The organism is Paracoccus sp. NSM (assembly GCF_052379855.1).
Lineage (GTDB): Bacteria > Pseudomonadota > Alphaproteobacteria > Rhodobacterales > Rhodobacteraceae > Paracoccus.
The window spans coordinates 442818-553492 of sequence record NZ_JBQTCG010000002.1 but is presented as its reverse complement, the minus strand read 5'-3'; the positions used below and the strand labels follow the sequence as shown (position 1 = coordinate 553492).

Sequence of the window (110675 nt, the reverse complement as noted above, 5' to 3'; positions counted from 1 at the left end):
GTGCGGAAATCATGGCTGCGCTGCGCGATCTCGCGGCTGGGGAATTGCGCCATCAGCACGCTGATCTCCAGCGTCACGGTCCACAGCCGCACGGCATGGACATAGGCGCCCGCATCGAAACCCTCGCCCGACCAGAAGGTCAGCAGGTTCATCGACGCCAGGTTGCAGGCCGTGTCGTCCAGGAACATGTATTCGCTGCACGGGTTCGACCCGCGGATCGGCCCGTCCTCGGGGCAGGTATGCCAGGCGTTCACCGTGTCGTGGAACTGGATGCCCGGATCGGCGCAGGCCCATGCCGCATGGCCGATCTGGTCCCACAGCTCGCGCGCGCTGACGGTTTTCGCCACCTTGCCGTCGGTGCGGCGGATCAGCTCCCACGGGGCATCCTCGCGCACGGCGCGCAGGAAGGCGTCGGTCACGCGGACCGAGTTGTTGGAGTTCTGGCCCGAGACGCTGACATAGGCCTCGCTGTCCCAATCCGTGTCGTAGGTCGGGAACTCGATGCTGGCGAAACCCTGCCGCGCATATTGCAGCACGCGGTTCACATAGGTTTCCGGGATCATCGCGCGCTTGGCGCTGCGGATCGCGTCCTTCAGGGCGGGATTCAGGGCGGGGTCGGTCTCGCCCTCGCCCTCGCGGATGGCGGCGAAGATCGCGTTCAACTCGCGCTGATGCAGTTTCGAGCCCGCGACAAGGCTTGCGACTTTCTGTTCCTCGATGACCTTCCAGTTGACGAAGGCCTCGATATCGGGGTGATCCATGTCGCAGATCACCATCTTGGCCGCGCGCCGCGTCGTGCCGCCCGACTTGATCGCGCCCGCCGCCCGGTCGCCGATCTTCAGGAAGCCCATCAGGCCGCTGGACTTGCCGCCGCCCGACAGGCGTTCCCCTTCGCCGCGCAGGGACGAGAAGTTCGTGCCGGTGCCGCTGCCATATTTGAACAGCCGCGCTTCACGGACCCAGAGATCCATGATCCCGCCCTCGTTCACCAGATCGTCGCTGACCGACTGGATGAAGCAGGCATGCGGCTGGGGGTGCTCATAGGCGCTGTCCGAGCGGACCATCTTGCCGGTCTTGTGATCGACATAGAAATGCCCCTGCCCCGGCCCGTCGATGCCATAGGCCCAGTGCAGGCCGGTGTTGAACCATTGCGGGCTGTTGGGCGCGCCCATCTGGCGGGCCAGCATGTGGCGCATCTCGTCCAGATAGGCGCGGGCGTCGGCCTCGGTCGAGAAATAGCCGCCCTTCCAGCCCCAATAGGCCCAGGCCCCGGCCATGCGGTCGAAGACCTGCGCGGCGCTGGTCTCGCCTCCGTAACGCTGATCCTCGGGCAGGTCGGCCAGGGCGGCCTCGTCGGCGACGTGGCGCCACAGGAAATCCGGAACGCCCTTTTCGCGCACCGGTTTCAGCCGCGCGGGAACACCCGCCTTGCGGAAATACTTCTGGGCGATGACATCGCTTGCGACCTGGCTCCAGCCCTCGGGGACCTGGACGCGGTCGTTGCGGAAGACGACCGAGCCATCGGGGTTGCGGATCTCGCTGGTGGTCGTGGCAAAGGCGATCCCGCCATAGGCCCCGCCTTCTGCGGTGGTGAAGCGCCGTTCGATCTTCATGTCCGGTCCCTGCCTGTTCAGCCGCCCGATGCGCCCAAGGCACGAAACCATCGACCCGCCAAGGCGGCCCGGCCGGGCGTCGCCCGGTCTGATACGGCTTTCATGAGGTTCCGGCAGCCCTGTCGGGGCTCACCAGATCTTGTGGTGCATCATCTACGGCCCACAAACTGCCGGGCGTTCCGGTGCATTTCAACTGATATTTTTCGCGCCGCGGGGCGATCAGGCGATTGACAGGCACCCTCTCGCCAAGGGGCGAGATTCGCGCACAATCCGGGGGACGCCGGGTTGTCCTTGCCGGGGGGTGGCGCTGAAAATGTGTTCAGAACAGGGCCTTGAGCGGTGTCTTTCCAAAGTTTTCCACAGGCTTTCCAGCAGTTCATCCCCAGGTTGTGCACAGCTGATGCAAAGCTGCAACGCCCGGCGGAAATCAGCGCGTCGGGCGCAGAGGCCCAAGGTCGGTGACGATCAGGTCCAGCGGCTGATCAAAGGCTTCGGCAGGGATGTTCGGGATCTGCTGGCAGGCAAAGGCAAGGCCGATCGCACGGACGGGCCCCGTTTCACGCAGCATTTCCAGCGTCCGGTCGTAAAATCCGCCGCCATAGCCCAGCCGATTGCCCGCAGGGTCAAAGCCCGCCAGCGGCACGATCAGAATATCGGGCCGGATCTCGGGCGCCGAATCAGCAGGGTGGCTGGTGCCCCACGGGCCGGGCTGCAAGGCCTCGCCCTGCCACAGCCGGAACGACAGAGGCCGGGCCGGGCCCGCCACCACGGGCAGGCAGACCGGCCCCCGATGCGCGCTCATCGCCGGGCGGGGGTCGGCCTCGTCGCGCATCGGCCAATAGCCTGCCAGAACCTGCCCGGCAAAGGGCGACAGCGCGTCCCGAAGATGCCGCGTCAGCGCCTCGGCGTCGCCGCCCGAGGCCCGCGCCTCCAGCGCCCTGCGGCGCAGTTCGGCCTTGGCCGCGCGCTGGTCCATGCTCATAGCAGGATCACGGTCGCCAGCCCGAGAAAGGCGAAAAAGCCCATTACGTCGGTCATGGTCGTGACGAACGTCCCCGAGGCCAGCGCAGGGTCCAGCCCCAGCTTGTCCAGCGTCAGCGGCACCAGAACCCCGCCAAGGGCCGCGACGATCTGGTTCACGACCATCGCAAGGCCCAGAACGACGCCCAGCCTGACGTCTCCGAAGATCAGCGTGCCCGCCAGCCCCAGGATCAGCGCAAGGCCGATCCCGTTCAACATCCCCGCGAACAATTCGCGCCGCACCACGCGCGGCGCGTTCGTGCGGTTCAGGTCACGCGTGGCCAGCGCGCGCACCGCGACGGCCAGCGATTGCGTGCCCGCGATCCCCCCCGTCGAGGCGACAATCGGCATCAGCGCCGCCAGCGCGACCAGCGCGGTGATCGTGTCCTCGAAACGGCTGATCACCACCGCCGACAGCGAGGCCGTGAACAGGTTCACCACCAGCCAGGGCAGCCGCTGGCGCGCCGTCGTGACCGGCCCGTCCGAGACGTGGCTTTCATCGTTCACACCGGCAAGGCGCAGCATGTCCTCTTCGTGTTCCTCGTCCAGAACGGCCATCGCGTCGTCGATGGTGATGACGCCGACCAGCCGGTCGGCCCCGTCCACGACGGGGGCCGAAATCAGGTGATACTGGTTGAACAGATAGGCCACGTCCGATTCCTCGGCCAGGGCGCTGATCGTGCGGAAACTGTCCTCGGTCAGGTCCTTCAGGGGGATGTCGCGCTTGGCTGCCAAGAGGCGGCCAAGCGTGACATAGCCGATGGGCTGGCGACGCGGATCGACCAGGATGATGTGATAGAACTGCTCGGGCAGCCAATCCTCGGCGCGCAGGAAGTCGATCGTCTCGCCCACATTCCAGTGCTCGGGCGCGGTCACGACCTCGGATTGCATCAGGCGGCCGGCCGAATATTCGGGATAGGCCAGCGATTGCTGAACGGCGGCGCGGTCGCTTTCGTCCAGCGCGGCCAGGATCTGGGCGCGTTCGGGCTCGTCCAGATCCTCGATCAGGTCCACGACATCGTCGCTGTCCATCTCGCGCACGGCTTCGGCCAGAACGCTGCGGGGCAGAAGGTCGATGACCTCCTCGCGGATGGATTCGTCGATCTCGGACAGGATCTCGCCGTCGATCTCGCCGGAATAGAGCTCCAGGAAGGCGCGCCTGCGGGCGGGCGGCAGGCGTTCGATGATGTCGGCGATGTCGGCGCCGTGCATCGGCTCAAGCAGGCGGTTCAGCAGGTCGGGGTCCGGCTGCTGGATGGCCGCGTCGATCTGCGCCAGCCAGGCACGGCTGGGGCCGAAATCCTCGTCCTCGCGCTCGGCTTCTGGGTCGGCCGCAAGGGTTTGGCCCTGGTCTTCTGCCATGATGCGCTCCTGTCTGGGGTTTCGGATCAGCCTGCCGCGGCGTTGAGCAGCTCCAGCGCCGCGCGGTGCAGCGCGGGGGTGGCCGCGGCGACGACCTGTCCGCCGCCGGCAGGATCGCCGCCCTGCCAGTCGGTCACGATGCCCCCGGCGGCCCGGATCACCGCGATCGGGGCCACGATGTCGTAGGATTGCAGCCCCGCCTCGATCACCAGATCGACCTGCCCCATCGCCAGCAGCGCATAGGCGTAGCAATCCAGACCATAGCGGGTCAGTTGCACCCGGGATGCGACACGCGCGAAGGCTGCGGCCTCGGCCGGGGTGCCGATCTCGGGGAAGGTCGTCATCAGCCGCGCCTCGCGCAGGCTGGCCGTCTGGCGCACCGACAGCGCGGTGCGGCCATGCGGGCCCTGCATCAGCGCATGGTCCAGACCGCCCTCGAACCGTTCGCCGGTATAGGGCTGGTCGATCAGGCCATAGATCACGCCCTCGGGGCCGGTCAGCCCGATCAGCACCCCCCATGAGGGCGCACCGCAGAGAAAGGCGCGCGTGCCGTCGATCGGGTCCAGCACCCAGGTCAGGCCGCTTTCGCCATCCTGCGCGCCGTATTCCTCGCCCAGGATCGCATCCTGCGGGCGGCGGCGGGCCAGAACCTCGCGCATGGCGCGTTCGGCGGCGCGATCGGCCAGGGTCACGGGATCATACCCCTCGGGGCGCTTGTTGTCCGAGGCGAGGTCGGGCTGGCGGAACAAGGGCAGGATTGCTTGCCGGGCGGCATCGGCCATGGCATGGGCCACGGCCCTGATCTCGGTGCTGTCCATGATGCGCGCCCCCTGCTTTGTCGTTCCGGCCTGTCCTAGCCGGGGCGCGATCCCCAAGGGCGCAGTCCCGGCGCGACAGACTTAACCCGGCGCGGTGCAGGGGGCCAGCCATGTTCGTCGGCGGTCACCTCGCCGTAACACAAAGGCGCCATGATGCGGGCGCTTTCGTGCAGGTCTCGTGTTCAGGCTGCGTTCAGGCAGCGTCCGACAGGACACGCGCCAGTTCAAAGATCTGACGGCGCTGCGCCTCGGGCATGGCATAATAGGCACGCACCAGTTGCAGCGCCTCCTTGTCGGCGAAGATGTCGCCCTCGACGAAATCCGAGGCGGCGCCGTCCTGAAGCCCCTCGAAGAAAAAGCTGACCGGCACATCCACGGCGCGCGCGATGTCCCAAAGACGCGAGGCCGAGACGCGGTTCATCCCGGTCTCGTATTTCTGGATCTGCTGAAACTTGATCCCGACCCGGTCCGCAAGCTGCTGCTGGGTCATTCCGATCATCCACCGGCGATGGCGGATGCGCTTGCCGACATGAACATCTACACCGTGCTTCATTTCAACCACCTTACTCAATCTAAGGAAGCACTAACTCACCCCGGCGCAATTTTCGAGTGTCATCATGGTTAACGCGGCGCTTTCTGACCAAAAAGACAGGTATGGATGGCGGTACCTTGGGCCTCTGCGCGTCAGGGCCGTTTTGCCTGATCAAAACCGCAGCAAGGCGGCTGCCACGGAGGTCCGGATCACGATGCCGGTTTTGCGCGTCGAGGCAACAGGTTTCCGTCCGCCCAAACGGCCGGCGTCGTGTTGAATTTTTCGGGATCAGCCGGGCCGAAGCGCCTGTGCGGCATTGAAAATCCGACCGTTTCGGACAATATATCCCGCAGGGATAAACCCCATGTCTTGAGAGGGAGTCGTTGATGGCAGACTACAACACTTACCGTACCGCGCAGGGCGTCGGGCAGCGTCAGGCTGTGATCGACGAAGGGCTGCGGGCCTACATGAACAAGGTTTATGGGCTGATGGCGGTCGGCATGGGTGTGACTGCCGTCGCAGCCTTCGGCATCGCCAATGCCGCGGTCTCGCCCGAGGGGCAGCTGACCGCGCTTGGCGCCGCGATCTACACCTCGCCGCTGCGTTGGGTGATCATGTTCGCGCCGCTGCTTATGGTCTTTGCCTTCGGTGCGGCGATCAACCGGCTGTCGATCACTGGCGCGACCGGCGTCTTTTACGGCTTCGCCGCGCTGATGGGCCTTTCGATCAGCTCTATCTTCCTTGTCTACACGTCCTATTCCATCGTGCAGACCTTCCTTGTGACGGCCATCGCCTTTGCCGGCCTGTCGCTCTGGGGCTACACCACGAAAAAGGACATTTCGGGCTGGGGCAGCTTCCTGATCATGGGCGTGATCGGCCTGATCGTCGCCTCGATCGTGAACATCTTCCTGGGCTCGCCGGCGATCCAGTTCGCGATCTCGGTTCTGGGCGTGCTGATCTTCGCGGGCCTCACCGCCTATGACACGCAGAACATCAAGAACACCTATCTTGAGATGGCCGCCCAGGGGGCCGATCAGGATTTCATCGGCAAGTCCGCGATCATGGGCGCGCTGCGTCTGTATCTGGATTTCCTGAACCTGTTCATGTTCCTGCTGCAATTCATGGGCCAGCGCGAGTGACCTTCGCGACAGCCTGACGGATCAGACCCCGCCGGTTCGCCCGGCGGGGTTTTTTCCTGTCCGGCGGGGCCGGATCGCGTCAGACGAATTGCTCGCGCAGCAGGCGTTCGTCCAGGCCGTGGCCGGGATCGAACAGCAGCCGGTGCCGGATCTCGGTCGCAGAGCCGATGCGAACCCGGATCACGTCGCGGAAGGACCGGCTGTCGGCGTCGGCCATGACCGGGCGGCGTTCGGGGTGGATCACCTCGACCTCGACCTGCGCCGCCTTGGGCAGCAGCGCGCCGCGCCAGCGTCGGGGACGAAAGGGCGCGATGGCGGTCAGGGCCAGGACCTCGGAACCGATGGGCAGGATCGGACCATGGGCCGAGTAGTTATAGGCCGTGGACCCGGCAGGCGTGGCCACCAGCGCGCCATCGCAGACCAGTTCCTCCATCCGCAGGCGGCCATCCACATGGATGCGCAGCTTGGCGGCCTGAGGGCCTTGGCGCAGCAGACTGACCTCGTTGATGGCAAGGGCCTCATGGCGGCCGCCATCGGTGCAATCGGCCTGCATCCGAAGGGGGTTGATCACCGTTTCTTCAGCCTGGGCCAGACGATCCGGCAGGCCGGTCTCGGCATAGGCGTTCATCAGAAAGCCCACCGTGCCGCGATTCATCCCATAGACCGGCAGGCCCAGCCCCTGCGTCGCGTGCAGCGTCTGCAGCATGAAGCCGTCGCCGCCAAGCGCCACCACCAGATCGGCCCGCTCCAGCGCGGCCTGACCGTGGCGCGCGGTCAGCGTGGCCCAGGCCTCTTGCGCGGGCGCGGCATGGCTGGCGGTGAAATGGATCGCAGGCGTCATGCCGTCCCCCCTGATGACGTCGGGCAGCATCCCTGCCCCGCCCCCGGAAGGCAAGCCCCCGAAAGACAGCGGACGGCCACATCGCCCAAGGGGCGCACCGGGTCGTTTTGTCACTTTCCGCAAGGGCCTGCTTGGGGTAAAAGCCCCCAATCCGCAGCCGCCCGAGCCATAAAGGACGCGAGAGACATGAACGCCCCCACCCGCGACAACGGTTTCTTCACCGAAACCCTGGCCAGCCGTGACCCCGAGATCGCCAAGGCCGTCACCCAGGAACTGGGTCGCCAGCGCGACGAGATCGAGCTGATCGCCTCGGAAAACATCGTCAGCCGCGCCGTGATGGAGGCGCAGGGCTCTGTCCTGACCAACAAATACGCCGAAGGCTATCCGGGCAAGCGCTATTACGGCGGCTGCCAGTTCGTGGATATCGCCGAGAATCTGGCGATCGAACGCGCCAAGGAACTGTTCGGCTGCGAATATGCCAACGTCCAGCCCAACAGCGGCAGCCAGATGAACCAGGCCGTGTTCCTGGCGCTGTTGCAGCCGGGCGACACCTTCATGGGCCTCGACCTGAATTCTGGCGGCCACCTGACCCACGGATCGCCCGTGAACATGTCGGGCAAGTGGTTCAACGTGGTCAGCTATGGCGTGCGCCAGCAGGATCACCAGCTGGACATGGACGCGATCGCGGAGAGCGCGCGCCAGCACAAGCCCAAGCTGATCATCGCGGGCGGCACCGCCTATAGCCGGACCTGGGATTGGGCCGCCTTCCGCAAGATCGCGGATGAGGTCGGGGCTTATCTGATGGTGGACATGGCCCATATCGCGGGTCTGGTCGCGGGCGGTGCGCATCCCTCGCCGGTGCCTCATGCCCATGTCGTGACCTCGACCACGCACAAATCGCTGCGCGGCCCGCGCGGCGGCCTGATTCTGACGAACGACGCTGAAATCGCGAAGAAGGTGAACAGCGCCGTTTTCCCGGGCCTTCAGGGCGGTCCGCTGATGCATGTGATCGCCGCAAAGGCCGTGGCCTTCGGCGAGGCGCTGCGCCCCGAGTTCAAGCTTTACGCCCAGCAGGTGGTGAAGAACGCCGCCGCGATGGCCGACGAGCTGATGAAGGGCGGCATCGACATCGTCTCGGGCGGCACGGACAACCATCTGTGCCTGGCCGACCTGCGCCCCAAGGGCGTGACCGGCAAGGCGACCGAGGCGGCCCTTGGCCGCGCGCACATCACCTGCAACAAGAACGGCGTGCCGTTCGATCCCGAGAAGCCCTTCGTTACCTCGGGCATCCGTCTGGGCGCGCCCGCCGGCACCACGCGCGGCTTTGCCGAGGCCGAGTTCCGCCAGATCGCCCGCTGGATCGTCGAGGTCGTGGACGGCCTGGCCGCCAATGGCGAAGAGGGCAATGGCGAGGTCGAGGCCAAGGTCCGCGCCGAAGTGTCCGAACTCTGCGCGCGCTTCCCGCTCTATCAGGGCATGTGATCCGTCAGGGTTTGTCCGGTTTTTTCAGAAGGGCCCGCCGCTGGATCAGCGGCGGGCCTTTTTCATTGCCGATCGGCTGAGTCTGTCGGGGTGAGGGTGAAGGGGGGCCAGCCCCCCGCCGCGCGTGCCGCGCGGCTCCCCCCGGGATATTTGCGTGAAGAAGAAGGGTCAGGCGTCGGATTGCCAGGAGGGTTTGCGTCGGTCGAAGAAGGCGGCGATGCCTTCGGGAGCCTCGCTGCCCTGCCAGACGGCGACGAGGCGTTCGATGCTGTCCTCGATCACCGCCGCGTCGATGCGGGGGCCGAGCGCGCGGCATTGCGCCTTGGCCGCCGCGATGGCGCCGGGGGCGGCCTGGAGGAAGGGCTGGGTCTCGGCCTCGATGGCGGCGTCGAGCATGTCGGGGGAGACGACGCGCGAGGCGAGGTTGAGGGATTGCGCCTCGGTCGCGTCGAAGAGCCGGGCCGAGAAGAAAACCCGCCGCGCCGCCGGTTCGCCCATCCGGGCCAGCACATAGGGGCCGATCGTCGCCGGGATGAGGCCAAGCCGCACCTCGGTCAGGCCAAAGCGGGCGGTGTCAGAGCAGATCACGATGTCGCTGACCGCCATCATGCCGACGCCGCCACCGAAGGCATTGCCGTGGACGCGCGCGATCAGCGGTTTCGGCAGCAGGTTCAGCGCCGACAGCATCCCGGCCAGCGCCCGTGCACCCTCGCGCCGGGTCTCGGCATCGGCCTGCATCTGCTCGCGCATCCAGCCCAGATCGCCGCCTGCGCAGAAGCTGGCGCCATCGGCCGCCAGAACGACGACGCGGATGGCGGGGTCGGCCCCGAGCGTGGCTGCGGCCTCGGTCAGTTCGTCCATCATCAGGCGCGACAGGGCATTGTGCTTGTCGGGCCGCGCCAGCGTCAGGGTCGCCACGCCGCGCGCGTCGGTGGTGATGCGGATCGTCTGCATCGTCATTCCTTTCTCATGCCTCGGGCCATCGCGGCCGCCTGGCGCAGCAGCGTCATGTCCAGCCCGGTGCGGAAACCGCGCGCCTCGAGATGGGCCGCAACGGCCTCGGTCGCGACATTGCCCGCGGCACCGGGCGCATAGGGGCAGCCGCCGAGGCCACCGACGGCAGCGTCAAAGACCCGCAGGCCCCGCGCGAGGCTTGAGTCGATATTCTCCAGCGCCCGGCCCGCCGTGTCGTGATAATGGCCGGCCAGCCGTTCGGGGGGCAGTTCGTTCAGAACGGCGGCCAGCATGGCATCGATCGTCTCGGGGCGGCCCTGCCCGATCGTGTCGCCAAGGCTGACCTCGTAGCAGCCCATGTCGCGCAGGGCCGCCGCGACGCGGGCAACGGCCCCGGGCGGCGTCGGGCCGTCAAAGGGGCAATCAGTCACCACGCTGACATAGCCCCGGAGGGGCATCCCGTCGGCGCGCGCCGCCTCGGCCACGGGGGCGAAGCGTTCCAGACTTTCGGCGATGGTCGCGTTCAGATTGGCGCGGCTGAACCCCTCCGAGGCGCTGGCGAAAATCGCCACCTCGCCGGCGCCTGCCGCCCGCGCCGCCTGATAGCCGCGCAGGTTCGGGGTCAGCGCAGCATAGCTTATCCCGGGCCTTCGGGTGATGCCCGCCAGAACCTCGGCCGCGTCGGCCATCTGCGGCACCCATTTGGCGGGAACGAAGCTCGTCACCTCGATCCGGCGAAAGCCCGCCTGCGACAGCAGATCGACCAGAGCGATCTTTTCGGCAGCGGGGATCAGGCGCTTTTCGTTCTGCAGCCCGTCTCGGGGGCCCATCTCGAAGATTTCGACCTCAGGCATCGGGCACCGTGTAGAAATCTCGCGAGAACAGGCTGCCGCCGCCCGCAGCTTCGGCCCGCTGATAGGCCGGCCGCGCCATCATCCGGCGGCCATAGGCGTCCAGCGCGGGGTAATCGGCGCGCGGCAGGAAGCGGAACACCGCGTCGATGTTGAAGCCCAGCATGCAATCGGCGGCGCTGAACGTGGCCAGCAGTGTGTCGCGCCCGGTCAGGTGGCGGTCCAGCGCGCGCGCCGTCACGGCCAGCCGCTTCGTGTCCAGCTTCATCAGCGGGATCGAGCGCGCGCTTTCGGGGCGCAGAAAGATGTGGTGGATGTTCAGCGCCTGGATGATATTCGCCTGGGTTTCCGCGAAATGGACCCATTCCAGGAAATCCGCCCGGTCGGGCGCGCCGGGGCGCGGGGCCAGCCGCCCTTCGCGTTCGGTCAGGTATTCGACGATGGCGCCCGATTCAAAGATCGCGCGGCCGTCGATCTCCAACGCGGGGGCGCGGCCTGCGGGCGACAACGACAGAAATTCCGGACTGCGCATGCCGCCATCGGTCAGCGACCACTGGCGCAGTTCATAGGGCAGGCCCAGTTCTTCCAGAAGCCACAGGACCCGCATCGAGCGCGAGCCGGGGATATGGTGCAGACGGATCATTCCGGGGTCTCCTCCAGCCGGATCAGGGGGGCGCCCGCCTCGACCTGATCGCCGGGCCGGGCCAGAACCTCGGCCACGACGCCGTCGCGGCTGGCGGTCAGGCTGTGTTCCATCTTCATGGCCTCCAGCACGGCCAGACGGTCGCCCGCCTGCACGGACTGGCCCGCCACCACATCGACGGCGCGCAGAAGGCCGGGCATCGGGGCGCGCGTCAGCGCCTCGCCACCGGCGTCCGCGCCCGCCCGCTCCAGCGGATCAAGCGCCACCAGATTCAGCCTGCCCGAGCCAAAGACGCTGACACCCGCATCATGGCGGACGACACGGCCCGGATGGGGCTGGTCATCGATCCACCAGCGCCCGCCCTGCCAGCGAACCTCGTGCGCGCCAGAGGCCATCGTGACGCGCGCCGACCCCGGACCCAGCACCTCGAGGACGGCGCTGCCACCCTGCCACTCGATGCTGCGGCGCAGGGGCTGCCAGAGGACCATGCCGCCCCGCACCTGCGGATCATCCAGCACGGCAAGCCCGATCACCCCAAGGGCCAGCGCCGCGTCATCGGGCCGGGCCTCGGCCAGCAACGCGTCCATATCCCGCGCGATAAGCCCGGTATCGACCTCGCCCCGGCCAAAGCCCTCATGCCGCGCCAGAGCGACCAGGAAATCAAGGTTCGTCACCGAACCCGCAACCTCGGTCCGGCCAAGCGCGCGCTCCAGCGAACGCAGCGCGATGGCACGGGTCGCGCCATGGGTGATCACCTTGGCGATCATCGGATCATACCAGGGGCTGATCCGGTCGCCCGCGCGCACGCCGGTCTCGATCCGTGCGCCGTCGGGAAAGGCCAGATGCGCCAGCCTGCCGGTCGCGGGCAGGAAGCCTGCAGGCACATCCTCGGCATAAAGCCGCGCCTCGAAGGCATGGCCGGTAATGGTGATGTCCTCCTGCCGCGCGGGCAAACCCTCGCCCGAGGCGACGCGCAGCTGCCATTCGACCAGATCGATCCCGGTGATCGCCTCGGTCACGGGATGCTCGACCTGAAGGCGGGTATTCATCTCCATGAACCAGAACCCGTCAGGGCGCAGGCCCCGGCTGCCATCCACGATGAACTCGATCGTGCCCGCGCCGGAATAGCCGATCGCCTCGGCGGCGCGCACGGCGGCCTCGCCCATCGCCGCGCGCATCTCGGCGGTCATGCCGGGGGCCGGGGCCTCCTCGATCACCTTCTGGTGGCGGCGCTGCAGGGAACAGTCACGCTCGAACAGGTGAACGGCGCGGCGGCCGTCGCCAAAGACCTGCACCTCGATATGGCGGGGTTGCAGGACATATTTCTCGACCAGCACGTCGGGGTTGCCAAAGGCGCCCAGAGCCTCGGAGCGCGCGCTCTCCAGCGCCTGCGGGAACCGCGCCGGGTCCTCGACCAGGCGCATCCCCTTGCCCCCGCCCCCGGCGACTGCCTTGATCAGCACCGGATAGCCGATCCGGTCAGCCTCGGCGGCGAGCCTCTCCACCGACTGATCGGCACCGTGATAGCCCGGCACGACCGGCACGCCCGCCTTCTCCATCAGTGCCTTGGCTGCATCCTTCAACCCCATCGCGCGGATCGCGGCCGCCGAGGGACCGACAAAGACCAGCCCTGCCGCCTCGACCGCATCCACGAAATCGGGGTTCTCGGACAGGAACCCATAGCCCGGATGGATCGCCTGCGCGCCCGTCGCCCGCGCGGCGGCGATGATCGCATCGCCGCGCAGATAGCTGTCGGCGGGCGCCGCGCCCCCCAGCCCGACGGCCTCGTCGGCCATGAACACATGCCGCGCCTCGCGGTCGGCATCCGAAAACACCGCCACCGTCGCCACGCCCAAGCGACGGCAGGTATCGATCACGCGGCAGGCGATCTCGCCCCGGTTCGCGATCAGGATCTTGTCGAACATCCGCGCGCCCTTTCCTTCTTCTTCATCCAAATATCCCCGCCGGAGGCATCCCGCCCCCGCCCCCCTCACATCCGGAAGAGGCCAAAGCGCGTCGGTTCCACCGGCGCATTCAGGCTGGCCCGCAGCGACAGGGCCAGAACCTCGCGGGTCTTGCGCGGGTCCACGATCCCGTCATCCCAAAGCCGCGCCGAGGCATAGAGCGGGTGGCTCTGGCGCTCGAACATCTCGATGGTCGGGCGCTTGAACTCGGCCTCCTCCTCGGGCGACCACTGGCCGCCTGCACGCTCGATCCCGTCGCGGCGCACGGTCGCCAGAACCCCCGCCGCCTGCTCGCCGCCCATCACGCTGATGCGGCTGTTGGGCCAGGTCCACAGGAAACGCGGCCCATAGGCGCGCCCCGCCATGCCGTAATTGCCCGCGCCGAAGCTGCCGCCCACCAGCATGGTGATCTTCGGCACCGAGGTCGTGGCCACCGCCGTCACCATCTTGGCGCCGTGGCGGGCAATGCCCTCGTTCTCGTATTTTCGACCCACCATGAAGCCGGTGATGTTTTGCAGGAACACCAGGGGGATACCGCGCTGGCTGCAAAGCTCGATGAAATGCGCGCCTTTCTGCGCGGCCTCGGAAAACAGCACGCCATTATTGGCGACGATGCCGACAGGGCAGCCCTCGATATGGGCAAAGCCCGTCACCAACGTCTCGCCGAAGCGCGCCTTGAACTCGTCCAGCCGAGAGCCGTCCACGACCCGCGCGATGACCTCGCGGATGTCATAGGGCGTCCGAAGATCGGCAGGGACGACGCCCAGGATCTCGTCGGGGTCATAGGCAGGCGCCTCGGGCGATTGCCACAGTACGGTCTCGGGGCGGCGGCGGTTCAGATGGCTGACGGCGCGACGCGCCATCGCCAGCGCATGGGCGTCATCCTCGGCCAGGTAATCGGCCACGCCCGACAGGCGGGTATGGACATCGCCGCCGCCCAGATCCTCGGCGGTGACGACCTCGCCCGTCGCGGCCTTGACCAGGGGGGGACCGGCCAGAAAGATCGTCCCCTGCCCCTTCACGATGATCGTCACATCGGACATGGCGGGGACATAGGCGCCGCCTGCCGTGCAGGACCCCATCACGACGGCGATCTGGGGGATGCCCTTGGCGCTCATCCGGGCCTGATTGTAGAAGATGCGCCCGAAATGGTCGCGGTCGGGAAAGACCTCGTCCTGATTGGGCAGGTTCGCGCCGCCGCTATCGACCAGATAAAGGCAAGGCAGGTGGCATTCCTCGGCGATTTCCTGCGCGCGCAGGTGCTTTTTCACCGTCATCGGGTAATAGGTGCCGCCCTTGACGGTCGCATCATTGGCCACGACCATCACGTCCTGCCCGTGGATGCGGCCCACGCCCGCGATGACGCCCGCGCAGGGGGCGGCGCCGTCATACATGCCATGCGCCGCCGTCGCGCCGATTTCCAGAAAGGGGCTGCCCGGGTCCAGAAGGTTCGCGACCCGCTCGCGCGGGGGCATCTTGCCTCGGCTCACATGACGTTCCAGCGCCCGCGCACCGCCCCCGGCGGCGGCGGCTTCTGCGGCCTCGCTTATGGTGGCCAGCATCTCAAGATGCGCCGCGCGGTTGGCGCGATAGGCGTCCGAACTGGTCAGGGCAGCGGATCTCAGCTTCATGGGCGGGCCTTTTGCAACAGATGGGACGGGATCGCGCGCGGCGGGCTTGCGGCGCGCGTTCCGGACTTGATTTCGGCGCGGTCCTGCGGAGGATGCCGACAGATCGGGGACGATAGGTTGCCGCGCCGGAGATGGTCATGATGAAGATGGTGATGATGGCGGCGATGGCCGCGCTGATGCTGGCCGGTCAGGCCGATGCGCGGCAGGCGGGCGACTGGACGCTCGGGCTGGGTCTGGGCCGGATCGAGCCGCCCGCAGGGAACGGCACCGTGATCGGTGCGACGCTGGACATCGACGCCGATACGCGGCCCGTCGTCACGATCGGCCATGCGCTGACCGACCGGCTGGGCGCGGAACTCATGCTGTCGGCGCCCTTCCGCCACCAGATCCAGCTGGAGGGTCGCGGCACGATCGGCAGCTTCCGTCAAAGCCCCACGATCCTGTCGCTGCAATATCACCACCCGCTGAGCGAACGCCTGACGCCCTTTGCCGGGATCGGTCTGGCGCATGTGCGGTTTTCCCGCGCGCAGGGGGCGGGCCTGCTGGAGGGGGCGGCGCTGGAACTGTCCGACGAATGGGGTCTGGCGCTTCAGGCCGGACTGGATGTCGCGGTCGGCCCACGCGGCGCGATCCGGACCGAGATTCGCTGGCTGGACCTGCAACCCGAACTGCGCCTGAACGGCAACGATCTGGGCGAAGTGCGGATCGACCCGGTGGCGATGGGCCTGTCCTACGTCCTGCGCTTCTGATGCCATGAGCCGCGCGCGCATCATTCGGCCTCGGCCATGGCGCGCAATTCGCGGCGCATGACCTTGCCGGTCACGGTCAGCGGCAGCGCGTCCAGAAAGGCGATCTCGCGCGGATAGGAATGCGCGGCCGACAGGCGCCGCGCGTGATCCTGCAACGCGGCGGCCAGTTCGTCCGACGGCGCATGGCCGGGCCGCAGCACGATATAGGCCTTGACGATCTGCGTGCGCAGCGGACAGGGCTTGCCGATCACCCCCGCCTGCGCGACGGCGGGATGGGTCAGAAGCACGTCCTCGATCTCGGACGGGCCGATCCGGTAGCCGGCCGAGGTGATCACGTCGTCGTCGCGGCCCACGAAACGGATATAGCCGTCCTCGATCACGCCGCGGTCGCCCGTCACCATCCATTCGCCGCGGAACTTGGCCCCGGTCGCCTGCTCGTTCCGCCAATACCCCAGCATCATGCTGCCCGCGCCGCGCCGGATGGCGATGTCGCCCTCACCCTCGGTCGGGTTGCCGGCCTCGTCGAGGATGCGGATGTCGAAGCCGGGCGCGGGCCTGCCGATGGCGCCGGGCCGGGCCGGAAACATCGCCCCCGATGACGAGGCGACCATGTTGCATTCGGTCTGGCCGTAGAATTCGTTGATCGTCACCCCAAGCGCGCGGCGGCCCCATTCCAGCATCTCGGCGCCCAGAGGCTCGCCGCCCGACGCGACGCTGCGAAGGCCCGACAGGCTGATATCGGCGGCTTTCAGCATCTTCAGCGCGGTGGGCGGGAAGAACACGTTGCGAATGGCGCAATCGGCGATCAGGGCGTCCACGGCCTCGGGCTGGAAACGCGCCATGCGCGAGGCGACGACCGGCACGCCAAGCGCAAGACCAGGCATTGCCACGTCGAAAAGCCCTCCGATCCAGGCCCAGTCGGCGGGTGTCCAGATCACGTCGCCGGGCTGGCCCAGCAGGTCGTGGCTCATCTCGACGCCGGGCAGATGGCCGGTCAGCATCCGGTGGCCGTGCAGCGCCCCCTTGGGCGCGCCGGTCGTGCCCGAGGTATAGATCAGCACGGCGGGGTCTTCCGGGCCGGTCGGGCGGGTGGCGAAGGCTCCGGCCTCGGGCAGGCCCTCTTCGGGGACGATCACGCGCAGGTCGGGGAAGGGCGCCAGCATGGCGCGGCCCTCGGGGTCGGTGATGACGATGCGCGCGCCCGCATCGTTCAGGCGAAGGGCCAGTGCCTCGGGGCCGAACAGCTTGAAGAGCGGGATCGAGATGGCGGCCGACTTCCACACCGCCAGATGCGCCGCCGCCGTCCAGGCCGATTGCGTCCTGAGGATCGCCACGCGATCGCCCGGCGCCGCGTCCAGCGCATGGGCCAGCCGGTCGGTCATGGCCGCCAGTTCGCCGAATGTCACGGGCCGGGGCTGGCCGTCATGTTCGATGATCGCCACATCGCCCGCCGGATGGGCCAGGCATTGATCGGCCATGTTCAGCCGCGCCGGATACTGCCAGCGGAAATCGCGGCAGATGCGCTGGTAATCGGTTCCGTTCAGCATCTGCGCCATGGCTCAGGTCTCGCCGCGATACTGGTCCAGCCACAGCGCCTGCCGGGCGGTCAGGGTCAGCATGCATTGCACGCCCGCAGGCCCCGCCCCGGTGCCGCCGCCCCACCGGCTGCGTTCGAAGGCACAGGCCGCGTCGCGCCAGGCGATCCAGCGGCGCTGCGCGTCCCGCAGGGCGGGGGCTTGCGCCTCTGCGGCGCTGCCCAGTTCGGCCATCTCGTCGTCCATCGCGCCGGATTGCGCCATCACCTCGCGGTAATGATCGTTCAGAAGCCCGTCCCACAGGTCGTATTCCAGCCCCAGGCATGCGCTCATCCCATAGGTCGAGAAGCCGCCGGGCTGTTCCATGCAGGCATTGGCCGCCAGCCCGATGCACGCCTCTCCCCGGCCATCCGCCAGGCAATCGGTCACCAGCGCCGGGTCGATCACCGGGTCGGGCAGATCGGCCAGCGCGGGCAGCGGCAGCAGGCACAGCGCAACGGCGGCCGCCCGCATCAGACCAGACCCATCAATTCCCGGCCGATCAGCATGCGGCGGATCTCGCTTGTGCCGGCGCCGATCTCCATGAGCTTGGCATCGCGGAACAGGCGGCTGACCACGCTGTCATTGAGGAACCCCGCCCCGCCAAGCGCCTGCACCGCCTGATGGGCCTGCACCATCGCCTGTTCGCTGGCGTAAAGCACCGCGCCCGCCGCATCCTGCCGCGTGACCTTGCCCGCATCACAGGCGCGCGCGACCTCGTAGACATAGGCGCGGGCGGTGTTCAGCGCGACATACATGTCCGCGATCTTGCCCTGCATCAGCTGGAACGACCCGATGGGCTGGCCGAACTGCTTGCGGTCGCGCAGATAGGGCAGAACCTCGTCCAGGCAGGCGGCCATGATGCCGGTGCCGATCCCGGCCAGCACGACGCGTTCGTAATCCAGACCCGACATCAGCACGCGCACGCCCTTGCCCTCGGCGCCCAGCACGTTCTCGGCGGGGATGGCGCAATTCTCGAAGATCAGCTCGCCCGTGTTCGAGCCGCGCATCCCCAGCTTGTCGAAATGCGGCCCCGTCGAGAAACCGGGCATGCCGCGTTCCACGATGAATGCGGTGATGCCCTTGCTGCCCGCCTCGGGGTCGGTCTTGGCATAGACGACCAGCACATCGGCGTCAGGCGCGTTCGTGATCCAGTATTTGTTGCCGTTCAGCACATAGGTGTCGCCGCGTTTCTCGGCGCGCAGCTTCATGCCGACGACATCGCTGCCCGCGCTTTCCTCGGACATGGCCAGCGCGCCGACATGCTGCCCGCTGCACAATTTCGGCAGGTATTTCGCGCGCTGCGCGTCGGTGCCGTTCAGCTTGATCTGGTTCACGCACAGGTTGGAATGCGCGCCATAGGACAGGCTGATCGAGGCGCTGGCCCGCGCGATTTCCTCGGTCGCGATGACATGGGCCAGATAGCCCATCCCGGCCCCGCCCCATTCCTCGGAGACGGTGATGCCCAGAAGGCCCAGCTCGCCCATCTCCGACCAGAGTTCGTTGGGAAAGGCATTGTCGCGGTCGGTCGCCGCGGCCAGCGGCTTGACGCGATCCTGCGACCAGCGATGCACCATCTCGCGCAGCGCGTTCACATCCTCGCCCAGATCGAATTCCATGCCCCGCGTGAACATCCGCAAGCCCCCTCCTGCTGCCGATATTAAATGAACGTATGTTCATTTAATGGATAGCGCGTCCATCCCCTCCGCGTCAAGACCAGCCTGCATCCCGGTTCGGCCCGCGTCAATCGGCCCCGTCTTGCCCTTGCGCTGCGGTCGCCGCATGGTGCGCGCTGAAACCACGGGGGACCTGATGAGCCTGATGATCCTGCGCCATGCCCCGGCCCTGACCGGCGGGCTTGTCACCGGGCGGCGTGAGGTCGATGCCGATTGCGGCGACCGCGCGGCGCTGGCGCGCATGGCCGCGCGGATCGGGCGCCCGGCGCGGGTCTGGTGCAGCCCGGCGCGGCGCTGCCTGCAGACGGCCCAGGCGCTTGGCCTGTCGCCGGATCGCGTGCTTCCCGCGCTTCTGGAACAGGATCAGGGCCTGTGGGAGGGGCGGCCCCTGGCCGATCTGCCCGACCTTGGCCCCCTGCCCCCCGAGGCTCTGGCCCGCCACCGCCCCGAGGGCGGCGAGAGCTTTCTGGACATGGCCGCCCGCGTCCGCCCCGCGCTGGTCGAGGCCCCGCCCGGCACGCTGATCGTGGCCCATGCCGGAACCGTCCGCGCGGCGCTTGCGCTGGTCGTGGGGGCGCGGGCGCTGTCCTTTGCCGTCGCGCCCCTGTCGCTGACCATCCTGCACCGGATCGACCCCGAGGGCGCGGAATGGGCCGTCGAGGCCGTGAACCTGACCCTGCCCGAGGCCACCTGATGGCGATGATCGCGGCCATCGCGCTGCTGATCGACGCGCTGATCGGCTGGCCGCAGGCGCTTTATCGGCGTCTAGGCCATCCTGTGACGTGGCTCGGGCGGCTGATCGCGGCGCTGGACGGGGCGTTGAACAGGGGCCGCGCGCGGGGCGCCAAGGGCGCGCTAGCCGCGCTTATAGTGATCGCGGCTGCGGTCGTTCCGGCGGCTTTGCTGCAAATCTGGCTGGGGCCTTGGGCGGCGGCGATCCTGGCCTGGCCGCTGGTGGCGGCGCGCTCGCTGGATGACCACCTGCGCGCAGTGCTGCGCCCTCTGCGCCGAGGCGATCTGCCTGCAGCGCGGGCGGCGACCGCGATGATCGTGGGCCGCGACGTCACCCGCGCCGACAGCCCGACCCTGAGCCGCGCCAGCATTGAAAGCCTCGCTGAAAACGCCAGCGACGGCGTGATCGCGCCCTTGTTCTGGGCCGCCATCGGGGGCTTGCCGGGGATCGCGGCCTACAAGGCGATCAACACGCTGGACAGCATGATCGGCCACCGCACGCCCCGGCACGAAGCGTTCGGCGCCTTTGCCGCAAGGCTGGACGATGTGGCGAACCTGATCCCCGCGCGACTGACGGCGTGCCTGCTTGCGCTGGCGGCAGGGCGGCGGGCGCGCACGGCGGCGGGGGTGGCGCTGCGCGATGCCTCGGCGCATCGCTCGCCCAATGCGGGCTGGCCCGAGGCCGCGATGGCGGGCGCGCTTGGCATCCGCCTGTCGGGACCGCGCGTCTATGCCGGCCGGGTCGCAGAAGAGCCCTGGCTGAACGCGGGCGCCCGCGATCCGGGGGCCGATGATCTGGCCGCCGCGATCAGGCTTTATCGTCGCGCCGTGGCGCTTTTCGGGCTGGTGCTGATCGCGGCTTGGGCGGTCTAGAGGATCTGGCGGACCTGCACGCTCTGCGCGGTCATGCTGGCGGGCGTGATCGTGGTCAGGAAGGCCACGTCCACGGCGTCGCGCCCGACGGCCACCAGCGCCATCTGGTCGGGCCGGGCCATGCCGGTCGGATCGACCAGATGCCACGCACCGTCCAGATAGACCTGCACCACGGCGTGGAAATCCTGCGGCTTGACGCTGTGGGCATAGACGCTGGCGATGCGCGCGGGCACCTGCCCCGCGCGGCAGAGCGCGATCAGCAGATGCGCATAGTCGCGGCAGACGCCCTGCCGCTGAACGAAGGTATCCGTCGCCGTCGTGTCCGCGCTGCTGGCGCCCGGAACATAGGCCAGCGCGCCCTGCACCCATTCCGCCAGAGCCGCGACCAGAGGGCCGCCCGACAACCCGCCGAACCGCGCGCCGACATAGGCCAGAAACCGGATCGGATCGCAGTAGCGCGAGGGCATCAGCGCGCGCAAGGCCTCGGCGGGCAGGTCCTCGACCGGCAGCGCGGCAAGGCGCGACAGATCCGGCGCGGGCCGGTCGATACTGAGATCGGCCCGATAGCGGCAGATCAGCCGTTCGGGCACATGCAGCGCCATCTTGCGACCCACGCCCTCGTCACCCGGCACCAGACGCGGCGACAGCGCCGGGTCCAACCGCAGATCCGAGCGCAGGACCTGCTGGCAAGGGGTCTCGGCGGCCTCGATCGACAGGATCGCGGCTCCGGGCGCGGCAAGGCGATAGTCCAGATCGACCTCGATCGTCATGCGCATGATACTTGTCCCGTGATCGGCCCGAAGGCCATGAAATCCGCAAGGGGGCCGTTCGTTCCCGGCGGGCCCTGTTCAGCCCGCAGCGCCATCCATCCGGGCCGAGGGCGGGTTCAACAGCAGCGCGAAGCGCGCCCCGCCCTGATCCGAGGCCCCGGCGCTGATGCTGCCGCCCAGCTGGCTGGCATAGATCGAACAGATCTGCATGCCAAGGCCCGTCCCTGCCGCTGGATCGAAGCCCTCGGGCAGGCCCGGCCCGTCATCCTCGACCACCAGCGACAGCCCCTCGGGCGTCTGCGCCATGCTCAGCCGGATCACCGGCGCATGGCCCGGCTTGCCCCCATGGCGCACTGCATTGGCGATCAGTTCGGCCAGGATCTGCCCGATCGCCGCCGCATCCGAGGGTGCGATCCGCACAGGCGGCATCGGCGACAGATCCACCTGCGCCCCAAGGGCGCCGCCGATGTCGCGGGCCAGCTGGCCGATGTAGTCGGGCAGCGCGATCAGGCTGGAGCCGGGGTCCAGGTGCAATTGCTCATGCACCCGCGCAAGCGTCGAGATGCGGTTCGCCGCATCCTCCAGCGCGATCCCCGCAGCATCGCCCCGATGTCCGCGCGCCTGCATCCTGAGCAGCGCGATCACGGCGGCAAAGCTGTTCTTGACGCGGTGGTCGATCTCGCCCAGCAGCACTTTCTGCCGGGCAAGCGCCTCGTCCTTCTGGGCAACCTCGTCGGCCAGAAGGCGGGCTTGTTCCTCAAGCTGGCGGCGGGCTTCGACCATGTCGGTCACATCGCGCGAGACCGACAGGATGCGTTCCACGACGCCGCGACCGTTGCGCACAGGCGAGACCGTCACCTGCCACCAGCGCGGCGTGCCGCGCGCCGTCGGGCAGAACGCCTCGAACCGGGTCACGCGCCCCTCGCGGGCATCGCGGATCGCCGCGTTCAGCACCTGCCGGTTCTCGTCCGGCCAAAGCTCGGGCCAGGGGCGGTCGGCCACCTGCGCGAAATCCTCGATCTCCATCACGCAGAGCCCGTTGGGGTTCATGTAGCTGAGGCTGCCGTCCAGCTCGATCAGCTTGATGCAGTCGGGGCTGCCATCGAGGATCGACAGCGCGAGACCGTTCTCGACCCCCGCCAACAGCCGGGCCGCGCGTTGGGCGGGGTCCGTCGCGGCAGAGGCAAGGGGCGGCACGGGCGCGTCAGGGCACATGGTTCGGACCGATCTGTTCACGGAGGGCGTCAGGGGCGGCGCTTGGCCAGGTCAGGCGGGATGCGAAGGCTTGGCAGGATCGGCGCCGCCGGTCAAGCCGTGTGACATCACGTCATGTCACGCCAGCGCGCGTGCCTGCCCCAGCCCGGCCGCGATCCGCGACAGGTCCGGCACCAGCGGGAACAGATCGGCCTGAAGCGCGTGATAAAGGTCGGGCTTGCCGGGAAACTGCGTCTCGGTCGGGCGATTGTCGGGGCCAAGCTCGTGCCACCAGCCGCCCTGTTCGTGATCGACCAGATGGCGGGCGGCATGATCCCAGAGGCGGCGATACCAGACCTCGTCCCCCGGCATCGGGTCCAGCTTGATCAGAGAGGCGACCGCGCCGATCGCCTCGGTCACGGGCCACCAGTAGCGGGCCGGGTTGTCCACCGCGCCAGTCCCAAGCGCCAGCGTATAGGCCAGCCCGCCAGCGGCTTCGTTCCAGCCGCCCGCCAGAGCGGCTTCGGTCAGGGCGCGGGCCATGGCGGGGCTGCCGTCATCGGGGCGGCCCGCCAGATCCCACCATTGCAAGAGAAGCCGCGCCATCTCGACGCTGTGGCCGGGCGTCGTGCCTGCGGGACGAAAGACCGGGTTGCCCGCATAGGTCGCATCGACGCGCCAGTCCTGATCGTAATGTTCGGGGATGCGCCAGCCATGCGCGCGCGCCTGCCCGTCGATGAAAAAGCGCAGGATGCGGCCCGCGCGGTCCAGATAGAGGGCTTCTCCGGTGGCTTCATACGCGGCCAGCAGCGCCTCGGCGCCGTGCATGTTGGCATTCATGCCGCGATAGGTCGAAAAGGGCTGCCAGTCGCGGGTGAATTCGTCGCGGAAAAGGCCCGCGGTTTCGTCCCAGTAATGGCGGTCCAGCACATCCGCCACATCGGCCAGCAGGCGGTCGGCACCGGGATGCCCGGCCAGTTTCGCGCTGGAAGCCGCCAGCAGGACAAAGACCTGCCCATAGGCCAGCTTGGTGCCATCGGCGATGCTGTCGCCCTCCAGCCCCCACAGATAGCCGCCGTGATCCGCGTCGCGGTGACGCCGCCACAGGTAATCCATCCCCTGATCCACGATCCCCGCCCGGTCGGGCCGCCCGGCAACATGCGCCAGTGCATAGGAATGCACCAGTCGCGTCGTCGTGTGCAGTTCCTGCAGATCGGTCGCGCGCGGCCTGCCCTGCCCGTCCAGCAGGTGAAAGCCGCCGCCCGCCCGGGGGCTGGCATCGAAGAAATCCAGCGCCCGGCGCGCATCCGCCACCAGAAAGGCCCGGTGCGCGGGATCGTCCAGCCAGAGGCCCTGAAAGCCCGGATCGCCTGCCTGCATCGCGCCCTCCATCAGCGTTTGCGGAACGCGTCGGCCAGGGCCGCGCCGAACGCGCCCTGAGACGCGCCCTTTGGTCCGGCCTGCATCTGGCGCGGCTTGGCGGGGCCACGATCCTGCCGGTCGCCGCGTGGGCCTTTCGGGGCGGGTTCGGCGCCCTCTTTCCGCATGGTCAGCCCGATGCGCTTGCGGGCCACGTCAACCTCGGTCACGCGGACGCGGACGACGTCGCCCGCCTTGACGACCTCGTGGGGGTCTTTCACGAAACGGTCGGCTAGCTGGCTGACATGGACCAGCCCGTCCTGATGGACACCGATATCCACGAAGGCCCCGAAGGCCGCGACATTGGTCACGGTGCCTTCCAGCGACATGCCGGGGCGCAGGTCCTTGATATCCTCGACACCCTCGGCGAAGCTGGCCGTGACAAAACCGGGGCGCGGGTCGCGGCCGGGCTTTTCCAGTTCCGCCATGATGTCGCGCACGGTGGGCAGGCCGAAATCATCGGTCACGAAATCGGCCGCGTTCAGCCGCTTCAGCGCCGCCGCATCGCCCATCAGCGCGCGCAGGTCGCGCCCGCAAGAGGCCACGATCTTGCGCGCCACGCCGTAAGCCTCGGGGTGGACAGCCGAGGCGTCCAGCGGCTCGTCCCCCTCGCGGATGCGCAGGAAGCCCGCGCATTGCTGGAAGGCCTTCGGCCCCAGCCCCGCGACCTTTTTCAGCCCCGCGCGCGATCGGAACGCGCCCGAGGCATCGCGATGCGCGACGATGGCCTGCGCCAGGGACGGCCCCAGCCCCGCCACATGCGCCAGAAGCGGCGCCGAGGCGGTGTTCAGGTCCACGCCCACCGCGTTCACCGCATCCTCGACCACGGCCTCCAGCGATTTTGCAAGCTGGCGCTGGTCCACGTCGTGCTGATACTGGCCCACGCCGATGGATTGCGGCGGCACCTTGACCAGTTCCGCCAGCGGGTCCTGCAAGCGCCGGGCGATGCTGACCGCACCGCGCAGGCTGACATCCAGATCCGGAAATTCCCGCGCCGCCAGTTCGGATGCCGAATAGACCGAGGCCCCGGCCTCGGAGACCACCACCCGCGTCGGCGCCTTGACGCCCTTGGGCAGGCGCTTCAGCACCTCGGCCACCAGACGTTCGCTTTCGCGGCTGGCGGTGCCGTTGCCGATGGCGACCAGTTCGACCCCGTGTTTCGCGATCAGCGCCAGCAGCGTGGCCTCGGCCCCGCGCAGGTCGTTCTTGGGCTGAAACGGATAGATCGTCGCCGTATCGACCAGCTTGCCGGTCGCGTCCACCACGGCGATCTTGCAGCCCGTGCGGATGCCGGGATCAAGACCAAGCGTCGGGCGCGGCCCGGCGGGGGCGGCCAGCAGCAGGTCGCGCAGGTTGCGGGCAAAGACCTGGATCGCCTCGGCATGGGCGCGCTGGCGCAGTTCGGTCAGAAGGTCGATATACATGCCGTTCGACAGCTTGACGCGCCAGGCCCAGCCCGCCGCCGCGCGCAGCCAATCCGCGCCCGGTCCCTGCCCCACGGGGCCAAGGGCCTGCGCCACGATCCCCTCGGCGCGCGCGGCGCCGGTCTCGGGGTCGGGCGCGATCTCGATGGTCACGACCTCTTCCTTGGCGGCACGCAGGATCGCCAGCGCGCGATGGCCGGGAATGGTCGCCCAGGCCTCGCGGTGATCGAAGTAATCGCTGAACTTGGCGCCGCTTTCCTCCTTGCCCGCCATGACACGGGCCGAGATCACGCCCTCGCGCCGCATGAAATCACGCAGGCGGCCCAGCAGATCGGCATTCTCGGACAATTCCTCGACCAGAATGTCGCGTGCGCCCTCCAGCGCGGCCTTGGGCGTCTCGACCGGGCCTTGCACATAGGCGGGGGCCAGCGCCTCGGGATTGGCGGCAGGATCGGCCTGGATCGCGCGCAGAAGCGGCTCCAGCCCGTTTTCGCGGGCGATCATCGCCTTGGTGCGGCGCTTGGGCTTGAAGGGCAGATAGATGTCCTCAAGCGCGGCCTTGGTCTCGGCCACGGCGATCTTGCGGGCCAGATCGTCGGTCAGCTTGCCCTGCTCGCGGATCGAGCCGAGGATCGCCGCGCGCCGCGCCTCCATCTCGCGCAGATAGGTCAGGCGGTCGGACAGCGTGCGCAGCTGCGTGTCGTCCAGCCCGCCCGTCGCCTCCTTGCGGTAGCGGGCGACAAAGGGAACGGTCGCGCCGCCGTCCAGCAGATCGGAGGCCGCCGTGACCTGCGCGGGGCTTGCGCCGATCTCGGTCGCGATCTGGCGGGCGATGCGGGCGGCAATCTGGGCGGCGGTCTGGGCGGCTGCGTCCATGGGAACCCCTTGTCTCTGGTCTGGATCGCCTGTCTAGCGGGTGACGCCCGCCTCGCCAAGCGGCTCGGAGGGCGCGGGCGGATCGTCCAGCCGGAATTCGGGAAGGCGCAGCACTTCGCCCGCCGAGGCCTTGCCCACCACGCTGTCGCGCACCGCGCGCCTGAGTGCAGGGGACCGTTTCAGCAACCGCCGGAACCCGGTCTCGTCCAGCATCAGCAGGGTCGAGGGCGTGATCGCGCGCACCTCGGCCCGGCGGATGCGGCCGGTCAGCACGCCCATCTGGCCGAACATCTCGCCCCGGCCCAGACGGGTGATCTGGCCCGCGACCTCTTGTTCGACCGCGCCCGAAGCCACGAAGAACACGCTGCGCGCGGGCGTGTCCTTGCGGGTGATGATCTGCCCCGCGTTCACATAGCGCGTCCGCAACTGGCGGCTGAGGCGCCTGAGTTCGCCATCATCCAGATCCGAGAACAGCGGAAAGACCCGCGCCAGCTCGTCCTTGCGCAGGGCAAGGTCGAGGGGCGGACGCGTCTCGGTCTGGGCGCGGCGGCGCAGGATGTCGGCGATCAGCTCGGTATGGACCTCGGCGCCGATCAGCCCGTCCTCGCGCATGGCGTTGTATTCGCGTTCCTCCAGCCGCAGGGCCGTGCGGCGGATGAAGCGGCGCTCAAGCTCCTCGGCATAGCCGGGATATTGCAGGCGCAGACCGTCCAACGCGGTATCCACGGCCTCGATCCGGCGGTTGAGCAATTCGTGCAGCAACTCGGCCACGCGGCGGCCATGGATGCGGCGGATGCGGCGGTCGATGAAGCCGTGCAGGTCGCGCAGGATCAGCCGCTTGGCCAGAAGCATCTCGAACCGGTCGGCGGTCATGCGGGCCAGCGGGCCGGATATGCCCAGCCGGTTGCGCAGAAAGGCCGCCAGCCGGAAGGCGGGACCATAGCTCAGCGACCCCCGCGCCGCGCGCTGATAGCCGGTGCGGCCGCCCTGGCGCGCGCCCTCGATCACGCGGTCGGCGTCGAACAGCGCCTGTTCTGACAGCCGGGCCGAAATCGCGCGTTCGCGCACGCGCTGCAGGATCGCCTCGCGTTCATGGCCCGCCAGCGCGATCAGGCCAAGCGTGATGCGGTCGCGGTCGAGGATCTCGGCATTGTGCTCGGCCTCGGCGCGTTCGACGGCCTGATCCAGCCGGCCGGCGAAGCGCTTGGCCTCGGAGCGGACGGTCTCGCGCGGCAGGTCGTATTTCTCGGTCGTGGTGGCGACCTCTTCGCGCACCGTCTGAAGCGCCACGGCGACGACCTGATTGGACAGCGCCCGATCCAGAGGCGACAGCCGGTCCAGCCCCAGCAGGCTGATGACCCAACGCAGCGTCGTCCCCTGCACCAGCAGCGTGAACAGCGCATAGCCCGTGGCCAGGATGCCGACCAGACGCTTGGTCTCGACCGGGACGCGCAGGCTTTCCGTCACCGCCAGCGCCAGCGCCAGTGTGACCGCGCCGCGCAGGCCGCCCCACATGATCGCCACGCGGTAAGGCCGCTCGATCCGGGGCGACAGGCGCAGCGCCCCCAGCAGCGGCAGAAGCCCCCACAGGATCATCGCCCGCGCCGCGAAGGCGGCCACGACCACCACCCCCACCAGCGCCAGATCGCCCGCCCGCAGATCGCCCAGAAGGCGCGGGATCAGCAGCGCGGCCAGAATGAAGATCAGCGCCCCCGCCCAATGCGCCAGAAGGCGCCAGACCTCGCGCAGGTTCACCCAGAAGGCAGGCGCCAGCCGCCCCGGCCCCATCAGGTTCAAGGTCAGCGCTGCCGCCACCACCGCGATCACGCCGGACGCGCCCAGAAGCCGTTCGGCCCCGATGTAAGCCAGATAGGGCACCGCGACCGAAACCGAGATCTGCGCCATCTCGAAACGCTGGAACAGCGTCATCAGGATCAGCGCGATGCGCGCGATCAGCCAGCCCACAAGGGCGCCGCCCAGGATCAGTTGCGGGACCTGCGCCAGCGCATCCGACAGGCGGGGATTGGGCACGCCCAGCATGACGAAGCCCATGAACAGCCCGAACAGCGCAATGGCGGCGGCGTCGTTCAGAAGGCTCTCGCCCTCGACGATGCGCGCCAGCCTGCGCGGCGCCGAGATCGAGCGGAAGATGCTGACCACCGCCGAAGGGTCCGTGGTCGAGACGATCGCGCCGACCAGCAGGCAGACCATCAGCGGCAGCCCGCTGACCCAGGCCAGCGAATAGCCGATGGTCAGCGTCGCCACCACGACCGCCACCACGGCCAGCGTCAGGATCGGCACCCAGTCGTCCAGCATCCGCCGGACGTTCATCTCCAGCGTGGCCTGGAAGATCAGCGTGGGCAGAAAGACATAGAGAAAGACGTTCGACCGGATCGGCAGCGCCAGGATCGTCTCGGCCACGGGGTTGAGGACATTGGTGTAATCAGTGCTGAGCAGAAAGATCGCCCCGCCCCCGATCAGCATTCCCAAAAGCGCCAGTATCACGCTGAAGGGCAGCGCAAGACGGTCCGCGACCGGCTCAGCCGCTGCGATCAGCAGGAACAGAAGCGCCGTGAAGGTGGTCAGGAGAACAAGATCCATGGTCGTTCGATAACGCCAGAAGTGGCGCGCAGGAACAAGGGTCACGGTAAAGTTCGTGCGACTTTTCACGCCCTTGAAACCCGGCCTGCCGACGAACAGTTGTTGGCGCGGGCGCAGCTCTGCCCGACAAGTCGAAAGGATGCCGATGCCGACCCTCTTTGATCCCGTGACCATGGGCGCCGTCACGCTGCGAAACCGCATCGTCATGGCGCCCCTGACACGCGCCCGCGCCGGAGACAGCCGCCTGCCCAATGCGCTGATGGCCGAATATTACGCGCAGCGCGCAAGCGCCGGGCTGATCCTGTCCGAGGCCACCAGCGTCACGCCCATGGGCGTCGGCTACGAGGCCACGCCCGGCATCTGGTCGGACGCGCAGGTCGAGGGCTGGGCCCAGGTCACGCGCGCCGTGCATGAACGCGGCGGGCTGATCTTTCTGCAGCTCTGGCATGTGGGGCGCATCTCGGACCCCGAGCTTCTGGACGGCGCCCTGCCCGTCGCGCCCTCGGCCATCGCGCCCGCCGGTCATGTCAGCCTTTTGCGGCCCAAGCGGCCCTATGTGACGCCCCGTGCGCTGGAAACCAACGAGATCGCCGGCATCGTCGAGGCCTATGCCGAGGCCACCCGCCGCGCCCGCCATGCCGGGTTCGACGGGGTCGAGATCCACGGCGCGAACGGCTACCTGATCGACCAGTTCCTGCAGGACCGCAGCAACCGCCGCACCGACCGCTATGGCGGCAGCATCGAGAACCGCACGCGTTTGCTGTGCGAGATCACGGATGCGGTGATCGGGGCATGGTCGGCGGACCGGGTGGGTCTGCACCTGTCGCCGCGCGGCGACAGCCACGACATGGGCGACAGCGATCCGCATGCGCTGTTCACCCATGTCGCCCGGCAGATGGGCGCACGGGGTCTGGCCTTCCTGTTCCTGCGCGAACATCCCGGCCCCGACAGCCTGCTGCCCGCGATCCGCGCGGCCTTTGGCGGGCCGGTCATCGCGAATGAGGGGCTGACCCGCGAGATGGCGCAGAGCCTGCTGGCCGAGGATCGCGCCGATGCGGTCAGCTTCGGGCGCGACTTCATCGCCACGCCCGATCTGGTCGAACGGCTGCGCCGCGACCTGCCGCTGAACGAACAGGACCCCTCGACCTTCTACCGGGGCGGCGCGGCGGGCTATACCGATTATCCGGTCTCAACCGGCATCGCCGCCGAGTAAGCCCTTGGCCGGACAAAAGAAAAGGGCGCCTTGCGGCGCCCTTTCCACGATCACTGTCCCGGCATCTCAGCAGCTGTAATACATCGCGTATTCAACGGGGTGCGGGGTATGCTCGTAGGCATAGACCTCTTCCCATTTCAGGGCGATGTAGCCCTCCAGCTGGTCACGGGTGAAGACATCGCCCGCCAGCAGGAAGTCCATGTCCTTCTCCAGCTCCTCCAGCGCCTCGCGCAGCGAGCCGCAGACGGTCGGGATCTCGGCCAGTTCTTCCGGCGGAAGGTCGTAGAGATCCTTGTCGGATGCCGCGCCCGGGTCGATCTTGTTCTTGATCCCGTCCAGACCCGCCATCAGCAGCGCCGCAAAGCACAGATAGGGGTTGGCCGAGGGATCGGGGAAACGGGCCTCGACGCGCTTGGCCTTGGGCGATTCCGTCCACGGAATACGGACGCAGCCCGAGCGGTTGCGGGCCGAATAGGCGCGCAGCACGGGGGCCTCGAAGCCCGGGATCAGACGCTTATAGCTGTTGGTCGAGGGGTTGGTCAGCGCGTTCAGCGCCTTGGCGTGCTTCAGGATGCCGCCGATGAAATACAGCGCCTCTTGCGACAGGTCGGCATATTTGTCGCCCGCGAAAAGCGGCTTGCCGTCCTTCCAGATCGACATGTTGACGTGCATCCCCGAGCCGTTGTCGCCCTTCATGGGCTTGGGCATGAAGGTCACCGACTTGCCATAGGCATGGGCGACGTTGTGGATGACGTACTTGTATTTCTGGATGTTGTCGGCCTGTTCGACCAGACCGCCGAAGATCAGGCCCAGCTCGTGCTGCGCGCTGGCGACCTCGTGGTGGTGCTTGTCGACCTTCATCCCCATGCGCTTCATGGTGGACAGCATCTCGCCGCGGATGTCCTGGCCGGCGTCGATCGGGTTCACCGGGAAGTAGCCGCCCTTGTGGGCCGCACGGTGAGCCTGGTTGCCCATCTCGTATTCGGTGTCGGTGTTCCAGGCGGCGTCAACGGCGTCGATCTGATAGGACACCTTCTGCGGCGTGACCGAATAGCGCACGTCGTCGAAGATGAAGAACTCGGCCTCGGGGCCGAAATAGGCCACGTCACCGATGCCGGTCGATTTCAGATAGGCCTCGGCCTTGGCGGCGGTCCCGCGCGGGTCGCGGCTATAGGCTTCGCCGGTATCGGGCTCGACCACGTTGCAATGCACACAGAGCGTCTTTTCGGCGTAGAACGGATCGATATAGACCGAAGCCGGATCGGGGATCAGTTTCATGTCCGACTGGTCGATCGACTTCCAGCCCGCGATCGAGCTGCCGTCGAACATGAAGCCTTCCTCGAAGAAGTCCTCGTCCACCAGATCGCGGTCCAGCGTCACGTGCTGAAGCTTGCCCTTGGGATCGGTGAAGCGAACGTCGACATAGGCGACATCCTCGTCCTGGATCAGCTTCAAGACATCCTTGGTTTCCATCTCTTCCCTTTCTTCGTGGTAACGGCCCGGCGGCCATGGCCGGCCGGGCGCGGAAGTCCTGTTGGAACTGGTTCTTTGTTTTTTGTATGAGGTCGCGCGGATCAGACGGCGTCGTCGCCGGTCTCGCCTGTGCGGATGCGGATCGCCTGTTCGACGGGCAGGACGAAGATCTTGCCGTCGCCGATCTTTTCGGTCCGGGCGGCGCTGACGATGGCGTCGATGGCGGCGTCAACCTGATCGTCGGGCAGGACCATCTCGATCTTCACCTTGGGCAGGAAATCGACAACATACTCGGCGCCGCGATACAGTTCGGTGTGACCCTTCTGGCGGCCGAAGCCCTTGACCTCGGTCACGGACAGGCCCTGAACGCCAACCTCTTGCAGCGCCTCTTTGACATCGTCGAGCTTGAACGGCTTGATGATCGCCTCGATCTTCTTCATCGCAATTGATCCTTCCTCGCGGCTTGCCTTGAGGACTGCTTGGCGGGTTTCCGGCGCCGGGTAAATGTGGCAGCCTGTTTTGACCGTCGCTGAAATGCGTTGCCCGGGGTAGATGCACAATAATTGACCATGCAGCACAAATATCGGGCAAAACTGGTGCCAGACTGCACGGAAGTCATGAACGCCGCCCAAACGCGCGCCATGGAATCCGACGCGATCGCGTGCGGGCAGGCCTCTGCGCGGGGCCTCATGGCCTCTGCCGGGGCGGCGGTCATGGCCGCGATTCTGGAAGCATGGCCGGAATTCCGGGACGCCCGCCCCCATGATCCAAGACGCGCCATCGTGCTGTGCGGGCCGGGCAACAACGGGGGCGACGGCTTCGTCATCGCGCGGCATCTGGCCGAACACGGCTGGCGGGTGCGGGTCCTTTTCTGCGGCGAGGCGGCGCGTCTTTCGCCCGAGGCCCGCGCGGCCCATGACGCATGGTGTCGGCTGGCCGAAGCGCACCCCGTGGATCTTGCCGATCCCGGCCCTGTCGAGGGCGCGGAGCTTCTGGTCGATGCGCTGTTCGGCTTCGGCCTCTCGCGGCCCGTCACGGAACATCAGCCGCTGCTCACCGCCCTTGGCCGCGCGAGGGACGAGGGCAGGATCACCGCCTCGGTCGCGGTCGATCTGCCAAGCGGGCTTTGCACCGATAGCGGGCGGGCGCTGGTTGCTCCGGGCGGCAGGCTGATCCCCGCTGACCTGACCGTCAGCTTTCACAGCCTGAAGCCGGGTCATCTGCTGGCCGACGGCCCGGCTTTGTGCGGGTGGGTCGTGGTGGCCGATCTGGGTCTTGCGCTACCCGCCACGGCGATCCGGCGCAGCCTGTGGCGGGGGCGGCCCGCGGCCCTGCATCTGGCCAAGGCACCGGGCGCGCACAAATACGATCACGGACATGCGGTTGTTGTGGCGGGCGCGCCGGGCGCAGGGGGTGCTGCGCGTCTGGCGGCGCGGGCAGCCCTGCGCGTGGGCGCGGGCCTTGTGACGCTTGCGCCGCCCGACGCCGCGATGCCCGAACATGCCCGCCCGCCCGACGCGCTGATGCGCCGCCCCGTGGACGACGCCACGGCTCTGGCCGAGTGGCTGTCGGACGGGCGCATCCGCGCGCTGTGTCTGGGGCCGGGCTGCGGCATCGCGCGGGCCGAGGCGCTGCTGCCCGCAGCTTTGGATTGGGGCGGGACACTGGTCCTGGACGCCGATGCGATCACGGCTCTGGCCTCGCGCGCAGAGCTTCGGGCGAAGCTGCACCCGGGCTGCGTCCTGACCCCGCATGGCGGCGAATTCGCGCGGCTCTGCCCTGATCTCGCCACGCGGCTGACTGATCCGACGGCACCCTTGTCGCGGCTGGAGGCCGCGCGGCAAGCCGCCCGGGTTCTGGGCGCGACGATCCTGCTGAAAGGGCCTGACACGATCATCGCAACGCACGATCAGGCGATCATCCATTCGCGGCTCGATCTGGGCTGGCTGGCCACGGCGGGCGCGGGCGATGTTCTGGCCGGGCTGATCACCGGTCTTCTGGCGCGCGGTCGCCCCGCGGCTGATGCCTGCGAGGCCGCCGTGCTGCTGCATGCCGAGGCCGCCCATCGCATCGGCCCCGGCCTCATTGCCGACGACCTGCCCGAGGCCCTGCCCGCGATCCTGCGCGATCTGGAAGGGTGATTTTCCCCCTCGCCCCCGCTTACGGGCTTTGCTAAGAGAGCGCCGATGCGGGTGTGGCGAAATTGGCAGACGCACCAGATTTAGGTTCTGGCGCCGCAAGGCGTGGGGGTTCAAGTCCCTCCACCCGCACCACCATCCCTAAGCCGCGATGCCGCAAGCGTGATGGAACCCCGTCCGGGAAGGGATGAACTCGGGCCGCGATCCTGCTTATCTGCGCGCGATGATCCTCTTGCAGCGAGGCCCCATGGACCAGCCCGAACGCGCCCTTCCCGACGATCCCGGCAACCGCTACGCGCGCGAACTGGAACGCCATCTGGACTGGCTGGACAGCTTCACCCCGACAGCGCTTGGCGTGCTGGCGGCGGCCTCGGGGATCTACACCTATCTGGGCGTGCGGACCCTGCTGGAAGAGCCGGGCCTCTGGACGACCTTTGCCGCCTTGGCCTATTCGATCGCGGTGTCGGTCGGGATCTTCGTCTTCTGGTCCTACCTGCTGCGGCTGCTTCCGGCGGTGCGTGGCGCGACGGCGCGGATCGGGCTGTTCCTGTCGATGGGTCTGGGGGCGGTCGCGATCATCGCCATGTCCTCGTGGTTGAACGCCGCCGCGCTGGCAGGCGGGGCGGCGATGGAAACGCACATGGCCACCACCGTCAAAAGCTATCAGACGGCGCTGGAACGCGCCCATGCCAACGCCGTGTCAGGCCAGTCGCTCGCGCGCGACGTGGCCCGCGTCAGGCAGAGCTTTCAGGACCTGTCCGCGCAAGAGGAAGGCGGCATCCTTTCGGGCTTTTCCGGGCGCGGTGCGGTCTTTCGCGTGCTGACCCAAAAGGGCGCCGAATTGCAGGCGCTCGAGGATCAGCTGCTGGCCATCGAGGCGCCCATCGAAAGCACCTTCGCCCAAGGCAACGTGATCCTGTCGCGGATGCGGTCGATCTCGGTCGAGGCCGGGGGCCTGCCCGACCGCACCGTGCGCTTTTCCGAGGATGCCGTGGCGCTGGCCGGGCTGATCACCGAATTGCGCCAGCTGAACCCCGCGCCTCTGGTCCTGCGGGCAGCGCAGGATCTGGCCGATGCGGTGGTGCTGCCCGAACTGGACGGACGCACGGCCGAGATTCAGGCGGGCCAGAGCAGCACGATCAACTCGGTCCTGACGCTGGTCGCGCAGCGCGCCACGACCCTGTCGCAGGCCGCAGCCGAGGTCATCGCCCTGCCCGAACCCGACGACGCGATCTATACGCCCATGTCGGCGGCGGATGCGGTGATCGTCTATGCGGGGAACTTCGTGCCGGCCTGGGCGGGGGCAATATCCATCGACCTGCTGCCGGCGGTCCTTGTGTTCATCATCATGGTGGTGCAGGCCGCGATCCGCTCTGGCCGGGGCGAGGGGCGCAGCGATGACCGCATGACGGTGGGCGAACTGCGCGCGGCCCTTGCGGCGGCCGATCTGCTGCGTCCTGCCGAACCGCCTCGGCCCGAAGCCGCGCCCGCAACCCCGCGCGCCGAGGACTGACATGCGGTTCCTCTCGACCCCGCAGCGGGCGATCCGGGCCGTTCTGCTGTCGCAGGTGCTGCTGGGCGCGGCGATTGTCGGCGCCGATATGTGGCGCGCGCCGGGCGCGGCCTCGCCCGATCTATTCGCGCCACCCGCCCAGGGGCCCAGCACGCGGCCCTATCGCCCCGATCTGCGTCCGGGCGCGCCCGGCGGTCCCGCCATGCGGCCCATGCCCGAGCAGCTGGAATTCACCCAGGCCGAGGGTGCGATCACCCTGACCGGGCAGATCGCGCCCGGCGATGCGGACCGCTTTCTGGCCTGGCTCGACCAGACCCGCGCCGACGAGACGCTGGTGCGGCTGGACAGTTCCGGCGGGTCGGTCGGTGAGGCTGTGGCCATCGGTCGCGTCATCCGCAGCACCGGGCGCAACACGCTGATCGACGAAGGCGCGGTCTGCCTGTCGGCCTGCCCCTACATGCTGGCCGGTGGCGTCGAACGGCGTGCCGCGCCGGGTGGCGTCGTCGGCGTGCATCAGCACTATTTCGGGCAGAACACGATCCTGCCTGCCTTCATGGCGGTGCGCGACCTGCAACGCTCTCAGGCAGGCGTGATGGATTATCTGACCGAGATGGGAGTCGATCTGCGGCTGATGCCCTATGCGCTGCGCACCCCGCCCGAGGACATCACCATCCTCGACCCCGCGCAATTGCTGGATTTCCGCCTGATCACCGAAGGGCCGTCCAGCTGAACGGACGAAAAGGCCCCCGGCTCGCGCAGAGCCGGGGGCCGATCACTGTCCCATTGGCCGGGCCCTTGCGGGCGCCTGACCTCAGTTCAGACGACGCGCCACATCTTCGATGGCGTCGTCGATCCCGGCCGAGCGGTTGCCCGCGCGGACCTGAGCCTGCAGCAGTTCGGCAGCAGCAGCGACCGAAGCCGCAACGGCGCGGTTGCGCACGGCGCGGACGGCATCGCCCTCGGCGCTGGCGATCTGGTCCTGCGCGGCCTGAAGACGGCGCTCGATCGAACGGGCCAGATCGTCCTTGGCCTTGGCGGCCTGCGCCTCGGCCTCGCGCTTGGCATTGGCGACGATCTGGTCGGCCTGGGTCTTCACCTCACGGGCGCGACGCTCGTAGCTGGCATAGATCTCCTGCGCTTCCTCGCGCAGGCGACGAGCCTCTTCCAGTTCCTTGCGGATCGTCTCGGCGCGCTTGTCCAGCATGCCCCCCAGCAGGGCCGGGACCTTGTAGTAGACAAGGATGCCGATGAAGACGAGGAACGCGATCAGGACGATGAAATCGGTGTTGCGCAGCGAAAAGAACGGACCGCTGGCGGCAGCAGCCGGTCCGGCCGCAAGCAGGGCGGCGGACAGGGTTGCGATCAGGCGCTTCATTGCACGGACCCTTTCATGCGGCTGTCCAACGCGGCCTCGACGGCGGCGGCGTCGGCTTTGCCGCCGAAGCTTTCGACCAGTGTCGCGGTCACGTCGCGTGCGACCTCGCGGGCGCTGTCATCGGCCGAGAGGCGGATTTCACGGATGCGGGCCTCGGATTCGGCGGTGCGCGCCGAAATCTCGGCATCCGCCTTGGCGATGGCACGGTCAAGCTCGGCCTGGATCTCGGCGCGGTTCTGCGCGACGATCCGCTGCGCCTCGCTGCGGGCCTCAGCCAGGGCCTTGTCATAGGCGGCTTCCGCCTCGCGGGCCTTCTGCTTGAATTCCTCGGCCGCCATCAGGTCGCCGGTCAGCGCCCCCTGACGATCCGACAGAACGGCAGCGATCCGCGGCACGGCGACACGCGACAGGACCAGATAGAGGACCACAAGCGTGACGACCAGCCAGAAGATCTGGTTGCCGAAGGTGGTGACGTCCAGCTGCGGAAGGCCCGCGCTTTCCGCCGCGTATTGCGCCGCATCCCCATAAGCATGGGCGTCGGCGGCATGGGGTGCGGTCTCGTCGATGACGACGGCCTCTTCCCCGGTGATCTCGACCGCGGTGGTGGCGGCCTCTTGCAACAGGCTGAACATATCCTACCCCATGGCCTTGTAAGTCACGAAGGGGTGGGGGCATTGCCCCACCCCGCCGCAAGGATGGCGCAGGATCAGACCGCGAACATCAGCAGAAGCGCGACGAGGAACGAGAAGATCCCCAGAGCTTCCGCAAAGGCCATGCCGATGAACAGCGTGGCGGTCTGGCCGGCAGCGGCCGAAGGGTTGCGCAGGGCGCCGGCCAGGAAGTTGCCGGCAACGTTGCCCACGCCGAGGGCGGCGAAGCCCATGCCGAACGCGGTCAGACCGACGCCGATGTATTTGCCCAGATTTGCGAGTTCGCCTTCCATGGTATGTCTCCTTGCGGTTGGAAGATGGTTGTTCGGTTCTCTGCGGCGCCGGGATGGCGCCGCCACAGAGCTGCTGTCGTCGGCTCAGTGCGACGGGTGCAGCGCATCCTTCAGATAAACGCAGGTCAGGATCGTGAACACATAGGCCTGCACCAGTGCCACCAGCACCTCGAAGGCATACATGCCGACCACGGCCACGACCGCGACAGGGGCGACGGCGGCGATGGCCGCGAAGCCCGCGAAAACCTTGATCACGGCGTGGCCTGCGATCATGTTGCCCGCCAGACGAATGGACAGGCTGAGCGGACGGACGAAGTAGCTGATCACCTCGATCACGGCCAGGATCGGACGCACCGCCAGCGGAGCAGAGCGGACCCAGAACAGGTCAAGGAAATGCGCGCCGTTCTTGATGAAGCCGATCGCGGTCACGCCAAAGAACACGCCGAGCGCCAGAACACCGGTCACGGCGATATGCGAGGTGACGGTGAAGGCCATCGGCACAAGGCCCAGCAGGTTGGCGAAGGCCACGAACAGGAACAGCGTCAGGATATAGGGGAAGTAGCGCAGCCCGTCCTTGCCGGCGATGTCCTCGATCATCTTGTGAACGAGGCCGTAGGTCAGTTCCGCGACCGATTGCGCCCGGCTGGGCACGATGGCGCGGCCACGGCTGCCCAGGACCAGCAGAGCGATCGCGGCCAGCGCCGTCAGGAACAGCCACAGCGTCACGTTGGTCGGCGTGTACCATGCCACAGCCTCGCCGCCGAAGAGCGGCTTGACGATGAACTGATCCATCGGATGGAATTCAAGGCCGCCAGTCGCTTCCGTCGCCACGATCAGTCCCTCTCGTCTCGGTCCGGGCTTTCGCCGGATTTCCTGTCTAACTCGGACGCGGTACGCATCATCGTCTTGATGCCGGCCGCGAGGCCGAGAAAAATGAACACGATCATCATCAGGGGCATCGTCCCCAGCAGATAATCAAGACCGTAACCGAGCACGCCCCCCAGCCCCAGGCCGGTCACAAGCTCGATCACCATGCGCCAGGCAAGATTTGCCTGTTCGTATTTTCCCATCGGGCCGGGGACCCGAGGCTTGGGCGTCAAGGCGGCGATCCGTTCCTCCAGCGAGCGGAGCCGTTCGGCATCCGCCGACCGATCCTCTGCACCCTGGCGATCGCCTGATTGGGGCTTTTCGGCCACCTGTCACGCCCTTTTGTTCGTTGGGCGCTGTCTAGGGGCTGGGCGCCGTCAAGTCAAGCACCGGGATCATTGCGCTAAGGCATTGCATTTCAACATGTTTGCGCGCGTCAGCCACGCGGCGCTTGCGCTTGCAATCCCCGCTGTGGCACAGCATCATTCAACCGCAAAGTTGAGCTTTGGCGCCCGCGCGCGCCCCGAGAACCCGCCAAAGGCCCCTGCCGAACCGCCCATGACAAGCCACAATGACCCCTCGGGCGCCGGTCCCGGTGCGCTTGACCAGATCTTCGCGGCGCTGGCCGATCCGACGCGACGGCGCGTCCTGTCGATGCTGCTGGAAGACGACATGGCCGTCAGCGACGTGGCGCAGCCTTTCCAGATGAGCCTTGCGGCGATCTCGAAACACCTTGCGGTGCTTGCGGCGGCCGGGCTGATCCGGCAAGAGCGGCGGGGCCGGATCACCTGGTGCAAGCTGGACCCCGAGGGGATGCGTGCGGCCTCGGTCTGGATGCAGGGCTTCGGGCAGTTCGACCCGGTGGACCTAGACGATTTCGAACGCTTCCTTGAGGCCGAGTTGAGAGGCGAGGATGACCAAGACCCCTGACGTGCTGTGCATCGGCGCGATGCTCTGGGACGTGATCGGCCGCGCGCCGCGCCGCATGGCGCCGGGCGCCGACGTGCCGGGGCGGATCCGCCATCTGCCGGGCGGTGTGGCGCTGAACGTGGCGGTCGCGCTGGCACGGTGGGGGATGACGCCTGCGGTCCTGTCCGCCGTGGGCCGCGATTCCGAAGGCGAGGCGCTGATCCTCGAGGCCGAAAGGCTGGGCGTCGTCACCGACCACCTGGCGCGCGATACCGGCCTGCCGACCGATTGCTACATGGCGATCGAGGACAGCGAGGGGCTGATCGCCGCCGTGGCCGACGCGCTGAGCCTGGAACTGGCCGGCGACCGGATCCTTGCCCCGCTGGACGCCCTGCCCGCCTGGACCGGGCCGGTCGTGCTGGACGGAAACCTGACCGAGGAGCTTCTGGACGCCATCGCCCGCGACCCGCGCCTGTTGCGCGCCGATCTGCGGGTCGTCCCGGCCAGCCCCGGCAAGGCCGAGCGGCTGGAACCCCTGATCGCCGCGCGGCGCGGGTGCTTCTATCTCAACCGGCTCGAGGCCGAGATCCTCGCGAACCGCGCCTGCCCCGACGCCGCATCGGCGGCCGAGGCGGTGGTCGCGCGCGGCGCGGCGCGGGTGCTTGTGACCGACGGGCCGAACCCCGCCGCCGAGGCGATGGCGGGTGGCCCGACGCTGACCCATGCGCCCCCTTCCGTCACCGTCGAACGCGTGACCGGGGCGGGCGATTGCTTCCTTGCGGCCCATCTGGCCGCCGAACTGAAACAGATACCGCGCGAAGCGGCCTTGCGGCAGGCCGTCAGGGCCTCGGCCGCGCATGTCTCTGGAAAGGATGTCCCGTGACCGCCCTGCCCCTTACCTATTCGCCCGACGTGGCCGAGGCCCTTGCCGCAGGCCGTCCCGTCGTCGCGCTGGAATCGACGATCATCACCCACGGCATGCCCTGGCCGCAGAACCTGGAGATGGCGCGCAAGGTCGAGGCCACCATCCGCGAGGGCGGCGCCGTTCCCGCGACCATCGCCGTCATGGGCGGCCAGATCCATATCGGCCTGACCGACGAGACGCTGACCGCGCTGGCGCAGACGCCCCCCGATCAGGCGATGAAGCTGAGCCGCGCCGATCTGGCGGTCTGCGTCGCCTCGGGGCGGACCGGCGCCACCACCGTTGCCGCGACGATGATCTGCGCCGATCTGGCGGGCATCCGCGTCTTTGCGACCGGCGGCATTGGCGGCGTGCATCGCGGGGCCGAGACCAGTTTCGACATCTCGGCCGATCTGCACGAACTGGCGCGCACGCCCGTGACCGTGGTGGCGGCGGGGGCCAAGGCGATCCTTGACCTGCCCAAGACGTGGGAGGTTCTGGAAACGCTTGGCGTGCCGGTCATCGCATATGGTCAGGACGCCCTGCCCGCCTTCTGGTCGCGCGATTCGGGGCTGAAAGCGCCGCTGCGGATGGACACGCCCGCCGAGATCGCGGCGGCTGCCGAGATGCGCGCGCGCCTTGGCCTTGGCGGCGGGCAGCTTGTCGCCAACCCGATCCCGGTCGAGGCCGAGATCCCCCGCGACCAGATCAACCCGGTGATCGAACAGGCCCTGGCCGAGGCCGAGGCGCAGGGCATCGCCGCCAAGGCGGTCACGCCCTTCCTGCTGTCGCGCATCTTCGAGCTGACCGAAGGCCGGTCGCTGGACAGCAACATCGCGCTGGTCCTGAACAATGCGCGCCTTGCCGCCGCCATCGCGGTGGCGATGGACTAACGCGCGATCATCCCGGCAAAAAGCTGCGACAGGTCGAAGCTGTCGGTCTCGTTCAGCTTGTCGGCATGGTCGGTCAGAAAGGTGTCGGCGGCGGCCTGTCCCGCCGCCTTCATCCGCTCCAGCATGCCGGGGCGGGGCATGATCTTGGACCGTGCCGTCAGGTCGGTCATCAGCGCGTCGTCGATGATCATGTGGACCAGCACGTTCTTCATCGCCTTGTCGGTCAGGCGGTTCTCGGCGAACAGCTCCTTGACGAAGTTGATCGCGCGCAGCTGCGACAGAAGCGAGGCGTTGAAGCTGATCTCGTTCACGCGATCCGAAATCTCGACCGGGGTGCGCGGTAATTCGCAACGCACCATCGGATTGATCGCCACGATCACGATGTCACGCGGAAAGCGCGGCTTGTAGAGCGGATAAAGCGCGGGATTCCCCGCAAAGCCCCCGTCCCAATAGGCATCGACCTGCCCCGTCACCGGGTCCGCGATCTCGACCGCCTGAAACAGCGTGGGCAGGCAGGCCGAGGCCAGGACCGCATCGACATTCGCCTGCTCGCCGGTAAAGACCCGGATCGCACCCGTGCGGACATTCGTGGCGGATACGAACAGATCCGGCCCCTCGGTCGTGGCGAAATGCGGGTGGGGCAGTTCACGCAGCAGCGGCCCGAGCGGGTTGACGTAGAACGGCCCGTAATCATAGGGGCTGATCAGCCGCGTCAGGTTGTCGATCCAGGCGGCGGGGGACACCATCTCGGTCCAGCGTTGCAGGCCCTTGGTCATGGGCATCAGCGACTGCATCCAGCGCACCATGCGGTTGTCGCTCATGGCGCCGACCTCGGACCACAGCGCGTCCAGGTTCTCGCGCGCCGCCCGACGCCCCGAGACGCCGGGATTGAGCGCCAGACCGGCCTTGAGCGCGGCACCGTTCAGCGCCCCCGCCGAGGCGCCGGTGATGGCCGAGATGTGCAGCCAATGCTCGTCCAACAACCGGTCCAGCACGCCCCAAGTATAGGCACCATGCGCGCCGCCGCCCTGAAGGGCCAGGTTGATCTGCTTGTCCTTCATCGCCATCGCTGTCGCCTCGCGCCCTATGTTGCGGTTGCAGCATAGTAGGAAGCGCCAGGCAGGCCTGCAAGTTCCGCGCGACTTCGCTGCGCTGCGGCATGAGCGAGAACGAGGCGTCCTGCCTCAATCCTCGGCGTTGGCCTCGGCGCGGGTCTTGCCGGCGACGTCCAGCGCAAGCGTGGCGGCCATGAATCGGTCCAGATCGCCGTCCAGAACGCCCTGCGTGTCGCTGGTTTCTTCCGAGGTCCGCAGGTCCTTCACCATCTGGTAGGGATGCAGCACATAGGACCGGATCTGGTTGCCCCAGCCCGCCTCGCCCTTGGCGGCGTGCTGGGCGTTGATCTCGGCGTTCCGCTTGTCCAGTTCCATCTGATACAGCCGCGCCTTCAGTGCGGCCATGGCGTTGGCGCGGTTCTGATGCTGCGATTTCTCGGAACTGGTCACGACGATGCCGGTCGGAAGGTGCGTGATCCGCACCGCCGAGTCGGTCGTGTTGACGTGCTGCCCGCCCGCGCCCGAGGACCGATAGGTGTCGATGCGGATATCGCGGTCGGGGACGTCGATCTCGATATTCTCGTCCACGACGGGATAGACCCAGACCGAGCTGAACGAGGTATGCCGCCGCGCCGCGCTGTCATAGGGGCTGATGCGAACCAGACGATGCACGCCCGATTCCGATTTCAGCCAGCCATAGGCATTGTGACCGGTGATCTTGTAGGCCGCGCTGCGGATGCCCGCCTCGTCGCCCGAGGTCTCGGACAGCAGTTCGACCTCGTAGCCCTTCTTCTCGGCCCAACGCACATACATCCGCGCCAGCATCGAGGCCCAGTCGCAGCTTTCCGTGCCGCCTGCGCCCGCGTTGATTTCCAGGAACGTGTCGTTGCCGTCGGCCTCGCCGTTCAGCAGCGCCTCAAGCTCCTTCTGCGCGGCCAGCTTGGCCAGTTCCTTCAGGTTCGCCTCGGCCTCTGCGACCAGTTCGGCATCGCCTTCATCCTCGGCCAGTTCGACCATCTCGGCATTGGCGGCCAGATCACCCTCGATCCGGCGATAGGTCTCGATCGCGTCGGACAGCGACTGACGCTCGCGCATCAGCTTCTGCGCGCGGGCGGGGTCGGACCACAGGTCGCCATCCTCGATCATGGCGTTCATCTCTTCCAGCCGGTGCGGCGCGGTCGTCCAGTCAAGCCGCTGCCCCAGCAGCGCCAGCGAGCGGCGGATGGCTTCGATCGTGGACTGCGTCTCGGCGCGCATGGGCAGGCTTCCTTCGGTCTGGCGTCAGGTCCGGGGTGATACCCCGCCCGCGCCGCATCGGCAAGGGCGGCGCAACCGCGCGGGCGGCTGGGGCGTTCCGCCAAGGCGATCCGACCCATCAGCAGGAAACCCGCCATGCCCCCGATCCTCGACGACCTGTTCATGCCCCTGCAATCGACCAGCCTTGCCGTCGCCGCAGCGCGGCTGGCGCTGGCGATGGCGCTTGGCTCGGCCCTTGGCTGGGAACGCGAGCGTAGCGCCCATGCGGCAGGCTTGCGCACGCATATGCTGATCTCGCTGGCAGCGGCGCTCTTCACGCTGATCGCGATGGAACTGACCTATCTGCGCGCTGATGAGGATGCCTCGATGCAGGTCGATCCCCTGCGCCTGATCGAGGCCGTGACGGCGGGCGTGGCCTTTCTGGCAGCGGGGTCGATCATCCTGAACGGCGGCACGGTGCGCGGCGTGACCACGGGGGCGTCGATGTGGCTGGCGGGGGCGATCGGGCTGGCCGCCGGTACGGGCCGGGGCACGCTTGCGGTCATCGCGGCGCTGATGGGGCTTCTGATCTTGTGGCTGGTCGCGGTTCTGGCGGAACGCAGCACCGGCAAGCCGACCGACGATGCCGCGCACAACCTCTCCCACGGCGCCGGGCCGGGGGGTGCGGGGGGCAGCATGCCCCCCGCGCCACCGCGGGACGCAAAAGAGGGCGCGCCCCGCTAGACGATCGCGTTAATAGAGCCCGCCAGAGGACATGGTGCCGAAATCCGTCCGCTGAGGGATCACGCGGCGCTCGCCCGTCGAGGTCGTGATCGAGGTCGAGGCCCGCGAATCATCGCCAGCCTCCCAGGGCAGGACGACCGGGCCGTCGCCAAAGCCCGTGACGACCAGCGGCGCGCCCCAGTTCGGGTCGGCGCCCTGCCGGAAATATTCCGCGATGACGTTCGGCCCGGTCGCGTCATCGGGCAGGCGCTGGCCGGTCACGCGGTCGATCTTGACCCAGTAGCCACCCGGCGGCACGCGAAAGGCCGTGCCGCCATATTGCTCGACCGCCGCGCGCATGAAAGCGTTGAAGACCGGAACGCAGAGCGTGCCGCCAAAGGCGTTGCTGCCAAGCGTGCGCGGCTGGTCGAAGCCCAGATAGCAGCCCGCCACGATATTGCTGGAATAGCCGATGAACCACACATCCTTGGCGTCGTTCGTGGTGCCGGTCTTGCCCGCGACGGGCACGGGCAGGTTCACGCCCGACCCCGATCCGCGCGTCACCGCCCCCTCCAGCATCGAGGTCAGCTGATAGGCCGTGATCGCGTCCATCACCCGTTCGCGGTTGCTTTCGATCACGGGCGCCGCGCCTGCGGGCAAAGCCTGCATGCCGCAGGTCTGGCAGACGCGGCGGTCATGGCGATAGACGGTGCGCCCGCGCCGGTCCTGCACGCGGTCCACCAGCGTTGGTTCTACCCGCTCGCCGCCATTGGCGAACATCGCATAGGCCGCAACCATGCGGAACAGCGTCGTCTCCTGCGCGCCAAGGGCGTTGGCCAGGAAAGGCTGCAGCCGCTCATAGACGCCGAAACGCTCGGCGTAATCGGCCACCTGCTCCATGCCGATATTGTCGGCGATGCGGATCGTCATCAGGTTGCGCGACTGCTCGATCCCGGTCCTGAGCGAGGTCGGCCCGTAATGCCGTCCCGAGGCGTTCTTGGGCTCCCACAGGCCCTGGGGCGTGTTGATGCGGATCGGCTCGTCCACGACGATCGTGGCGGGGGTGTAGTTGTTGTCCAGAGCCGCCGCATAGACAAAGGGCTTGAAGCTTGAGCCGGGCTGCCGCTGCGCCTGCGTCGCCCGGTTGAAGACCGAGGATTGGTAGGAAAAGCCCCCCTGCATCGCCAGAACGCGGCCCGTGTTCACGTCCATCGCCATGAAACCGCCCTGAACCTCGGGGACCTGACGCAGCGACCAGCGCACAAAACCGCCATCGCTGTCGCGCGTCACCGCCCGGACCAGAACGGCCTCGCCGACGCGGACCAGATCGCCCGCGCCTTGCGCGCGCGGGCCAAGGCTGCCCGTCTCGCGGTCCAGCCTGCGCGCCCAGGTCACGTCCTCGGCGGTGATCCAGTGGCCCTCGGGTTCTTCGGCGATGCCCTCGATGCCGATGCGGGCGCGGCTGCCCTCGATGGCCAGAACCACCGCCGGGCGCCAGCCGGGCACGTCGCGCGGCAGGCGCAATTCCCACAGCGCGCCGCGCCAGGCGGCCTCGTCCCGCAGCAGCGAGGGGTCGATTTCTTCGCCGGTGCCGCGCCAGACGCCGCGGTTGCGGTCGTAATCTTCAAGCGCGCGTTGCAGGGCGGTCGCGGCTTCGGATTGCAGGCCGGGATCGACGGTGGCGCGGATGGTCAGGCCGCCGCCGAAGAACTCTTCGCGGCCGAATTCGCGGCTCAGCTGGCGGCGGATCTCGTCGGTGAAGTAGTCGCGCGGCGGCAGGCTGTTCTGGAAGCCCGGGAAATCGCCGTTCTGGACGCTGCGCAGGGGCTTTGCGGCCTCGGCCTGAAAGGTCGCCTCGTCTAGGTATCCGTTATGCCACATCTCGCGCAGCACGTAATTGCGCCTGTCGGTCAGCCGCTCCTTGGCGCGCACCGGATGCAGACGGCCCGGCGCCTGCGGCAGGGCGGCCAGCATCGCGGCCTCGTGGGGTTCAAGCTCGGACAGCGACTTGTTGAAATAGGTCTGCGCGGCGGCGGCCACGCCGAAGCTGTTCTGCCCCAGAAAGATCTCGTTCAGATAAAGCTCAAGGATCTGGTCCTTGGCCAGCGTGTTCTCCAGCCGGGCGGCCAGGATCAGTTCCTTCACCTTGCGTTCGATGCTGCGGTCGCTGGACAGAAGGAAGTTCTTCATCACCTGCTGCGTGATGGTCGAGGCCCCCCGCACGCTGCTGCCGCGCGAGACGACCGCCTCGTAGGCTGCTGACAGGATGCCGCGCAGATCATAGCCCGGATGGTGGAAGAAGTTCTTGTCCTCGGCGCTGATGAAGGCCTGCACGATCAGGTCGGGCACCTCGTCGATGGGCACGAAGACGCGCCGTTCCTCGGCGAATTCGTCGATCAGCTGACCTTCGGCGGAATAGATGCGGCTGATGGTCTTGGGCGTGTATTGCGCCAGCGTCTCGTGGCTGGGCAGGTCACGCGAATAGATCCAGAAGACCGCGCCAAGGGTCAGCGCGACGAAGATGCCCGCGGTCACGAACCACGAGAAGATCGCGCCGAAAAAGGAAAGGATGCTGCGAAACACGACGAAAAGGGCCTTTCAGGAGATTGCCCCGTCTATAGCCGCCCCCGGCCTGTGGGTCAAAACACGATTGGCCCCGCATTCAGCGCCGCAAGAGACCCGCCCGCGCGGCCTCGTCGGCCCACCAGCCGGTGACGGCATCGGCCACCGCCTCGACCATGCGGGCGCGCCACAGGGGGTCGGTCAGGTTGGCCCGGTCGGTCTCGTCCGACAGGAAGCCCAGTTCCAGCAGCGCCGAGGGAATGTCGGGCGATTTCAACACCGAGAATGCCGCGCCCTGCACCGGGCGGCCATGCAGACCGATCCCCATCAGCGCCATGCGCGAGGTCAGGATCCGCGCGAAGGCCTCGGACCGGGGCTGCGTGTCGGTGCGGGCGAAATCCATCATCACGGCGGCCAGCTGGTCGTCCTGTCCGGTCAGGTCCAGCCCGCGCAGCATGTCGTGGCGTTCATGGCGCAGGGCCAGTTGCGCCGCCGCCCGGTCATCGGCCGAGGGGTTCCACACATAGACCGTCGCGCCCGCCGCATGGCCCTGCGGCAGCGCATCGGCATGAAGCGACAGGAACAGATCGGCCCCCGCCTTCCGCGCCATCGTCAGCCGCGCCTGAAGCCCCACGAAGATGTCGCTGTCGCGCGTCATCTGCACATTCACGCCGCGCCGTTGCAATTCCGTCCGCAGTTCCAGCGCGAAGGTCAGGACCAGCGCCGCCTCGGTCGCGCCGTCCACCTGCGCGCCGGGATCAAAGCCGCCGTGCCCGGGGTCCAGCATCACGGTCAGCACCTCGGGCCGGGGGCCGGGGGGCGGCAGGTCGGCGGGGTCGGGCAGATCGCGCAAGGCCGCCGCGGCCGAGGGGCGGGGCGCGAAATCGGCCTCGGGGACGGGATGCAGGCGGATCGCGATGCGCGGCTGCGCCCCGCCCGAGGCCTTGCCCGCCTGCGCGATCCGGTAGGGTCCGGGCAGTTCGATCACCACCCGCGACCACCCGGGCTGAAAGATGCCCCACCGCAGGGCGGGGACCAGATCATGCCCGAACAGGTCCGCCGGGTTCATGCCGGACAGATCGACGCCCTTCAGATCGACCACCAGCCGCGCGGGATCGCCCACCAGAAAGACCCGGTAGGGCACCGCATGATCCAGAGCCAGCGTCAGCTCCAGCGAGGGCTGGCCGAAAAGCCTCTGCCACCAGCCGCGCTCGGTCCGGGTCAGCGACGAGGCGCCCAGATCCAGCCGCACCGCCTGCTCGGCGGCCAGAGGCAGCGCCGAGACAAGCGCAAGCCCCAAGGCCAACAGCAAGGCGCGGATCTGCGGCACAAGGCGGATCATCGCGTGGCCATGAACCTTTCCAGCCGCGCCAGCCCTTCGGCAATGTCGGCCGTCGCGCGGGCATAGCTGAAACGCAAGGTGCGGCGCCCGCGCTCGGGGTCGAAATCAAGGCCCGGCGTGACGGCGACGCCTGCGCGTTCAAGGATCTCGGCGGCGAAGGCCAGGGAATCGTCGGTCAGGTCGGAGACATCGGCATAGATGTAGAAAGCCCCCTCGGGCGGGGCGATCCTGTGGAAACCGGCGCGCGGCAGGCCCTCCAGCATCAGCCGCCGATTTTCCGCGTAAACGGAAAGGTTTGCCTCGGATTCCTCGATGCAATCTAGGGCGGCCAGCGCGGCCACTTGGCTGGCATGGGGTGGGCAGATGAACAGGTTCTGGGCCAGACGCTCGACCGTGCGGATCATCGGCTCGGGGACGACCATCCAGCCGATCCGCCAACCCGTCATCGAGAAATACTTGCTGAACGAGTTGATGACGACAACCTCGTCGGTCACTTCCAGCGCCGAGACGCAGCGCCCGCCATAGGACAGGCCGTGATAGATCTCGTCCGAGATCAGCGCCATGCCGCGCGCCTGTGCCGCCTGCGACAGCGCGGCCAGTTCCGGCGCGGTCAGCACCGTGCCCGAGGGATTGCCCGGCGAGGCAAGGATCAGCCCCTCGGCCTGCGGCAGATCCTCGGGGCGCGGCTGATAGCGGTCCTCGGGGCGGGTCGGGATGCCGACCGGCTCCAGCGACATGGCACGCAGGATCTGGCGATAGCTGGGATAGCCCGGAAAACCCATCGCCACCCGGTCGCCCGCATCGAAGAGGGCCGAGAAGGCCAGGATGAAGGCCCCGCTGCTGCCCGGCGTCACCACGACCCGCGCGGGGTCCAGATCGACCCCGTACCAGCGCCGGTAAAGATCCGCGATGCCCTGCCGCAAGGCGGGCAGCCCAAGCGCGACGGTATAGCCAAGCGGTGCGTCAAGCGCCTGCGCCAGCGCACGGCGGGCACCCTCGGGGGCGGGGGTGCCGGGCTGGCCGACCTCCATATGGATGATGTGGCGGCCCGCAGCCTCGGCGCGCGCGGCTTTCTCCATCACATCCATCACGATGAAGGGGTCCACTTGCCCCCGCCTTGATTGCCGCATCGCCTGCCCCCTTGCTTTTTCCTGCGGTTTAGCGCGCCCTTGTCCGCCAGACCAGTTCCTTTCGGCTGTGCCTCGTCTTGCCTTTGCGCGCCCGAAGGCACAAGTTCAGCGCCAGAGAAACAGGGGAAGGACCATCATGAAACGCCTGATCGCCGCGCTGCTTCTGGCCGCGACCCCCGCCTCGGCGCTGGACCTGTCGGCCATGACCGAGACCGAGCGCGAGGCCTTTGGCGCGGCCGTGCGCGAATACCTGATGGAGAACCCGCAGGTTCTGGTCGAGGCGATCAATGTCCTCGAGGCGCGTCAGGCCGAGATGGGCGTGCAGAACGACCGCGCGCTGGTCGCCGCCAACCGCGCGGCGATCTTCGAGGATGGCCACAGCTGGGTCGGCGGCAATCCCGAGGGTGACCTGACCGTGGTCGAGTTCATCGATTATCGCTGCGGCGTCTGCCGGCAAGCTGCCGCCGATGTCATGGCCGCTGTCGAGCAAGACGGGAATACCCGACTGATCCTGAAGGAATTTCCGATCCTTGGGCAGGAAAGCGAGCTGGCCTCGCGCTTTGCGATCTCGGTCCACCAGATCGTGGGCGACGACGCCTATCTGGCCGCCCATGACGCCCTGATGGAGATGCGGGGCAGCATCACCCTCGACAGCCTTGCCGCGCTGGCGGGCCGCATCGGGGTCGAGGCGGAACCGGTCCTGAACCGCATGAACACCGATCCCGTGACCGATGTGCTGCGCGCCAACCGGCAACTGGCCGAGATCATGGCCATTCAGGGCACGCCCACCTTCATCATCGGTGACGAAATGCTGCGCGGCATGCCCCGTGCAGGCCTTGCCGCCACGATCGAGGCGATCCGCGACGGCGCCTGACCGCCGCGGCCCCCGGGATCAACGCGGCAGCGCCGCCGCCACCGCATCGGCCAGCGGGCGCGAGGGGCGCCCGATCAGCCCGGCCAGCGTCGCCCCGTCGCCCATCAGCGCCCCATCGGCGGCCAGACGGTCGCAACGGGCCAGCACCGCAGCCAGAGGCTCGGGCAGCCCCGCCCCGGTCAGGGCGGCTGCGTAATCGGCCTCGGGCAGGTTCACATAGGGGATCTGCCTGCCGGTCTGGCGCGACATTTCCGCCGCGACATCGGCCAGCGTATAGGCAGGCGCGCCGGCCAATTCGTGGACCTTGCCCTCGTGCCCCGCCTCGGTCAGGACGACGGCCGCCGCCTCGGCCAGATCGTTGCGCGCAGCACCCGCGATCAGGCCATCGCTCGCCGCGCCGTAAAGCGCGCCCAGCTCCAGCGCCGAGGGCAACGCCGCCATGTGGTTTTCCTGATACCAGCCGTTCCGCAGGATCGTGACGGCCATGCCGCTGTCATGCAGCATCGCCTCGGTCTGGCGATGCTCCTCGGCCAGAGGCAGGGGCGAGGTGTCGGCGTGCAGAAGACTGGTATAGACGATATGGCCCACGCCTGCCGCACGGGCGGCCTGGATCACGGCGCGGTGCTGAACGACGCGCCGGCCGACCTCGCTGCCCGAGATCAGCAACAGCCGGGTCACGCCCTCCAGCGCGGGGGCAAGCGTCTCGGGGCGGCCATAATCGAAGACGCGCGCCTGAACCGGCAGGGCCGTCCGGTCCGGGTTGCGGACCAGCGCCCGCAGACCGGATGCGCCACGGCGGGCGATCACATGGTCAAGGACGAGGCGGCCCAGCTGGCCGCTGGCGCCGGTGATGGCAAGGGTCATGGCGATCTCCTTCAGTGACGAATCGTTGCTTGCCAGATGTGACCCATCCACTTACATTTCGTAAGTACGTACATTCCTGTAAGTATGGATTTCACACGATGACCGAAGGACGACCCGCCCTCAGCGACCACCTGCGCCGGGGCGAGGTTCTGGCCGCCAATTGCCCCTCGCGCGCGGTGCTGCGGGTGATCACCAGCCAATGGGGGGTGCTGGTCCTGATGGTGCTGTCCGGGGGCACGCACCGCTTCAGCGCGCTGCGCCGCCGGGTGGGCGGCGTCAGCGAGCGGATGCTGGCCGAGACGCTGCGGCGGCTGGAACAGCACGGGCTGGTTCTGCGGGTGGCCTATCCGGTCGTGCCACCACAGACCGAATATTCACTGACCCCGAACGGGGTCGAGGCCGCGCGGCTGGTCGCCGCGCTGGCCGATTGGGTCGAGGTGAACATCCCCGACCTGCTATCCCCCGACCAGCAGGCCGAGGCCATGGCGGACGGCGCCTATTCCGCTGCCAGCGACTGATCCGGATCTGCCAGCGCCACACGGCCCAGGATATGGTCGGCGGCCTTTTCGCCGGTCATGATCGAGGGCGCGTTCAGGTTGCCGTTCGTGATGCGCGGAAAGATCGAGCTGTCCGCGACCCTGAGCCCCTTGACACCGATCACGCGCAATTCCGGATCGACAACCGCCATCGGATCGGTCGCCGCCCCCATCCGCGCGCTGCCACAGGGGTGATAGGCAGATTCGGCATGGTCCCGGATGAAGGCGTCGATCTGCTCATCGGTCTGCACGCCGTCGCCGGGCTGGATCTCGTCGCCGCGATATTCGGCAAAGGCGGGCTGGCCGAAGATCTTGCGGGTGTGGCGCACGCAGGCGCGGAACTCGGCCCAGTCATCGGGATGGGACATGTAGTTGAAGCGGATTTCGGGCGCGGCATGGGGATCGCCCGAGGCCAGCCGGATCGTGCCGCGCGACTTCGACCGCATCGGCCCGACATGGGCCTGAAAGCCATGCCCCTTGGCCGCGGCCTTGCCGTCATAGCGCACGGCCAGCGGCAGGAAATGATACTGGATATCCGGGTAATCCACCGCATCCGAGGACCGGATGAAGCCGCAGCTCTCGAACTGGTTCGAGGCGCCCAGGCCCGTCTTTTGCAGCAGCCATTCCACACCGACCCGGCTTTTGCCCAGCAGGTTGTAATAGGTGTACAGCGTCACCGGCTTCAGCGACTTGTATTGCATGTAGATTTCAAGGTGGTCCTGAAGGTTCGCACCCACGCCAGGACGGTCCGCGACGGGCGTGATCCCGTGCTGGCGCAGGTGGTCGGCGGGGCCGATCCCCGACAGCATCAGAAGCTTGGGCGTGTTGACGGAACTGGCCGACAGGATCACTTCGCGGGTGGCCATCACGGCCTGGACCTGGCCCTTGCGGTCCAGTTCGACGCCCACGGCGCGGCCATCGGCGTTCAGCACGCGCCGCGCAAGGCCGCGCACGATCGTCAGAAGGCCCGTGCGCTTGGCGGGGCGCAGATAGGCGTTGGCGGCGGACCAGCGGCGGCCCTTCCAGATGGTGGCCTCCATCGGGCCGAAGCCTTCCTGCTGCGCGCCGTTGTAATCGTCGGTGCGGGGCCATCCGGCCTGCTGGCCTGCCTCGATGAAGGCGTTGAACAGCGGGTTCTTGCGCTTGCCGCGCGTGATGTGAAGCGGCCCGTCGGTCCCGCGCAGGGGCGAGGTCTGCGCCCCGGTCGGGTCGCCGTGCCAGGTCTCCATCCGCTTGAAATAGGGCAGGACGCCCGCGTAATCCCAGCCGCTCGCGCCCGATTGCGCCCAATGGTCGAAATCGGCCGGATTGCCGCGCACGAAGACCATCCCGTTGATCGAGGACGACCCCCCCAGCACCTTGCCGCGCGGCGTGGCCAGACGGCGCCCGCCCAGATGCGGTTCGGGCTGGCTGGCAAAGCCCCAGTCATAGCGGCTCATGTTCATCGGATAGGACAGCGCGCCCGGCATCTGGATGAAGGGGCCGATATCGCTGCCGCCGAATTCGATCAGCGTGACGCTGCGGCCTGCCTCGGTCAGACGATAGGCCAGCGCGCAGCCCGCGCTGCCCGCGCCGATGATGACGTAATCGGCGTCGGCGGCGGCCTTCGGCAGATCAATAGGGTGCATCGACGCCTCCCATGCCCACATAGACGGATTTCAGCTGCGAATAATGTTCGATCGCGGCGGCGGAATTCTCGCGGCCCAGACCCGACATCTTGACGCCGCCAAAGGGCATTTCCACGGGCGTCAGGTTGTAGGTGTTGATCCAGCAGGTCCCGGCCTCGAGCGCCGCGATGACCCGGTGCGCGCGGGTCAGGTCCTGCGTGAAGACGCCCGCCGCGAGGCCGAAGCCGGTGGCGTTGGCGCGGGCGATCACCTCGGATTCGTCATGGAAGGTCAGCGCGGTCAGGACCGGGCCGAAGATCTCGTCGCTGGCGATGGCCATGTCGTCGCTGGCATCGGCAAGGACCGTGGGCGGGATAAAGGCCCCCTCGCCCGGCCCGCCGCAGACCAGCCGCGCGCCCGCAGCGATGCCGCCTGCGATGGCCTCGCGGATCTTGGCCGCCTGCGCGGGGTTGATGATGGGGCCGTGATTTGTCGAAGGGTCCAAGGGATCGCCCATCCGCGCCTGACGCACGCGCTCGGCCAGACGGTCGAGGAAGGCGTCGCGGATGCCCTCTTGCAGGAAAACCCGCGTCCCGTTCGAGCAGATCTGCCCCGAGGAATAGAAATTCGCCAAGATCGCGGCGCTGACGGCATGTTCAAGATTGGCGTCGTCAAAGACGATCAGGGGCGACTTGCCGCCCAGTTCCATCGTGACATGGCGCATCCCTTCGGCGGCGGCGGCATAGACGCGCCGCCCGGTCGGCACCGATCCGGTCAGCGAGACCTTGGCGATATTGGGGTCCGTGACCAGCGCCGCGCCGACCTCGCCCCGGCCCTGCACCACGTTGAAGATGCCGGGCGGCATCCCGGCCTCGATAAAGATTTCCGCCAGTTTCAAGGCGCCTAGCGGCGTTTCCTCGGACGGTTTGAAGACCATCGTATTGCCCATGACAAGCGCGGGCGCGGCCTTCCAGCAGGCGATCTGGCTGGGATAGTTCCAGGCGCCGATGCCCGCGCAGACGCCAAGCGCCTCGCGCCGCGTATAGGCCCAGTCCTGCCCCAGAGGGATCATCTGGCCCGTCAGCGTCGCCGCCAGACCGGCGAAATATTCCAGCGCCGCCGCGCCCGAGGGCCAGTCGGCGACCAGCGTTTCCTGAATGGGCTTGCCGGTATCCAGCGTCTCGAGCCGCGCGAGTTCCTCGTTGCGTTCCAGGATGATCGCGGCGGCGCGCGCCAGGATGCGCCCACGTTCGACCGGCGCCAACGCAGCCCATGCGGGCTGGGCGGCGCGCGCGGCGGCGCAGGCCTTGGCCACCTGTGCGGGGCTGGCCTCGCGCAGCTGCGCCACGGGCTCGCCGGTGAAGGGATAAAGCACCGTCAGGGCCGGGCCCTCGCCCTCGACGAACTTTCCGTCGATGAACAGACTGGCTGCGGGCTGGGCGTATGGGTGGCTCATGCGAGGGCCTCGTTCAGATAGGTTTCGATGACCGCCTGTGCGGCGGCGGCGTCGGTCGGGCCGGGGGTCAGGACGGTGCGCAGGTAAAGCCCGTCGATCAGCGCGCCGAGCGTGTCGGCCACGCGGCCCGGGTCATCCGTCAGCCCCCGCAGCGCGACCAGCAGGTTCGATCGCAGGCGCCGGTGGTAGACCCGCAAGAGGCGCGCGGCCTCGGGGCTGGTCAGAGCCAGCGCATAGAAGTTCAGCCAGGCGCTAACCGTCTCGCGCTGAAAGTTCACGGGCGCAAAGCTGGCGCGGATGATCGCGTCCAGCCGCCCGCGCGTGCCGCGCCCCGGCAGGGCTTCGCGCACGGTCGTCACATAGACGCGCAGGATGTAGCGCATCGCGGCCAGAAACATCTGGTCCTTCGATCCGAAATAGTGATGCGCCAACGCCGGAGACATCCCTGCCCGCCGCGCGATCTGCGCGACCGTCACGTCCAGAGACCCCGCCCGCCCCACTTCGAAGATGGTGGCGTTGATCAGCGCGGCTTTTCGGATAGGCTCGGCCCCAAGTTTCGGCATATCGGTGCGCTCATGTTTGTTGTTGCCTTGTCGAAACAATGTAGCGTTAATTGATCAACCAATCAAGAACAGGGAGCCTTTCATGACACATCGCAGCATTGCGCCCGCGCTGACCGCCCTTGCCCTACTGGCCCAACCGACGCTGGCTATGGCCGACGATCATTGCGGCCGGGTCGTGTTTTCGGATGTCGGCTGGTCGGACATTACGGCGACGACGGCGCTGGCCACGACCGTGCTGGAGGCACTTGGCTATCAGACCGAGACGCGAATCCTGTCGGTGCCCGTGACCTATACGGCGCTGTCCACCGGCGATGTCGACGTGTTCCTGGGCAACTGGATGCCCACGATGGAGGCAGACATCGCCCCCTATGCCGAGGCCGGGACCGTCGATACCGTCCGCACCAACCTGACCGGCGCGAAATACACGCTGGCCACGAACCGCGCGGGCGCCGATCTGGGCATCACCGATTTCGCGACCATCGCCGAACACAAGGACGCGCTGGAAGGCCGCATCTACGGGATCGAGCCGGGCAATGACGGCAACCGCCTGCTGCTTGAGATGATCGCCATGGACCAGTTCGGCCTTGGCACCTTCGAGGTGGTGGAATCCAGTGAACAGGGCATGCTGGCGCAGGTGCAGCGGGCCAGCAATGCGGGCCGCCCGGTCGTCTTTCTGGGCTGGGAGCCGCACCCGATGAACGCGCAGTTCGACATGACTTATCTGACCGGCGGCGACGACGTGTTCGGCCCCGATCTGGGCGGCGCCGAGGTCCGCACCAACACCCGCGCGGGCTATGTCGAGGATTGCCCCAATGTCGGCCGTTTCCTTCAGAACCTCGAATTCTCGCTGGCGATGGAGAACGAGGTGATGGGCAAGATCCTGAATGACGGGCAGGAGCCCTCGACCGCCGCGCGCGACTGGCTTTCGGCCAATCCCGACGCCGCGACGCCGTGGCTCGACGGCGTGACCACGATCGAGGGCAACGACGCCGAGGCCGCCCTGACCGAGGCCCTGGCCGGATAAGGCCCGCCGCCCGGCGCGCCCCCGGGGGCCGCCGGGCGGGGTTGCAAGCAAGGACGCGCGCATGGAATTCCTGAACCTGCCTCTGGGCTGGATCACCGACAACAAGATCCCGGTGGGCCGGACGGCACGGTCCGTCTTTGACTGGCTGAACGCGAATGGCGCGGCGGTCTTCGACGCGATCTCGGCTGGGATGAACGCGCTGATCTCGGGCGTGCTGGCCGCGCTTCAGGCGCCGCATCCGCTGGTCTTCACCGCGCTGGCCATGGCGCTGACCTACGCGCTGCAACGCCGCATCGCGCCGGTCCTGCTGGTCGGCGCGGGGCTTTTGTTCATCCTGAACCAGGGCTACTGGACCGAGACGCTGCAGTCGCTGACGCTGGTCCTGTCGGCCTGCATCGTCTGCATGGCGATCGGGGTCCCCATCGGCATTGCGGCCGCCCACCGACCCCGGCTCTATGCCTGGATGCGCCCGGTTCTGGACCTGATGCAGACGCTGCCGACCTTTGTCTATCTGATCCCGGCCATCGTCTTTTTCGGCATCGGCATGGTGCCCGGCCTTCTGGCGACGGTGATCTTCGTGCTGCCCGCGCCGATCCGGCTGACGCAGCTTGGAATCGCCTCGACCCCGCCCGCGCTGATCGAGGCCGCGACCGCCTTTGGCGCCACCCGCCGCCAGCTGCTGTGGAAGGTCGAACTGCCAAGCGCCCTGCCCCAGATCATGGCCGGGCTGAACCAGACGATCATGCTGTCGCTGTCGATGGTCGTGATCGCGGCGCTGGTGGGCGCCTCGGGACTCGGCGTGCCGGTGGTGCGCGCGCTCAACAGCGTGAACACAGCGCTCGGCTTCGAGGCCGGGTTCGTGATCGTCGTCGTCGCCATCCTTCTGGACCGCATGCTGCGGATGGAGAACCGCAAATGAGCCGCATCGCCGTCGCGTTCGACCGCGTCAACATCGTCTTTGGCGATCACCCCGAACGCGCCCTGCCCTTGATGGACGAGGGGCTGGACCGCGGCCCGATCAAGGCGGAAACCGGCCAGGTTCTGGGTGTTCACGATTGCAGCCTCGACGTGGCCGAGGGCGAGATCCTGGTGCTGATGGGCCTGTCCGGTTCGGGCAAATCGACGCTGCTGCGCGCGGTGAACGCGCTGAACCCGGTCTGCCGGGGCGAGGTGCGGCTGCGCGTGGGCGACGATATGGTCAGCGTGACCGCCGCGCGCGGTCGCGCCCTGCGCGAGATCCGTCTGCGCCATGTGGCGATGGTGTTCCAGCAATTCGGCCTGCTGCCCTGGCGGACCGTGCGCGAGAATGTCGGTCTGGGCCTTGAACTGGCAGGCGTTCCGGCGGCGGAACGGCGCGCGGTGGTGGACCGGCATCTGGCGGTCGTGAACCTGACCGACTGGGCCGACCGCAAGGTGGGCGATCTGTCGGGGGGCATGCAGCAGCGCGTGGGTCTGGCCCGCGCCTTCGCCACCGAGGCGCCGATCCTTCTGATGGACGAGCCCTTCAGCGCGCTGGACCCGCTGATCCGCGCGCGGCTTCAGGACGAATTGCTGGAACTGCAGGCCCGCACCAAGCGCACGATCATCTTCGTCAGCCATGATCTGGACGAGGCCTTCAAGCTGGGCAACCGCATCGCCCTGATGGAGGGCGGGCGCATCGTGCAGGTCGGCACCGCGCGCCAGATCATTGCCGCGCCGGTGAACGACTATGTGGCGGATTTCGTCGCGCACATGAACCCCCTGGGCGTCCTGACCGCCGAGGACGTGGCCGAACCCGGCGCGCTGGACGAGGGACAACCCCTGCCCCGCGACCTGCCCCTGCGCGAGGTGATGCGCCACCTGGCCGAACGCCCTGCGATGGCGCTGGAGGGCGGCGGCGTGGTGCGGCGCGAGGCGGTTCTGGCGCGGCTGGCCGGGCGGGGGTGATCCCCGCTCAGCTCTGCTGCAGGTCGCGGTGATAGCGCAAGAGCAGCGCCAGCCCCAGGGCGAACACCCCCAGCCCCAGCCCGAAGACATAGATATAGCTGACGTAATCGCCGTGATAGCTGGGGTAGAACGCCTGCCGCATCTGGCCGACCACATGGACCAGCGGGTTCCACCACAGCCAGTCGCGGTAGGGCAACGGGATCGTGTCGAAAAGAAAGAAGATGCAGGACACCAGGAACAGCGGGCGCATCAGGATGCTCCAGACCGGCTGCCACCAGGTGAAGGCCTCGAAGAGGAAGCAGTTCATCACCCCGACCGCCGAGGCGATCAGGATCATCATCGCGAAAGCCAGCGCGATCTGCAGGATCTGCGGGTCGGTGCGCGTGTCCAGCATCAGCAGGATTCCGGTGAAGATCAGCACCGCCACCATCGCCTGGGTGATGACGCTGAACAGGATGCGCGCCAGCAGCGCGTCCATGAAGGTCACCGCCGGATAGGTCAGCAGCGACTTGGAATAGCGGATCGATCCCGCGACCTTGTTCGACATGTCCAGATAGGCCATGAACGGCACCACCCCGGTCGCATAGAAGATCGCGAAATTCGTCCCGAGCGGCGGCGCCCGGAAGCCCACCGAAAAGATGAGCGTCAAGAGGACGATCCCGCCCACAGGCTCGGCGATGGCCCAAAGATAGCCCCCGGCGGACCGGCCGTGGCTGGTCGCCATCTCGCGCAGCATCAGCGCCCCGATCGCCCGCAAGGACGCAAAGCGGCGATGCTTGCGGACCTCTTGCAGGTCGCCCTTTTTGCCCTGCCCGGCCTTGCGCTGCGGCAGCGGCGCGGCCGGCCGCTCGGCGGATCGGTCTGAGGGCTGGGGGGCGGAGATGTCTGACATCGCGGGGGCTCCGGGCTTCTCCGGCTCACGTTCCTTTGCCCGGACGGGCGGGGATCGCGCTGGAACTGTCCATCGGGCTTATGTATGAGGGCCGGGCAGAGATCAACAAGCCAAGGCGGCCAAAGCGCATGTCGGTTCCCTCGAACAGCCCCGCACAGGTCACGCCTCCGGGCCAGAGCAAGGCCCCCGCGCAGCAGGCCACATCGCAGCAGGCAAAAACCCAGCCGGTCCAGCCGCAGACCCCAAAACCCGCAGGCCCCAAGGCAGCCGCCGCCAAGCAACCGATCCGGCCGACCGCCAGCCCCGCCAGGATGAAGCCGCGCCACTACGGGATGGTGATCAGCTTCGCGCTTGTGGTGGCCCTGCCGCTTTTGATCAGCGCGTGGTACCTGAACTTCCGTGCGGCCGATCAATACGCCTCTTATGTCGGCTTTTCGGTGCGCAGCGAAAGCGCGCCGGGCGCCTCGGACATCCTGGGCGGGCTGGGCTCGCTGGTGGGCGTGACCAGCAGTTCAAGCAGCGATACCGACATCCTCTACAAGTTCATCCAGAGCCGCGATCTGGTCGAACGGGTGAATGCCCGGATCGACCTGCGAGAGGTCTGGTCGAAGGCGCCCGACGATCCGGTCTTCCGCTTCCGCGGCGGCACCAGCCTCGAGGATCTGTCGCGCGAATGGGACCGCAAGGTCCGCATCCATTTCGACACCGGCATGATCGACCTGCGTATCCTGGCCTTCACCCCCGAGGACGCGCAGGCCATCGCCAAGGCTATCCTTGACGAGGGCGGCATCCTGATCAACGAGCTGAACGACGTCGCGCGCGAGGATGCGCTGCGCTATGCCCGCCAGGAACTCGACCGCGCCGAGGCGCGCCTGCGCGAGGCCCGCGCCGAGATGACCGAGTTCCGGAACCGCTATCAGCTGGTCGATCCGGCGGCGGATGTGCAGGGACAGGTCGGCGTGGTCAGCTCGCTGCAACAGCAGCTGGCCGAACAGCTTGTGGCGCTTGGCCTGCTGCGCGCCAACGCCCAGGACAACGATCCGCGCATCGCCCAGACCGAATTGCGCATCGCCGTGATCCGCGAACAGATCGATGCCGAGCGGTTGAAGATCGGCAGCGTCAGCGGTGAACGCGCCCTGTCCGATCTGGTGGGCGAGTTCGAGACCCTCGCGGTCGAACGTCAATTCGCCGAGACCAGCTACACGACCGCGCTGGCCAGCTACGAGGCCGCCCGCGCCGAGGCCGCCCGCCAGTCGCGCTATCTGGCGCCCTATATCCGCCCCACCTTGGCGCAGGATGCCGAATTCCCCGAACGCACCACGCTTCTGGCGATGATCCTGGGGTTCCTCTTGCTGGTCTGGATCATCGGCACGCTGGTCTTCTACAGCCTGCGCGACCGGCGATGATCCATCTGGACGACCTCTGCAAGACCTACACGCTGAACGGCCGCCACAAGGTCGTGGCCGACCATATCACCATGACCTTTCCCAGCTTCACCTCGGTCGCGCTGCTGGGGCGCAACGGGGCGGGCAAGTCGTCGCTGCTCAAGATGATCTCGGGCGCGATGCTGCCCAGTTCGGGGCGCATCCTCTCGACCGGGACGATCAGCTGGCCGGTCGGTTTCTCGGGCAATTTCAGCGGCGAGCTGACGGGCGAGCAGAACACCCGCTTCGTTGCGCGCATCTACGGGATCGACACCGACGAAATGGTCGATTTCGTGGCCGATTTCGCGGAATTGGGGCAGCATTTCAAAATGCCGATCCGGACCTATTCGTCCGGCATGAAGTCGCGGCTGGCCTTCGGAATCTCGATGGCGGTGCCCTTCGACACTTATCTGGTGGACGAAGTATCGGCGGTGGGCGACGCTGCGTTCAAATCCAAGTCGAACCGCGTCTTCAACGACCGCCTGGCCCAGGCCGGGGCGGTCGTCGTCAGTCACTCGATGGGCCTTCTGCGCGAGATCTGCGATCGCGGCGCCGTGCTCGAGGCGGGGCGGCTGACCTGGTATGACGACATCAACGAGGCGATCGACGTCCACTTGGCCAACATGAAGCGCCCCCGCCCGGCGTGATGCCTACTGCACCTTGACCCAGGTCTGGCTCTTGCACAAAAGCCCGCCCGCGACGCAGCCCGACAGGCTCATCTGGTTGCCCGACACGGCAGCCTTGCCTGCATAGATGCGGTCATTGGCCGGGCGCCACACGCGGCCCTGGTAATTGCCGCCGCCTTGGGGGGCCATGTCGATGACGATCTGCCGCCCGACATTGGGCGAGGCATATTCGGCCTGGTCCTTGAAGGCGCGGGTGATCGTGCCGCAATAGGCGCTGCCGCAGGGCGCGATGGTGACATGGGCAAAGGCGCCCTCGTCAGGCTGGGTCTGCCAGACCCCCTCGATCGGGTCGGCGGCAGCCGCGCCCGCGGCCAGTGCCAGCCCGGCGGCCAGAATGATGTGACGCATGGTCCCTCCTCCTCAGGAATGGGACCAGATTGTCGCGGCCATCGCGCATCTGGCAAGCATGACGTCAGGTCCGCCTCTTGCCGCCGGACCTTGCGTCATGCCAAAGACGCGCCAGATCGATACCATCACGGAAGGGCGCGCCATGATCCTCTATCCTGCCATTGACCTGAAGGACGGCAATTGCGTGCGCCTGCTGCGCGGCGAGATGGAGGCCGCGACGGTGTTCGGCACCGACCCCGCAGCCCAGGCCCGCGCATTCCAGGACGCAGGCGCGCGCTATCTGCATCTGGTGGACCTGAACGGCGCCTTCGCGGGCCACCCGGTCAATGCCGCAGCGGTCGAGGCGATCCTTGCCGCCATCGACATCCCCGCCCAACTGGGCGGCGGCATCCGCGACATGGCGACGATCGAAACCTGGCTTTCGCGCGGGCTCGACCGGGTGATCCTAGGCACGGTCGCGGTCGAGAACCCCGCTCTCGTGCGCGAAGCCGCCGCCGCCTTCCCCGGCCACATCGCCGTCGGCATCGACGCGCGGGCGGGTCGGGTGGCCACGCGCGGCTGGGCGACCGAGACCGATATCGACGCGACCGACCTCGCCCGCCAGTTCCAGGACGCCGGCGTGGCCGCCATCATCTACACCGATATCGACCGCGACGGCGCGATGGGCGGCCCCAACATCGCGGCGACCGAGGCGCTGGCCCGCGCCGTCCAGATCCCCGTCATCGCCTCGGGCGGGGTCTCGTCACTGGCCGATCTCAAGGCGCTGGCCGCGACCGGCGTGATCGCGGGCGCGATCTCGGGCCGCGCGCTCTATGACGGCGCGCTGGATCTGGGCGAAGCTCTCGCCGCGCTCGGCTGATCCTTTGCCTTGGTGCAAATATCCCGGGGGGAATCGCGCTCGCGCGATGGGGGGCAGCGCCCCCCTGCCCGCTCTGGCCCCGCGCCCCGGCCTGCGCTAGAAGCAGCCTGACCGACCCCGACAAAGGCCCTGCCCGATGCTCAAGACCCGCATCATCCCCTGCCTCGACGTGGCCGATGGCCGCGTGGTCAAGGGCGTGAACTTCGTCGATCTGGTCGATGCCGGAGACCCGGTCGAGGCCGCCCGCGCCTATGACGCCGCCGGCGCCGACGAGATCTGCTTTCTCGACATCCACGCCACGCATGAAAACCGCGGCACGATGTTCGATCTGGTGACGCGCACGGCCGAACAATGCTTCGTGCCGCTGACGGTGGGCGGCGGCGTGCGGACCCATCACGATGTGCGCGCGCTGCTGCTGGCGGGGGCGGACAAGGTCAGCTTCAACTCGGCCGCCGTGGCCGATCCCGATGTGGTGGCCCAGGCCGCCGACCGATTCGGCAGCCAGTGCATCGTCGTGGCCATCGACGCCAAGACGGTCGCGCCGGGGGAATGGCGGATCTTCACCCATGGCGGCAGAAAGCCCACCGGCATCGACGCGGTCGAATTCGCGCGGCTGGTGGAGGCCAAGGGCGCGGGCGAGATCCTTCTGACCTCGATGGACCGCGACGGCACGCGGGCGGGCTTCAACCTGCCCCTGACCCGCGCCATCGCCGATGCGGTGAACATCCCCGTCATCGCCTCGGGCGGGGTCGGCACGCTGGATCACCTGGTCGAGGGCGTGACCGAAGGCCGCGCCAGCGCCGTCCTGGCGGCCTCGATCTTCCATTTCGGCACCCACACCATCGCCGAGGCCAAGGCCCATATGGCCGCCGCCGGCATCCCGATGAGGCTGACATGAGCGCCCTTCACCGCCTTGCCGCAACGATCGAGGCCCGCAAGGCCGCCGATCCCGACAGTTCCTGGACCGCGAAGCTGCTGTCGAAGGGCCCCGAGAAATGCGCCGAGAAATTCGGCGAAGAGGCCATCGAGGCCGTGATCGAGGCCGTCCGGGGCGACCGCGACCGCCTGACCGCCGAGGCCGCCGACGTGATCTTTCACCTGCTGGTGATGCTGGCGGCGCGGGACGTGACGCTGGCCGACCTCGAGGCCGAGTTGACCCGCCGCGAAGGTCAGTCCGGACTGGCCGAAAAGGCGGCACGTCAGGGCTGAAGGCATTGAATTCCAATACTGCGGGCCCTGAAGGGCGCCAGACCCTTCCCCTCGGGCAGGCAGAAAGGCTATAAGCCCCGCAATCGCCGCGCAGGAACGCGGCCCGACCAGAAGATGGCAGAGGATGGCATGAGCAACGATTCCAACACGGACAAGCATCACGAGGGCGACGTTGCCTTCATCCGGTCGCTGGCCGAACTTCTGAATGCAAGCGAGTTGAACGAGATTTCGGTCAAGCGGGAATATGGCGAACATGACCGCCTGACCGTCAGCCTGACCAAGCAGGGCAAGCAGGTGGTCTATGCCTCGGCCCCGGCCGCAGCCCCCGCAGCAGCCCCCGCACAGGCGGCGGCCTCCGCCGCGGCACCCGCCGCCCTGGCGGCCCCCGCCACCAGCGAGGACCCCGCCAGCCACCCCGGCGCCGTGACCTCGCCCATGGTCGGCACCTCGTATCTGGCCGCCGAGCCGGGCGCCGCGCCCTTCGTCACCGTCGGCCAGACCGTGGCCGAGGGCGACACGCTGATGATCGTCGAGGCGATGAAGACGATGAACCACATCCCCTCGCCCCGCGCGGGCACCGTCAAGCGGATCCTCGTCGATGACGGCACCCCGGTCGAGTTCGGCACGCCCCTGATGATCGTCGAGTGACGCGCATGTTCGACAAGATCCTCATCGCCAACCGGGGCGAGATCGCGCTGCGCGTGATCCGCGCCTGCCGCGAGATGGGCATCGCCTCGGTCGCGGTCCATTCCACCGCCGATGCCGACGCCATGCATGTCCGCATGGCCGACGAATCGGTCTGCATCGGCCCTCCCCCCTCGGGCCAGAGCTACCTGTCGATGCCGGCCCTGATTTCCGCCTGCGAGATCACCGGCGCGCAGGCCATCCATCCGGGCTACGGCTTCCTGTCGGAAAATGCCGGCTTCGTGCAGATGGTCGAGGATCACGACCTGGTCTTCATCGGCCCCCGCGCGGAACACATCCGCATCATGGGTGACAAGATCACCGCCAAGGACACGATGAAGGCGCTTGGCGTGCCCTGCGTTCCGGGCAGCGATGGCGGCGTGAACGATGTGGACGAGGCCAAGCGCGTCGCGGCCCAGATCGGCTATCCGGTCATCATCAAGGCCACCGCAGGCGGTGGCGGGCGCGGCATGAAGGTTGCGCTGGACGAGGCCGGGTTGGAAGTCGCCTTCCGCACCGCACGGTCCGAGGCCAAGGCCGCCTTTGGCAACCCGGACGTCTATATCGAAAAATACCTGCAACGCCCCCGCCATATCGAGATCCAGGTCTTCGGCGACGGCAAGGGCCGCGCGGTCCATCTGGGCGAACGCGACTGCTCGCTGCAGCGCCGCCACCAGAAGGTGCTGGAAGAGGCTCCTGGCCCCGCCATCTCGGCCGAGGAACGCGCCCGGATCGGCAAGATCTGCGCCGATGCCGTCGCCCGGATTGGTTATTCCGGCGCCGGCACGATTGAATTCCTCTATGAGGACGGAGAGTTCTACTTCATCGAGATGAACACCCGCCTTCAGGTCGAACATCCCGTGACCGAGGCGATTTTTGGCGTGGACCTTGTTCGCCAGCAGATCCGCGTCGCCGCCGGCCTGCCGATGGAATTCGAGCAGGACGATCTGGTCATCAACGGCCATTCGATCGAGGTGCGGATCAACGCCGAAAAGGTGCCGGGCTTCACGCCCTGCCCCGGCCGCATCACCCAATATCATGCGCCCGGCGGACTGGGCGTGCGAATGGATTCGGCGCTTTATCAGGGCTATTCGATCCCGCCCTATTACGACAGCCTGATCGGCAAGCTGATCGTGCATGGCCGGGACCGGGACGAGGCGCTGGCCCGCCTGTCGCGCGCCCTGGGCGAGCTGATCGTGGACGGCGTCGAGACGACCGTGCCGCTGTTCCGCGCCCTTCTGGCCGAGCCTGACATCCAGTCCGGCGACTACTCGATCCACTGGCTCGAGCGCTGGCTGGAGAAGCATTACGGCTGAGACTGTGATCGGCCCCGCGCGTCTACTGGACAGCTACGCGCGGGGCGTCTTTCCCATGGCCGACAGCGCCGAGGATGACCGCCTGTTCTGGGTCGATCCTCCGATGCGCGGGGTGCTGCCAGTGGGCGGCGTCCACGCCTCGCGCTCTTTGCTGCGAGATCTGAGGCGGGGGGGCTGGACGGCCCATCTGGATTGCGATTTCGACACCATCGTCGAAGGCTGCGCCGCCCGCGAGACGACCTGGATCAACGAGCCGCTGCGTCAGCTCTATCACCAGCTGCACCTGTCGGGGCACGCCCATGCGATCGAGGTCCGACGGGACGGAGCGCTGGCGGGCGGCATTTTCGGCGTCACGATCGGCGGCGCCTTCTTCGGTGAATCGATGTTCTCGACGCGGCGGAACGGGTCGCGCATGGCGCTGCTCTGGACCTCGTCGCATCTGAAACGCTGCGGCTTCCGCCTGTTCGACACGCAATTCCTGACACCGCATCTGGCCAGCATGGGCGGATACGAAATCCCGCGCACGCGCTATCAAGCGCTGCTGCGCGAGGCGATCACCCTGAGCGCAGATTTCCGGTCACATCATCTGCCTGGGGCCGATCAGCTCTGGCAGGAAATCACCCAGACATCGTAGCGGGCATCGTCCAGTGCTGACAAGGCCGGCGCGCTGGCCAGCATCCAGCCCGCGAAAACCTGCGTATTCTGGCGCAGATCGATGATCGTCAACTGTGCATAGGCGTCAGAACTGGGATCGGCGGCTGGATAGCGGCACTCGCCCAGCCGGATCTCAAGCCGGCCATAACGGATCGCCTCGCCCACCTGGACCGGCAGGTCCGTCACCCGGCCCGACACCTTGTCCAGCCCACGCAACATGGCAGCACCGGCGCGCTGCGTCTCGGCCTGATCCTGCGCCAAGGCACCGGTGGAAAGGGTCAGCGCCAGCATGGCGGCAAACCACTTCATGGCGCGGTCTCGCCCGATTGGCTGTCCACGAATTTCATCATCAGCTGAAACAGGCTGACAGCGCCCTGGACGTCCTCGATCTCGTCGCCGGGAGCGAGATTATCCATGCTGCCGCCGGGTTGAAGCTGGATATAGGCGCCGCCCAGCAGACCGTCCGACTGGATGATCGCGGCGCTGTCGGCGGGCAGCAGCACGTCCTGCGGCAACCGCAGCACCGCATCCGCCATGTAAGTCTGTCGGTTGAGCGTGATCGCGGCGACGCGGCCGACCGGCACACCGGCCAGCCGGACCTCGGTGCCCACGGTCACGCCATCGACATCGGGAAAGGAGGCCGTCACCTCATATCCGCTGCCGGGCATCATCCTGCCGCTGGCTGCCCAGCCCAGAAAGCCGATGGCCACCGCAAGGACAACCCCCCCGGCGACCAGCTCACCCCGCGCCTCGGAGGCCGTGACGCTCATTTATTCCGGCTGCCAGGCGTCGTAATCGCGGCGCTGAGCAGGCTGGGCCCGCATCAGCGACCCCTCGGGCACATAGGCCGCGGGCGTGCCAGTCAGGTTGGGCTTGTGCGGCTGTTCCCAGGTCTTGCGCGGCAGCGGCTGTTCGGTCGGCGCCTCGTTCCAGGTGTGGTGCAACCAGCCATGCCATTCCGGGCTGATGCGGCTGGCCTCGGCCTCGCCGTTGAAGATGACCCAACGGCGCTTTCCGTCGCGGCTTTTGTAAAAAACGTTACCCTCGACATCCTCGCCGACCTTGACCCCATTGCGCCAGGTCCAGAACTGGGTGTTGAGCGTCTGGCTGTTCCACCAGGTCAGGAAACGCAGCAGAAAGGACATCGGGTCCACCGTGTTGAAGGTCTGTCGGGAAGCATATGCCGCAGTTTGGCGGCAAGGTCCAGTGCGACGGATCGCCGGAAAGGCGCCTCAACCGGCCGAGGCGCTTTCCTTCTTGGCATCGGTGTGGATCAGCAGCGGCTTCACGCTCGGGTTCTCGACCGCGTCCTCGTTGACGACCACCTCGACTACGCTGTCCATGCCCGGCAGCTCGAACATCGTGTCGAGCAGGATCTCCTCCATGATCGAGCGAAGACCACGCGCCCCAGTCTTGCGCTTGATCGCGCGCTTGGCGATGGCAGTCAGCGCATCGTCGGTGAAGGTCAGCTGCACCCCTTCAAGATCGAACAGACGCTGATACTGTTTGACCAGCGCGTTCTTGGGCTTGGTCAGGATGATGATCAGCGCCTCCTCGTCCAGGTCGGTCAAGGTGGCGATGACCGGCAGACGGCCGACGAATTCCGGGATCAGACCGAATTTCAGCAGATCCTCGGGTTCGAGTTCCTTGAACAGCTCGCCCACACCCCGATCGTCCTTTTCCTTGACCGAGGCGCCGAAGCCCATCGCCGTGCCCTTGTTGCGCTGTGCGATGATCCGGTCGAGGCCCGCAAAGGCACCGCCGCAGATGAACAGGATGTTCGTCGTGTCAACCTGCAGGAATTCCTGCTGCGGATGCTTGCGCCCACCCTGCGGCGGCACGCTGGCGACCGTGCCCTCCATGATCTTCAGCAGCGCCTGTTGCACCCCCTCTCCCGAGACATCGCGCGTGATCGAGGGGTTGTCGGACTTGCGCGTGATCTTGTCGACCTCGTCGATATAGACAATGCCGCGCTGCGCGCGTTCGACATTGTATTCGCTGGCCTGCAGAAGCTTGAGGATGATGTTCTCGACATCCTCGCCCACATAGCCGGCCTCGGTCAGGGTGGTCGCATCGGCCATCGTGAAGGGCACGTCGAGAATGCGCGCCAGCGTCTGCGCCAGAAGCGTCTTGCCGCAGCCGGTCGGGCCGATCAGCAGGATGTTCGACTTGGCCAGCTCGATCTCACCCTTGCCGCCGTGGTTCAGGCGCTTGTAGTGGTTGTGGACGGCCACCGACAGGACACGCTTGGCATGTTCCTGGCCGATCACGTAATCGTCCAGCACGCCGCAGATCTCGCGCGGGGTCGGCACGCCATTGCCGGTCTTGAGCCCGGTCGATTTGGTCTCTTCGCGGATGATGTCCATGCACAATTCGACGCATTCATCGCAGATGAACACGGTCGGCCCCGCGATGAGCTTTCGCACCTCGTGCTGGCTCTTGCCGCAGAAGCTGCAATAGAGCGTGTTCTTGCTGTCGCCGCCGGACTGGTTCGCCATCGTCCACTTCCTTCAATTCCGCAGCCGGTCAGGCGGTCTGCGGGCGGCCCCGGCTGTCGCCTTCGGCCGCATGTCCTGATCTCCCGCCCCGCCGAACGGGCGAAACGGGCTTTGCTTCATGTTACGGACGGACAGAGCCCGTCACAATCCCCAACGCGGCTATTTCTTGTCAGGGTCCACTTTGCCGCGCGGCGCGACGACCTCGTCGATCAGGCCCCACTCCTTTGCCTCTTCGGGCGACATGAAGCGATCACGCTCCAACGCCTCCTCGACTTCGGAGAGGGTCCGGCCGGTATGTTTCACATAGATCTCGTTCAGGCGGCGCTTCAGTTTCTCGGTCTCGCGGGCATGGATCAGGATGTCGGTTGCCTGACCCTGGAACCCGCCCGAGGGCTGGTGGACCATCACGCGGCTGTTGGGCAGCGAATAGCGCAGACCCGGCTGACCCGCGGCCAGCAGCAGAGAGCCCATCGAGGCCGCCTGCCCCACCACCAGCGTCGAGACGCGCGGGCGGATGTATTGCATCGTGTCGTAGATCGACAGGCCCGAGGTCACGACACCGCCGGGGCTGTTGATATACATGCTGATATCCTTCGAGGGGTTTTCCGCCTCGAGGAACAGAAGTTGCGCACAGATCAGCGTGGACATGCCGTCATGGACGGGACCCGAGACGAAGATGATCCGTTCCTTCAGCAGGCGCGAGAAGATGTCATAGGCCCGTTCGCCGCGCGAGGTCTGTTCGACCACCATGGGAACGAGGGTGTTCATGTAGAATTCTGCCGGATCGCTCATCTTCTGTCCTTGCCTGTTCTTCCCTGGTTCCCGCGATTCGTCCGGGCATTCCACCCTGTCTTAGCCGCGAAAGGTTGACAGAGTCTTAGTAACCGGCAAGGTCCGCCGCAAGGGACGCAAATCAGAAATGCCCTTTCCCAGGGCAGCACCAAGGATGGGGGCGCCTGATGAAACTGATCGTCGGTCTGGGCAATCCGGGCGCGAAATATGCCGCGAACCGCCACAATATCGGCTTCATGGCGCTGGACCGCATGGCCGAGGATCACGGTCTGGGGCCTTGGAAGGCCCGCTTTCAGGGTCTGACCGCCGAGGGCCGGATCGGCGCGGCGCGGGTCGTTCTGCTGAAACCGCAGACATTCATGAACCTGTCGGGGCAATCTGTGGGCGAGGCGATGCGATACCTGAAGCTGACCCCCGCCGATGTGATCGTCCTTCACGACGAGCTGGATCTGGCGCCGGGCAAGTGCCGCCTGAAACAGGGCGGCGGCCATGCGGGCCATAACGGCCTGCGCTCGATCCACCAGCATGTCGGCGAGGCTTACGGCCGCGTGCGGCTGGGGATCGGCCATCCGGGGCACAAGGACAAGGTCGCGCCCTATGTGCTGTCCGATTTCGCCAAGGCCGAACAGGATTGGCTGGATGATCTGATGCGCGGCATCTCGGACGGGGCCGAGGCGCTGGCGCTTGGCGACGGGCCGCGGTTCCTGAACGCGGTCGCCTCGCGGACCGCTCCGCCGCGCAATGCCGGACGGCCCGAGGCGCCATCGGCCAAGCACCCGCGCCCTGGGGCGGCACCCGCCGCGAAACCCGCGCCAGCCGACCGGCCGCAGAGCCTGTCGGACCGGCTGCGCGCCCTGACGGAACGGTTCCGCTAGGGCGCACGGCGCTTACATCTGCTCGGCCAGTTCGCCCGACAGGTCGAAATTGCCGGTGACGTTCTGCACGTCATCGTCATCTTCCAGCATGTCGATCAGCTTCATCAGCTTCTGCGCGGTCTCGAGATCGGTGATCTCGGTCGGCGCCTGCGGCTTCCAGATCAGCTTGGCCATCTCGGATTCGCCAAGCGCGGATTCCAGCGCGGTCGAGACCTCGTTCAGCGCGGTGTCGGCGCAGTAGATCCAGTGGCCTTCGTCATCGGTCGAGACATCGTCGGCACCCGCCTCGATCGCGGCCATCATCACCGTGTCGGCGTCACCGACCGACAGCGGATACATGATCTCGCCCACGCGGTCGAACATGAAGCTGACCGAACCCGTCTGGCCCAGATCGCCGCCCGCCTTGGTGAAGTAGCTGCGCACGTTCGAGGCCGTGCGGTTGCGGTTGTCGGTCATCGCCTCGACGACCAGCGCGATGCCGTTCGGGCCGTAACCCTCGTAGCGGATTTCCTCGTAATTCTCGGCATCGCCGCCCTGCGACTTCTTGATCGCGCGGTCGATCACGTCCTTGGGGACGGATTTCGACTTGGCCTCCTTGACGGCCAGACGCAGGCGGGGATTGTTCTCAGGGTCGGGGTCGCCCATCTTCGCCGCCACGGTGATCTCTTTGGCCAGCTTCGAAAAGAGCTTCGAGCGCAGCTTGTCCTGCCGGCCCTTGCGATGCTGGATATTGGCCCATTTGGAATGACCTGCCATGTGGGGTCGTCCTTCGCAGTTCGGATGAAAACTGTGCCGCTTCTAGTCCAGCCCGAGGCGCGCCCGCAAGACGAACCCGAAACCGGCTGATACGTTAGAACAGGCAAGCCCGGCGGAACCGGGCCGGGGGGACAAGGATGACCTATCCGCAACTGGTGCTGTTCACGCTGCTCGGGGTGATGATGGTGCTGATGTTCTGGGGGCGCTGGCGCTATGATCTGGTGGCCTTCGCGGGGCTGATGGCGGCGGTGCTCTTGGGCGTCGTTCCGGCCGAGCGCGCCTTTGACGGTTTCGGCAACCCGACCACGCTGATCGTCGCGCTGGTGCTGATCGCCACGGCAGGTCTGGTGCGCAGCGGCGCCGTCGCGCGGCTGACGCGGCTGATCGCGGGGCGCGAGCGCGGCACGACGGGCCATATCCTGACCTTCGGGATGGTGGGCGGGATCCTGTCGGGCTTCATGAACAACATCGCGGCGCTGGCGATGCTGATGCCGGTCGATCTTCAGGCCGCGCGCAAGGCGAAGCGTGCGGCGGGGCTGACGCTGATGCCGCTGGCCTTCGCCACGATCCTGGGCGGGATGCTGACGCTGATCGGGACGCCTCCGAACCTGATCGTCTCGGGCTTTCGCGCGGATGTGCTGGGCGAGCCCTACCGGATGTTCGACTTCCTGCCGGTGGGCGGGGCGGTGGCGGCGGCGGGGATCGCCTTCATCGCGCTGATCGGCTGGCGGCTTCTGCCCGCGCGCCTGGCCGAGACGGGGCCGGGTCAGGACGGGCCGCAGCGGCGCTATCTTGCGGCGCTGGTGGTGACGCCGTCCAGCCTGGACGGGCTGCGGGTTCTGGGCGACGCGCGGGCCGAGGCGCTGAAGCAGGGCGTCCGCATCATCGCGATCCTCAGGCGCGGGCAGGAACTGGCCGGCAAGCTGGACGAGCAGCAGATCGAGGATGGCGACGCGCTGGTCCTGCGCGCCGACCCCGCGGCGCTGGACGCTTTCCGTTCGACCCAGAACCTGGCCTTTCCCGACGGCCGAAACGAGCCGCGCGCACGTCCCGATGCCGAGGAACAGCATCTGGTCGAATGCCTTGTGCCCGCCGCATCCGAGCTGATCGGGCACAGCGTCCAGTCCTTCGGGGTAATGAACCGCCATGACTGCGTGCTGATCGGGCTGCGCCGTCGGGGTATCGCCTTGCGGCACGGCCTGCCGCGTCAGGTGCTGGAATCGGGCGACATGGTGCTGATGCTGGTTCCCGACAGCCGGGCCGAGGAATTGCTGCAGGCGACCGGCCTTCTGCGGATCGACGGGGGCGTCCTGCCCGTGAACCGCGAGCGCCACATGCGCCGGGCCATCGCGCTGTTCGCGCTGGCGGTGCTGGCGACCAGTCTGGGGCTGACCTCGATGCCGATCGCGCTTGGCTGCGTGATCATCGCCTATGTGCTGTCGGGCGTGCTGTCGGTGAACGAGCTTTACAATCACGTGGATTGGCCGGTGATCGTGCTGCTCGGCGCGATGATCCCGCTTGGCCTGGCGCTGGACCAGACCGGGGGGACGGCGCTGATCGCATCCGGGCTGGCGGCGCTGACGCAAGGCTATCCCGCCTGGCTGGCGCTGCTGTTGCTGATGGGGGCCACGATGTTGCTGTCGGACGTGCTGAACAACAACGCCACCACGATCATCGCCGCGCCGGTCAGCATCCGCCTGGCCGAACAATTGCAGGTCCAGCCCGACGCCTTTCTGATGGGTGTGGCCGTGGCCGCGTCCTGCGCGTTCCTGACCCCGATCGGGCACCAGAACAACACCGTGATCCTGGGGCCGGGCAATTACCGCTTTTCGGATTACTGGCGGATGGGCCTGCCGCTTGAACTGATCGTGCTGGCCGTCTCGGTGCCGCTTTTGCTGATTGTGTGGCCGCTCTGAGAGCTGAAACGCAAAACGCGGCCCGGAACCGGACCGCGGATGCGTCTTGGCAGCTGCTGCGCGATCAGAGCGCGGCGGCGCCACCCAGAATGCGGCGGATTTCGCCGTCGCGGGTCAGGCCCTTGGCGGCCAGTTCCTCGTCCGAAGTCGCGCTGAGGCGGCTCAGGGCGCGCATCTGCGGGCTGGCTTCGGCCAGCATGACCATGAAGCGGCCAATCGCGCGGAACGGCGCCAGAAGAACCGAGGCCGAAAAACCTTGCCCGCGGGCATTGGTTGTGATGGTTGCCATTTCGGAAACTCCTTGCATGTGACAAGCCGTTTCCTCCCCTGCGCCCTAGATCGTGTTTCGCAGGGGGAATCACAACCGCTGATGCTGCATGGCAGCATTGACCGAAATGCAAGCCGATCAGGGGTTCAGCGGCCAGATCAGCGGGATCAGCACGGCCGCGACAACCGCCATCATCAGGTTCAGCGGCACGCCCACGCGCAGGAAGTCGGCAAAGCGGTAGCCGCCCGGGCCATAGACCAGCGTGTTCGTCTGATAGCCGATCGGCGTGGCGAAACTGGCCGAGGCGCCCAGCATCACCGCCACGACCAGCGGCCGCGGATCCAGCCCGAGCGTATGGCCGAGCGTGATCGCCAGCGGCGTCAGGATCACCGCGACCGCGTTGTTCGTGACCGTCTCGGTCAGGGTCGAGGCCAGCAGGTAGACCGCCAGCACCAGCGCCCAGGGCGGCAATGTGCTCAGCCACGGCGCCACGCCATCGACGATCAGCGCGACCGCGCCGCTGTTCTCCAGCCCCGCGCCGACCGCCAGCATGGCGAAGATCAGCGCCATCAGCCGGCCATCGACAAAGGACAATGCCTCGTCGGCGTCGATGCAGCGGGTGCCAAGCACCACCCCCACCCCGATGAAGGCCAGAAGCAGGATCGGCGCGACCTCCAGCGCTGCAAGCAGCACGACCCCCAGCAGCACCGCCACGACGATGGGCGCGTGCTTGCGGCGATAGGCCCGGTCCGAAGGGGCGTTCACCTCGACCATGTCCATGTCGGCGGCAAGACGCTGGACATCGGCCGGCGCGCCCTCCAGCAGCAGCGTATCGCCCACGCGCACGACCAGATCGTCAAGCTGGCGGCCGATGTTCTGGTTCTTGCGATGTGCGGCCAGCACATAGACGCCATAGCGGCGGCGCAGGCGCATCGAGCCGAGGCTGCGGCCCACCATCCGGCAGCCCGGCGTGATCAGCACCTCGACCGTCGAGGTCTGGACCGAGCTGAGCTTGTCCACCATGCGCAATTCCTTGTGCGCCTGAAGGCCCAGAACCTCGGACATGGGGGTGCGCAGGACGACGCGGTCCCCTTCTTCCAGCCGCACGGCGGCCAGATCGCGCCTGAGCGAGGCGTCGCCCCGCAGCACGTCGATCACGCGCGCGCTGTCGCGGCTGAAGATGTCCACCTCGTCGATGCCCTTGCCGATCAGGCTGGAACCCTCGGGGATGGCGACCTCGGTGAAGAACTTCATCTTGCTGCGACTGGACAGAAGCTGCGACATGGAGTCGCGGTCGGGCAGCAGGCGGGGTGCAAAGATCATCAGGTAAAGCACGCCCACGATGGCCATGGGCAGCCCGACCCAGGTGATCTCGAAAATCGAGAAATGCTGCATCCCCTGCGCACGGGCGACCCCGTCCACCAAAAGGTTCGTCGAGGTCCCGATCAGCGTCATCGTGCCGCCTAGGATCGACAGATAAGACAGCGGAATCAGCAGCTTCGAGGGCGATTTGCCCATTTCCTTGGCCAGCTGCATGAAGATCGGCATCATCACGACGACCAGCGGCGTGTTGTTCACGAAGGCCGACATCAGGCAAACCAGGCAAGAGACCAGCGCCAGCGTCAGGACCGGATGCTCGCCTGCATGGGCGGCGGCGCGCTGGCCGATCCAGTCCAGCGCCCCGGTGCGGACCAGCCCGCCCACGATGATGAACATGAAGGCGATGGTCCAGGGCGCCGAATTCGACAGGACCCCCGCGATCTGAGAGGGTTGCAGGATGCCCAGACCCAACAGCACCACCGCGCCGATGATGGCGGTGACTTCGGGCGGATAGGTTTCTCGGATGAAGAGGACCAGCATCCCCGCGATGATCGCGATGGTCAGCAGCGCACCGGACGTTCCGGCCAGTTCAAATCCGAACATTCACAACCCGTTCTTGCGGACCCGGCGCGCAGGCCGGCCCATTCGGCGGCATCCTGCGCCAAGTGACCTTCCCGCCGCAAGCACCCAAATCATGCGGCGAAAGCCTTTATGCAGGCAGGCTCGGCGCCAGCCGCCCGCCCTCGCGGATGGGCAGGATGCTGCGGGCCGGGCCGCCGCGATCATCCGTCTCGACCAGCACGCCCGACAGGGTCGCCTCGCCCTCGGCCGGGGTGAAGCGGTCGCGCGCCATGCCGGTGATGAAACGGCGCAATGGCTCGGTCTTTTCCATGCCGATGACACTGTCGTAATCGCCGCACATGCCCGCATCGGACAGATAGGCCGTGCCGCGCGGCAGGATCTGCGCGTCGGCGGTCGGCACATGGGTATGGGTGCCGACCACGATGCTGGCGCGGCCATCGCAGAAATGGCCGACGGCCATTTTCTCGCTGGTGGCCTCGGCGTGGATGTCGATCAGCGCCGCCTGCACCATCCCGCCCGGAGGATGCGCCCTCAGCACCCCGTCCAGCGCCGAGAACGGATCGTCATAGGGCCGCGACATGAAGACCTGGCCAAGCGCCTGCACGATCAGCGCCTTGCGCCCGCGGGCATCGCTGATGATCGTATGGCCGCGCCCCGGCGCCTCGCGTGCGAAGTTCAGGGGGCGGACGATGCGCGGCTCGCGGTCGATATAGGCGATCATGTCCTTCTGGTCGAAGGCATGGTCGCCAAGCGTCAGGCAATCAGCCCCCGATTCCAGCAGAAGCTGCGCGTGCCCCGCCGTCACGCCGCGCCCACCGCTGGCATTCTCGGCATTCACCACAACCAGATCGGCCTTCAGCCGCGCCCTGAGGCCCGCCAGCCGCTCGGAAATCGCCCGGCGGCCCGACCGGCCCATCACATCGCCAAGAAAGAGAATACGCATCCCGCCCTGCTAAGCCAAAGAAGGCCGCGCCTCAAGGCCGCTTCTAGTCGGCTGCCCAGGCGTGGCTGCCCGGCCCCGACAGGAAGATCTGCGCCTCCATGATGTCGCGCGGGGCCATGCCCGCGCTTTGGGCGACGTCCAGAAGGCGCGCATCTTCCTCGGCCAGGAAGTCCAGCAGCGCCAGCTGCGCCGAGCCGTCGCGTGCCATCGCCCGCAAATCACCCGGCTGCAACCCGCTGGCGGCCAGAAAGGCCGACAGGATCTCGGGGCGTTCGGTGATGTGCAGCAACAGCGCGGTGGCCCTGTCGCGGGCCTGGGATGCAGAAATAGCCATGATCTTTCCAATTTTTCGCAAGAGCGACGCCAAGGCGCCCGTCCGGAAACACTTTGTTAAGGATTTCGCCGGAAAATGACAGTCACATGCCATGCCGGGCGAGGCCAACAGGATGACCGCACGAATTCTGGTCGCAGACGGAGTCGCGACGACACGCATCACCCTCAAGGTGCGGCTGTCGGCGGCCTGCTATGACGTGATCACCGCCACCGCGATCGACCAGATCGCGGGCCTTGTCGAGGAGGTGCGGCCCGATCTGGTGATCCTCGGCAACGGGTTCCCCGAGGGCGAGGCGCTGCAGCTGTGCGAGGAACTGTCGGGCGCGGGGCCGCATGGCTCGGTGCCGATCCTGATGCTGGTGCCGACCCGGTCGCGGCTGGCCGCGCTGCAGGCGGGCGCCGCCGCAGCGCTGGACCCCGAGATCAACGACCAGATGCTGCTGGCCCGCGTTCGCGGCCTTCTGCGCGACAGCGAACCCGCCCTGCCCGTGGGTTTGGGGATGAGCGAGGGCGCAACGCCTTTCGAGGGGCTGCAATCGCCGCGCATCGCGCTTGTGACCGACAGCCCCTCGCGCTCGCAGCGCTGGCGGCAATTGCTGTCCGACCGGATCGAGGCGCGATTCGACATCCGCAACCCCGAAGAGGCCCTGTCCGCGGTGCGGCAGGGGCGGCCCGCGGATCTCTACCTCATCTGCGCCGACCTGGAACAGCGTGGCGACGGGCTGCAATTGCTGTCGGAACTGCGCTCGCGCCACGGGTCGCGCAATGCGGGCTTCGTGATCGCCATCGCCCCCGACCGGGGCGAGATGGCGGCGATCGCGCTGGATCTGGGGGCGGGCGACGTGCTGCCCGACACGCTGGCCGGCCCCGACGAGATCGACGCCGCCGCCATGGCGCTGCGGATGCAACTGGCGCGCAAGACGCGCGGCGACCACCAGCGCGCCGAGGTGCGCCGCCACATGGTCTGGGCGATGACCGACCCCCTGACCGGGCTCTACAACCGCCGCTACGCCCTGCCGCGCCTGTCCGAAATCGCGCGCGACGCGATCATCGGCGACCGGGCCTTTTCGGTGCTGGCGATGGATCTGGACCATTTCAAGTCGATCAACGACCGCTTCGGCCATGCGGCGGGTGACGCGGTCCTGGTGGCCATATCACAGCGCATCGGTGACGCGCTCGGCGCCGAGGGGATGGCCGCGCGCATGGGCGGCGAGGAGTTTCTGGCCGTTCTCTGTCCCTGCGACGGGCCTGGGGCCGAGGCGGTCGCCGAACGGCTGCGGCTTGCCGTGCAGGACAGGCCCATCGCGCTACCCAGCCTGTCGGGCGGGGGGCAGACCCGGGTGACGGTCTCGGTCGGGGTGGCGACGGCCCTGCCCTCGGATCGCAGCGCCTGGCCCGAACAGCTAGCCCGCGAGACGCTGGAACGCGCCGACCGTGCCCTGCTGGCCGCCAAGGCAGCGGGCCGCAACCGGGTCGTCGTATTCGAACCCGCCCGCGCGGCCTGAAGTTGCTGCGACATGAGGGGGCTGGCATCGGCTTGCCGCAGAGCCTAACCTTCAGCGCAGCGCGATAGGGGGATACATGCGATGGCGGACGGGGCTTTGCAGGGAATGGCCACGGGCGGGGATGACCGCCCGACGGGGCTTGCGATGCGGCGCGGCGCTTTCGGACGCTGCCCGGCTTGCGGCGAGGGGCGGCTTTTCAGCGCCTTCCTCAAGGTTGCCGATCATTGCCCCGCCTGCAACGAGGCGCTGCACCATCAGCGCGCTGATGACGGACCGGCCTATCTGACGATCCTGATCGTCTCTCATCTGGGCGCACCGATTCTGCTGGCCTCCTATATGGCATGGCGGCCAAGCGCGATGACGATGATCCTGTCCTTCGGGGCCGGTGCGATCATCCTGTCGCTGGCCATGCTGCCGCTGATCAAGGGCGGCATGGTCGGCCTGCAATGGGCGCGCCGGATGCACGGTTTCGGGTCCGAGCCCGACCACGCCGCGCCATGACCGAGGCTGATCCCCCGATCCGCGACGCGGCAAGCATCCTGGTGCTGCGACGCGGCCCAAAGGGCGCGGATGTGCTGATGGGGATGCGTGGCAAGGCGGCGGTGTTCATGCCGTCGAAATTCGTCTTTCCGGGCGGCGCGGTGGACAGGGAAGACGCCGCGATCCCATTGGCCCGGCCCCTGGCGCGGCCCCATCGCGACCGCCTGCTGGCCGAGCCGCGCGATGGCACGCCCAGCCCTGACGCCATCGCCGCGGCCGCGCTGCGCGAACTGGCCGAGGAAACCGGATTGCTGATCGGCCGCCCCGGCAGCGGTGGACCTGCCGGCTTTGCCGAGGCAGGGCTTGCCCCCGATGCGGGGGCTCTCTCCTATCTCTTCCGCGCGATCACCCCGCCGGGCCGCCCGCGCCGCTTCGACGCGCATTTCTTCGTCGCCGACGCCGCCGACATCACGGGCGATCCCGACGATTTCAGCGCCGCCTGCGACGAGCTTTCGCATCTGCACTGGGTCGCCCTGACCGAGGCGCGCGCATTGGACCTGCCCTTCATCACCGAGGTCGTTCTGGCGGAACTGTCCGAGCTGGCGGATCAGGTGCGGTGGGACGAACCCCTGCCCCTGCCCGCCAGCGTGCCCTTCTTCGACAATCGCGACCATGCGCCGCGTTTCGTCCAGATCGCCTGATCAGCGTCCCTGAAAACGGGGCGCGCGCTTTTCCAGAAAGGCGGTCACGCCCTCGACGAAATCGGCGCTGCGACCGGCCTCGCCCTGCAGCCGCGCCTCAAGCTCAAGCTGCGCCGACAGGTCGTTCTGGGTCGAGGCCGCCAGGGCCTCGCGGATCGCGCGATAGGCGCCCGTCGGCCCCGAGGCCAGATGGCGCGCCCGCGCCGTCACCCCGGCCTCGAAATCGGCATCGGGCAGGCATTCCCAGATCATGCCCCAATCGGCGGCCTGCCGGGCGGTGATCGTCTCGGCAAACAGCATGGCCCCCGCCGCGCGCGCCAGACCGATCAGCCGAGGCATCATCCATGTGCCGCCGGCATCGGGAACAAGCCCGATCCGCGTGAAGGCCTGAACGAACGAGGCGCTTTCGCTGGCGATCACCACATCCGCGACCAGCGCCAGATTGGCCCCTGCCCCCGCAGCCACCCCGTTCACCGCCGCGATCACCGGCACCGGACAGGACCGGACCGCATGCAGCATGGGTTCGTATTCGCGCCGCAGCGTGCCTTCCAGATCGCGCGCCGCCGAGGCATCGGTCAGGTCCTGACCCGAGCAGAAGCCCCGCCCCGCCCCCGTCATCACCACGCAGCGCGTCCCTTCGGGCAGGTCGGTCAGGGCGGCGGTGATCTCGGCCCGCATGGCGCTGTTCAGGGCATTCATCACCTCCGGGCGGTTCAGCACCAGCCGGGTCACGCCCGCATCATGGCTCAGCGCGATGGTCTCTTGGGTCATGCGGTCCTCCGTTCGGCATGTCGGGCGATCATGCGCGAAACGGGCGCCGGGAAAAGCGCGACCCCGCGTCAGTTGCCGCGCATGATCTCGTCGAGGCGGCGGCGCTCGGCCTCGGACAAGCGGGTCTCGTCCTCGGGGCGTGACTGCGCGCGGCGGACCAGAAAGCGCCATGCGACGATCACCGCGATCATGCCCATCAGCGGCCCGGACAGCCAGAGCAGCCAGTTGATCCCCTCGGCGCGCGGCTCGAACAGGACGTATTCGCCGAACCGGTCGGCCACGTTGTCCAGAACCTCGGTGTCGCTGTCGCCCGCCACCAGCCTTTCGCGCACGTAAAGACGCAGGTCGCGGCTGATCGGCGCGTTCGATTCGTCGATATTCTCGCCCGCGCAGACCGGGCATCGCAGTTTCTGCGACAGATCACGGGCGCGGCTTTCGAGACCGGCATCCGAGAGCACCTCGTCGGGCTGGACGGCCATGACGGGGGCGGCGGGCGCCAGCGTGACGGCCAGCGCCAGCGCAAGGGCGTGCAGCGCGCCCCTCATTCCGCGGGCACCGCGCCACGGGCGCGCGCATCGCGCGAGGCCCCCGCCGCCACCCGGTAGCGGCGATCAGTCAGGCTGATCAGCCCGCCAAGCGCCATCAGGATCGAGCCCGCCCAGATCCAGTTCGCGAAAGGCCGGATATAGCCGCGCACCGCCCAACCGCCATCAGGCTGCTGGTCGCCCAGCACCAGATAAACGTCGCGGAGGAAGCCGTAATCAATGGACGCCTCGGTCGTGGGCATGTTCTGCACCGTATAGACCCGCTTTTCGGGGTTTAGCACCGCAACCGGCCGACCGTCGCGCGTCACCTCCAGCATGGCCATGGCCGAGATGTAGTTCGGACCGTCCACCCGGTCCACCGAGCGCAGCACCACATCATAGGGGCCAAGCTTGTAGGGTTCGTCGATCTGAGCGACGCGGATATCCTCGACCTGCCAGGCGGTGATCAGGGCGATTGCGATGAAGGTGATGCCCAGCCCGGAATGCGATACGGCCTTGCCCCAATCCGCGCGCGGCAGACGGGCCAGACGCGACAGGCCGGAATTGCCGGTGCGGTGGACCAGTTCGGCGATGGCGCCAAAGACCAGCCATGCGCCCAGCCCCGCCCCGATCACCGCCAGCGCCGAACGCCCGGTCGAGACCGCAAAGACCAGGGTCATCACAGCCCCGGTCAGGATCAGCGCGCCGCGCAGAGGGCGCAGGCTGCGCCCCAGGCTGCCGCGTTTCCACGGCATGATCGAGCCAAGCGGCAGCGCCAGCGCCAGCACCACCATGAAGGGCGTGAAGGCCTGATTGAAGAAGGGCGGGCCGACCGACAGGATCCGGCCCCAGAACATCTCGGCGATGAGCGGCCACATCGTGCCGACAAGGACTACGAAACACGCGACCGCCAGCAGCACGTTGTTCACCACCAGCGCCCCCTCGCGCGAGACGGGTGCAAAGACGCCCTTGGCCGTCAAGGCAGGCGCGCGGACAGCATAGAGCGTCAGCGCGCCGCCCACGAAGAAGACCAGGATCGCAAGGATCACGATGCCACGCTCGGGGTCGTTGGCGAAGCTGTGAACCGAGGTGATCAGCCCCGACCGCACGATGAACGTGCCGATCAGCGAAAAGCCGAAGGCCATGATCGCCAGCAGGATCGTCCAGCTTTTCAGCGCCTCGCGCTTTTCGACGACGATGGCGGAATGCAGAAGCGCGGCGGCCAGCAGCCAGGGCATGAAGCTGGCGTTTTCCACCGGGTCCCAGAACCAGAATCCGCCCCAGCCCAGCTCGTAATAGGCCCACCAGGACCCAAGCGCGATGCCGATGGTCAGGAACACCCAGGCCGCCAGCGTCCAGGGCCGCACCCATCGCGCCCATGCGGCATCGACCCGCCCCTCGATCAGGGCGGCGACGGCAAAGCTGAACGCCATCGAGAGGCCGACATAGCCCAGATAGAGAAACGGCGGGTGAAAGGCGAGACCTGGATCCTGCAACAGCGGGTTCAGGTCGCGCCCGTCAAAGGGCGGATTGCCCATCCGCCAGAACGGGTTCGAGGTGAAGATGATGAAACCGTAGAAGGCCGCCGTCACCGAGGCCTGAACCGCCAGAACGCGCGCCCGCAAGGTGGGCGGCAGGTTGTTGCCGAAGACCGCCGCCGCCGCGCCGAACAGCGCAAGGATCAGCACCCACAGAAGCAGGCTGCCCTCGTGATTGCCCCAGACGCCGCTGATCTTGTAGATGAACGGCTTCGAGGTGTGCGAATTGTCATGGACCAGTTTGACCGAGAAATCCGAGGTCACGAAAGCCACGGTCAGCGCACCGAAGGAAATCAGCATCAGCATCAGTTGCGCCAGCGCCGCAGGCCGGGCGCTGTCCATCCAGCCATGCCAGCCCTTCGCCGCCCCCACCATCGGCACCGTCATCTGGAACAGCGACAGCATGAAGGCCAGGATCAAGGCCAGGTGGCCGAATTCAGCAATCATCGGGGCAACCTCTGTAATTGCCGGACAGCATAACCGTCCGGCAGAGGGGGGGAAAGACCTCCCATGGTCGCGCTGTCACGGTTGTGAGGCGCGCCGCTGCGTCCTAACCGCGCAGCGTTGCCGCCCAGTCCCGCAAGGCCGCGTTGTCGACGAAATCGTCCGAGGGGCGCGGGCCGGGCATCTGGGGCGATGCGGGGTCGGGCAGCGGCTCGGGCGTGTCCGGCTGACGCGGGGCGGGCCAGACGCGGTTGCGCAGGTAATGCGCCTCTCGCGCGCCGAAATAGAAGCCCACGATCGCGCCCAGAAGCCACCAGAGCGGTTCGGGCACCATCTGAAGCCCCTGCATCCGCAGGCCGAAGCCGGCAGGCTCGACCATCGCATAGATGAACAGCCCCATCGTCCCGAGCGCCAGCAGCGGACGCGGCAGGCGGTTCAGCCCGTTCACGAAGGCGTCAAAGCGCCCCTCGCGCTGGATCAGAAATTCCTGTCCGTGCTGGGTCAGGGCGCGGGCATGGGCTTCATCGTCCAGCTCCATCCGGCGGGTGGCGTTCTGGGTGAAGATCTCGGCCATGCCGGTCGCGGCGTGGCCAAGGGCGGTGACGGTGGGCGCTGCGCCCAGAATGCGACCCATCACCCCCATGCGGCGACCCTCGCGCGGTGCTGCGCCGCCGTCAGGTGATAGCGGGGAGCGATGAATTCCTCGGCGCGGGTGATCCAGCCGCCCTTGCCCCCGGCCTTGGTGCGGGCGAACTTGCGGCTGGCCGGGCGCTGGTCGGCCAGCGCGTAATAATAGTTGCGCCGCGCGATCCCGTAGGCATCCGCCAGATGGTCGGGCGCGGCCTCGGCGGCAGCGCGGGCTGCGGCGATGGTGCGGGGGCCCACGATCCCGTCATCGCTTGCGGCAAAACCCATCCGGGTGATCAGCCGCTGCAGGATCTTCACCGCGTTGTTGCCTGCGTTCACATACATGTCGAACAGGCTCGGCTGCAACGCGGCGGGCAGTTCCGCCAGCCGGGGTCGGCGGAAGTAATGCTCGACAAAGACCTGTTCGGCCTGAGCACGGGTCAACGCCCGCACGTCCTGCACGTCGATGCGACCGTCGCGGTTCAGGTCCATCCCGAGCGAGCGCATCGTGCCGATGGTCACACCGAAATTCGTGGCCCCGCCCGGATCATCCGGGTCGTTGACGAAGCCCCCCTCGCGCCGCACGATCTCTCGTGCGATCTCTTCCACGCTTTTCATGGCAATCCCCGTGAAACCCGCCGCGCGCAATCGCGGCATCGGGGGATGCTGCCGGGAAGGGCTTAACCCTTTCTTAACCCGGCGCGCGTTGCCTCAGCTTTCGGGGTCCTTGTAATGGCCAGTGGCCTTCAAGGTATCGATCACCTCGCGGGGCATGTAGGTCTCATCGTGCTTGGCCAGGATCTCGCGCGCCTCGAAGCGGCCCTCGCGGTACCAGCCCTTGGCGATGGTGCCCTGCCCCTCGCCGAAGAGATCCGGGCGCGGGGTCTGGCCGACATAAGACACGGGGATCTCGACCGCGCCATCGGTCAGCACGAAGTCGAAGGCGACGCCCGTCCTGTTCACGATCGAGCCCTCGACCACCAGCCCGCCCAGCTGGAAGAACTCGTCGGGATCGGGGGCATTCTCGCTGACCTCGGTGGGCGAGCGGTAGAGGTTGATGCCGTCGCTGAACCCGTATCCGATCAGGCCCGTGGCGATGATCAACGCGGCGGTCGCCGCGAAGATCACCTGAATCCGGCGCTGTTTCTTCAGGGATTTCATGCCCGCCATGCCGCCCTCCGTTCCGTCACGCCGCCTCGAACCGGATCGGGCGGCGCAGAAACTGCGTGGCTTTGCCCGACACGCGCACCGGATCGCCCGTCGTCAGATATTTCGTCTCGCGCCCCTCACCCAGGAATTCGGGGCGCCGCTGAAGATAATCGGCGAGGCTTTCCGCCACCAGCCCGGCCTGACTGTAAACGGTCACGTTTTCGCCAAGCGCGCGCTGGAACGCGGCCTCCATCAACGGGTAATGCGTGCAGCCCAGAACGGCCGCCTGCGGATGGGGCATGCGCCGCAACAGCGATTCGACATGGCTTGCCACCAGGGCCTCGGCCAGGATCTCGTCCCCCAACTCGATCGCATCGACGATCCCGGCACAGGGCTGGGCCTCGACATCGACGCCCACCGCGCGGAAGGCCAGTTCGCGCTGGAACGCGCGGCTGGCCACTGTCGCGGGGGTGGCGAACAAGGCCACATGCTTGACCGCGACCTCGCGCGGCGGGGAATTGTCGCCCCAACGACGCTCGGTCAGGGCCTCGATCATCGGCACGAAGACGCCAAGGACGCGCTTGTCGGCGGGCAGCCAGGTCTCTTGCATCCGCTTCAGGGCGGCGGCGCTTGCGGTGTTGCAGGCCAGGATCACCAGATCGCAGCCCTCGGCCCAGAGCCGTTCAACGCCGCGGCAGGTCAGCTCGAAGATGTCATCGGCCGTCCGCACGCCATAGGGCGCATGGGCGTTGTCGCCCAGATAGACCAGCGGCAGGTCAGGCAGACGCGCGGCGATGGCCTGATGGACCGTCAGCCCGCCCAGACCGCTGTCGAAAACCCCCACCGCCATGTTCCGCCCCCTTGCTGTCGCGTGGCGCCTTCATAAGCCGCCACGCGCGCTTTGCAAATGATCTGGATCATTCGGCGGCCTGACGAAGCGGCGCACCCCCTGACCTGAACCGCGCCAGCAGCGCCTCGCGCCGGGCAGCGGCATCGTGCGCGGCCTTTTCCTTGACCGGACCGTAGCCGCGCACCGACAGGGGCAGTTCGGCCAGTTCCAGCGCGACGGGCATCGTGGCATCGGTGACATTGGCGAATATCTCGGCCATGTCGGCTTCGTATTCGCGGATCATCTGACGCTCCATCCGCCGCTCGGCGGTGTAGCCGAACGGATCGAAGGGCGTGCCGCGCAGTCCCTTCATGGCGGCCAGAACGCGGAAGGCGCGCAGCATCCACGGCCCGAATTCGCGTTTCTTCGGCCGCCCCTCGGCATCCTTTCCGCCCAGCATCGGCGGGGCCAGATGGAAGGACAGGCGCAGATCGCCCTCCCATTGGCGGGCGACGGCCTCGGCGCTGGTCAGGTGCAGGCGGGCGACCTCGTATTCGTCCTTGTAGGCCAAGAGCTTGTAATAGCTTTTCGCGACCGCCTCGCGCAGGGGCGCCGGGGCGGCATCGACCAGCTGCAGGAACCGCCGCTTGAGGCCCTTGCCCTGATAGGCGACCAGCCGCTCGGCGCGGTAGGCGACCGGATCGACCGGCAAGGCCGCAACCTCGGCCGGGCGTTGCGCCTGTTCGGGGAAAGCCATCGCCCAACGCCCGATCTGGAAGGCGCGCTGGTTCTCGGCGACCTTGGCGCCGTTCAGCTCGATCGCCTTCAGGATCGCCTCTTCGGTCAGCGGGATCAGCCCCTGCTGCCAGGCCGCGCCCAGGACCAGCATGTTGGAATAGATCGAGTCCCCCAGCATCCGCAGCGCCAGATCGCTGGCATCGAAGAAAGCCACCCGCTCGCGCAAGCGCGCCTCCAGCGACAGCTTCAGCCGGTCGGACGGCACCTGGAAATCGCGGTTACGGGTGAAGTCGCCGGTGATGATCTCGTGATCGTTCACCACGGCGCCGGTGCGCCCTTCGGTCATCAGACCGACGGTCTTGGCACCCGCCGTCACAACCAGATCGCCGCCGATGACGCAGTCCGCCTCGCCCGTGGCCACGCGGATGGCGCTGATATCCTCGGGGCGGTTGGCCAGACGCAGGTGGATATGCACCGCGCCGCCCTTCTGGGCCAGTCCCGCCATCTCCATCATCCCGGCGCCCTTGCCGTCGATATGGGCAGCTTGGGCCAGCACCGCGCCGATCGTCACGACGCCGGTGCCACCGACGCCGGTGATCACGATGTTATGCGTGCCGCTGATCGCGGGCAGCGCGGGGGCGGGCAGCGGCGGCAGGTCCAGCGCCTCGGCCTTGGGGCGGCGCAGCTTGCCGCCCTTGACCGACACGAAACTGGGGCAGAAGCCCTTGACGCAGCTGAAATCCTTGTTGCAACTGGACTGGTCGATCTGGCGCTTGCGGCCCAGCTCCGTGTCCAGCGGCACGACCGAGACGCAGTTCGACTGGACCGAGCAATCGCCGCAGCCCTCGCAGACCTCGGGGTTGATCCAGACGCGGCGGTCGGGGTCGGGGAACTGCCCCTTCTTGCGGCGGCGGCGTTTCTCGGCGGCGCAGGTCTGGATGTAGAGGATCGCGCTGACGCCCTCGGCACCCTCCAGCTCGCGCTGGACGGCCATCATCTGCGCGCGTTCCTCAAAGCGCAGACCTTGGGGGAATTGCGCCCGGTCGATGTCTTCCTTGTCGTCATAGACAACGACCAGCGGGCTGACGCCCATCGCCACAAGCTCGCGCGCGATCTGGGGCGCGGACAGCCCGCCCTCGTTCGGCTGGCCGCCGGTCATCGCCACCGCGTCATTATAGAGGATCTTGTAGGTGATGTTCGTCCCGGCAGCCAAAGCCGCCCGGATCGCCAAGACCCCCGAATGGTTGTAGGTTCCGTCGCCAAGGTTCTGGAACACATGGTTTCTTGTGCTGAAAGGCGCCTCTCCGATCCAGTTCGCGCCCTCGCCGCCCATATGGGTGAAGCCCTCGGTATCGCGGCCCATCCACTGGACCATGTAGTGGCAGCCGATCCCGGCATAGGCGCGGCTGCCCTCGGGCAGACGGGTCGAGCTGTTATGCGGACAACCCGAGCAGAACCAAGGGGTTCGGGTCGCTATCTCGGGTGCATTATCGGCGCGGCGCACGGCTTCAAGCCGCGCGAGACCCGCCCGGATCGCCTCGGTCCCGCGACCTTCCTCGACAAGGATCGCGCCGATCCTCTGCCCAATCATCACCGGGTCCAGCGCATAGCGGGTCGGGAACAATTCCTCGCCGGTGCGGTCGTGACGCCAGCCATGCACCCGGCGGCCCCGGCGATTGTCGAAGATCGCCTCTTTCAGCTGCACTTCGATCAGCTTTCTCTTTTCCTCGACGCAGACGATAAGTTCAAGGTTTTCAGACCATTCCTGAATGGACTTCATGTCCATGGGCCAGGTCTGACCGACCTTGTAGGTAGTCAGGCCCAGACGCTCGGCCTCGGCCTCGTCGATGCCCAGCAGCGACAGCGCATGAACCAGATCCAGCCAGTTCTTGCCCGCCGCGACAAAGCCGATCCGCGCGCCGGGCTTGCCCCAGACGCGGCGATCCAGACGGTTGGCCCGGCTGAACGCCTCGGCGGCGCGGCGCTTGTAGTCGATCATCCGCGCTTCTTGCGCGACGGGCGTGTCGCCCAGGCGGATGTTCAGCCCGCCCTCAGGCATGACGAAATCCTCGGGGGTGACAAAGCGCATCCGCTGCGGGTCGCCATTGACCACGGCCGTGGCCTCGACCGTGTCCTTCATGGTCTTGAGGCCGGTCCAGACGCCCGCATAGCGCGACAATGCGAAGCCGTAGAGCCCGAAATCCAGGATCTCCTGCACGCCGGCGGGCGACAGCACGGGGATATAGGCATCCACCATCGCCCAGTCCGACTGATGCAACACGGTCGAGCTTTCGCCCGTATGATCGTCGCCCATCGCCATGACGACGCCGCCGTGACGCGACGACCCGGCCATATTGGCATGGCGCATCACGTCGCCCGAGCGGTCCACGCCCGGCCCCTTGCCATACCACAGCGCAAAGACGCCGTCATGGCGCCCCTCGCCGCGCAGTTCGGCCTGCTGGCTGCCCCAGATCGCGGTCGCGGCCAGATCCTCGTTGAGGCCCGGCTGAAAGCGCAACCCGGCCTCGGCCAGCCTTTTGCCCTCGCGCATCATGGCCAGATCGACCCCGCCAAGCGGGCTGCCGCGATAGCCTGTCACCAGACCCGCCGTGTTCAGCCCCGCCGCCTTGTCGCGTGCCGCCTGCATCAGCATCAACCGAACCAATGCCTGCGTTCCGTTCAACAAAACGAGATCTTTGGTCAGGTCAAAACGGTCGGCTAGCGAAAAATCCTGCTTGCTCATCCTGCACTCCTCCAATGCCTGATGCCCCTTGGCTCAGTATAGGTCAGAAACGCTGACCGACAAAGACATAAATTCTTGACTTGACGTGCAGGGCTTCCAACTTCAGGGAGAAGCAAGACCTGCAAAGAACGCATGGCAGGCATGACAGGATCGTAACGCGCATGGATTGGGACAAGCTAAGAATATTTCACGCGGTGGCCGATGCGGGCAGCCTGACCCATGCGGGGGATGTGCTGCATCTGTCGCAATCGGCGGTCAGCCGCCAGATCCGCGCGCTGGAAGATTCGATCGGCACGACCTTGTTCCACCGTCATGCGCGCGGCCTGATTCTGACCGAACAGGGCGAATTGCTGTTCGAGGCGACCTCGGCCATGGCGCGCAAGCTGGACGGCGCCGCCGCCCGTATCCGCGACAGCGAACAGAACGTGCTGGGCGAACTGAAGGTGACGACGACGGTCGGCTTCGGAACGCTGTGGTTGGCGCCGCGTCTGGTCAAGCTCTACGAGAAATATCCCGACCTGCGCATCGACCTGATGCTGGAGGAACGCGTGCTGGACCTGCCCATGCGAGAGGCCGACGTGGCGATCCGCATGAAGGAACCCAGCCAGTCCGACCTGATCCGCAGGCGGCTGCTGAACATCCAGATGCGCCTTTATGCCAGCCCCGAATATCTGGCCGCGCGCGGCATGCCCACCACGCTGGAGGAACTGGCCCAGCACCGGCTGATCAGCCAGAAGCCCGATCAGCCGCAGGTCGCGGCGGGCGCGCGCCTCGTCCAGCAGCTTCTGTCGCAGAATGTCGGCTCGACGCTGACGGTGAACAACTATTTCGGCGTGCTTCAGGCGGTGTTGGCCAATCTGGGCATCGGGGTGCTGCCCGATTACCTGACCGCCGACCACGACAGGCTTGTGCGGGTCTTTCCCGATCTGGAATCCGGCGAGGTGCCGGTTTTCCTGGCCTATCCCGAGGAACTGCGCCAGACGCGCCGCGTCGCGGTCTTCCGCGATTTCGTGCTGGAGGAGATCCAGGCCTATCGCCGTGCCCAGTCCGAGGCCGGTCTGGACTAAGGCCCCGTCCGACCGGTCAATCCGACTTTTGTCTGTAGCTATTCGGTAACTGCATGGCGGCTATGTTGCATGTGCAGCATGATAATTCTTGAACCGTTCACATCCTGCACATAAATCGGGCTCAGAAGGCGATGCCTAGCGTATCCGCTCATCACCTTCTACCTCCCTGTTGGACTTGGGCCGGGCCTTGTGCCCGGCTTTTTTTTATGCCGCAAGGCGCGCGGGCGGCCTTCCCCTGCCTGCGATCTGCGCCTAAAAGGCGCCAGAATTCTCGCGCAGGAAGGGCAGGACATGCAGGAACCGACGATCACCCCGGAACTGATCGCCGCGCACGGGCTCAAACCCGACGAATACGACCGCATCCTGCAGATCATCGGGCGTGAACCGACCTTCACCGAACTGGGCATCTTCAGCGCGATGTGGAACGAGCACTGCTCTTACAAATCGTCGAAGAAATGGCTGCGCACTCTGCCGACCGAAGGCCCGCAGGTCATCTGCGGCCCGGGCGAGAATGCGGGCGTCGTCGATATCGGCGACGGTCAGGCCGTGGTCTTCAAGATGGAGAGCCACAACCACCCCTCCTATATCGAACCTCATCAGGGCGCCGCGACCGGCGTGGGCGGCATCCTGCGCGACGTCTTCACCATGGGCGCCCGCCCCATCGCGGCGATGGATGCGCTGTCCTTCGGCTTGCCCAGCCATCCCAAGACCGCGCATCTGGTCAAGGGCGTGGTGGAAGGCATCGGCGCCTATGGCAATGCCTTCGGCGTGCCCAATGTCGGCGGCGAGGTGCGTTTCCACGCAAGCTATAACGGCAACTGCCTCGTGAACGCCTTTGCGGCGGGCCTCGCGGATGCGGACAAGATCTTCTATTCCGCCGCCTCGGGCGTGGGCATGCCGGTCGTCTATCTGGGCGCCAAGACCGGCCGCGACGGCGTCGGTGGCGCGACCATGGCCAGCGCCGAATTCGACGACACGATCGAGGAAAAGCGCCCCACCGTGCAGGTCGGCGACCCCTTCACCGAGAAATGCCTGCTTGAGGCCTGCCTTGAACTGATGGCCTCGGGCTCGGTGATCTCCATTCAGGACATGGGCGCGGCGGGTCTGACCTGCTCGGCGGTCGAGATGGGCGACAAGGGCGGTCTGGGCATCAAGCTGGTGCTGGACCATGTGCCCCAACGCGAAACCGGCATGACCGCCTACGAGATGATGCTGTCGGAATCCCAGGAACGGATGCTGATGGTGCTGAAGCCCGAGAAAGAGGCCGAGGCCCGCGCGATCTTCGAGAAATGGGATCTGGACTTCGCCATCGTGGGCGAGACGATCCCCGAGGACCGGTTCCTGATCATCCATGGCAATGACGTCAAGGCCGACCTGCCGCTGTCGAAACTGTCCTCCTCGGCGCCGGAATATGACCGCCCCTGGGTGGAAACGCCCGCTGCCGGTCCCGCCCCCGTGCTGCCCGAAATTGCCCCCATCGCCGCCCTGCGCGCCCTGATCGGCAGCCCGAACCACGCCCACAAGGCCTGGGTCTGGGAACAATACGACACGCAGGTCGGCGCCGACACGATCCGCCGCCCCGGCATGGGCGCGGGCGTCGTCCGCGTCCACGGTACCCGCAAGGCGCTGGCCTTCACCAGCGACGTGACCCCCCGCTATGTCCGCGCCAACCCGTTCGAGGGCGGCAAGCAGGCCGTGGCCGAGGCTTACCGCAACCTGACCGCCGTCGGCGCCCTGCCCTTGGCCACGACCGACAACCTGAACTTCGGCAACCCCGAGAAGCCCGAGATCATGGGCCAGTTCGTCGGCGCGATCAAAGGCATCGGCGAAGCCTGCCGCGCGCTGGACTTCCCCATCGTGTCGGGCAACGTCTCGCTTTACAACGAGACCGACGGCAAGGGCATCATGCCCACCCCCACCATCGGCGGCGTCGGCCTTATCGCGGATCTGGACGACATCATCGCGGGCCTGCCGCAGGCGGGCGACGCAGCCTTGGTCATCGGCGCCACGCAGGGCCATCTGGGCCAATCCGCCCTGGCCTACGAGGCTTTCGGCATCGAGACCGGCGACGCCCCCCATGTGGACCTGACCGCCGAGCGCAAGCATGGCGAATTCCTGCGCGCGCAGCGCGCCCATCTGGCGGCGGCCAATGACCTGTCGGATGGCGGCCTGGCGCTCGCGGCCTTCGAAATGGCCGAGGCCGCGGGTCTGGGCGTCACGCTGGACGCATCCGATATCGGGCAGCTTTTCGGCGAGGATCAGGCCCGCTATCTGGTCGCCTGCCGCCCCGACGCGATTTCGGCGCTGACGCAGGCCGCGCGCGATGCGGGCGTCCCGCTAGCACAGGTGGGCCGGTTCGGCGGCGACAGAGTCAGCTTCGGCGGTGACGCCGCGCCTCTGGCCGAACTTTCGACGCTCTATCGCACGGCCTTTGCCGCAGCGATCAAGGGCGACATGCCCGACCACGCATGATCCGCGCCCCGGCAGGCTTTGCCGCGCTGATCACGGCGGCAGGTCGCGGCACCCGGGCGGGCGACGGCGCGCCCAAGCAATGGCGCGACCTGGCCGGGCGCCCGGTGCTTGACCGGACGCTGGCCGCCTTTGCGGGCTTTTCACGCATCGTGCTGGTGGTTCATCCCGAGGACATGCCGCAGGCGCTTCAACGCTATGCGGGACGCGTCACGCTGGTCGAGGGCGCGGCGACCCGCGCCGCCAGCGTCCGCGCGGGCCTCGATGCGCTCGAGGGTCAGGCAAACCACGTCCTCATCCATGACGGCGCGCGGCCTCTGGTCCCCGATGCGGTGATCCAGGGCGTGATCGACGCGCTGGCGCAGGGCGCCCCTGCCGCGGCCCCGGCCCTGCCCGTGTCGGATGCGCTCTGGCGCGGTGCGGATGGCCGCGTGACAGACACCGCTTCCCGCGACGGGCTCTTTCGCGCGCAGACCCCGCAGGGCTTCGCCCTTAACCGCATTCTCGCCGCCCATCGCGCCCACCCCGCGGATGCCGCCGACGATGTCGAACTGGCGCTGAAATCCGGGATCGAGGTTGCGATCACCCCCGGTTCCGAGGACAATCTCAAGATCACCTTTCCCGCAGATTTCGCGCGGGCCGAACGCATCCTGGGAGGTGCCATGGATATCCGCCTCGGCAATGGCTACGACGTCCACGCCTTCGGGCCGGGCGATCACGTGACGCTCTGCGGCATCCGCGTCCCGCACGAAGCCGGGCTGATGGGCCATTCGGATGCCGATGTCGGCATGCACGCCCTGACCGACGCGATCTACGGCGCATTGGCGCAGGGCGATATCGGGCGCCATTTCCCGCCCTCGGACCCGCAATGGAAGGGCGCCGACAGCGCGATCTTTCTGGCCCATGCGGCAGGCTTGGCCCGCGACAAGGGGTTCCGCATCGGCAATGCCGACGTGACCCTGATCTGCGAGGCGCCCAAGATCGGACCGCACGCTCTGGACATGGCGCAACGCCTGGCCGAGATCATGGCGACAGATCCAGACCGGATCAGCGTCAAGGCGACCACCTCGGAACGGCTCGGCTTCACCGGGCGGCGCGAGGGCATCGCGGCCATCGCCACCGCCACCCTGATCAAGGAATGATCATGGCGCGCATCCTCTGCATCTGGTTCGGCGCGGGCCTTCTGCGCCCGGCACCGGGAACCTGGGGCTCGGCGGTCGCCCTGGTGCTTGGCCTCCTGATCCATCGCATCGGGCATTTCCCGCTGCTCGCACTTGCGACTGTCGCGGTCACGTTGGCGGGGTTCTGGGCGGTGCGCGTCCACACCGCCGGCATGGCCGATCCCGACCGCTCCGAGATCGTGATCGACGAGGTTGCGGGCCAGTGGCTGGCGCTTCTGTTTCCGTCCTTCGGCTTCTGGCTGATGGGCCTGCCTGCCGAAACCTTCCCCTACCCCGGCTGGCTGGCGGCCTTCCTGTTCTTCCGCCTCTTCGACATCTGGAAACCCTGGCTCGTCGGCCGCGCCGACCGCCGCCACGATGCCCGCGGCGTGATGGAGGACGACCTCTGGGCGGGCCTCTTCGCGGGCATCGCCACCATGATCGCGGCCGCCGCCTTCCACATTCCGATGATGCTATGACCCTCGCCGCCGAGATTCTCGAGGCCGCCCGCGCACGCGGCGTAATGATCGCCACCGCCGAAAGCTGTACCGGCGGCCTGATCGCAGGCGCCCTGACCGAAGTGCCCGGCTCGTCCGACGCATTCGACCGGGGCTTCGTGACCTATTCCAACGCGGCCAAGCAACAGATGCTGGGCGTCCGCCCTGAAACGCTGGACGCCCACGGGGCCGTCAGCGAAGAGGTGGCCGCCGAAATGGCCACGGGCGCGCTGCGCCATTCGGGCGCGGGCATCACCGTCTCGGTCACCGGCATCGCTGGCCCCGGCGGCTCGGAACACAAGCCCGAAGGCCGCGTCTGCTTCGGCATCGCAGAAGCCTTCGGCACCCGCACCGAAACCGTCGAATTCGGCGCCATCGGCCGCCACAGGGTCCGCGCGGCCAGCGTCGAACACGCCCTGAACCTGCTGGCCCAGGCTTTGAGTGCCTGACCCTTTCTTCTTCACGAAAATATCCCGGGGGGGCCGCGCGGCACGCGCGGCGGGGGCAGAGCCCCCCATCCGCAGTCTCAACCCGCCAGCAGGCCCGCCATCCGGGCGACCATGGCCTCGGGCATGTCCCAGGCCGCGACCAGCCTCACCGGCACCGGGTCCAGTCCATCGGCCGGCGCATCCGTCCACAAATGATAAAGCGCCCCGGCAGCGCGCGCGCGCCTGTGGGTCTCGGCCGGGATCTCGGCAAAGACCGCGTTGGATTGCACCGGAGCCAACAGCCGCCCGCCGCCGCGCGTCACGGCCTCGGCCAGCGCCCGTGCATGGGCATTGGCGGTTGTGGCCAGGTCCAGCCACAGACCGCGCTCGATCAGGGCCAGCATCTGCGCGGCAAGGAACCGCTGCTTGGAAAACACATGGCCCGCCTGCTTGCGGCGATAGTCGAACCCATCGGCCCGGGCGGGATCGAAGAATACCACCGCCTCGGCGGCCATCGCGCCGTTCTTCGTCCCGCCCAGGCACAGCGCGTCCGCCCCGGCGCGCCAGGTCATCTCGGCCGCGCTGCATCCGGCCGACACGACTGCATTGGCAAAACGCGCCCCGTCCATATGCAAAGGAAGCCCGGCCTCATGCGCGATCCCTGCAAGTGCCGCGACCTCTCCGGGCGAATAGACCGTGCCCCATTCCGTCGCATTCGTGATCGACACCATCGCGCCGAGCCCACCGTTCAGCCCCGCCCCCGCCCCGGCGCGAAGGGCATCGGCCAGCGTCTCGGGCGACAGCTTCCCCTCGGTCCCGGGCAGCGTCACCAGCTTGGCGCCATGGGCATAGAACTCGGGCGCGCCGCATTCGCTGGTTTCGATATGGGCGTCCTCGTGGCAATAGATCCGCCCGAACGAAGGCGCCATCTGCGCGCAGACCAGCGCATTGGCCGCCGTGCCGGTCGCCACGAACCGCACCACCGCATCGGGCGCCTCGAGCGCCTCGCGGATCACGGCCTCGGCCCGCGCCGTGACCGGATCGCCGCCGTAGCCCATCACCGCGCCCTCATTCGCCCGCGCCAGAGCCGCCAGAACCGCCGGATGCGCGCCCCAGGAATTATCCGAGGCGAAATTCACGACAGGTCCTCGATGATGTAATCCTCCCAGTCATCCTCGGTCACGGTGATCTCGCTGACGGTCCAGCCGCGCACGCTGGCGCCTGCGCGATGCACCGCCTCGGGATCGCCCGAGACCAGATGATGCCAGTCGTAAAGCGGCTTGCCCTCGGCCCTGAGGCGATAGGCGCAGGTCGCGGGCAGCCACCAGGCGATCTGGCCCAGCTTTTCGGGGGTCAGCACCACGCAGTCAGGCACGAACTGGTGGCGATTGGGATAGCTGGTGCAGCGGCAGGTCTGGCCGTCCAGCAGCTTGCAGGCCACGCGGGTAAAGGCCAGCTCGTCGGTATCCTCGAACTCGATCTTGTTCAGGCAGCATTTGCCGCAGCCGTCACAAAGCGCCTCCCATTCGGGGCGGGTCAGGTCGTCCAGCGGCAATTCCCAGAAACGCGGCCGCATCAGCCGCCTGCCAGCACGCGCCGCGCCTGATCGGCGTCGCGTGCGATCTGGTCGATCAGCGCGGGCAATCCGTCAAAGCGCAGCTCGTCGCGCAGGAACTCAACCAGCGCGACCGACAGGTGCTGCCCGTAAAGATCGCCCGAGAAATCGAACAGATGCACTTCCAGATTGGGGGCGTTCTCGCCGAACATCGGGCGCACCCCAAGCGAGGCGACCCCCTGGCAGGACAGCCGGTCCGGCCCGGTCAGCACATCGACCAGAACCGCATAGACGCCAAGGCGCGGCAGATGCAGCCCCTCCATCGCCATGTTGGCGGTAGGCCAGCCCAGTTCGCGACCGCGCTTGGCGCCATGCACGACCTCGCCCTCGATCCGGTGCCAATGGCCCAGCATCCGTTCGGCATCGCGTGTGCGCCCCTCGGTCAGGGCCTGACGGATCGCGGTCGAGCTGTATTCCGCCCCCGCATCGCCCACCAGCGGCAGGATCGTGACGCCGAAGCCAAGCGCCCGGCCCAGATCGGCCAGCATGCGGGCATTGCCGGCCCGGTCCTTGCCAAAGCAGAAATCGGCACCAACAGTGACATGGGCCGCGCCCAGCCCCTCGGCCAGAACCTCGCGGGCAAAGGCCTCGGGCGTCAGCCCCGCCAGAACCGCGCTGAAGGGCAATTCGTAAAGCCGCTCGACCCCCAGACGCGCCAGCCGGTTCGCCCGCGCTTCGGCATTCATCAGCCGAAAGGGGGGCGCGTCAGGGGCGAAGAATTCACGGGGATGGGGCTCGAAGGTCAGCACGCCAAGCGGCGCGTCCGAGGCCGCACGCGCGGCCTCGATCACGGCGCGGTGACCACGATGGACACCGTCGAAATTGCCCATGGCCAGACTGGCCCCGCGGGCCGAAGCGGTCAATCCGGTCCAGTCACGATGGATCTGCAAGGCCAGCCCTCATCTGATGGCCGCGTGCGGCCCGTTCCGGCTTTGCATATCGCGCAGGGCGGACCGGGTTGCAAGAGACCGGCCCGCCGCAGCCCGTCAGCGCAGCCGCCCGATCGCGTAGCGCGGCGCCTGTTCCTGGATCGAAAGCCACTCCGCCAGCGCGACCGGTTCGGGATTCTCGACATCCGGGCCGAAGGCATCCGCTGCCAGACCGCCGGTCACGAAGAGGGCGTCGATCCCTTCCTGCGCCGCGCCCTTGATATCGGTTGCGATCCCGTCGCCCACGGCCAGGATGCGGGCATCCTCGGCCAGATCCATCAGGCGGCGGGCGCGGTCATAGATCGGCGGATGGGGCTTGCCGAAATAGAAGGCCTTGCCGCCAAGGCTTTCGTAGAACTCGGCCAGCGCGCCCGCGCAGTAGATCCGCGTCTCGCCCAGATCGACCACGATGTCGGGATTGGCGCAAAGCATCGGCAGGCCACGTTCGCGGGCCAGCAGGAAGCGGGCGCGGTAATCCTCGGGCGTCTCGGTCTGCTCGTCGAAGGGGCCCGAGGCGACGATGCCCTCGGCCTCTTCCAGGGGCACGCGCGTGATCGGCGGCGCATCGGCGAATTCGGGCGGGATGTCGGTAAAGAATCCCTCGTCCTTTTCCAGCCCGATATGCCAGACCTTGCGGCCGACCGCGCCCGCGAACATCGCCTCTTGCGCGGCGTCGCCCGAACTGACGACCAGATCCCACGCGTCGCGCGGCACACCCATGCGGTCGAGCTGCTCGATCACATAGCGGTTGGGCCGCGGCGCGTTGGTCATCAGGCAGACCCGGCCACCCCCCTTGCGGAAGGATTGCAGCGCCGACACGGCCTCGGGCCAGGGCTGCCTGCCATTGTGCAGGCAGCCCCAGAGGTCGCAGTAAAGCGCCTCATAGCCGTCCGCGATCTCGGACAGCGCGCCGATGATCTGCGTCATCAGACCGCCAGCACCGGCAGGATCTGCTTCTTGCGGCTCATGATGCCGGGCAGGACGACGCTGTCGCCGGTGACGGTGGCGGCAAAGCTGCGCTCGGCCACGGATTTGACGAAATCGTTCGGCACCAGCAGCGTGGCTTCCTCGCGCAGGATGTCCACGATGAACAGCAGCACCTCGTCCGCGCCGTCATCCGAGGCGACCTTGGGCATCGCCGCCAGCAGCGCGGCCTTGCGGTCCAGCAGGACCTGCGGCGCGGTCGTTTCCAGCACCGAGACGCGCAGCTTCTTGCCGCCCAGCTCGTATTCCTTGCTGTCCATCCGCAAGAGCGCCTCTTCCGAGAAGGCGCTGACATCGGATTTCGCCGCGAACATCTCGGATGCGTAATCGGCGACGGTGATGCCCAGTTCGGCGGCCAGCTTCTCGGCCACGGCGCGGTCATGGGGGGTGGTGGTCGGGCTGCGGAATTCCAGCGTGTCCGACAGGATGCAGGTCAGCATCGCACCCTTGATGGATTGCGGGGCGCGGGCCATGTCCTCGCCGATCAGGTCGTGCATGATCGTGGCGGTGCAGGCCAGAGGGCGCACGGTGATGTTGATCGGGCCGCGCGTCTTGATGCCGCCCGCAAGCAGGTGGTGGTCGATGATCTCGATCACGTCGGCCTCGTTGATCGAGGCGGGCAGTTCGCCCGGATTGTTCGTGTCCACCACGACGCATTGATCGCCCTTGGCCACGTCCTGGATGATGCGCGGCTTCGGCAGGTCCCACCGGTTCAGCATCCAGGCGGCTTCGGTGTTCGGCTCGCCCTGCAGGACGGCCTCGGCCGGCTGCTTGCGGACCTCGTTCAGATACCAGGCCCAGATGATGGGCGAGCCGGTGGAATCGGTGTCGGGAGAGGTGTGGCCGAAGACCTTGATCATGGGAAAGCGCCTTTGCTTCATGCGTCACTTGACCGCGCTTATAGGAAAGCCCGCGGGGCTTGTCCACGACCGCACGGGCGCCCGCGACAGGCATGTGACGGCATGGCGCGCCACGGAAAAAGGGCGCCGGTCGGGGCGCCCTTTGGCAAGCGGGGCTTGGCAGGATCAGGCCGCGCGCGAGGTCAGGACCTCTTCGACGCGCTTCTGGGCGCCACCTTCGTCCAGGCCACCGACTGCGGCGACTTCGCGGGTCAGGCGGTCCAGCGCGGCCTCGTAAAGCTGACGCTCGGAATAGGATTGCTCGCGCTGGTCGTCGCTGCGGTGCAGGTCGCGCACGACCTCGGCAATGGCCATCAGGTCGCCGGAATTGATCTTCTGCTCGTATTCCTGGGCGCGGCGCGACCACATGGCGCGCTTGACGCGGGCCTTGCCCTTCAGCGTCTCAAGCGCGCGGTCGATCAGGTCGGGCGAGGACAGGCTGCGCATACCGATCTCGCTGGCGCGGGCGGTGGGCACGCGCAGGGTCATCTTGTCCTTGTCGAACGAGATGACGAACATCTCAAGCCGCAGCCCCGCGACTTCCTGCTCTTCGATCGAAACGATCCGGCCGACGCCATGGGCCGGATAGACGACGAAATCGTCGGGGCGGAATTCGTTCTTCTTGGTTTTCGACATCTGGCTTCCTCTGCATGCGCCCCGACCGGGGCACAAAAAAACCGCAAGCGGCGGGGGCCACCTTCGGTCCGTTTTCCTGTCTGTCTGTCGATCCGGCCCGGCAGAGGGCGCGGAAAGGGCAGCGATACGGCACATGCTGACTAAGCCTCTGACAGGCGGTCAGCAGCGCGACAGGCCGGAACATAACACAAAAATGACGCGCAAGAAAGCGCCCGTTCGGGGCGCCTCGAGCATGGCTGGCCTGCGGATTTCGCCAGATCGGCCAAGATGTTGCAACCGGCGTGCCAGGACGGGGCGGCCTGCCCCTGCGCCTGTCCGCCGAATCGCCCTTAGTCGCCCGCGCCGGGCGTTTCCGAGAAATACTTGTCCAGCTTACCCTCGACCCCGTCCATCTCGGAGGCGGTGGGCAGCGGGTCCTTCTTGCGGGTGATCACCGGCCAGAGTTCGGAATATTTCCGGTTGAACTCGACCCATTTCTCCATGTCCGGCTCGGTGTCGGGACGGATCGCATCCGCCGGGCATTCAGGCTCGCAGACGCCGCAATCGATGCATTCGTCGGGATGGATGACCAGCGTATTCTCGCCCTCGTAGAAACAGTCAACAGGGCAAACCTCGACACAGTCGGTGTATTTGCACATGATGCAGTTGTCGGTCACGACATAGGTCATCTGGCGCGCTCTTTTCGTGCGTGGCTGTTCAAGGGTTCACCTAGTCCCTTCGGGCGGATCAATCAACCCGTCGGAAAGATCACGGTAGAGGCCCTGTGCCTCGGGCGCCGGGCCGCGGCGATGGCCCAGTTCAACCACCTGCAAGACGCGCACCCGGCCATGGGCCGAGATCACCACCTCGTCGCCCGGCCTGATCGTGCGATGGGGCTTGAGACAAGGCTGCCCATTGACGCGAACGCCGCCGCGCGTGATCCGCTCGGCGGCAAGGGCGCGGGACTTGAAGACCCGCGCCTGAAACAGCCACTTGTCCAGGCGCAGGCCCGGATTGGCGGCCTCCTGCACTTATTTGCGGTCCTTCAGCGCAGCGAGGATCGCGAACGGGCTGTCGGGATCGGCCTTCTTCTCGGGACGCGAGGAAAAGGTCTTCGGCCCCTGCCCGCCCGGCTTGCCGCCGGATTTCGGACCGCCGGGCTTGCCCTTGCGCTCGTGACGCTGGCCGTCGCCGCGCCCGCCCTGCGCCTGATCGCCATCGCGGCCACGCGCGGGCTTGCCCTGCGGACGGCGCTGGCCGTCGCGACCGTCGCGCGGCTGGCCGTCGGCGGCCTCGTCGCGCGGCTGGCGGCCACGCGGGGCGCCGCCGTCACGGCGCACCTCGCCGCGCGGATGGCGCGGGCCGCGGGGCTTGGGCGCCCAACGGAAGGTGTAATAGGTCTCAAGCTCCTCGGGCGCGGCCTCGACCGTCTCGCCGGCATCGGCGTTCGCTTCGGCCTCGGCGCGGCGTTTCTCGGCCTGCTCGGCCTCCCAACGGGCGCGGGTCTCGGCGGCCAGAACCGATTCCTCTTCGGTCAGCGGCGCGTCGGAGGCCTCGCCTTCGGGCTGAGGGGCCACGGGCGCGGCCTCGGCGGCCTTGACCTTGGGGCGCTCGGCCTTTTCGGCGCTGTAGCCCAGACCCTGCATCAGGCCCGAGAACTGCTCAAGCGTCATGCCGGTGATCGACAGCATGTCGGGATTGGCCTCGAACCCGCCGCGCGTGTCCTGTCCGCGCAAGAGGTCGGCCAGACGCTCCAGCATGTCGATACGGATCGCGCGTTCGCCCGCAGGGCGATAGCCCGACAGGGTGTAATAGCCTTCGGGGACGCCGGGAATGTTGGGGATCGTGACCAGACCGGGGGGCGGGCTTTCGGGGAATTCGTCCAGCCCCTCGGCCAGCGACCACAGGACCAGCCGCAGCCGGGTCGGGGCGGGCTTCAGCAGCGCGGGCAGGAAGATCGTGAACTGGCCGAAGCGGACGCCATGCTTGCGCAGCGCGGCGCGGGCATCCTGATCAAGTTCCTTGACCTCGCTGGCCACGCCGTCGCGGGGCAGGACGCCAACGTTCTCGACCAGGCGGAAGGCGAAACCGCGCGCTAGGCCGGTCAGGGTCTCGTCGCGGCTCATGGTCAGAAGCGGCTCGAACAGCGCCGCGACCTTGCGGTCGATGAAATGCTGCAGGCGGCGACGCACCTTGTCGGCGATCTCGGTCCCGGCTTCCTCGTCCACGAAAGCCTCGACGCCGGGATGCAGCGCGTCCGCGCCCTTGACCAGCTTGCCCACCGCCTGGTTGCCCCACATGAGGCCACCCTGTTCGGTAAAGTCCATCTCGGTGTCCGGCGCGTTGTAGAAACGGTCGGCGCGCAGATGGAATTCGGGGCGCAAAGCCTCGTAGCTGGCGCGGTTCAGCATCTTCGCCTCGTCGACCGATCCGGTCTGGTCGGGGCGAAAGCGGAAGCCCTCCAGACGGCCGGCGAATTCGCCCTCGACCGTCACTTCGCCCTTGTCGTTCACTTCGGCCACGAGGCTCTCCTTCTGCTTGAGCCGGCGCAGAAGCACGGATGTGCGCCGGTCCACAAATCTCTGGGTCAGGGCCGCGTGCAACGCGTCCGACAGGCGGTCTTCTACAGCGCGCGTTTCCGCGCGCCAATGCTTTTCGTCCTGAACCCAGCCCGTTCTTTGCGCCACATAGGTCCAGGTGCGGATATAGGCCAGCCGCTTCGAGATCGCGTCGATATCGCCGTGCAGCCGGTCGATGCGCTTGACGGCGCGGTCCAGCCATTCGGCCGGGATCGTGCCCTCCTGCAGAAACCCGAAGATCCGCGCCAGAAGCGTAGCATGTTCCATCGCGGAAATGCCCCTGAAATCGGGCACGCGGCAGACATCCCACAACAGGCGCACATCCTTGCCGCCCTGCACGCGGTCGCGGATCTCGGGCAGGTCGCGCAGGATCTTCAGCGCGGCCAGATCGTCGGCCTCGCGCCCGCGAGACAGCCATTCATGGCCCGGCGCGGCCTCGAGGCTCTGGACAAGCCGGTCCATCGTGCCGAATTCCAGCGCCCGGTTGCGCCACATCAGGCGGCTGATCGGGGCGAAACGGTGGTTTTCCAGCGCCTCGATCAGGCCCTCGTCGGGGATCTGCGCCTCGCCGGTCACGCCGAAGGTGCCGGATTCGGTGTGCCGCCCGGCCCGGCCCGCGATCTGGCCCATCTCGTGCGGGAACAAAGGCCGGACGCGGCGGCCGTCGAACTTGTGCGTGGCCGAAAAGGCGACGTGGCGGATGTCGAGGTTCAGCCCCATCCCTATCGCGTCGGTGGCGACGAGGTAATCGACCTCGCCGGCCTGATACATCTCGACCTGCGCGTTGCGGGTGCGGGGCGACAGCGCGCCCATGACCACCGCGCAGCCACCCTTCTGGCGGCGGATCAGTTCGGCCATGGCGTAGACATCGTCCACGCTGAAACCGACGATGGCGCTGCGCGCGGGCATCCGCGACAGTTTCTTGGACCCCGCCCAGGACAGGGTGGACAGCCTTTCGCGGCGCACGAACTGCACGTCGGGGACAAGCGCCGCGATGGCGGGGCGCATCGTGTCGCTGCCCAGAAACAGCGTCTCGTGCAGGCCGCGCATATGCAGCAGGCGGTCGGTGAAGACATGGCCGCGTTCGGGATCGGCGCAAAGCTGGATCTCGTCGATGGCGACGAAATCGGCGCCGATCTCGGGCATGGCCTCGGTCGTGGCGACCCAGTATTGCACCCGGTCGGGCACGATCCGTTCCTCGCCCGTCACCAGCGCCACGACCGAGGGGCCGCGCGCCGCCACGATCCGGTCATAGACCTCGCGCGCCAGAAGCCGCAGCGGCAGGCCGATCACGCCGGTCCGATGCCCCAGCATCCGCGTGATGGCATGGTGGGTCTTGCCCGTATTGGTCGGGCCGAGGATGGCGGTGATCCGCCCGCGCGTTGTCATGGTCATTCCTCAGATATCGGTGCCGCGCAGGCGACGTTCCAGACGGGCGGCGGCATCCAGCGCCTCTTGCTGATGAGGATGGACCTTCAGGCTTTCGCGATAGGCCGCCAGCGCCCGTCCCGGCTGGCCGATCTCTTCCAGCATGGCGCCAAGCTGGGTCAGCGCGGCGAAATGACGCGGCTCCAGCACCAGGGTGCGGGCCAGATCCTCGATGGCGGGGCCGAACTGGCCAGCCATGGCCAGGGCCGCCGCGCGCGTCTGCCAGCCCGCCGCAAAATCGGGGGCGTGGTCGGTCAGCGCGCTCAGATGCCCGATCGCCTCGTCCAGATCGCCGCGATCCAGCGCATCCTCGCCCCGCCTGAGCAGCAGATCCATCGCGGGCGAGCCTGACCGTGACCAGGCGCGCAGGATATCGCTTTCGGCGATGCGCCAGCCCTCGCCCTCGGGCTGGGCCAGCCGGGCGAAAGCATCGTCGAGGTCGACCGGCTGGGCGCCGGCTGCGAAAGCTGTTGCCATGACAAGCAGAATTGTCACTAATCCGGCCTTGAATGCCGCGACGACATTATGGATTTGGTGACGAAGCGCGCTCATAACGTCTGGTGTAACCCAGCCCGTATGCCGGGCGCCAGCCAAAGCGCAAGAGAGGACATGAAATGAGCGAAGTCGTGAAAGCCGCCGTCGAGAAACTGAGCGAGAAGATCGACAGCTTCGACTCGACCGCGAAATTCGTCATCACCGACGAGGGCGCCATCATGATCGACGAAAGCGGCGTGCGCGCCGCCGACGACGGCGAAGAGGCCGAGGTGACGCTGACCGCCAGCCGCGACACGTTCGAGGGGATCCTGTCGGGCGACGTGAACCCGACCACCGCCTTCATGATGGGTAAGCTCAAGGTTGACGGCTCGATGGGCGTCGCCATGCAGCTGGGCCAGAAGCTGTCCTGATCCATGGACAGCGCGCCGTTCCGCCAGCTGGCCGATGATCCGCTGGAACCGGCCCGCGCCTATTGGCTGCGGGCCGAGGACGGCATCCGCCTGCGGGTCGCCTGCTGGGAAACGGCGCGCGCCGCAGCCGAGGGCAGCGTCCTGCTGTTCCCCGGCCGCACCGAATATGTCGAGAAATATGCCCCGATAGCCCGCCGCCTGAACGCGGCGGGCTATCACGTCCTGGCCATCGACTGGCGCGGACAGGGCCTGTCGGACCGGTTGCAGGCCGATCCGCGCCCCGGCCATGTCGGCGCCTTCAGCGATTATCAACGCGACGTGGTCGAAATGATCGTCGCCGCCGAGGAACTGGGCCTTGCCCGTCCCTGGCACCTGCTGGCCCATTCGATGGGCGGCTGCATCGGGCTTGCGGCGCTGGAATCGGACCTGCCCGTCGCCAGCGCGGTCTTTTCGGCGCCGATGTGGGGGATCAACCTGCGCCGGTTGCAGCACGGTGTCGCACTTGGCATCGCCTATCTGGCGGGGCGCGTCGGGCGGGGCGGCGTCGCCGCGCCGGGCAGCGGCGGGACGCGCAGCACCTATGTGCTGGACGAATCCTTCTCGGCCAATCTGCTGACGCGGGATGTCGATGAATGGGCGCGACTGGTCCGCGAGGCTGCCGCCTGGCCCGACCTGACCATCGGCGGGGCCAGCTTCGACTGGGTGTCGAAGGCGCTGAACGAATGCACGCGGCTGTCGCAGATCGCCTCGCCCGACCTGCCGATGCTGGTCTCGGTCGGCAGCGACGAGCGTGTCGTCTCGGGTCAGGCGATCCGCGACCGGGCGGCGCGCTGGCCGGGCGGCCAGCTGCTGGAAGTGCCCGGCGCGCGGCACGAGGTCATGATGGAGACCCCGCCCCTGCGCGACCTTTTCATCCAGGCGATGCTGGAGCGCTTCGCCGACAGCTAGTCGGCGCGCGTGCCCCCGCCCGTGGCCTTGTCGGTGGCCGAACCCAGCCGGGGCATCCGCAGGCGCAACCGCTTGATCCGGCGCGGATCTGCTTCGACCACCTCGAATTCGGCGCCCGAGGGATGGGCGACGACCTCACCCCGCAGCGGCACGCGACCGATCAGCATGAAGATCAGACCGCCAAGCGTGTCCACCTCTTCCGCCTCGTCCTCGGGGGCCAGGCGCAGGCCCGTCTCGGCCTCGACCTCATCAACTGGCGCGCGGGCCTGGATCAGCCATTGGCCCGGCTTTTCGCTGACCCACAGATGGCCCTCATCCTCGTCATGCTCGTCCTCGATCTCGCCGATGACCTGTTCGATCAGGTCCTCGATCGTGACAAGCCCGTCAACGCCACCATATTCGTCGATGACCAGCGCCATGTGGATGCGCTTCTGCTGCATCTGCTGCAGCAGCACGCCGATGGGCATAGAGGGGGGGACGTAAAGCAGCGGGCGCAGCATCGGGCGCAAGGTGAACTTGCCGCCCGCGCCGAAGCCGTGTTTCAGCGAAAGATCCTTGAGGTGGATCAGCCCGAGCGGGCTGTCCAGCGTGCCCCGAAAGACGGGAATCCGCGAGAAGCCATGCTCGCGGAACATCGTCACCAGATCGTCAAGGGTGATCGACAGCGGCGCGGCGATGATCTCGGCCTTGGGGATCGCCACGTCATCGACGCGCAGGCGGCGCAGGTTCACCATGCCCGGCGCAGGCTGGCTGTCGCTGCGAGGGGCGGCGGCGTCCTCGTCGTCGGTCTCGGCCTCGCCGCCCTTCAGGGCGTCAAAGACCCGGCCAAAGAAACCACGCTGGCGATCCTGCTCGCCCTCGTCTTCGGCCATGTCGCCCGGTTCACGGGCGGCGACCGGTAATCGACTGTCGGAATTCATCTTTCGCTGGTCTCCTCATAGGGATCGGGAATGCCCAGACCGGCCAGGATTCGGCGCTCGGTCTGTTCCATCACTTCGGCATCGGGTCCGTTCTCGTGGTCATAGCCCAGCAGATGCAGGCAGGCATGGACCAGAAGATGCATGACGTGATGCGCGAAGGGCTTGCCCTGCGCCAGCGCCTCGGCCGCGCAGGTGTCGTAGGCGATGGCGATGTCGCCAAGCTCGTCCGCGTCGGGCATGTCCGGCGCTGTGCCGGGTGCGCGCGGTTCAGCCTCGACCGAGGGCCAGGACAGGACGTTCGTCGCGCGCGGCTTGCCCCGGAAATCGGCGTTCAGGGCCGCGATGCGGGCATCGTCGCAGCCCATGACCACGACCTCGCCGCCGATGCGGTGCCAGTCCAGCGTCGCAGTGACGGCGCGGGCCGCCAGATCCTCAAGTCCGGCGGCCTCCCATCGGTCATCCTCGATGACGCAGTCGGCGGTGATCTCGTCAGGCATCGTTCCGTATCGCCCGCCGCGGGGCGTATTGGCCGCGCGGCTCATCCATGTCGCCGCGGGCAAGGGCCGCGACCTCTTCGGCGTCATACGCCTTGATGATGCGCGCGACAAGCGGGTGACGCACGACATCATCGGCGGTGAAGTAGCTGAAGCTGATCCCCTTGACGCCCCCCAGGATGCGTTCGGCATCGACCAGACCCGATTGCATGCCGCGCGGCAGGTCGATCTGGGTGCGGTCGCCGGTGATGACCATGCGCGAGCCCTCGCCCAGCCGCGTCAGGAACATCTTCATCTGCATCGAGGTCGCGTTCTGCGCCTCGTCCAGCACCACGAAGGCACGCGACAGGGTGCGGCCGCGCATGAACGCCAGGGGCGCGATCTCGATGCGCTTTTCCTCGACCAGCTTCTGCATCTGCTTGGCGGGCAGGAAATCGTTCAGCGCATCATAGAGCGGCTGCATGTAGGGATCGACCTTCTCCTTCATGTCGCCGGGCAGAAAGCCCAGACGCTCGCCCGCCTCGACGGCAGGGCGCGACAGGATGATCTTGTCCACATGCCCGCCGATCAGCATGGTCACGCCGACCGCGACGGCCAGATAGGTCTTGCCCGTCCCGGCAGGCCCGATCCCGAAGGCCAGTTCATGTTCGAAGAGCGACCGCACATAGGCCTTTTGCGCGTCGGTGCGCGGCTCGACCGATTTCTTGCGGGTCCGCAGCTCGTAGACGCCCTTCGAGAACATCTCGAGCTGGTCCGCAGGCGTCGGATCGCCCGCCGGGTCGATGCCCATGCGAAGCGCCGCGTCAACCTCGCCCAAGGAAACCGGGCGCTGCTTTTCCAGACGATCGTAGAGGCCGCGCAGGACGTTGCTGGCCTCGGACTGGGCCTCGGGGCCGCCGACCACGGCCAGGAGGTTGCCGCGTCGCAGGATATGCACGCCCAGGGCTTCCTCGATCCGGGCCAGGTGGCGGTCATTCGCGCCGCACAGGTCGATCAGCAGCCGGTTGTCGGGAAATTCCAGCACGGTCTCGTTCGGAGGGGTGGTGACGGGGGGCGTTGGCGATAGGCCCAAATCGTTCTCCTGCTCAGGCGTCCTTGGGGTCATGGTGGCAAGCTTGCGTGAGTCGCACAAGGAGAGGTTGTCTGCCAAGGCGGCATCCCTGCCCCCGCATACGGCAAAACGCGTGCCAAGGCGCGCGGGTTGCATCAGGAATGGGCAACAGGCGCCCTGCCCAGAAAGGCCGCCAGCGCCGGTTCGCTGTCCATCCCGGCGACCGGGCCGATATGCGCGATCACGCCGTTCTGCAGCATCGCCACCCGGTCCCCGATCAGCGCGACCGAGCGCATGTCATGCGTGATCGTGATGGCCGTGGCGCCGGTCTCGGTCACGATGCTGCGGATCAGATCGTCGATGGCGCGGGCGCGAATCGGGTCGAGGCCGGTCGTCGGCTCGTCGAAGAAGATCACCGCCGGGTCATCCGCGATGGCACGCGCCAGACCCACCCGCTTGGCCATGCCGCCGGACAATTCGGCGGGCATCAGATCGGCGGTCTCGGGCGTCAGACCCACGCGCGCCAGCTTGTCCAGCGCGATGGCGCGGGCCTCGCGGTCGGGCATCCGCTGGCGCAGGCGAAAGGCGATGTTCTGCCAGACATTCAGGCTGTCGAACAGCGCGCCGCCCTGAAACAGCATGCCAAAGCGCGTCAGGAATTGCGGCAGGCGCGCCGCGTCCAGCGGCTGGCCCTGCCACAGGACCTGCCCGCCATCGGGCGGCACGAGGCCGAGGATGCATTTCAGCAGAACCGACTTGCCGGTGCCCGACTGGCCGATCACGCAGAGGCTTTCCCCCGGCGCAACGGCCAGATCGACACCCGCCAGCACGCGCTTGGCACCGAAGCTGCGGGTCAGGCCGCGCGTCTCGATCATCGGCGCGCTCATCGGAAGAACAGTCCCGTCAGGATGAAGTTCGCCGCAAGGATGCCCACCGCCGCCGCCACCACGGCCGAGGTCGTGGCCCGGCCCACCCCCGCCGCGCCGCGCGCGCAGCGCATGCCGAACCAGCAGCCCGACAGGGCGACGACCAGCCCGAAGACCGCGCCCTTGATCAGGCCCGACAGCACGTCCCAAGTCTCAAGATAGGCCCAGCTGTCGGCGATGTAGCGCGCCGAGGTGAATCCGAGCGAGGTCGTCCCCACCAGCCAGCCGCCCATGATGCCGATGATGTCCCCCACCGCGACCAGAACCGGCAGCGACAGTATCGCGGCCCAGAGGCGCGGCGTCACCAGCCAGCGCACCGGGTCGGTGGATAGCGTGACCAGCGCGTCGATCTGTTCGGTGACGCGCATCGTGCCGATCTCGGCGGCGATGGAACTGGCCACGCGCGCCGCGACCATCAAACCGCCCAGAACGGGGCCAAGTTCGCGCACCATGCCGATGGCGACAATGGCGGGGACGACATCGCTGGCCTGAAAGCGCGCGCCGCCCGAATGGATCTGCAAGGCCAGCGCCGCGCCGGTGAAGAGCGCCGTCAGCCCGACCACGGGCAACGACAGCCAGCCGATCTGGATGATCTGCTGCGCCAGCGCGCGCCCCGGGAAAGGCCGCAGCCGCGTCAGACCGCGCGTGGCGAACAGCGTCACCGCCCCGATCCCGCGCAGCATTGCCAGCGCCGGGCGGCCAAGGCCGCGCAAGGCCGTTACGACCATGAGCGGGCGTAACGCTGACGCAGGGCGGTCAGGATCTCGTATCCGATGGTGCCTGCCAGATCGGCCAGCCGGTCGATGGGCTGATGGGCGCAGATCAGGTCCAGCGTCTCGGGCACGTCCTCCAGCGCCGTCACATCGACGGTGATGAGGTCCATCGAGACGCGCCCGACGATGGGGCAACCGGTATCGCCCGAATAAAGCATCGCCCCCTTGCCGGACAGCGAGCGCAGCACACCATCCGCATAGCCCGCATCGACGGTGGCGATGCGGCAGGGGCGGTCCGCTATATATGAGGCGCCGTAGCCGACCATCTCGCCCTTGGCGACGGCGCGGGTCTGGATCACGCGCAGCGACAGGCGGACGGTCTGCTGCGCCTCGGCAAAGGGCAGGCCGCCATAGAGGCCGATCCCGGGCCGCACCATGTCGAAATGGTAATCCGGCCCCAGCAGGATGCCGCCTGTCGCAGCCAGCGACAGCGGCACACCCTCGCAACCCCGCGTCATCTCGCGGAAGGCTGCAAGCTGGGCGGGATTGGCCGGGTGGTCGGGTTCGTCGGCGCAGGCCAGATGCGACATGATGAAGTCAGGCCCCGCGGCCAGAGCTTCGGCGCGGATCGCGGCCCATTCGGGCGCCTCCATCCCCAGCCGGTTCATGCCGCTGTCAAGCTGGATCGCGAAGGGCTTGCCGGGGCGCAGCGCGCGGTCGCGGAAGAACTGTTCGGGCGAGTTCAGGACGGGGACGAGGCCGGTCAGATCCTCGCCCGGCATATGGCCCGACAGGATGCTGATGCGCGCATCATCCGGCAGATGCGGGCGCAGGGCGCGGCCCTCGCTGGCAAGGGCGACGAAGAAGTCGCGCGCGCCCGCCGCATAGAGCGCCGGTGCGACCCGCGCCGCCCCCAGCCCGTAGGCATCCGCCTTGACCACAGCCGCACAGCGCGCACCCGGCGCGCGGGCGGCCAGCGCCCTCCAGTTGGCCGTGACGGCCGCGATATCGATCTGCAATCCCATGCCGGTTGAGTGCCTTCGCAGGCGCCGCGCGTCAAGCGAAAGTGGCGGAGGGGGGACGCGCCGGGCCGGCCATCGAGGCCGCCCCGGCGCGGCGTCCGACCCTTTAGGGTCGCCCGCGCGCACCCCGCTGTGTTTGCACTTTTTCAGTTTGCGCGCGATCAACGCGACATAGTTTGCAAATTTTCTCAAAAATCCTTTCCAGCTCGCGGGTTGGCGTCTAGTTTCGCAACACGGCTGAGCGGAGGGGACTTGCGATGAAGGATATCCTTGCGGAACTGGAACGGCGGCGCGACCAGGCCCGGATGGGCGGCGGCCAGAGGCGCATCGACGCGCAGCATGCCCGCGGCAAGCTGACCGCGCGCGAACGCCTCGATCTGCTGCTGGACGAGGGCAGTTTCGAGGAGTTCGACATGTTCGTCGCCCATCGCTCGACCGATTTCGGGATGGAGGCCGACCGCCCGCATGGCGACGGCGTGGTGACCGGCTGGGGCACGATCAATGGCCGCATGGTCTATGTCTACAGCCAGGACTTCACCGTATTTGGCGGATCGCTGTCGGAAACGCACGCCCAGAAGATCTGCAAGATCATGGACATGGCGATGCAGAATGGCGCGCCCGTCATCGGGCTGAACGATTCGGGCGGCGCCCGCATCCAGGAGGGTGTGGCGAGCCTTGCGGGCTATGCCGAGGTCTTCCAGCGCAACATCCTGGCCTCGGGCGTGGTGCCGCAGATCAGCGTCATCATGGGCCCCTGCGCG

General features: G+C 67.6%; 110 protein-coding genes and 1 tRNA gene (2 of these 111 cut by a window edge). 40 read left to right on the top strand and 71 right to left on the bottom strand.

Features of this window, described 5'->3' with window-relative positions; all coding sequences use genetic code 11:
- From ACTZWU_RS05820 to ACTZWU_RS05800, 5 genes are all read right to left on the bottom strand, one after another.
- Positions 1-1613: the start of a vitamin B12-dependent ribonucleotide reductase gene (locus tag ACTZWU_RS05820; protein ID WP_444736400.1), read on the bottom strand. 1969 nt of this gene lie to the left of the window's left edge; 1613 of the gene's 3582 nt are visible here — the first part of the coding sequence; it begins with the start codon at positions 1611-1613; its stop codon lies beyond the left edge, outside the window.
- A 427-nt stretch (positions 1614-2040) separates the two neighbouring features.
- Positions 2041-2589, bottom strand: a complete 549-nt coding sequence (locus tag ACTZWU_RS05815) for a 5-formyltetrahydrofolate cyclo-ligase (RefSeq protein ID WP_444736434.1) — start codon at positions 2587-2589, stop codon at positions 2041-2043.
- Positions 2590-2591: 2 nt separating this feature from the next.
- A complete protein-coding gene (mgtE, locus tag ACTZWU_RS05810; protein WP_444736399.1) occupies positions 2592-3995 on the bottom strand; it encodes a magnesium transporter in 1404 nt (467 codons plus the stop codon).
- A gap of 26 nt (positions 3996-4021) precedes the next feature.
- A complete protein-coding gene (hisN, locus tag ACTZWU_RS05805) occupies positions 4022-4813 on the bottom strand; it encodes a histidinol-phosphatase (protein WP_444736398.1) in 792 nt (263 codons plus the stop codon).
- A 193-nt stretch (positions 4814-5006) separates the two neighbouring features.
- A complete protein-coding gene (locus tag ACTZWU_RS05800) occupies positions 5007-5366 on the bottom strand; it encodes a helix-turn-helix domain-containing protein (protein ID WP_304616170.1) in 360 nt (119 codons plus the stop codon).
- A 365-nt stretch (positions 5367-5731) separates the two neighbouring features.
- On the opposite strand from ACTZWU_RS05800, the gene ACTZWU_RS05795 reads away from it, so the two are divergent.
- A complete protein-coding gene (locus ACTZWU_RS05795; RefSeq protein WP_444736397.1) occupies positions 5732-6484 on the top strand; it encodes a Bax inhibitor-1/YccA family protein in 753 nt (250 codons plus the stop codon).
- A gap of 79 nt (positions 6485-6563) precedes the next feature.
- Here ACTZWU_RS05795 and ACTZWU_RS05790 read toward each other — a convergent pair whose 3' ends face one another.
- Complete coding sequence (locus tag ACTZWU_RS05790; RefSeq protein ID WP_444736396.1) at positions 6564-7325, bottom strand: NAD kinase; 762 nt, start codon at positions 7323-7325, stop codon at positions 6564-6566.
- A 186-nt stretch (positions 7326-7511) separates the two neighbouring features.
- Here ACTZWU_RS05790 and glyA point away from each other — a divergent pair, with 186 nt between their 5' ends.
- On the top strand, positions 7512-8807 hold the full coding sequence (gene glyA / locus ACTZWU_RS05785) for a serine hydroxymethyltransferase (protein WP_444736395.1): 1296 nt from the start codon (positions 7512-7514) through the stop codon (positions 8805-8807).
- Positions 8808-8975: 168 nt separating this feature from the next.
- Here the strand turns inward: glyA and ACTZWU_RS05780 are convergent, their stop codons facing one another.
- From ACTZWU_RS05780 to ACTZWU_RS05760, 5 genes are all read right to left on the bottom strand, one after another.
- Positions 8976-9761 (bottom strand): crotonase/enoyl-CoA hydratase family protein, encoded by a 786-nt coding sequence (locus ACTZWU_RS05780; RefSeq protein ID WP_444736394.1) that lies wholly within the window; start codon positions 9759-9761, stop codon positions 8976-8978.
- A gap of 2 nt (positions 9762-9763) precedes the next feature.
- Positions 9764-10615, bottom strand: a complete 852-nt coding sequence (locus ACTZWU_RS05775; RefSeq protein WP_444736393.1) for a hydroxymethylglutaryl-CoA lyase — start codon at positions 10613-10615, stop codon at positions 9764-9766.
- Positions 10608-11255, bottom strand: a complete 648-nt coding sequence (locus tag ACTZWU_RS05770; protein WP_444736392.1) for a glutathione S-transferase family protein — start codon at positions 11253-11255, stop codon at positions 10608-10610. Before ACTZWU_RS05770 ends, ACTZWU_RS05775 begins: the two co-directional genes overlap by 8 nt.
- Positions 11252-13180 carry an ATP-binding protein gene (locus tag ACTZWU_RS05765; RefSeq protein WP_444736391.1) on the bottom strand — a complete coding sequence of 643 codons (1929 nt, stop codon included), beginning with the start codon at positions 13178-13180 and terminating at the stop codon, positions 11252-11254. The genes ACTZWU_RS05770 and ACTZWU_RS05765 overlap by 4 nt, the downstream gene beginning before the upstream one ends.
- 65 nt (positions 13181-13245) lie before the next feature.
- Positions 13246-14850, bottom strand: a complete 1605-nt coding sequence (locus ACTZWU_RS05760) for a carboxyl transferase domain-containing protein (protein WP_444736390.1) — start codon at positions 14848-14850, stop codon at positions 13246-13248.
- A gap of 137 nt (positions 14851-14987) precedes the next feature.
- Between ACTZWU_RS05760 and ACTZWU_RS05755 the strand changes: the two genes are divergently transcribed.
- The gene (locus tag ACTZWU_RS05755; RefSeq protein ID WP_444736389.1) at positions 14988-15599 is read left to right on the top strand and encodes an OmpW/AlkL family protein; all 612 of its coding nucleotides are present in this window, start codon (positions 14988-14990) and stop codon (positions 15597-15599) included.
- Positions 15600-15619: 20 nt separating this feature from the next.
- Here the strand turns inward: ACTZWU_RS05755 and ACTZWU_RS05750 are convergent, their stop codons facing one another.
- Genes ACTZWU_RS05750 through ACTZWU_RS05740 form a run of 3 tightly spaced genes read right to left on the bottom strand, consistent with a single transcriptional unit; the run spans position 15620 to position 18807 of the window.
- Positions 15620-17146 carry an AMP-binding protein gene (locus tag ACTZWU_RS05750; protein ID WP_444736433.1) on the bottom strand — a complete coding sequence of 509 codons (1527 nt, stop codon included), beginning with the start codon at positions 17144-17146 and terminating at the stop codon, positions 15620-15622.
- 12 nt (positions 17147-17158) lie between these two features.
- Positions 17159-17647: a lysozyme inhibitor LprI family protein gene (locus ACTZWU_RS05745; protein WP_444736388.1), complete on the bottom strand. Its 489-nt coding sequence runs from the start codon at positions 17645-17647 to the stop codon at positions 17159-17161.
- Complete coding sequence (locus tag ACTZWU_RS05740; RefSeq protein WP_444736432.1) at positions 17647-18807, bottom strand: isovaleryl-CoA dehydrogenase; 1161 nt, start codon at positions 18805-18807, stop codon at positions 17647-17649. Before ACTZWU_RS05740 ends, ACTZWU_RS05745 begins: the two co-directional genes overlap by 1 nt.
- Positions 18808-18985: 178 nt before the next feature.
- Here ACTZWU_RS05740 and ACTZWU_RS05735 point away from each other — a divergent pair, with 178 nt between their 5' ends.
- Both ACTZWU_RS05735 and cbiB read left to right on the top strand, forming a co-directional pair.
- Entirely contained in the window at positions 18986-19543 is a 558-nt protein-coding gene (locus ACTZWU_RS05735) for a histidine phosphatase family protein (RefSeq protein ID WP_444736387.1), read from the top strand.
- Positions 19543-20454, top strand: coding sequence for an adenosylcobinamide-phosphate synthase CbiB (gene cbiB / locus ACTZWU_RS05730; protein WP_444736386.1), 912 nt, complete (start codon positions 19543-19545; stop codon positions 20452-20454). Before ACTZWU_RS05735 ends, cbiB begins: the two co-directional genes overlap by 1 nt.
- Here the strand turns inward: cbiB and ACTZWU_RS05725 are convergent.
- The 5 genes from ACTZWU_RS05725 to ACTZWU_RS05705 all read right to left on the bottom strand — a co-directional run bounded on the left by ACTZWU_RS05725 (position 20451) and on the right by ACTZWU_RS05705 (position 28738).
- Complete coding sequence (locus ACTZWU_RS05725; RefSeq protein ID WP_444736385.1) at positions 20451-21230, bottom strand: transglutaminase-like domain-containing protein; 780 nt, start codon at positions 21228-21230, stop codon at positions 20451-20453. The genes cbiB and ACTZWU_RS05725 overlap by 4 nt on opposite strands.
- 72 nt (positions 21231-21302) lie before the next feature.
- Positions 21303-22439, bottom strand: a complete 1137-nt coding sequence (locus ACTZWU_RS05720; RefSeq protein WP_444736384.1) for a sensor histidine kinase — start codon at positions 22437-22439, stop codon at positions 21303-21305.
- Positions 22440-22556: 117 nt separating this feature from the next.
- On the bottom strand, positions 22557-23798 hold the full coding sequence (locus tag ACTZWU_RS05715) for an AGE family epimerase/isomerase (RefSeq protein ID WP_444736383.1): 1242 nt from the start codon (positions 23796-23798) through the stop codon (positions 22557-22559).
- An 11-nt stretch (positions 23799-23809) separates the two neighbouring features.
- A complete protein-coding gene (locus tag ACTZWU_RS05710; RefSeq protein ID WP_444736382.1) occupies positions 23810-26137 on the bottom strand; it encodes a Tex family protein in 2328 nt (775 codons plus the stop codon).
- A 33-nt stretch (positions 26138-26170) separates the two neighbouring features.
- On the bottom strand, positions 26171-28738 hold the full coding sequence (locus tag ACTZWU_RS05705) for a cation:proton antiporter (protein WP_444736381.1): 2568 nt from the start codon (positions 28736-28738) through the stop codon (positions 26171-26173).
- A 139-nt stretch (positions 28739-28877) separates the two neighbouring features.
- Between ACTZWU_RS05705 and ACTZWU_RS05700 the strand changes: the two genes are divergently transcribed.
- Positions 28878-29951, top strand: coding sequence for an alkene reductase (locus ACTZWU_RS05700; RefSeq protein ID WP_444736380.1), 1074 nt, complete (start codon positions 28878-28880; stop codon positions 29949-29951).
- 66 nt (positions 29952-30017) lie between these two features.
- Here ACTZWU_RS05700 and glnA read toward each other — a convergent pair whose 3' ends face one another.
- Positions 30018-31424, bottom strand: coding sequence for a type I glutamate--ammonia ligase (glnA, locus tag ACTZWU_RS05695; protein WP_444736379.1), 1407 nt, complete (start codon positions 31422-31424; stop codon positions 30018-30020).
- A 101-nt stretch (positions 31425-31525) separates the two neighbouring features.
- A complete protein-coding gene (locus ACTZWU_RS05690) occupies positions 31526-31864 on the bottom strand; it encodes a P-II family nitrogen regulator (protein ID WP_304616150.1) in 339 nt (112 codons plus the stop codon).
- Between the two features lie 177 nt (positions 31865-32041).
- Here ACTZWU_RS05690 and ACTZWU_RS05685 point away from each other — a divergent pair, with 177 nt between their 5' ends.
- The 4 genes from ACTZWU_RS05685 (at position 32042) to ACTZWU_RS05670 (ending at position 35805) form a co-directional block, all read left to right on the top strand.
- Positions 32042-33565: an NAD(P)H-hydrate dehydratase gene (locus ACTZWU_RS05685; protein ID WP_444736378.1), complete on the top strand. Its 1524-nt coding sequence runs from the start codon at positions 32042-32044 to the stop codon at positions 33563-33565.
- 47 nt (positions 33566-33612) lie between these two features.
- Positions 33613-33697 (top strand) — tRNA-Leu (locus tag ACTZWU_RS05680).
- Between the two features lie 112 nt (positions 33698-33809).
- Positions 33810-35075 carry a hypothetical protein gene (locus ACTZWU_RS05675; RefSeq protein ID WP_444736431.1) on the top strand — a complete coding sequence of 422 codons (1266 nt, stop codon included), beginning with the start codon at positions 33810-33812 and terminating at the stop codon, positions 35073-35075.
- Between the two features lies 1 nt (position 35076).
- A complete protein-coding gene (locus tag ACTZWU_RS05670) occupies positions 35077-35805 on the top strand; it encodes a hypothetical protein (RefSeq protein ID WP_444736377.1) in 729 nt (242 codons plus the stop codon).
- 81 nt (positions 35806-35886) lie between these two features.
- On the opposite strand, the gene ACTZWU_RS05665 is transcribed toward ACTZWU_RS05670, so the two are convergent.
- From ACTZWU_RS05665 to ACTZWU_RS05645, 5 genes are all read right to left on the bottom strand, one after another.
- Entirely contained in the window at positions 35887-36450 is a 564-nt protein-coding gene (locus ACTZWU_RS05665; protein WP_444736376.1) for a F0F1 ATP synthase subunit B, read from the bottom strand.
- Complete coding sequence (locus ACTZWU_RS05660) at positions 36447-37082, bottom strand: F0F1 ATP synthase subunit B' (RefSeq protein WP_444736375.1); 636 nt, start codon at positions 37080-37082, stop codon at positions 36447-36449. The genes ACTZWU_RS05665 and ACTZWU_RS05660 overlap by 4 nt, the downstream gene beginning before the upstream one ends.
- Before the next feature lie 74 nt (positions 37083-37156).
- Positions 37157-37393: a F0F1 ATP synthase subunit C gene (locus ACTZWU_RS05655; RefSeq protein WP_219830398.1), complete on the bottom strand. Its 237-nt coding sequence runs from the start codon at positions 37391-37393 to the stop codon at positions 37157-37159.
- Between the two features lie 84 nt (positions 37394-37477).
- Positions 37478-38224, bottom strand: coding sequence for a F0F1 ATP synthase subunit A (locus ACTZWU_RS05650; protein ID WP_444736374.1), 747 nt, complete (start codon positions 38222-38224; stop codon positions 37478-37480).
- A 2-nt stretch (positions 38225-38226) separates the two neighbouring features.
- Positions 38227-38589 (bottom strand): AtpZ/AtpI family protein, encoded by a 363-nt coding sequence (locus tag ACTZWU_RS05645; protein WP_444736373.1) that lies wholly within the window; start codon positions 38587-38589, stop codon positions 38227-38229.
- A 229-nt stretch (positions 38590-38818) separates the two neighbouring features.
- Between ACTZWU_RS05645 and ACTZWU_RS05640 the strand changes: the two genes are divergently transcribed.
- From ACTZWU_RS05640 to ACTZWU_RS05630, 3 genes are read left to right on the top strand one after another with little or no spacing between them, the layout of a single operon-like run.
- Positions 38819-39190 carry an ArsR/SmtB family transcription factor gene (locus ACTZWU_RS05640; protein WP_444736372.1) on the top strand — a complete coding sequence of 124 codons (372 nt, stop codon included), beginning with the start codon at positions 38819-38821 and terminating at the stop codon, positions 39188-39190.
- The gene (locus ACTZWU_RS05635) at positions 39174-40052 is read left to right on the top strand and encodes a PfkB family carbohydrate kinase (protein WP_444736371.1); all 879 of its coding nucleotides are present in this window, start codon (positions 39174-39176) and stop codon (positions 40050-40052) included. The genes ACTZWU_RS05640 and ACTZWU_RS05635 overlap by 17 nt, the downstream gene beginning before the upstream one ends.
- A complete protein-coding gene (locus ACTZWU_RS05630; protein WP_444736370.1) occupies positions 40049-40963 on the top strand; it encodes a pseudouridine-5'-phosphate glycosidase in 915 nt (304 codons plus the stop codon). Before ACTZWU_RS05635 ends, ACTZWU_RS05630 begins: the two co-directional genes overlap by 4 nt.
- On the opposite strand, the gene ACTZWU_RS05625 is transcribed toward ACTZWU_RS05630, so the two are convergent.
- Together ACTZWU_RS05625 and prfB are read right to left on the bottom strand one after the other, a co-directional pair.
- Positions 40960-42024: a patatin-like phospholipase family protein gene (locus ACTZWU_RS05625; RefSeq protein WP_444736430.1), complete on the bottom strand. Its 1065-nt coding sequence runs from the start codon at positions 42022-42024 to the stop codon at positions 40960-40962. The genes ACTZWU_RS05630 and ACTZWU_RS05625 overlap by 4 nt on opposite strands.
- Before the next feature lie 123 nt (positions 42025-42147).
- Positions 42148-43275 carry a peptide chain release factor 2 gene (gene prfB / locus ACTZWU_RS05620; protein ID WP_444736369.1) on the bottom strand — a complete coding sequence of 376 codons (1128 nt, stop codon included), beginning with the start codon at positions 43273-43275 and terminating at the stop codon, positions 42148-42150.
- A gap of 135 nt (positions 43276-43410) precedes the next feature.
- On the opposite strand from prfB, the gene ACTZWU_RS05615 reads away from it, so the two are divergent.
- On the top strand, positions 43411-43998 hold the full coding sequence (locus tag ACTZWU_RS05615; RefSeq protein WP_444736368.1) for an MgtC/SapB family protein: 588 nt from the start codon (positions 43411-43413) through the stop codon (positions 43996-43998).
- A 9-nt stretch (positions 43999-44007) separates the two neighbouring features.
- Here the strand turns inward: ACTZWU_RS05615 and ACTZWU_RS05610 are convergent, their stop codons facing one another.
- The 3 genes from ACTZWU_RS05610 to ACTZWU_RS05600 all read right to left on the bottom strand — a co-directional run bounded on the left by ACTZWU_RS05610 (position 44008) and on the right by ACTZWU_RS05600 (position 49011).
- Positions 44008-46560, bottom strand: coding sequence for a penicillin-binding protein 1A (locus ACTZWU_RS05610; protein WP_444736367.1), 2553 nt, complete (start codon positions 46558-46560; stop codon positions 44008-44010).
- A 79-nt stretch (positions 46561-46639) separates the two neighbouring features.
- On the bottom strand, positions 46640-47881 hold the full coding sequence (locus tag ACTZWU_RS05605) for an N-acetylmuramoyl-L-alanine amidase (RefSeq protein ID WP_444736366.1): 1242 nt from the start codon (positions 47879-47881) through the stop codon (positions 46640-46642).
- Positions 47878-49011: a pyridoxal phosphate-dependent aminotransferase gene (locus ACTZWU_RS05600; RefSeq protein WP_444736365.1), complete on the bottom strand. Its 1134-nt coding sequence runs from the start codon at positions 49009-49011 to the stop codon at positions 47878-47880. The genes ACTZWU_RS05605 and ACTZWU_RS05600 overlap by 4 nt, the downstream gene beginning before the upstream one ends.
- A gap of 136 nt (positions 49012-49147) precedes the next feature.
- Here ACTZWU_RS05600 and ACTZWU_RS05595 point away from each other — a divergent pair, with 136 nt between their 5' ends.
- Entirely contained in the window at positions 49148-49885 is a 738-nt protein-coding gene (locus ACTZWU_RS05595) for a DsbA family protein (protein ID WP_444736364.1), read from the top strand.
- A gap of 18 nt (positions 49886-49903) precedes the next feature.
- Here the strand turns inward: ACTZWU_RS05595 and ACTZWU_RS05590 are convergent, their stop codons facing one another.
- Positions 49904-50749: an SDR family oxidoreductase gene (locus ACTZWU_RS05590; protein ID WP_444736363.1), complete on the bottom strand. Its 846-nt coding sequence runs from the start codon at positions 50747-50749 to the stop codon at positions 49904-49906.
- 98 nt (positions 50750-50847) lie between these two features.
- On the opposite strand from ACTZWU_RS05590, the gene ACTZWU_RS05585 reads away from it, so the two are divergent.
- The gene (locus ACTZWU_RS05585; RefSeq protein WP_444736362.1) at positions 50848-51267 is read left to right on the top strand and encodes a winged helix-turn-helix transcriptional regulator; all 420 of its coding nucleotides are present in this window, start codon (positions 50848-50850) and stop codon (positions 51265-51267) included.
- Here the strand turns inward: ACTZWU_RS05585 and betA are convergent.
- The 3 genes from betA to betI are packed head-to-tail and all read right to left on the bottom strand — an operon-like array spanning position 51246 to position 54911.
- A complete protein-coding gene (gene betA, locus ACTZWU_RS05580) occupies positions 51246-52913 on the bottom strand; it encodes a choline dehydrogenase (RefSeq protein ID WP_444736361.1) in 1668 nt (555 codons plus the stop codon). The two genes, ACTZWU_RS05585 and betA, sit on opposite strands and share 22 nt — an antisense overlap.
- Positions 52900-54348 (bottom strand): betaine-aldehyde dehydrogenase, encoded by a 1449-nt coding sequence (gene betB / locus ACTZWU_RS05575; RefSeq protein WP_444736360.1) that lies wholly within the window; start codon positions 54346-54348, stop codon positions 52900-52902. The genes betA and betB overlap by 14 nt, the downstream gene beginning before the upstream one ends.
- Positions 54345-54911 (bottom strand): transcriptional regulator BetI, encoded by a 567-nt coding sequence (betI, locus tag ACTZWU_RS05570; protein WP_444736359.1) that lies wholly within the window; start codon positions 54909-54911, stop codon positions 54345-54347. Before betI ends, betB begins: the two co-directional genes overlap by 4 nt.
- Before the next feature lie 82 nt (positions 54912-54993).
- On the opposite strand from betI, the gene choX reads away from it, so the two are divergent.
- From choX to choV, 3 genes are all read left to right on the top strand, one after another.
- Entirely contained in the window at positions 54994-55935 is a 942-nt protein-coding gene (gene choX, locus ACTZWU_RS05565) for a choline ABC transporter substrate-binding protein (protein ID WP_444736358.1), read from the top strand.
- A gap of 61 nt (positions 55936-55996) precedes the next feature.
- Positions 55997-56854, top strand: coding sequence for a choline ABC transporter permease subunit (choW, locus tag ACTZWU_RS05560; protein ID WP_444736357.1), 858 nt, complete (start codon positions 55997-55999; stop codon positions 56852-56854).
- Positions 56851-57861, top strand: coding sequence for a choline ABC transporter ATP-binding protein (gene choV / locus ACTZWU_RS05555; RefSeq protein WP_444736356.1), 1011 nt, complete (start codon positions 56851-56853; stop codon positions 57859-57861). The genes choW and choV overlap by 4 nt, the downstream gene beginning before the upstream one ends.
- Before the next feature lie 7 nt (positions 57862-57868).
- On the opposite strand, the gene ACTZWU_RS05550 is transcribed toward choV, so the two are convergent.
- Complete coding sequence (locus tag ACTZWU_RS05550; RefSeq protein WP_444736355.1) at positions 57869-58753, bottom strand: ABC transporter permease; 885 nt, start codon at positions 58751-58753, stop codon at positions 57869-57871.
- A 128-nt stretch (positions 58754-58881) separates the two neighbouring features.
- Between ACTZWU_RS05550 and ACTZWU_RS05545 the strand changes: the two genes are divergently transcribed.
- Together ACTZWU_RS05545 and ACTZWU_RS05540 are read left to right on the top strand one after the other, a co-directional pair.
- The gene (locus ACTZWU_RS05545) at positions 58882-60159 is read left to right on the top strand and encodes a sugar transporter (protein ID WP_444736354.1); all 1278 of its coding nucleotides are present in this window, start codon (positions 58882-58884) and stop codon (positions 60157-60159) included.
- Positions 60156-60824 (top strand): ABC transporter ATP-binding protein, encoded by a 669-nt coding sequence (locus tag ACTZWU_RS05540; protein WP_444736353.1) that lies wholly within the window; start codon positions 60156-60158, stop codon positions 60822-60824. Before ACTZWU_RS05545 ends, ACTZWU_RS05540 begins: the two co-directional genes overlap by 4 nt.
- Before the next feature lie 3 nt (positions 60825-60827).
- On the opposite strand, the gene ACTZWU_RS05535 is transcribed toward ACTZWU_RS05540, so the two are convergent.
- On the bottom strand, positions 60828-61211 hold the full coding sequence (locus ACTZWU_RS05535) for a DUF2147 domain-containing protein (RefSeq protein WP_444736352.1): 384 nt from the start codon (positions 61209-61211) through the stop codon (positions 60828-60830).
- A 142-nt stretch (positions 61212-61353) separates the two neighbouring features.
- Between ACTZWU_RS05535 and hisA the strand changes: the two genes are divergently transcribed.
- The 6 genes from hisA (at position 61354) to aat (ending at position 65913) form a co-directional block, all read left to right on the top strand.
- A complete protein-coding gene (gene hisA, locus ACTZWU_RS05530) occupies positions 61354-62070 on the top strand; it encodes a 1-(5-phosphoribosyl)-5-[(5-phosphoribosylamino)methylideneamino]imidazole-4-carboxamide isomerase (protein ID WP_444736351.1) in 717 nt (238 codons plus the stop codon).
- A 136-nt stretch (positions 62071-62206) separates the two neighbouring features.
- Positions 62207-62968: an imidazole glycerol phosphate synthase subunit HisF gene (gene hisF, locus ACTZWU_RS05525; protein WP_444736350.1), complete on the top strand. Its 762-nt coding sequence runs from the start codon at positions 62207-62209 to the stop codon at positions 62966-62968.
- Positions 62965-63279: a phosphoribosyl-ATP diphosphatase gene (locus tag ACTZWU_RS05520; protein WP_444736349.1), complete on the top strand. Its 315-nt coding sequence runs from the start codon at positions 62965-62967 to the stop codon at positions 63277-63279. The genes hisF and ACTZWU_RS05520 overlap by 4 nt, the downstream gene beginning before the upstream one ends.
- 129 nt (positions 63280-63408) lie before the next feature.
- Positions 63409-63927 (top strand): acetyl-CoA carboxylase biotin carboxyl carrier protein, encoded by a 519-nt coding sequence (gene accB, locus ACTZWU_RS05515; protein ID WP_444736348.1) that lies wholly within the window; start codon positions 63409-63411, stop codon positions 63925-63927.
- Positions 63928-63932: 5 nt separating this feature from the next.
- Complete coding sequence (gene accC, locus ACTZWU_RS05510; protein ID WP_444736347.1) at positions 63933-65279, top strand: acetyl-CoA carboxylase biotin carboxylase subunit; 1347 nt, start codon at positions 63933-63935, stop codon at positions 65277-65279.
- Between the two features lie 4 nt (positions 65280-65283).
- Positions 65284-65913, top strand: coding sequence for a leucyl/phenylalanyl-tRNA--protein transferase (aat, locus tag ACTZWU_RS05505; RefSeq protein WP_444736346.1), 630 nt, complete (start codon positions 65284-65286; stop codon positions 65911-65913).
- Here the strand turns inward: aat and ACTZWU_RS05500 are convergent.
- The 5 genes from ACTZWU_RS05500 to ACTZWU_RS05480 all read right to left on the bottom strand — a co-directional run bounded on the left by ACTZWU_RS05500 (position 65880) and on the right by ACTZWU_RS05480 (position 69223).
- Positions 65880-66242, bottom strand: coding sequence for a DUF2155 domain-containing protein (locus ACTZWU_RS05500; RefSeq protein WP_444736345.1), 363 nt, complete (start codon positions 66240-66242; stop codon positions 65880-65882). The two genes, aat and ACTZWU_RS05500, sit on opposite strands and share 34 nt — an antisense overlap.
- Positions 66239-66703, bottom strand: coding sequence for an outer membrane lipid asymmetry maintenance protein MlaD (mlaD, locus tag ACTZWU_RS05495; RefSeq protein WP_444736344.1), 465 nt, complete (start codon positions 66701-66703; stop codon positions 66239-66241). The genes ACTZWU_RS05500 and mlaD overlap by 4 nt, the downstream gene beginning before the upstream one ends.
- Positions 66704-67078 carry an NADH:ubiquinone oxidoreductase subunit NDUFA12 gene (locus ACTZWU_RS05490; RefSeq protein WP_444736343.1) on the bottom strand — a complete coding sequence of 125 codons (375 nt, stop codon included), beginning with the start codon at positions 67076-67078 and terminating at the stop codon, positions 66704-66706.
- 87 nt (positions 67079-67165) lie between these two features.
- A complete protein-coding gene (clpX, locus tag ACTZWU_RS05485) occupies positions 67166-68431 on the bottom strand; it encodes an ATP-dependent Clp protease ATP-binding subunit ClpX (RefSeq protein ID WP_444736342.1) in 1266 nt (421 codons plus the stop codon).
- A 159-nt stretch (positions 68432-68590) separates the two neighbouring features.
- Positions 68591-69223, bottom strand: coding sequence for an ATP-dependent Clp protease proteolytic subunit (locus ACTZWU_RS05480; protein WP_444736341.1), 633 nt, complete (start codon positions 69221-69223; stop codon positions 68591-68593).
- A 167-nt stretch (positions 69224-69390) separates the two neighbouring features.
- Here ACTZWU_RS05480 and pth point away from each other — a divergent pair, with 167 nt between their 5' ends.
- Positions 69391-70098, top strand: a complete 708-nt coding sequence (pth, locus tag ACTZWU_RS05475) for an aminoacyl-tRNA hydrolase (protein WP_444736340.1) — start codon at positions 69391-69393, stop codon at positions 70096-70098.
- 12 nt (positions 70099-70110) lie between these two features.
- On the opposite strand, the gene ACTZWU_RS05470 is transcribed toward pth, so the two are convergent.
- A complete protein-coding gene (locus ACTZWU_RS05470) occupies positions 70111-70854 on the bottom strand; it encodes a YebC/PmpR family DNA-binding transcriptional regulator (RefSeq protein WP_444736339.1) in 744 nt (247 codons plus the stop codon).
- A 137-nt stretch (positions 70855-70991) separates the two neighbouring features.
- On the opposite strand from ACTZWU_RS05470, the gene ACTZWU_RS05465 reads away from it, so the two are divergent.
- Positions 70992-72770, top strand: coding sequence for an SLC13 family permease (locus ACTZWU_RS05465; RefSeq protein ID WP_444736338.1), 1779 nt, complete (start codon positions 70992-70994; stop codon positions 72768-72770).
- 64 nt (positions 72771-72834) lie between these two features.
- Here ACTZWU_RS05465 and ACTZWU_RS05460 read toward each other — a convergent pair whose 3' ends face one another.
- From ACTZWU_RS05460 to ACTZWU_RS05445, 4 genes are all read right to left on the bottom strand, one after another.
- Positions 72835-73059 carry a DUF1127 domain-containing protein gene (locus ACTZWU_RS05460; protein WP_444736337.1) on the bottom strand — a complete coding sequence of 75 codons (225 nt, stop codon included), beginning with the start codon at positions 73057-73059 and terminating at the stop codon, positions 72835-72837.
- Positions 73060-73176: 117 nt separating this feature from the next.
- Positions 73177-74961 carry an SLC13 family permease gene (locus tag ACTZWU_RS05455; RefSeq protein WP_444736336.1) on the bottom strand — a complete coding sequence of 595 codons (1785 nt, stop codon included), beginning with the start codon at positions 74959-74961 and terminating at the stop codon, positions 73177-73179.
- Between the two features lie 106 nt (positions 74962-75067).
- Positions 75068-75883 (bottom strand): TIGR00282 family metallophosphoesterase, encoded by an 816-nt coding sequence (locus tag ACTZWU_RS05450; RefSeq protein WP_444736335.1) that lies wholly within the window; start codon positions 75881-75883, stop codon positions 75068-75070.
- 43 nt (positions 75884-75926) lie between these two features.
- Positions 75927-76217, bottom strand: a complete 291-nt coding sequence (locus tag ACTZWU_RS05445; protein WP_444736334.1) for a DUF3572 family protein — start codon at positions 76215-76217, stop codon at positions 75927-75929.
- A gap of 112 nt (positions 76218-76329) precedes the next feature.
- On the opposite strand from ACTZWU_RS05445, the gene ACTZWU_RS05440 reads away from it, so the two are divergent.
- From ACTZWU_RS05440 to ACTZWU_RS05430, 3 genes are all read left to right on the top strand, one after another.
- A complete protein-coding gene (locus ACTZWU_RS05440) occupies positions 76330-77721 on the top strand; it encodes a diguanylate cyclase (protein WP_444736333.1) in 1392 nt (463 codons plus the stop codon).
- Positions 77722-77802: 81 nt separating this feature from the next.
- Entirely contained in the window at positions 77803-78222 is a 420-nt protein-coding gene (locus ACTZWU_RS05435; protein ID WP_444736332.1) for a DUF983 domain-containing protein, read from the top strand.
- Positions 78219-78902, top strand: coding sequence for an NUDIX domain-containing protein (locus ACTZWU_RS05430; RefSeq protein WP_444736331.1), 684 nt, complete (start codon positions 78219-78221; stop codon positions 78900-78902). Before ACTZWU_RS05435 ends, ACTZWU_RS05430 begins: the two co-directional genes overlap by 4 nt.
- Here the strand turns inward: ACTZWU_RS05430 and ACTZWU_RS05425 are convergent, their stop codons facing one another.
- From ACTZWU_RS05425 to ACTZWU_RS05390, 8 genes are all read right to left on the bottom strand, one after another.
- A complete protein-coding gene (locus tag ACTZWU_RS05425; protein WP_444736330.1) occupies positions 78903-79673 on the bottom strand; it encodes an enoyl-CoA hydratase-related protein in 771 nt (256 codons plus the stop codon).
- Positions 79674-79741: 68 nt separating this feature from the next.
- A complete protein-coding gene (locus ACTZWU_RS05420; RefSeq protein WP_444736329.1) occupies positions 79742-80218 on the bottom strand; it encodes a cytochrome c-type biogenesis protein in 477 nt (158 codons plus the stop codon).
- Entirely contained in the window at positions 80215-82182 is a 1968-nt protein-coding gene (locus ACTZWU_RS05415; RefSeq protein ID WP_444736328.1) for a heme lyase CcmF/NrfE family subunit, read from the bottom strand. Before ACTZWU_RS05415 ends, ACTZWU_RS05420 begins: the two co-directional genes overlap by 4 nt.
- A 103-nt stretch (positions 82183-82285) precedes the next feature.
- Positions 82286-82822 (bottom strand): holin family protein, encoded by a 537-nt coding sequence (locus ACTZWU_RS05410; protein WP_444736327.1) that lies wholly within the window; start codon positions 82820-82822, stop codon positions 82286-82288.
- Positions 82813-83424 (bottom strand): holin-associated N-acetylmuramidase, encoded by a 612-nt coding sequence (locus tag ACTZWU_RS05405; protein ID WP_444736326.1) that lies wholly within the window; start codon positions 83422-83424, stop codon positions 82813-82815. Before ACTZWU_RS05405 ends, ACTZWU_RS05410 begins: the two co-directional genes overlap by 10 nt.
- A gap of 93 nt (positions 83425-83517) precedes the next feature.
- A complete protein-coding gene (ccmE, locus tag ACTZWU_RS05400) occupies positions 83518-83967 on the bottom strand; it encodes a cytochrome c maturation protein CcmE (protein ID WP_444736429.1) in 450 nt (149 codons plus the stop codon).
- A 25-nt stretch (positions 83968-83992) separates the two neighbouring features.
- A complete protein-coding gene (locus ACTZWU_RS05395; RefSeq protein WP_444736325.1) occupies positions 83993-84805 on the bottom strand; it encodes a glutamate racemase in 813 nt (270 codons plus the stop codon).
- 67 nt (positions 84806-84872) lie between these two features.
- Positions 84873-88265, bottom strand: coding sequence for an indolepyruvate ferredoxin oxidoreductase family protein (locus ACTZWU_RS05390; RefSeq protein WP_444736324.1), 3393 nt, complete (start codon positions 88263-88265; stop codon positions 84873-84875).
- A 161-nt stretch (positions 88266-88426) separates the two neighbouring features.
- On the opposite strand from ACTZWU_RS05390, the gene ACTZWU_RS05385 reads away from it, so the two are divergent.
- From ACTZWU_RS05385 to ACTZWU_RS05365, 5 genes are all read left to right on the top strand, one after another.
- A complete protein-coding gene (locus ACTZWU_RS05385; RefSeq protein ID WP_444736323.1) occupies positions 88427-89332 on the top strand; it encodes a LysR family transcriptional regulator in 906 nt (301 codons plus the stop codon).
- A gap of 291 nt (positions 89333-89623) precedes the next feature.
- Positions 89624-91804, top strand: coding sequence for a phosphoribosylformylglycinamidine synthase subunit PurL (gene purL / locus ACTZWU_RS05380; protein WP_444736322.1), 2181 nt, complete (start codon positions 89624-89626; stop codon positions 91802-91804).
- On the top strand, positions 91801-92943 hold the full coding sequence (locus tag ACTZWU_RS05375) for a bifunctional 2-C-methyl-D-erythritol 4-phosphate cytidylyltransferase/2-C-methyl-D-erythritol 2,4-cyclodiphosphate synthase (protein WP_444736321.1): 1143 nt from the start codon (positions 91801-91803) through the stop codon (positions 92941-92943). The genes purL and ACTZWU_RS05375 overlap by 4 nt, the downstream gene beginning before the upstream one ends.
- On the top strand, positions 92940-93440 hold the full coding sequence (locus ACTZWU_RS05370) for a phosphatidylglycerophosphatase A family protein (protein WP_444736320.1): 501 nt from the start codon (positions 92940-92942) through the stop codon (positions 93438-93440). Before ACTZWU_RS05375 ends, ACTZWU_RS05370 begins: the two co-directional genes overlap by 4 nt.
- Positions 93437-93907, top strand: coding sequence for a CinA family protein (locus ACTZWU_RS05365; protein WP_444736319.1), 471 nt, complete (start codon positions 93437-93439; stop codon positions 93905-93907). Before ACTZWU_RS05370 ends, ACTZWU_RS05365 begins: the two co-directional genes overlap by 4 nt.
- Positions 93908-93984: 77 nt before the next feature.
- Here the strand turns inward: ACTZWU_RS05365 and ACTZWU_RS05360 are convergent, their stop codons facing one another.
- The 10 genes from ACTZWU_RS05360 to ACTZWU_RS05315 all read right to left on the bottom strand — a co-directional run bounded on the left by ACTZWU_RS05360 (position 93985) and on the right by ACTZWU_RS05315 (position 103430).
- Positions 93985-95025 (bottom strand): threonine aldolase family protein, encoded by a 1041-nt coding sequence (locus ACTZWU_RS05360; protein WP_444736318.1) that lies wholly within the window; start codon positions 95023-95025, stop codon positions 93985-93987.
- The gene (locus ACTZWU_RS05355; RefSeq protein ID WP_444736317.1) at positions 95022-95462 is read right to left on the bottom strand and encodes a YcgN family cysteine cluster protein; all 441 of its coding nucleotides are present in this window, start codon (positions 95460-95462) and stop codon (positions 95022-95024) included. Before ACTZWU_RS05355 ends, ACTZWU_RS05360 begins: the two co-directional genes overlap by 4 nt.
- Positions 95462-96391 carry a bifunctional riboflavin kinase/FAD synthetase gene (locus ACTZWU_RS05350; RefSeq protein WP_444736316.1) on the bottom strand — a complete coding sequence of 310 codons (930 nt, stop codon included), beginning with the start codon at positions 96389-96391 and terminating at the stop codon, positions 95462-95464. Before ACTZWU_RS05350 ends, ACTZWU_RS05355 begins: the two co-directional genes overlap by 1 nt.
- A 96-nt stretch (positions 96392-96487) precedes the next feature.
- Positions 96488-97357: a TIGR01459 family HAD-type hydrolase gene (locus ACTZWU_RS05345; RefSeq protein WP_444736315.1), complete on the bottom strand. Its 870-nt coding sequence runs from the start codon at positions 97355-97357 to the stop codon at positions 96488-96490.
- Positions 97357-98274, bottom strand: a complete 918-nt coding sequence (locus tag ACTZWU_RS05340) for a manganese-dependent inorganic pyrophosphatase (RefSeq protein ID WP_444736314.1) — start codon at positions 98272-98274, stop codon at positions 97357-97359. Before ACTZWU_RS05340 ends, ACTZWU_RS05345 begins: the two co-directional genes overlap by 1 nt.
- A gap of 165 nt (positions 98275-98439) precedes the next feature.
- Complete coding sequence (locus ACTZWU_RS05335; RefSeq protein WP_444736313.1) at positions 98440-98949, bottom strand: CarD family transcriptional regulator; 510 nt, start codon at positions 98947-98949, stop codon at positions 98440-98442.
- Positions 98950-99278: 329 nt separating this feature from the next.
- On the bottom strand, positions 99279-99617 hold the full coding sequence (fdxA, locus tag ACTZWU_RS05330) for a ferredoxin FdxA (RefSeq protein ID WP_444736312.1): 339 nt from the start codon (positions 99615-99617) through the stop codon (positions 99279-99281).
- Between the two features lie 36 nt (positions 99618-99653).
- Positions 99654-99959, bottom strand: a complete 306-nt coding sequence (locus ACTZWU_RS05325) for an RNA-binding S4 domain-containing protein (RefSeq protein WP_444736311.1) — start codon at positions 99957-99959, stop codon at positions 99654-99656.
- Positions 99960-102896 (bottom strand): helicase-related protein, encoded by a 2937-nt coding sequence (locus ACTZWU_RS05320; protein ID WP_444736310.1) that lies wholly within the window; start codon positions 102894-102896, stop codon positions 99960-99962.
- A 9-nt stretch (positions 102897-102905) separates the two neighbouring features.
- On the bottom strand, positions 102906-103430 hold the full coding sequence (locus ACTZWU_RS05315; protein ID WP_444736309.1) for a tetratricopeptide repeat protein: 525 nt from the start codon (positions 103428-103430) through the stop codon (positions 102906-102908).
- Positions 103431-103549: 119 nt separating this feature from the next.
- Here ACTZWU_RS05315 and ACTZWU_RS05310 point away from each other — a divergent pair, with 119 nt between their 5' ends.
- Both ACTZWU_RS05310 and ACTZWU_RS05305 read left to right on the top strand, forming a co-directional pair.
- The gene (locus ACTZWU_RS05310; RefSeq protein WP_444736308.1) at positions 103550-103840 is read left to right on the top strand and encodes an SCP2 sterol-binding domain-containing protein; all 291 of its coding nucleotides are present in this window, start codon (positions 103550-103552) and stop codon (positions 103838-103840) included.
- A gap of 3 nt (positions 103841-103843) precedes the next feature.
- Entirely contained in the window at positions 103844-104788 is a 945-nt protein-coding gene (locus ACTZWU_RS05305) for an alpha/beta fold hydrolase (protein WP_444736307.1), read from the top strand.
- Here ACTZWU_RS05305 and ACTZWU_RS05300 read toward each other — a convergent pair.
- The 6 genes from ACTZWU_RS05300 to alr all read right to left on the bottom strand — a co-directional run bounded on the left by ACTZWU_RS05300 (position 104785) and on the right by alr (position 109917).
- Complete coding sequence (locus ACTZWU_RS05300; RefSeq protein ID WP_444736306.1) at positions 104785-105708, bottom strand: transporter associated domain-containing protein; 924 nt, start codon at positions 105706-105708, stop codon at positions 104785-104787. The genes ACTZWU_RS05305 and ACTZWU_RS05300 overlap by 4 nt on opposite strands.
- A complete protein-coding gene (ybeY, locus tag ACTZWU_RS05295; protein ID WP_444736305.1) occupies positions 105705-106205 on the bottom strand; it encodes an rRNA maturation RNase YbeY in 501 nt (166 codons plus the stop codon). Before ybeY ends, ACTZWU_RS05300 begins: the two co-directional genes overlap by 4 nt.
- Positions 106198-107274, bottom strand: coding sequence for a PhoH family protein (locus ACTZWU_RS05290; protein ID WP_444736304.1), 1077 nt, complete (start codon positions 107272-107274; stop codon positions 106198-106200). The genes ybeY and ACTZWU_RS05290 overlap by 8 nt, the downstream gene beginning before the upstream one ends.
- A 134-nt stretch (positions 107275-107408) precedes the next feature.
- Entirely contained in the window at positions 107409-108128 is a 720-nt protein-coding gene (locus ACTZWU_RS05285) for an ABC transporter ATP-binding protein (RefSeq protein WP_444736428.1), read from the bottom strand.
- An 8-nt stretch (positions 108129-108136) separates the two neighbouring features.
- Positions 108137-108907, bottom strand: coding sequence for an MlaE family ABC transporter permease (locus ACTZWU_RS05280; protein WP_444736303.1), 771 nt, complete (start codon positions 108905-108907; stop codon positions 108137-108139).
- Entirely contained in the window at positions 108898-109917 is a 1020-nt protein-coding gene (gene alr / locus ACTZWU_RS05275) for an alanine racemase (RefSeq protein ID WP_444736302.1), read from the bottom strand. Before alr ends, ACTZWU_RS05280 begins: the two co-directional genes overlap by 10 nt.
- A 254-nt stretch (positions 109918-110171) precedes the next feature.
- Here alr and ACTZWU_RS05270 point away from each other — a divergent pair, with 254 nt between their 5' ends.
- Positions 110172-110675: the beginning of an acyl-CoA carboxylase subunit beta gene (locus ACTZWU_RS05270; protein WP_444736301.1), read on the top strand. The gene runs 1029 nt beyond the window's last position; the window shows 504 of its 1533 coding nt (coding positions 1-504); it begins with the start codon at positions 110172-110174; its stop codon lies beyond the right edge, outside the window.

Bases quoted from the DNA above. Each gene is read 5' to 3' on its own strand.
- ACTZWU_RS05815 (WP_444736434.1), bottom strand. From the start codon at position 2,589: ATGGACCAGCGCGCGGCCAAGGCCGAACTGCGCCGCAGGGCGCTGGAG.
- mgtE (WP_444736399.1), bottom strand. From the start codon at position 3,995: ATGGCAGAAGACCAGGGCCAAACCCTTGCGGCCGACCCAGAAGCCGAG.
- hisN (WP_444736398.1), bottom strand. From the start codon at position 4,813: ATGGACAGCACCGAGATCAGGGCCGTGGCCCATGCCATGGCCGATGCC.
- ACTZWU_RS05800 (WP_304616170.1), bottom strand. From the start codon at position 5,366: ATGAAGCACGGTGTAGATGTTCATGTCGGCAAGCGCATCCGCCATCGC.
- ACTZWU_RS05795 (WP_444736397.1), top strand. From the start codon at position 5,732: ATGGCAGACTACAACACTTACCGTACCGCGCAGGGCGTCGGGCAGCGT.
- ACTZWU_RS05790 (WP_444736396.1), bottom strand. From the start codon at position 7,325: ATGACGCCTGCGATCCATTTCACCGCCAGCCATGCCGCGCCCGCGCAA.
- glyA (WP_444736395.1), top strand. From the start codon at position 7,512: ATGAACGCCCCCACCCGCGACAACGGTTTCTTCACCGAAACCCTGGCC.
- ACTZWU_RS05780 (WP_444736394.1), bottom strand. From the start codon at position 9,761: ATGCAGACGATCCGCATCACCACCGACGCGCGCGGCGTGGCGACCCTG.
- ACTZWU_RS05775 (WP_444736393.1), bottom strand. From the start codon at position 10,615: ATGCCTGAGGTCGAAATCTTCGAGATGGGCCCCCGAGACGGGCTGCAG.
- ACTZWU_RS05770 (WP_444736392.1), bottom strand. From the start codon at position 11,255: ATGATCCGTCTGCACCATATCCCCGGCTCGCGCTCGATGCGGGTCCTG.
- ACTZWU_RS05765 (WP_444736391.1), bottom strand. From the start codon at position 13,180: ATGTTCGACAAGATCCTGATCGCGAACCGGGGCGAGATCGCCTGCCGC.
- ACTZWU_RS05760 (WP_444736390.1), bottom strand. From the start codon at position 14,850: ATGAAGCTGAGATCCGCTGCCCTGACCAGTTCGGACGCCTATCGCGCC.
- ACTZWU_RS05755 (WP_444736389.1), top strand. From the start codon at position 14,988: ATGATGAAGATGGTGATGATGGCGGCGATGGCCGCGCTGATGCTGGCC.
- ACTZWU_RS05750 (WP_444736433.1), bottom strand. From the start codon at position 17,146: ATGCTGAACGGAACCGATTACCAGCGCATCTGCCGCGATTTCCGCTGG.
- ACTZWU_RS05745 (WP_444736388.1), bottom strand. From the start codon at position 17,647: ATGCGGGCGGCCGCCGTTGCGCTGTGCCTGCTGCCGCTGCCCGCGCTG.
- ACTZWU_RS05740 (WP_444736432.1), bottom strand. From the start codon at position 18,807: ATGTTCACGCGGGGCATGGAATTCGATCTGGGCGAGGATGTGAACGCG.
- ACTZWU_RS05735 (WP_444736387.1), top strand. From the start codon at position 18,986: ATGAGCCTGATGATCCTGCGCCATGCCCCGGCCCTGACCGGCGGGCTT.
- cbiB (WP_444736386.1), top strand. From the start codon at position 19,543: ATGGCGATGATCGCGGCCATCGCGCTGCTGATCGACGCGCTGATCGGC.
- ACTZWU_RS05725 (WP_444736385.1), bottom strand. From the start codon at position 21,230: ATGCGCATGACGATCGAGGTCGATCTGGACTATCGCCTTGCCGCGCCC.
- ACTZWU_RS05720 (WP_444736384.1), bottom strand. From the start codon at position 22,439: ATGTGCCCTGACGCGCCCGTGCCGCCCCTTGCCTCTGCCGCGACGGAC.
- ACTZWU_RS05715 (WP_444736383.1), bottom strand. From the start codon at position 23,798: ATGCAGGCAGGCGATCCGGGCTTTCAGGGCCTCTGGCTGGACGATCCC.
- ACTZWU_RS05710 (WP_444736382.1), bottom strand. From the start codon at position 26,137: ATGGACGCAGCCGCCCAGACCGCCGCCCAGATTGCCGCCCGCATCGCC.
- ACTZWU_RS05705 (WP_444736381.1), bottom strand. From the start codon at position 28,738: ATGGATCTTGTTCTCCTGACCACCTTCACGGCGCTTCTGTTCCTGCTG.
- ACTZWU_RS05700 (WP_444736380.1), top strand. From the start codon at position 28,878: ATGCCGATGCCGACCCTCTTTGATCCCGTGACCATGGGCGCCGTCACG.
- glnA (WP_444736379.1), bottom strand. From the start codon at position 31,424: ATGGAAACCAAGGATGTCTTGAAGCTGATCCAGGACGAGGATGTCGCC.
- ACTZWU_RS05690 (WP_304616150.1), bottom strand. From the start codon at position 31,864: ATGAAGAAGATCGAGGCGATCATCAAGCCGTTCAAGCTCGACGATGTC.
- ACTZWU_RS05685 (WP_444736378.1), top strand. From the start codon at position 32,042: ATGAACGCCGCCCAAACGCGCGCCATGGAATCCGACGCGATCGCGTGC.
- ACTZWU_RS05675 (WP_444736431.1), top strand. From the start codon at position 33,810: ATGGACCAGCCCGAACGCGCCCTTCCCGACGATCCCGGCAACCGCTAC.
- ACTZWU_RS05670 (WP_444736377.1), top strand. From the start codon at position 35,077: ATGCGGTTCCTCTCGACCCCGCAGCGGGCGATCCGGGCCGTTCTGCTG.
- ACTZWU_RS05665 (WP_444736376.1), bottom strand. From the start codon at position 36,450: ATGAAGCGCCTGATCGCAACCCTGTCCGCCGCCCTGCTTGCGGCCGGA.
- ACTZWU_RS05660 (WP_444736375.1), bottom strand. From the start codon at position 37,082: ATGTTCAGCCTGTTGCAAGAGGCCGCCACCACCGCGGTCGAGATCACC.
- ACTZWU_RS05655 (WP_219830398.1), bottom strand. From the start codon at position 37,393: ATGGAAGGCGAACTCGCAAATCTGGGCAAATACATCGGCGTCGGTCTG.
- ACTZWU_RS05640 (WP_444736372.1), top strand. From the start codon at position 38,819: ATGACAAGCCACAATGACCCCTCGGGCGCCGGTCCCGGTGCGCTTGAC.
- ACTZWU_RS05635 (WP_444736371.1), top strand. From the start codon at position 39,174: ATGACCAAGACCCCTGACGTGCTGTGCATCGGCGCGATGCTCTGGGAC.
- ACTZWU_RS05625 (WP_444736430.1), bottom strand. From the start codon at position 42,024: ATGAAGGACAAGCAGATCAACCTGGCCCTTCAGGGCGGCGGCGCGCAT.
- prfB (WP_444736369.1), bottom strand. From the start codon at position 43,275: ATGCGCGCCGAGACGCAGTCCACGATCGAAGCCATCCGCCGCTCGCTG.
- ACTZWU_RS05615 (WP_444736368.1), top strand. From the start codon at position 43,411: ATGCCCCCGATCCTCGACGACCTGTTCATGCCCCTGCAATCGACCAGC.
- ACTZWU_RS05605 (WP_444736366.1), bottom strand. From the start codon at position 47,881: ATGATCCGCCTTGTGCCGCAGATCCGCGCCTTGCTGTTGGCCTTGGGG.
- ACTZWU_RS05600 (WP_444736365.1), bottom strand. From the start codon at position 49,011: ATGCGGCAATCAAGGCGGGGGCAAGTGGACCCCTTCATCGTGATGGAT.
- ACTZWU_RS05595 (WP_444736364.1), top strand. From the start codon at position 49,148: ATGAAACGCCTGATCGCCGCGCTGCTTCTGGCCGCGACCCCCGCCTCG.
- ACTZWU_RS05590 (WP_444736363.1), bottom strand. From the start codon at position 50,749: ATGACCCTTGCCATCACCGGCGCCAGCGGCCAGCTGGGCCGCCTCGTC.
- ACTZWU_RS05585 (WP_444736362.1), top strand. From the start codon at position 50,848: ATGACCGAAGGACGACCCGCCCTCAGCGACCACCTGCGCCGGGGCGAG.
- betA (WP_444736361.1), bottom strand. From the start codon at position 52,913: ATGCACCCTATTGATCTGCCGAAGGCCGCCGCCGACGCCGATTACGTC.
- betB (WP_444736360.1), bottom strand. From the start codon at position 54,348: ATGAGCCACCCATACGCCCAGCCCGCAGCCAGTCTGTTCATCGACGGA.
- betI (WP_444736359.1), bottom strand. From the start codon at position 54,911: ATGCCGAAACTTGGGGCCGAGCCTATCCGAAAAGCCGCGCTGATCAAC.
- choX (WP_444736358.1), top strand. From the start codon at position 54,994: ATGACACATCGCAGCATTGCGCCCGCGCTGACCGCCCTTGCCCTACTG.
- choW (WP_444736357.1), top strand. From the start codon at position 55,997: ATGGAATTCCTGAACCTGCCTCTGGGCTGGATCACCGACAACAAGATC.
- choV (WP_444736356.1), top strand. From the start codon at position 56,851: ATGAGCCGCATCGCCGTCGCGTTCGACCGCGTCAACATCGTCTTTGGC.
- ACTZWU_RS05550 (WP_444736355.1), bottom strand. From the start codon at position 58,753: ATGTCAGACATCTCCGCCCCCCAGCCCTCAGACCGATCCGCCGAGCGG.
- ACTZWU_RS05545 (WP_444736354.1), top strand. From the start codon at position 58,882: ATGTCGGTTCCCTCGAACAGCCCCGCACAGGTCACGCCTCCGGGCCAG.
- ACTZWU_RS05540 (WP_444736353.1), top strand. From the start codon at position 60,156: ATGATCCATCTGGACGACCTCTGCAAGACCTACACGCTGAACGGCCGC.
- ACTZWU_RS05535 (WP_444736352.1), bottom strand. From the start codon at position 61,211: ATGCGTCACATCATTCTGGCCGCCGGGCTGGCACTGGCCGCGGGCGCG.
- hisA (WP_444736351.1), top strand. From the start codon at position 61,354: ATGATCCTCTATCCTGCCATTGACCTGAAGGACGGCAATTGCGTGCGC.
- hisF (WP_444736350.1), top strand. From the start codon at position 62,207: ATGCTCAAGACCCGCATCATCCCCTGCCTCGACGTGGCCGATGGCCGC.
- ACTZWU_RS05520 (WP_444736349.1), top strand. From the start codon at position 62,965: ATGAGCGCCCTTCACCGCCTTGCCGCAACGATCGAGGCCCGCAAGGCC.
- accB (WP_444736348.1), top strand. From the start codon at position 63,409: ATGAGCAACGATTCCAACACGGACAAGCATCACGAGGGCGACGTTGCC.
- accC (WP_444736347.1), top strand. From the start codon at position 63,933: ATGTTCGACAAGATCCTCATCGCCAACCGGGGCGAGATCGCGCTGCGC.
- ACTZWU_RS05500 (WP_444736345.1), bottom strand. From the start codon at position 66,242: ATGAAGTGGTTTGCCGCCATGCTGGCGCTGACCCTTTCCACCGGTGCC.
- mlaD (WP_444736344.1), bottom strand. From the start codon at position 66,703: ATGAGCGTCACGGCCTCCGAGGCGCGGGGTGAGCTGGTCGCCGGGGGG.
- ACTZWU_RS05490 (WP_444736343.1), bottom strand. From the start codon at position 67,078: ATGTCCTTTCTGCTGCGTTTCCTGACCTGGTGGAACAGCCAGACGCTC.
- clpX (WP_444736342.1), bottom strand. From the start codon at position 68,431: ATGGCGAACCAGTCCGGCGGCGACAGCAAGAACACGCTCTATTGCAGC.
- ACTZWU_RS05480 (WP_444736341.1), bottom strand. From the start codon at position 69,223: ATGAGCGATCCGGCAGAATTCTACATGAACACCCTCGTTCCCATGGTG.
- pth (WP_444736340.1), top strand. From the start codon at position 69,391: ATGAAACTGATCGTCGGTCTGGGCAATCCGGGCGCGAAATATGCCGCG.
- ACTZWU_RS05470 (WP_444736339.1), bottom strand. From the start codon at position 70,854: ATGGCAGGTCATTCCAAATGGGCCAATATCCAGCATCGCAAGGGCCGG.
- ACTZWU_RS05465 (WP_444736338.1), top strand. From the start codon at position 70,992: ATGACCTATCCGCAACTGGTGCTGTTCACGCTGCTCGGGGTGATGATG.
- ACTZWU_RS05460 (WP_444736337.1), bottom strand. From the start codon at position 73,059: ATGGCAACCATCACAACCAATGCCCGCGGGCAAGGTTTTTCGGCCTCG.
- ACTZWU_RS05455 (WP_444736336.1), bottom strand. From the start codon at position 74,961: ATGTTCGGATTTGAACTGGCCGGAACGTCCGGTGCGCTGCTGACCATC.
- ACTZWU_RS05450 (WP_444736335.1), bottom strand. From the start codon at position 75,883: ATGCGTATTCTCTTTCTTGGCGATGTGATGGGCCGGTCGGGCCGCCGG.
- ACTZWU_RS05445 (WP_444736334.1), bottom strand. From the start codon at position 76,217: ATGGCTATTTCTGCATCCCAGGCCCGCGACAGGGCCACCGCGCTGTTG.
- ACTZWU_RS05440 (WP_444736333.1), top strand. From the start codon at position 76,330: ATGACCGCACGAATTCTGGTCGCAGACGGAGTCGCGACGACACGCATC.
- ACTZWU_RS05435 (WP_444736332.1), top strand. From the start codon at position 77,803: ATGGCGGACGGGGCTTTGCAGGGAATGGCCACGGGCGGGGATGACCGC.
- ACTZWU_RS05430 (WP_444736331.1), top strand. From the start codon at position 78,219: ATGACCGAGGCTGATCCCCCGATCCGCGACGCGGCAAGCATCCTGGTG.
- ACTZWU_RS05425 (WP_444736330.1), bottom strand. From the start codon at position 79,673: ATGACCCAAGAGACCATCGCGCTGAGCCATGATGCGGGCGTGACCCGG.
- ACTZWU_RS05420 (WP_444736329.1), bottom strand. From the start codon at position 80,218: ATGAGGGGCGCGCTGCACGCCCTTGCGCTGGCGCTGGCCGTCACGCTG.
- ACTZWU_RS05415 (WP_444736328.1), bottom strand. From the start codon at position 82,182: ATGATTGCTGAATTCGGCCACCTGGCCTTGATCCTGGCCTTCATGCTG.
- ACTZWU_RS05410 (WP_444736327.1), bottom strand. From the start codon at position 82,822: ATGGGGGTGATGGGTCGCATTCTGGGCGCAGCGCCCACCGTCACCGCC.
- ACTZWU_RS05405 (WP_444736326.1), bottom strand. From the start codon at position 83,424: ATGAAAAGCGTGGAAGAGATCGCACGAGAGATCGTGCGGCGCGAGGGG.
- ccmE (WP_444736429.1), bottom strand. From the start codon at position 83,967: ATGAAATCCCTGAAGAAACAGCGCCGGATTCAGGTGATCTTCGCGGCG.
- ACTZWU_RS05395 (WP_444736325.1), bottom strand. From the start codon at position 84,805: ATGGCGGTGGGGGTTTTCGACAGCGGTCTGGGCGGGCTGACGGTCCAT.
- ACTZWU_RS05390 (WP_444736324.1), bottom strand. From the start codon at position 88,265: ATGAGCAAGCAGGATTTTTCGCTAGCCGACCGTTTTGACCTGACCAAA.
- ACTZWU_RS05385 (WP_444736323.1), top strand. From the start codon at position 88,427: ATGGATTGGGACAAGCTAAGAATATTTCACGCGGTGGCCGATGCGGGC.
- purL (WP_444736322.1), top strand. From the start codon at position 89,624: ATGCAGGAACCGACGATCACCCCGGAACTGATCGCCGCGCACGGGCTC.
- ACTZWU_RS05375 (WP_444736321.1), top strand. From the start codon at position 91,801: ATGATCCGCGCCCCGGCAGGCTTTGCCGCGCTGATCACGGCGGCAGGT.
- ACTZWU_RS05370 (WP_444736320.1), top strand. From the start codon at position 92,940: ATGATCATGGCGCGCATCCTCTGCATCTGGTTCGGCGCGGGCCTTCTG.
- ACTZWU_RS05365 (WP_444736319.1), top strand. From the start codon at position 93,437: ATGACCCTCGCCGCCGAGATTCTCGAGGCCGCCCGCGCACGCGGCGTA.
- ACTZWU_RS05355 (WP_444736317.1), bottom strand. From the start codon at position 95,462: ATGCGGCCGCGTTTCTGGGAATTGCCGCTGGACGACCTGACCCGCCCC.
- ACTZWU_RS05345 (WP_444736315.1), bottom strand. From the start codon at position 97,357: ATGACGCAGATCATCGGCGCGCTGTCCGAGATCGCGGACGGCTATGAG.
- ACTZWU_RS05340 (WP_444736314.1), bottom strand. From the start codon at position 98,274: ATGATCAAGGTCTTCGGCCACACCTCTCCCGACACCGATTCCACCGGC.
- ACTZWU_RS05335 (WP_444736313.1), bottom strand. From the start codon at position 98,949: ATGTCGAAAACCAAGAAGAACGAATTCCGCCCCGACGATTTCGTCGTC.
- fdxA (WP_444736312.1), bottom strand. From the start codon at position 99,617: ATGACCTATGTCGTGACCGACAACTGCATCATGTGCAAATACACCGAC.
- ACTZWU_RS05320 (WP_444736310.1), bottom strand. From the start codon at position 102,896: ATGACAACGCGCGGGCGGATCACCGCCATCCTCGGCCCGACCAATACG.
- ACTZWU_RS05310 (WP_444736308.1), top strand. From the start codon at position 103,550: ATGAGCGAAGTCGTGAAAGCCGCCGTCGAGAAACTGAGCGAGAAGATC.
- ACTZWU_RS05305 (WP_444736307.1), top strand. From the start codon at position 103,844: ATGGACAGCGCGCCGTTCCGCCAGCTGGCCGATGATCCGCTGGAACCG.
- ACTZWU_RS05300 (WP_444736306.1), bottom strand. From the start codon at position 105,708: ATGAATTCCGACAGTCGATTACCGGTCGCCGCCCGTGAACCGGGCGAC.
- ybeY (WP_444736305.1), bottom strand. From the start codon at position 106,205: ATGCCTGACGAGATCACCGCCGACTGCGTCATCGAGGATGACCGATGG.
- ACTZWU_RS05285 (WP_444736428.1), bottom strand. From the start codon at position 108,128: ATGATCGAGACGCGCGGCCTGACCCGCAGCTTCGGTGCCAAGCGCGTG.
- ACTZWU_RS05280 (WP_444736303.1), bottom strand. From the start codon at position 108,907: ATGGTCGTAACGGCCTTGCGCGGCCTTGGCCGCCCGGCGCTGGCAATG.
- alr (WP_444736302.1), bottom strand. From the start codon at position 109,917: ATGGGATTGCAGATCGATATCGCGGCCGTCACGGCCAACTGGAGGGCG.